Raw genomic sequence first — 115343 nt, 5'->3', positions numbered from 1 at the left:
GCTCGCCGAGAATCGCGCCCGGTGCGGCATAGAGGCTGTTGAGGAACAAACGGCTGGATGGTGAATACGGGCTGTAGCGCTGGGTGTCGCTGCCAAACATCGCATGCAGCGGACTGATCGCCAACGCCTCGGCGCCGCGTTCACCGGCCACACGAGCGAGGTCTTCCAGTGCCTGGGTGTCGCCGAACCCGCCATCGCCGGGGCGACGCAGGGAGTACAACTGCACGCTGAGGCCCCAGGTGCGCGGAATCGGACTGTCCACGGCATCGCCGACGCTGTAGCACCGCGTCGGTGCCACGGCCAAAGTGAATGATTGCCCATCGATGCTGACGTGCTGATAACCGACCGGAACCAGGCCAGGCAGCACGGCCTCGGCATCCAGTTTCAGGTTCAGCCATGAGCCATCTTCAAGGTGGATCTCACAGGGTGTTTCCGGCTCAAAGAAATGTGCAAGGTCGAGGCCGACGCCAACGTCTGCGGTGATCAGCGGCGGTAGACGCCGGGTCTGTTGGACTTGCTGCAATTGCAGGAGGCTGGCATCGATTTCCTGGGCGGTGCCGGCAGGGTGGCCGAGCCCGGTCAGGACATTGCGCAAGACCGATGGGGCGACTTTCTGCGGGCGGCCGTTGGCGTCGATCCAGTCGACTGCCAATCCGGCGCGGCTGGCCAGTATTTCCAGTTGCGCATCACTCATTGGCGCTCTCCATCCAGGGGTAGCAAAGGGGCTGCGGCCGTGAGGCTGACTAGCGCGCAATACGGGGCAAGGGTGCCCTGTTCCAACAGGCCGGCAGACTGAGGTGGCGTTTCAAACAACAACCTGGCGTCGGCCTGTGGGGAGTGGACCACTCGCTTGTCGCTGAGGTTCAGGTCAATGCGCAGCTGACGACCATTGCCCAGTAGCCAGCGCGCCGTCACCGCACCTTCGGCCAGCACTTCGGCACCCAAGGCCTGAGCACCCGGCAGATGCGGGATGATGTGGTCGTGGCGAATCTGCAACAGCTGGTAATACAGCCCCTGCATGGCCGATTGCCGGGTGGCGGTCAGTTTTGGTCGCGACGCTTCAAAGGTCTGTTGTGCGTTCGGATCGGGGATCAGTTCGCGTTTATGAGGATCAGTAAACGCGCTGAACGCTGCAAATTCGTTACGTCGCCCTTCGCGCACCAGCTCCGCCAATTCACCGTGATGGCTGGTAAAGAACAGGAACGGTTCCTCGGCAGCAAATTCGTCGCCCATGAACATCAGCGGGATCATCGGTGACAGCAGCAACAGCGCGGTCGCGGCTTTCAAGGCGTCGAGGTGGGTCAGTTGATGCAGGCGTTCGCCAAAGGCACGGTTACCGATCTGGTCATGGTTCTGCAAAAACAGCACAAACGCGCTGGGCGGCAAGTGACCGCTGGGCTCGCCCCGGGTCGTACCGTGGCGGGTCACATGGCCCTGAAACACGAAGCCCTGGCTCAGGCAGCGTGCCAGTTGTTCGGTGGGGTTGTCGGCATAGTCGGCGTAATAAGCGTCGGTTTCACCGGTCAGCAAAACGTGCAAAGCGTTATGGCCGTCATCGTTCCACTGCGCGTCGAAACCTTCTTCCAGCAGGCTGGCCTGGTTGTGTTCGTTTTCGACTGTCAGCCAGACGTGCCGCGCCGGATCGGTCTGTTGCCGAACCCGTTGCGCCAATTCCTGGAGAAAGTCCGTGCTCTCAATGGCGTGCACGGCATCCAGGCGCAAGCCATCGAAGCGGTATTCCAGCAACCACATCAGCGCATTGTCGATGAAAAAGTCCCGCACCTCGCGCCGCCGGAAGTCGATGGCCGCGCCCCACGGGGTGTGCTTGTCTTCGCGAAAGAAGCCCTTGGCGTAGTGATGCAGGTAGTTGCCGTCCGGGCCGAAGTGGTTGTAGACCACGTCGAGAATCACCGCCAGGCCATGGCCGTGGGCGGTGTCGATCAGGTGTTTGAGTTGTTCGGGAGTGCCGTAGGAGGCTTGGGGCGCATAGGGCAGAACCCCGTCGTAGCCCCAATTGCGATCCCCGGGGAATTGCGCCAGCGGCATCAGTTCGATTGCGGTGATGCCCAAGTCAACGAGGCGCGCCAAGTGCTGCTCGACGTCACTGAAGCCACCGAGCACACCGACGTGCAATTCGTAGATGACGGCCTCGTTCCAGGGGCGGCCGGTCCATGTGCTGTTTTGCCATTGATAGGCGAGGGGGTCGACGACCACGCTGTGGTCGCCGATATCGCCGGCCTGCGCGCGGGAGGCCGGGTCCGGCACCTCCAGCTCGCCATCAATGTTGTAGCGGTAGCGCGTACCCGCCGGGCAGCGGGTCTTGATCACGAACCAGCCATCTGCCTGAGGCAGTAGTGGCAAGGATTGTCCATCTTCCAGTTCGACACTGACGTAAAACGCATCTGGCGCCCACAAGGCAAAACGCGTGTGTTCTGCGTCCAGCATGATTGCGCCGTGGGGCCAGGTCTCAAGGGTCCGTAACGGCATCTTTGAAAACCTCTTTTTACTGTTTGCCCGATTTACCCAGGGCTTTGGCGACCAGTTGTTCGTAGAGTTCGGCGTAGGGCTCTACCGCCTTGCACCAGTTGAACGGCGCGGCCATGGCGCGGCAACGCATGGCGTTGAGCAGGCCAGGGAAAGCGAACACCTTGAACGCGCGGCTCAGGGCTTCCTGGTAACTCTCGACTGTGGATTCGTCGAACAGGAAACCGGTCACGCCGTTTTCAATGGTGTCGGCCAAGCCGCCGGTATTGCGTGCCACCGGCAACGAACCGAAGCGCTGGGCGTACATCTGGCTCAGGCCGCAAGGCTCGTAACGCGACGGCATCAACAGGAAATCACTGCCGGCGAACATGCGACGGGCATCGGTTTCATTGAAGCCGATGCGTACGCCGATTTGCCCTGGGAAGCGCAGGGCCAACTCACGCATGGCTTGTTCTTCTTCAGGCTCGCCACGACCGATGATCGCGATCTGGCCGCCGTTGTTGACGATGTATTCGGAGACCCCTTCGGTCAGGTCCAGGCCTTTCTGATAGACCAGACGCGAGACCACCGCGAACAGCGGGCCTTCGGAGTCGTCCAGGTCGAACAGTTCACGGACATGGGCAGCGTTGACCGCTTTGCCTTCCCAGTCGCCGATGCTGAATGGACGGAACAGGTGCGTGTCGGTGGCGGCGTCCCAGCTTTCATCAATGCCGTTGGGAATACCGCTGAGCAGACCTTGCTGGGTCTTGGCGGCAAGAAAGCCGTCGAGACCACAGCCGAAGGCCGGCGTGGTGATTTCCTGGGCGTAGGTGGCGCTGACGGTGGTGATGTGGCTCGAGTAGGCCATGCCGGCCTTGAGGAATGACATCTTGCCGTAGAACTCCATGCCTTCCTGTTGCAAGGCATGGTTTGGAATACCGAGTTCCGGGCACGAGCCAAGGCTGGTGACACCTTGATAGGCCAGATTATGGATGGTGAACAGCGTCGGAGTGCGCTGTCCACGCCAGTGCATGTAGGCAGGCGCCAGTCCGGCCGGCCAGTCATGGGCATGCACCAGATCCGGGCACCAGTGAATTTGTGCAAGATTGGCGGCGATATCGGCGGCGGCGAGGCCCAGGCGGGCGAAACGAATGTGGTTGTCCGGCCAGTCGCGGCCATTGTTGGCACCGTAAGGCGAACCTTCGCGCTCGTAGAGTTCGGGGCAGATCAACACGTAAATGACCAGACCGTCCGGCATGTCCATGCGCCCGATCTTGCAGGGCGGCAGTGCGGCGTGCCCACCGAGCTCACCGATAATATGAATCGGGTTTTCACTGTGCAGTACTTGCGGGTAACCGGGAATCAGCACTCGCACATCGTGCAGTTGAGCCATCGCCCGGGGCAGCGCTGCGGAAACGTCACCCAAACCGCCGGTCTTGACCAGGTCGGCGATCTCGGAGGTGACGAACAACACTTTCTTTCTGTTCGGATTCTGACTGGCAGCCGGTGTCAGCGTCTTGGTGCCCGGTACGCTGATCGATTGGGCGCTCGGAGCATTCACGACGCTCGATTCGCCGACCTGCTGATGAGCACGCTCTCCCTGAATATCTAAAGCCGCACTAATCATATGAATCTCCCGTGTTGTTGATCTAATTCCAGGTCAGGCACAAACGGTGTTCGTGGCCAAATCCTGTGGCCGGGCGCAAACGCGCTTCGCATCGGTGAGCAATGCTGCCCAATGCGCTAAATGCAGAAAGGGTGGAGGGGCCGTTGCAAGGAATGCACCAGTCGCTGTGGCCCTACCTTTAACCTGACCCCCTGCCAGGACCAAAAGTTTCGAGTTTCTTACCACCAGATGACTGACCGGTTTCACCTCGCGAAAATGAGTCTAGGCCAGATCCTAGAGCGGGACAGGTCAAGTGGCGAAATTGTTCGACAATCGGTGAGAAGAGGGTAAAGGCACAGCGCTTTGAGGGGGAAACGCACCGACGAAGTGCAGGTTTATTTTTGAGATTGGGTCAAAACGGGACTGGGGAGTCACGGAAAAGGGCGGGATTTAAAGGCTGGCGCACCATTGCGGTGCGAGAGATGTTGGGCTTGAGGGCTTCTTCGCCAGCAGGCTCGCTTGTATTTTCAGGTTTGAAGGAGTGGCGGGACTACCCTTGAAGAAGCCGCTTCATCAGCAGTGCAGGCAGGCTCTTTCGGGTGTCAGCAATAATGTGGACATAGATCGTCTGCTCTCGAATCTCATAGATGATCCGGTTCATCCCTGACAGGATTTGTCGATACTGACTCAGATTAAGTTTCTTGATTTCCTCCGGGATCGATCCTGAATAGGGCTGTGTCCCCAAGTTGCGAATGGCGGCCTTCAGATCGGCATAGGTGCTTAGCCAGGTTTGGGTAGAGAACTGTTGGATGAGATAAATACGAAGTTCTTTCAGGTCAATCTCGGCAGACTGAAGAATGACGACCTTTAAACTCATTGATGGTCAGCCCTGTCCAGTTCTGCAAAGACATCTTCGGCATCGCGAAACTTGCCTTCTTCTACCTCACGATTTCCCATCGCCAAGAGCTTGAGTAAGGCCATGGTGTCTTCCTGCTCTTCGAAACTTTTTACGTCCATGACCACAAGCTTCGCTTCACCGTTTTGGGTGATCACCAAGGGCTCGCGGCTCTCTGTGAGTGTTTTGACGATTTCGGCAGTGTGGCTTTTCAGGTAGCTGATCGGCTTGATTTGAGATGAAAGCTTCATGGGTGAGCCTCGCTGTATTGAATAGGACCGAGTTTAGTCTTAATTCAGTCCTGCGTCAGGTTCCGCCGACCAGCGTTTATTGATTCCGGTTCTACCTGGTCATTACGGCTGATGCCTTCGCAAGTGGGCTCGCTGCCGCAGGGATGTGTAAACGACACACATCCAACGTGCGAACCCGCTCGCGAAAATGCTCATGTCGTACGCGGTTTACGCCCTGACACAAAATGACTCACATCATTAAACCCCGGTGTCGAGGAATGCCCCGGTGTGACCAGCGAATCAATGAACGCTTCATCTTCAGCCGTAATCTTCACCGACTGCGCCTTGGTGTACGCATCCCACTGTTCCTCCGTACGCGGCCCGACAATAGCCGATGTCACGGCGCCGTTATTCAGCACCCAGGCAATCGCGAACTCGACAATGCCCACGCCACGCTCCTGCGTGTACCGCTGAATCTGCTGGGCAATACACAACGACTCCACCCGCCACTCGGTTTCTAGAATGCGTTTGTCAGCCCGACCGGCGCGGCTGTTGGCGTCCGGCTTCACGTCAGGTGCGTACTTGCCGCTGAGCACACCGCGGGCCAGCGGACTGTAGGGCACCACGCCCAAACCATAGTTTTGCGCAGCGGTGATCTGCTCGGTCTCGGCCTGACGGTTAACGATGTTGTACAGCGGCTGACTGATCACCGGCCGGTCGACGCCCAGTTGATCGGCCACGCGAATAACTTCGGCAATACGCCAGCCACGGTAGTTCGACAAACCCCAATAGCGAATCTTGCCTTGGCGAATCAGATCGCCAATCGCTGAGACGGTCACTTCCAGCGGCGTGTTGTGGTCTTCGCGGTGCAGGTAATAGATGTCGAGATAGTCAGTGCCCAGACGCGTCAGGCTGGCGTCGAGGCCATTGAAGATATGCTTGCGGCTCAACCCGCTGCGGTTCGGCACACCGTCCACCGGGCCGAAACCGACTTTGGTCGCCAGCACCCATTCATGGCGGTTGCCGGCGATCGCTTCGCCGACAATCTCTTCGGAACGGCCGCCGGTGTAGACGTCCGCGGTGTCGATGAAATTGATGCCCTGGTCCCAGGCCTTATCGATGATCCGCAGGGAATCTTCGGTGCTGGTCTGTTCGCCGAACATCATGGTGCCCAGTGTCAGGGTCGACACCTGTAAACCGGAACGACCCAGCGTGCGATAGCTCATGACGAAATCCTTTTACCGATGGGAGAAAGCTTCAATCAAATACCAGAACGCCTGTGCGCAGAAAAGTGAAATTATCTGCGCAGGCGTGACAGTCATAAACAGCACTGTTTAACGGACACCTTCAGACACGTACTCAGGCTACACATCCTTGCGCCATTGCCTACGACTGCGCCAGAATCCGCCGGCTTGTGCGCCTTGGGCCTGGGTTTTATCGTTACCCCGTCGCTGAAAAGAACAGCGATCGGGTTTGGTAGCCCGGGTTTCTAGTTGCAAAAGCACTGCCCTTTGCCGAGATTTTTCGTCTCGTCTTTATGGTGGTCATGCGCAGGGCACCTTCGGGTGCGCCGTTTTCCTAGAGCCCGGTCTACCAACCTGCGTATGGCCTCCACCCATCGTTTGGTAGCGAGGGTGATGGCTCCTTCAAGTGCTTTAGGAGTTTCATCAATGTTCAAACCAACACCCAATCCACCCGAAGCGGACGACGTTTCCCCCTACGAAACCGCCGATTGCAAAAAACTCAACGAGGCCGCCGAGCGAGCGCTCGACTTCCACTTCCCGTCGAATGCCGACATCAAAGCCACCCCGCGAACACGCAGTGCCCTGTTTTCTGTGGACCCTGAGGCTACGACCGAAACCCTGGCGGTTTATCTGGTTGAGACGCTGGCCTCGGTTGATGTGATGGTGCATCAGTTGGTGGATCATCTGGAGGGGGAGTCGCGTTATGCGCTTTTGGGTATTTCCAACAGCATCATGGTGGCGGAGATTGCGGCGAATCGGGTGCTGGATAACGTTGGCCCGCAGAGCTAAAGCAGATTCTGAAGAAAACACGACCTGTGGCGAGGGAGCTTGCTCCCGTTCGGCTGCGCAGCAGTCGTAAATCGGATTGCGCGGTGTGCCTGAGAGTTCGCGGTTGCAGCTTTTGGGGCTGCTTCGCAGCCCAGCGGGAGCAAGCTCCCTCGCCACAAAGGCCTGCGTGGTCTCAAAAGTGCGTCTGACCCCATAAGCGTGGACCCCATAAGCGTGTGTGCACGCGCAAAATGAGAAACGGCCCGAAAGGGCCGTTTTTGTTAGTGATCACGCAGGGTGAAGTGAAGCCTTAAACCCGCAACGTCCGCGTCATGCGCAACGCCAGCAAGCTCCCGCAAACAATCACACCCGCCAGCAGATAAAGCGCCGCATCGGTCGAGCCGGTGCTGTCCTTGACCCAACCCACCAGGTACGGGCTCAGGAAACCTGCCATCTGCCCCATTGAGTTGATCAAGGCCAAACCACCCGCTGCCGCACCCGCGCTCAGCATTGCCGTCGGCACTGGCCAGAACATCGGCAAGCCGGTGAGGGCGCCCATGGTGGCGATGGTCAAGCCGAGTATCGCAATGGCCGGCGTCGTCGCAAAGTTCACGGCAATCAGCAGACCCACCGCGCCCATCAGCATCGGTACCACCAAGTGCCAGCGACGTTCTTTGCGCAAGTCTGCCGAGCGGCCGACCATCAACATGAACAGCGCCGCGAGCAGGTACGGGATCGCGCTCAACCAGCCGATCACCAGGTTATCGCTGAAGCCCAGGTTCTTGATGATCGACGGCAGCCAGAAGTTGATCGCGTAGACGCCGCTCTGGATGCAGAAATAGATCAGGCCGAACGCCCAGATCGCCGGGTTCTTGAACACGGCCAGCAGCGAGTCGGTGGAGGTTTTCGGTTTGTTGGCCAGGTCTTCGGCGTGGTCGGCTTCCAGCACCGAACGCTCGAACGGCGTGAGCCACTTGGCATTGGCGTAACTGTCGCTCAGCAAGAAATAGGCGAGGGCGCCGAGGATCACGGTCGGAATGCCTTGCAGCAGGAACATCCACTGCCAACCGGCCAAGCCGCCCTGGCCGGCGGCGAAGTGGTTGAGGATCCAGCCGGAGAACGGGCTGCCGAGCAGGCCGGACACCGGGATCGCCGACATGAACAGCGCCATGATGCGGCCACGGCGGAAGGTCGGGAACCACTGCGAAAGATAAAGCACCACGCCCGGGAAGAACCCGGCTTCGGCCGCGCCGGTGAACAGGCGCAAGGTGTAGAACTCGGTCGGGGTGGTGACGAACAGCAGGCAGGTCGACAGCGTGCCCCAGACGATCATCATCAGCGCGATCCAGCGCCGTGGGCCGAATTTGGTCAGGGCCAGGTTGCTTGGTACGCCGCACAGCACGTAGCCGATAAAGAAGATCCCGGCTCCGAGGCCGTACACGGTTTCGCTGAATTTCAGCGCGTCGAGCATCTGCAGCTTGGCGAATCCAACGTTGACCCGGTCGAGGTAGTTGAACAGGTAGCAGATGAAGATGAAGGGGATCAAACGCAGGGTAATGCGTTTGTAGACGGCGTTTTTGTCGTCAACGATGGCCTGGGTAGCGGCGGCGCTCTGTGACATGGCGGGCTCTCTCTTTATTATGATTTTTTGCGATGCGCAGGGTAACGTTGATCGCCCAGAGAGTCTCGGCCACCCTCGGGGTTGCTGTCTTTGTGCCTGAGCACAGGGTTTGCAACCCAGCCCTGTGCGGGTGAACAACCCCGTCCCATCACGCTTTCAAGGATCCCGATATGTTCGAACTCGATCACGACCTGGCCCAGGACATCGTCGACCGGGCGATGGCCATCCTGCCGTACAACGTCAATGTCATGGACAGCCAGGGACTGATTCTCGGCAGCGGCGAGCCGGAGCGCATCAACACCCGCCATGAAGGCGCGCAACTGGTGCTGGCCAACGGGCGGGTGGTGGAAATCGACGCGCAAACCGCGATTCATCTCAAAGGCGTGCAGCCGGGGATCAATTTGCCGCTGTTGCTCGATCAGCGCTTGATCGGTGTGCTGGGAATTACCGGTGAACCCGAGCAATTGCGCACCTATGCCGAGCTGGTGCGGATGACCGCCGAGATGCTGGTGGGCCAGCGCAATCAGCAGGCCGAGCAGCAATGGCGGCGTCAGCGTTGCGATGATCTGTTGGCGTTGCTGCTAAGCGAGGCCGGAGATTCCCCGCGCTTGCTGGACGAAGCGCAACAGTTGGGCTTGAAACCGCAAATGACGCGGGTGCCTTATCTGTTCGAGTTGGGTGGGGAACACGGCCCGGGGCAGACGGTGGATGCGCTCAGTGCCTGGCTGACCTCGCGTTACCCGGACAGTTGGTGCGTGAGTTCGGCCAAGTCTTCGTTGCTGTGGTGCCGGCCGGCGAGTCAGGCGATCGAGAATGATCGGCTGCTGGAAAAACTCGACGGCCTGGGCTGGAACATTTTGCGCATCGCCGTGGGTGGGCAGGCGGATGGATTGTCCGGGCTGCGTCGTTGTTATCGACGGGTCGGTGACTTGCTGGCCTACGGGCGCGATGTGTTGCCGCGTTCGCGTTTGCTGACACTCAACCGCTATCGGCTGCCGGTGATGCTGTGGCGCCACCGCAACGATGACGCGCTGGATGAGTTGCTCAAGCCACTGCGCAAAGTCATCGCCAAGGACGGCAACGGCCAACTGCTGGCGACCTTGCGCAGTTGGTGCGAACACGACGGGCAAAGCCAGGCGTGTGCGGAGGCGTTGGGGATTCATCGCAACAGCCTGCGCTATCGGATGGAGCGGATTGCCGAGTTGAGTGGGGTTGATCCGTTGAAACTGGATGGCATGCTTGCGCTGTACTTAGGCGTCCAGCTCCTGCCCCAAATCGACTGACAAACCCCAATTTTGTAGCAGCTGCCGAGCCTGCGAGGCTGCGTTCGGCGGCGAAGCCGTCGTGAAACCATCCGCTACGGTGAATCAGACAAACCGCATGTACCGGATTTGCGAGGACTTCGTCCTCGAACGCAGCCTCGCGCTGCTCGGCAGCTGCTACAAACAAGTGTGTAGGTCGGGCTTTGTGGAAATGAACAATAAACGGCACACCCGCTTGTGCAGCGGACCGGCGTTATTGTTCGGGGCTGCTGGCAGCATGGAACGCATTGGAACTGGAGAATTCGCATGAAAATCGTCATCGCCCCCGATTCGTTCAAGGACAGCCTGAGTGCCCAGGGTGTGGCCGACGCCATCGCGCTTGGCCTTGCGCAGGTCTGGCTTGATGCACAACTGGTCAAATGCCCGATGGCCGACGGCGGCGAAGGCACGGTCGAGTCGATTCTGGCGGCGTGCGAAGGTCAATTGCGCAGGACGCAAGTTCGCGGTCCGCTCGGTGTAACCGTGGATGCCGCCTGGGGCTGGTTGCCGCAAAGCCAAACCGCGATCATCGAAATGGCTGAAGCCAGCGGCCTGCAACTCGTGCCGCCGGGGCAACGCGATGCGTGCGTCAGCAGCACGTTCGGCACCGGCGAGTTGATTCGCGCGGCGCTGGATGACGGGGCCCAACGGGTGATCCTGGCCATTGGCGGAAGCGCCACCAACGACGGCGGTGCCGGGGCGATGCAGGCGCTGGGGGTGAAGCTGCTGGACGCCCAAGGGCAAACTCTGGCACCGGGCGGTATGGCATTGGCGCAACTGGCTCAAATCGATCTGAGTGAGATCAATCCACGGCTGGCCAACGTGCGCTTCGACATCGCCGCCGACGTCAACAATCCCTTGTGCGGTCCTCACGGCGCTTCAGCGATTTTCGGTCCGCAGAAAGGTGCGTCGCCCGAGCAGGTTCAGCAGTTGGATGCTGCCCTTGGACACTTCGCCGAGCTGTGCGCCCAGGCGCTGGGCAAAGACGTCAAGGACGAACCGGGCAGCGGCGCGGCCGGTGGTTTAGGGTTTGCGGCGAAGGCGTTTCTCGGCGCGCAGTTTCAGGCCGGCGTGGAAGTGGTCGCTGAGTTGGTCGGTCTGTCTGAAGCGGTGAAGGGCGCCGACCTGGTGATTACCGGCGAAGGGCGTTTCGACGCGCAGACCTTGCGCGGCAAGACACCGTTCGGCGTGGCGCGTATCGCCCGAGAGCAGGGCGTGCCGGTGATCGTGATCGCAGGAACCTTGGGCGAGGGGTATCAAGAGTTGTACGCGCACGGCATCGATGCGGCGTTTGCCTTGGCCAGCGGGCCGATGACGCTGGAACAGGCGTGTGCCGAGGCACCGCGTTTATTGCAAGATCGTGCCAGTGATATCGCACGGGTTTGGCGAATCGCCGCTCGTAAATCCTGAAGTGCAATCCATCCCTGTAGCAGCTGTCGAGCCTGCGAGCCTGCGTTCGGCTGCGCAGCAGTCGTGAAACCTGATGACGCGGTTTCCCTGGAACACCGCGCTGGCTGATTTTACGACTGCTGCGCAGCCGAACGCAGCCTCGCAGGCTCGACAGCTGCTACGGGGATTGGTGTTTCAAAGTTGAAACACATGCGGCGCCGCAAATTATTTTTCTCAACTCCCCGCATAAAACCTCATCCCCAGCCGATACACCCAATAGGCGCACACAAACCTATTACAACACCAGCGCCAAGCTGACCCCGCGCGCGCCAACGCCCGCCACTCAGCAATCACCGCAAGGACGCTCGCCGCCTCAATCACCCGAGTATCGTCCTATGTCCCTGCGTAACCTGAATATCGCGCCTCGAGCTTTCCTGGGTTTTGCCTTCATTGCCTTGCTCGTCATCGTGCTGGGTGTGTTTGCGGTGAATCGCATGTCGATCATTCGCCAGTCCTCGATCGACATGGGCAGCAACCAACTGCCCAGCGTCAGCTACCTGGGCAATGTCACCGAAAATATCCTGCGCATGCGCATCCTGTCGTTCCGGATTCTGGTCAACCGCGAGCCGGCCAGTTTGCAGGAAGCTGAAACCCGCATCGGCGTGCTCACCGACAAGGCACGCAAGGCGCAGGCCAGCTATGCCGAGTTACCGGCGGGCCAGGACGAAGCCGCGCTATATAAAGTGTTCAGCGCAACGATGGACAAATACATGCAAGCGCAGCGCGAGATGATGGACCTGTCGCGCCAGAACAAGGTGGATGAGATGCGCACCTTGATCAACACGCGGATCAAGGAAGGCACCGACCTGATGGGCGAACAGCTCAATAAACTGGTGGCGTACAACAATGATGGCGCGAAAGCGGCCGGTATTATCGCTGAAGAAAACTACAACACCGCCGTGAACGGAATCATTGCGGTGTCGGTGGTGGCGTCGCTCATGACCGTGCTGCTGGCCTGGCTGTTGACCCGCAGCATCGTCACGCCGCTGAATCGCGCCGTGCAGGCAGCCGAAACCATTGCCAGCGGCAACTTGACCAAAGTCATCGAAGTCGACGGCAAGGACGAACCGGCGAAGTTGCTCGGCGCCTTGTCCGTCATGCAGTCCAACCTGCGCAAAACCATCGAACAGATCGCCGGTTCCGCCACGCAATTGGGAGCCGCTGCCGAAGAGTTGAGCACCGTCACCCAGGAAGCGTCTCGCGGCCTGCAACAACAAAACAACGAAATCGAACAGGCTGCGACGGCGGTCAACGAAATGACCGCCGCCGTGGAAGAAGTCGCGCGCAACGCCGTGTCGACCTCCGAAGCCTCGAACCAGTCGACCCAGGCCGCCCGCGAAGGCCGCGACCGCGTAGTGGAAACCGTCGACGCGATCCAGACCATGACCCACGACGTGCAAAACACCTCGTTGATGATCGAAGGCCTGGCCGCTCAGGGGCGCGACATTGGCAAAGTGCTGGACGTGATCCGCGCCATCGCCGAGCAAACCAACTTGCTGGCCCTCAACGCTGCGATCGAAGCGGCCCGTGCCGGTGAAGCCGGACGAGGGTTCGCGGTAGTCGCCGACGAAGTCCGGGCGCTGGCCCATCGCACCGCGCAATCGACCCAGGAAATCGAAAAAATGGTCGCCGGCATCCAGAACGGCACGGGCGAAGCCGTTTCGTCGATGCAGCAAAGCAATCAACGCACACAGAGCACCCTGGAAATGGCTCGAGCCGCCGGCGTGGCACTGGAGCAGATCACCCAGTCGATCCACTTGATCAACGAGCGCAACCTGGTGATCGCCAGCGCGTCGGAAGAACAGGCCCAAGTGTCCCGCGAAGTCGACCGCAACCTGGTGAACATCCGCGACCTCGCCACCCAGTCCGCCGCCGGTGCCAATCAGACCAGCGCCGCGACGCACGAACTGTCGCGTCTGGCGGTAGATTTGAATGCGATGGTGGCGCGTTTCGTGATTTGAACGGATGAGTCGAAGCAGATGTAATAAGTTGGAGCAGTTTCATGCTCCAACTTCCATGAATAGTGCGGTTCTAAGTTTGAGAAATGTCTATATAGCCTTTTTAATTTGACATGTCCTTCACTGTGATTTCTTGAGAGTGCGACCTTGGCGAGGTGTCGTTACCGACCCTTTTGAACAGCTCATAGTCCATTAGATGTTTGCCTTCGCCTACTGCGAGAATTTCTCTAGTCGTGATTATGACAGGCGTGTCAGAGTTGTTATAAAGGCTCGCATTAACAGTTATACATTTGGGATCTGTACCAAATCTTACCGCGACCATGTCGTACGATGTATCAGCAGGGAGTTTTATAGTGACTTTCAACTGATCGCCGTTTGCTACGAGGTATTTGAGAGTGAGGCCGTTAGCCAACACTTCCTTTGGTACTTCTGGTAATACAGGTATTTGTTCCTGAGATGTTTTATTCAAGTTCGACATTTCGATTCTCCAGAGCTAGATGGTTATGAGAGGAAACAGCATCGAAATCGAAATTCCTGCGCTCATTTAGCGGTCTCAAAAAAGGCTCGTCTACTGTCAGACCTGTCAGCTAGACAGGGTCGAAAAACGCGTTCAAATTTACGAGTTTCACTCAGTGAGTCCTGGCTGATGCCAAATAGCTGGCGCGTTTCGTGATTTGAGATAGGGTTGAGTCTGGAAGTCCGCGCGCGACAGGAGAAACACATGCGCTATTCAGCCTTGACCCAACGAATCGCCGGCGACGGAGCGGCAGCCTGGCAGATTCATGACCGAGCGCTGGAAATGCGCGAGCAAGGAATCGATGTGCTGCTGCTGTCGATCGGCGATCCGGATTTCGACACGCCGCCGTCCATCGTCCAGGCGGCCATCGACAGTTTGCGGGCCGGCGACACGCATTACCCGGAGGTGCGCGGCAGTCGCGGATTGCGCAGCAGCATCGCGCGGCGCCATCGACAGCGCAGTGGTCAGACGGTGGACGCCGATCATGTGATCGTGTTTCCAGGGGCGCAGTGCGCGGTGTATTCGGTCGCGCAATGCCTGCTCGATCCGGGTGATGAGGTGATCGTCGCCGAGCCGATGTACGTGACCTACGAAGGCGTGTTCGGCGCTTGCGCCGCCAAAGTGGTGCCAGTGGCGGTGCGGCCGGAGAACGGCTTTCGCGTTGATCCGGCGGATGTTGCGGCGCTGATCTCGCCGAAGACCCGGGTCCTGTTGCTCAACAGCCCCAACAATCCTTCCGGCGCCAGCCTGTCCTTGAAAACCTGGCAAGCGTTGGCAGCATTGTGCGTGCGCCATGATCTGTGGCTGATCAGCGACGAGGTCTACAGCGATCTGCTGTTCGAGGGCGAACACATCAGCCCGGCGAGCCTGCCGGGCATGGCCGAACGCACCGCGACGATCAACAGCCTGTCCAAATCCCACGCCATGAGCGGCTGGCGCGTCGGTTGGTCGATCGGCCCGAAAATGCTGGCTGAGCACCTGGTGCACTTGTCGTTGTGCATGCTGTTCGGCATCCCGGATTTTGTGCAGAAAGCCGCGCAAGTGGCGCTGGATGAAGACCTGCCGGAAGTAGCGCTGATGCGTGAAGAATATCGCCAGCGTCGCGATCTGGTGTGCGCGCGGTTGAGCAATTGCGCGGGGATTCGCCCGATCTGGCCGGATGGCGGGATGTTTGTGATGGTGGATGTGCGTGCGACCGGGTTGTGTGCCCAGGGCTTCGCCGAGCGTTTGCTGGAGGGGTACGGCGTGTCCGTGCTCGCCGGCGAGGCGTTCGGACCGAGTGCGGCGGGGCATATCCGGATCGGGTTGGTGGTGGATCAAGTGAAGCTGGCGGATGCGTGCCGGCGGATTGCCTTATGTGCGGCGGATTTACTGGAAGCACGGCGCGCCTGACCGTTTTGTGTTGTTTGTGCTGGCCCCTTCGCGGGCAAGCCTCGCTCCTACAGGTTTTGCACAATCCTGTAGGAGCGAGGCTTGCCCGCGAAGACTGACTGACAGCCCCCCAATTTCTTAAGCCTGCCACGCCCCAACATTCACCAGATTCTTCGGCCGCTCCCCAGCCAACGCCATCAACAGATTCTCCACCGCACACTCCGCCATCGCCTCCCGCGTCTCATGCGTCGCCGACCCCATGTGCGGCGTCGCCACCACATTGTTCAACGCTAACAACGGCGAATCCAGATTCAGCGGCTCACGCTCAAACACATCCAGCCCGGCCGCGCGAATCTGCCCCGTGCGCAACGCCTCGATCAGCGCCGCCTCATCCACAACCTTGCCCCGGGAAATATTGATGAAAATGCTCTCCGGGCGCATCAGGCCGAACTCCTCGGCACCAATCAAGCCTTCGGTTTCAGCCGTCAGCGGCAAGGTCAGGCAAATGAAATCCGCCTGTTGCAACAACTCGGTCAGGCTGCGGTACTGAGCATCAAAGCGTTGTTCAACCGCCGGCTTCGGCGAGTGGCTGTGATAGATCACCGGCATGCCAAAGCCGAAATGTCCACGTTGCGCCAACGCCTCGCCGATGCGCCCCATACCGATGATGCCCAACGTCTTGCCATGCACATCGGTGCCAAAATGCACCGGGCTGATGTTGCGGTTCCACTGACCGGCACGGACTATATTGGCCAGTTCCACCACCCGCCGAGCCGTCGCCAGAATCAGCGCAAACCCCGTATCAGCCGTGGTTTCCGTCAGCACATCGGGCGTGTTGCTGAGCAGGATGCGCCGCTCGGTCAGGTAGTCGATGTCGTAGTTGTCGACGCCCACGGAGACGCTGGCAATGGCCTGCAGATTCGGCGCCAGGTCGAGTAATTCGGCGTCCAGTTTCAGGCTCGCGCCAAGCAAGCCATGGGCGCGGGGCAGGGCGTCGCGCAGGTGTGCGATGCCTTCCGGGTTGAGGTTGTCGATCAGTGTCACGTCGGTGTGCTCATGCAGGCGAGCCATCAACAGCGGCGAGAGTTTCTTGTACAGCACGACCTGCTTTTTCATCGTCATCATCTCAACTTCAAATCAAGGGTGAGCCGTCACTGGCCGTTGCGCAGCGGCTTTGGCCACGACCCGGTCACTGGCGCCGGGCTTGAGGAAAATCGTCAGTACCACCGAGAGCATCAACGCGCCGCTCATCAGCAAATACGAAGCACCGGGCGACCCGGTGGAGCTGTTCAGGTAACCGACCAGATACGAACCGCCAAACGAACCCAGCGCGCCCATGCTGTTGATCAGCGCCATGGCACCCCCGGCCACGTTGGCAGGGAGGATTTCCGGGACGATCGCGAAGAACGGCCCGTAAGGCGCATACATGCAGGCACCGGCGATCACCAGCAGGGTGTAGGACCACCAGAAATGTTCGGCGCCCAAGGCGTAGGAGCCGTAGAACGCAATGGAGGCAATCAGCAGCGGCGGCCAGACGAAGCGTTTACGCTTCTGTAATTTGTCCGAGCCCCAGGAAACCAACAGCATGCTGATCACCGCCGCCAGGTACGGCAGCGCCGAGAGCCAGCCGGCTTCGATCATGTCCATCTGCGCGCCGGCCTTGAGGATCGACGGCAGCCACAACACGAAACCGTAGACGCCAATGCTCCAGCAGAAAAACTGCAACGCGAGGATGATCACTTTCGGCGAGCGGAAGGCTTCGGCGTAGTTCTTCACCGCTTTGATGCCGACCTGTTCGGCGGCGAGGGCGCTTTCCAGATCCAGCTTCTCCTGGTCAGTCAGCCACTTGGCCTGGGCCGGACGGTCATCGGCCAGACGCCACCAGATAAACGCCCACAGCACCGCCGGCAAACCTTCGATGATGAACATCCAGCGCCAGCTGTAATGCTGCACCAGATAACCCGACACCACCGACATCCAGAGCATGGTCACCGGGTTGCCGAGGATCAGAAAGGTGTTGGCCCGCGAGCGTTCGGCACGGGTGAACCAGTGGCAAAGGTACACCAGCATCGCCGGCATCACCGCGGCTTCGACCACGCCGAGCATGAAACGAATGACGATCAGCCAATAGGCGTTGGAGACAATCCCGGTCAACGTGGCGAGCCCGCCCCAGAGGATCAGGCTGACGAAAATCAGCTTCTTCACGCTGTGCTTCTGCGCATAGATCGCGCCCGGCACCTGGAAGAAAAAGTAGCCGAGGAAGAACAGCGCGCCGAGCATCGACGACAGGCCGGGCGTGATCATCAGGTCGGCAGCCATCCCGGAGGCGGCAGCGAACCCGTAATTGGCACGGTCCAGATACGCCAGGCTGTAGGTGATGAAGACGATGGGCATGATGTACCACCAGCGGCGGGCGGCGAGTGAGGCGGTTTTCATGAGGGTGCTCCTGAGCTTGTTGTTTTTGTCGCAGCAGGTAACGGATCAAAAATCTTCAGTGACTGTGCGGGCCTCATCGCGAGCAGGCTCACTCCCACACGGGTTTTGTGAACGCCACAGATCCCCTGTGGGAGTGAGCCTGCTCGCGATAGCGGCCTCGAATTCAACAGATAATTCAAGCCGGGTTGGCAACCCCTCCATATCCCCCCGACTCTGCACCGCACGGCTGCCAATCCAGTTGGCCCGCTGCACGGCATCGGCAAAGCTGTGGTTTTCCAGCAACGCGCTGATCATGCCGACGGCAAAGCCATCGCCAGCCCCAACCGTGTCGACCACCGTTGCCACCGGCACACCGGCGACAAACCCCTCATCCTGATGCGTGCGGTAATACGCGCCATTCGGCCCGAGCTTGATGGCCACTGCTTCGGCACCCTGATCGAGATAAAACGCCGCGATGTCCGCCGGGTCTTCAAACCCGGTCAGCAACCGGCCTTCACTCAACCCCGGCAACACCCAATGGGCGAGGGCGGCGAGTCGATTAATTTCGTCGATCATCAGCCGCTCGCTGGCCCACAAGCTCGGGCGCAGGTTCGGGTCAAAGGACACGCTGCGCCCTGCATTGCGCATGCGGGTCATCAGTTCAAACGACATTTCCCGGGCAGACGCCGACAGCGCCGCAGGAATACCGGTGGCGTGCAAATGGCGAGCGTTGAGTAACGGTGAGGCAATCGACTGCACCGACAACTGACTGGCCGCCGAACCGCGACGGAAATACTCGACCGCCGGATCGCTGCCATCCTCGGTGCGGGACTTGAGCTGAAACCCGGTCGGTTGGGTCGGGTCGATGGCGACATGGCTGCAGTCCAGGCCTTCTTTTTCCAACGTGTCTACGACAAACCGCCCAAGCGAATCGGCACCCACCCGACTCAACCACGCCACGTTGAAACCCAGCCGCGACAGGCCAATCGCGACGTTGCTGTCCGCCCCGGCAATGCGCTTGTGAAATTGACTGACTGCCGCCAGATCACCATTCTGCTCGGCGACAAACATTGCCATGGTTTCGCCGAACGAGAGGATATCGAACTCAGACATGAGCACTCTCCAGGCGGGATTGGCCGAGGCGGGCGAGGGTGGCGACGTGTTCGGTGGTCAGCTGCACCAGGTCATCGCCTTGCAGCGGATATTCCGCCGCCCGCATAACGCCTTGGGCCATGTGCCGCAGCAGTTGTTTCCACAGATGCACGTCACTGGCGGCTGGCGGGATAGCGACCAGCTTGCCGTCGGCCCGGCGTGCAACGGCTTTGCAATGCACATAGCCCACATGCCGACCGAGCAACCGCGCAGCGCTGGCGGCGGACTGGTCCTGCCATTGCCAGTTGCCGATGTCGAAGGTCATTTTGATCGGAAGATTGTGCTGCTCAACCTTGCCGAAGAAGCGTTGAAACGGTTCGATACGGCCGCCGTGCAGGGTCTGGTCGTTTTCCACCAGCAGATGCACCGGGCTCTGAGCGAGAATTCGGTTCAAGGCCTGGAGATCGTTGTTGTCGGTGAAGTAACCCAGCGAGACTTTCAGCCATTTGGCACCGAATGTTTCGGCGCGCTGAAGGGTGCTGAGCAGTTCAGGGTTGGGTTTCGATTGGCCGGCCAGCCACAATTCCATCGGCGACGAATAGATGCTTTCCAGCCCCTGGGATTGGGTAGCGTCGGCCAGTTGCAACGGGTCTTCGTCAGTCAGCAGCTCTTCGCGCCATTCAATGTGCGTGGCACCGGCAGCGGCCAATACCTCGATAAAACTGCCTTGGCCGCGTTGGCGGACCAGGTCGGCGCCGTAGCTCGACAGGCTGATGGAGACGGGTGATTTATTCATTGTTTTGCACCTCTGAAACCGGTTTCATTTTTGTTCAAAAAAAATGGCTGTTTAGGTGATGTGGTGTTTTCCAGGGCCTCTTCGCGGGCAAGCCTCGCTCCTACAGGGCATGCGGTGCCCTAGTAGGAGCGAGGCTTGCCCGCGAAGGCGTCCTCAAACTGAAACACGCAACGCGGTCGACCCCCGCACAATCAACCGCGCCGAGAAATCCATCGTCCGCACCGGCCCGTCATCCCCGCGCAACCGCTTGAGCAAACACTCAAACGCAGTCGCACCAATCTCCGCCGTCGGCTGGGCAAGCGCCGTAATCCCGCTGCCCACCAGCGGATACCAATCCAGATCATCCAGCGCGATCAGCCCGACCTCCTCAAACAGATTGCACTGCAACTCACGCAAGGAATGGGTAGCGGCCAACGCCGCAATCCCATTGGCACAAAACAACGCTTTCGGCCCAGGGCCAGGGGTGTCCAGGAAGGTTTTCAGCTGCGCAGTCAGCTCACTACCGGTTTCCACCACCGCACCGGCCAGTGTCGGACGTTGCCCGATTTGCGCCTTGAAACTGCTGACCCGCTCAATCCGTGAACTGGTGCCATCAAACGGTTCAGTCACCATCAGCACGTCGCGATACCCGCGTTCCTGCAAATGGGCGATGGCCATTTCCACGGCGGCCGGGTTGTCCAGACCGACCAGATCACTCTCAAGCTGTTCGACCTTGCGATCCACCAGCACCATCGGCATCTCCCGATGCAGTTCCTGCAACTCGTCGCGGTGGTGGCCAAGGGTGTTCACGATCAAACCTTCGATGTTGTACGACCGCAGCAACGCCAGGTGCTGACGTTCCTGCTCGTCATCGCGATCGGTGTTGCACACCACCAGGCTGTAACCGTGCTGACGGCAGGCGGTTTCCACCCCGTGCATCACGGCAATCGAATAAGGGTTACGGATATCGGCCACCAGCATGCCGATCAGGCGCGTGCGCCCACGTTTCAAACCGCGGGCCATCTGGTTGGGGCGATAGCCGAGTTGGGCTATCGCTTGCTCGATGCGCAAGGCAATGGCATCGGAGAGCAAGGCGCGGTCGTCACCGATAAAGCGCGAAACGCTGGCCTTGGAGACACCGGCGTGTTCGGCGACGTCGAGCATGGTGACGCGGCTGCGTTGGGCGGCGGAGAAATCGTTCATGGCGATAGCTTTTTGTTGTTGGATTGGTTTTTTAGTAGTCGTGAAACCGGTTTCAGAGAACACCAATCCCTGCCCCTTCGTCAAGCCACGTTCATCGCAGACGAGTCTGTGTAACGTCTGGTTTCCCGACGAACGGTTGATTTACCTGTCAGATCTGACAGTAGGCAAGTGCGATGGCTTGGCGCTTAATTCTTCCATGAGCGCCACAAAAGTTACGCGCAGTGTTTCTACCAACAGACAGGTAAAAGAAGCGATGGTGGCGAAGAAGTTATCAGCGTCAGACGCAGGGATATTGGCGGCGCCACTTTCAGTGGAAGGTATCGATGACAGTGATACGGATGGACATATTCCCCTCGATATCCTGCGCAATGGAACTCGCATTGTCATTCCTTACTGGCCCAGTCCCCTGAACAATGATGAACTTTGGATATCACTGTTTCGAAACGGAGTTGAGCAAAGGCTTTACACGGAGCTCTATAGCCCGCCACAACCAGCCTTTTTATATTTCAGACTGACGCCGCAGCATTTGGCAACTGATGGCATCGTATTTTTATCTTATAAAGTCTGGAAAGGTTTAGGCGGTAATCCCGACCCTTCGCCAGAAAGAAAATTGACTATTGATCACTCTTTACCAGTTGTTCTGGATGAGCCGACATTTCGCCATGCCACGATTTGGGGGTATCTGAACAACAAAACGTTTCCCCCACTGACATCCGGCGCAACCGTTGCGGTACCCGCTTCAACGGGCATTGCAGTACCCGGCGACATTGCAAAAGTACACTGGCAAGGTTATCTAAGTTTGAATGGAAGTGGTCCGCCTGTTACGAATACGTACGGCGATTTTGATAAGACATTGCAACAACAGGATATTAATAATGGATATGAACAAGTCATCCCATTTGATCCTCACATTAAATTTCTTTTTGATAACGACTCGGCCCTCGTCCATTGGCAATTGTTAAGAAAGGGACGGCTGATCGGAGAGTCACAAAAAGGTTTGGTGAAAATAGACAGAGTAACACCCGGCGAAAGTGGCCCTTCTGGCCTGAATATACAAGGAGAGACAAAAATGGCAATTGGTTTTGTACCCAAACAACAACGAGCCGCTTCTTTAATTTTATCAGGCGGTGGGGCTCTCTCGGACATTGCAGTTGACACGCTAGCGGATGGTTTTATCGCGAAACCTGTGCTGGATTCCGGCATCCTGAATATCAATTTTACTCGTTCAGACGATGAGTTTGAACGCGATACTATTGATGTTAAGTACCGTGAAAAAGGCGAGGCGGTTTGGATTGACTATCCAGCCACCATCACGCTTGGCCCGATTGCAGGCCGTCCCCCAACGACTATTCCATTGTCCTTAAATGCAACGCATTTTGCGGAAAAGCCTACGTCAACTGGCCCGACTGTCTGGGAGCTTATGATTGAGCTTTTCAAAGACAATGGCGGTAACGCGGATCCGTCGAATATTCTGGAATTTACAGTTGACCAACTCGCACCTGTTAATACAAAAAACCCTCCCAGAAGAATTAGGCCGACGCCGGCTCCAGCTTTTGTCAATGGAACCCCGCTTCCGACGCGGACAATTGACAGGACCTGGATAAATGCAAATACGGATATGAATTTCACGGTGAGTGTCACTTATTTAGGGCGTCGTCTTGACGATATCCTGACCGTCTGGTTGCTCTCCGGTACGCAAAAAGTTCAGGTCTATAACACCGTCGTTGTTGCTACCGGTGCATTGAGCATTCCCAGCAGCGAGTTGCTTCAATTTCCGAATGGACGCGTCAATATAAGTTATCGTTGGGACGACTGGCTAGGTAATCTAGGCGAGGAATCTACTTCTACTCCTGTTCTGACATTGGCATTACCGCAAGCGCCGTTGGTCAATAGAGCACCGCTGGTGCCAGAAACCGATCCGAATTACAGCGAGTCTCTCTATTGGGAAAACTTCGAAGGCGGGATTGCGGCCATCGTCCAAAATGCATCTATCGCACACGCGGAGCCGGGGGATCAAGTTTTAGTGGTAGTTACTGATCCCGCAGATGTCACCAATTATATCGAGACTGCCAAACAACCATGGGCTAACGCCAATTTGAGTTTTGATCTTAGCTACGAAGATCTTGATCAGATATTTGCCGATGCCGACGAGCCCAAGGACGTCACGATCCATTGTGAAATAGAGCGAACCGGCATTCCGAATGCAGTTTCACCTTCTGCAACCATTACGTTGGCATTCGATATTGCGGGTGTGAAGCCAACAAATCCTCCTGATCTGAACAATCCGGATCTCCAACTACCGGTTGTGAGGGGGGAGTCCGATACTCCGAACATTGTGCTGGCTACTGATCGCGACAAACCGGGCAAATTCAAAGTGACAAACGGTCTGCAAGACCCGGATTTTTCACCGGAGCACACAGTCAAGTGTTACTTGGGTGGCTCTACAATACCATTTACGGAATTTAGTCCGCTCGTAAATGTAAGCGAGTTTGAGGTTACGATCCCGGCAAGCGAAATGGCCAAGTTAACACCTCCGAGCGATGTAGCTCGATACACTATTCAGAAGACCGGGGTAGATAAAAACGTCAATAAATCCTTGCCGCAAACAGTGGTAGTTAATCAAATTCCGGTCGTCCTGCCGGATCCTACTATCAGAATCCGTAATCCGACAGTTCGCGACTATATCGAGTGCTACGCGATGACCAGTCCCACTAGTAGCTATGAACTGGGACTGCAAATCAAAAAGGACCCGTTGCTGCCACCCGGCACAGTTATCACGGCGCGTTTTGAAGCTCATAGAAATGCCGCGGGTACAGATTTGATTGCGGGTACGGCAGACTCGAAGGATTACACCATTGCGGCCGTGGGAACGCCTGACGTTGCGTCAGTAGGTAGTGCTGCAAACTTCAAGGCCGCACAACCGGTACGAGGCGCAGTTGCCTTCGGGAAGTACTGGTATACCGCGCTGAATGGCCAGCAATCGTCGACTCCGATCATTAAGCCGTTGGATACTATCAATAATAGCTTCCAATATTGCGATCTGACACTAGCTGCAGCTGCTCCAGGGCCGTAATCAATAAATATGGGTCTTGACTGTGTCGCAAGGGGGACTTGCGTGTCCCTCTTGCGAGTTTTTACTGCCAGAAAGGAGGAAGAGTGGAAGATGACTGCATCTCTGGAAGAGATAAATCTCTGCGCATAAAAAGATTATTCCTACATTAAACATTCGGTTTGCTCATTAGTCTGTAGGACGTTTTTTGGGTGGGAGCTTTCAACACTGCCGAAAGAACAGCTTTTTAGTGCAGGTTTGAGGAAGTACCCATGTCCATTTCTTTTCGTTCCAAATACCCGAACACCATCAGACTGATGATGGCGGCGTCATTGATTACCGCCCCCGAGGCATACAGCCGAACGCTATTGCCAGGCGAAAGCGAAGTGATCACCAATCCATCTGCGCCGGAAGCATGGGTGGTGTCCCAGGGGGGAACGCTGACCAACAACGCGACAGCGCTGACCATCAGCTCACAAAATGCCAATGTCGTTTTCAACGGCGGCCAGAGCCAGCGAATCGATGCGAACACTTCCTCGCTGAATTTGTTTGACGCTACGGTCAATAGCGCGGCGGGCCGAGGAGCCATTCAACTGATCGACAGCAGTGCAAGGATCAACAACTCGACTATCACCAGCACCGACAGTTCTGGACTTTTGCTGGGGCGCAACATCAACACCCCTGCATCTTCCTCTGCGACCGTCACTGGTAACAGTGTCATCACCGGTGCAATCGGCGGTGCAAGCGCTGTCGGTTTTGCCGTGCTGACCCTTGCCGACTCCACTATCATCGGCACGGGAACCACCAGCTATGGTGTGCAACTGGGCGGCGCCACACTCTCAGCAACCGGCAGCACGATTACCGGTGCAAAGGACGGGCTGCAAATCGAGACCGACACGACAGGCGTCAACACCAACACTGTCACGTTCAACAATACCCGCGTTACCGGTGGAACCGGATCAGCCATCGTGCTGGGTTCTTCCGGTGCCGCCGGTTCGGTTGCAGACATTCAAGTTCTCGGCGGCACGGAGCTGATCGGTGGCAATGGCACGGCGTTGCAGGCGACCAATCGCTCCACAGCCAACGTTACCGTCGACGCCAGCGCGTTGAAGGGTAATTTCATCGCCGATACCGACAGCACCATCGCGCTGTCGATGCAAAACGCAGCCTCTATTGCTGGCAATCTGCAGAACGTCAGGCGGGTCAGTCTCGATTCCGGCAGCACGTTGAACGGCAATGTTGAGGCTGTTGCCGGAACGGCTGCCACGGTCAGTCTGAACAATGGTTCCGCCATCAACGGCAATGCCGACAATATCGTCAGCCTTGCGCTGAACAATGGCAGCAACATGACCGGTGACGTACTCACTGCTGCCAATGGCAGTGTGATGCTGGACAACGGTTCTGTTCTGACTGGCCAGATCAACAATTCGGGCAACCTGAGTATCAACAACGCGGCGCAGTGGGTAATGACCGTCGACAGCACTGTTCAACGACTTGCCTCGAGTAACGGTGTGGTTCGCATGGGGACCAACGAGCAATTCCAGCAACTGAATGTGGGTGAACTTTCGGGTAAAGGCACCTTCGCGATGGGCACCGATCTCGGCAGCGGCGACACCGATTTCCTCAACGTCACCGGCAACGCGAGCGGGCAACATCAACTGCAAATCGCTGCAACTGGCTCAACACCGGTCACGGCCGAACCGGTGAAGGTCGGTAACATCGCCGCCGGCGATGCGAGCTTTTCGTTGGCCAATCGCGACACCGTCGACGCAGGCACCTTTGTGTACCGGCTGACGAAGGAAGGTCAGGGTTTGTACCTCAATCCCGACAAGGAAACGGTCAGTACTTCAAGCAATACCGCGCTGGCACTGGCCGGCAGTGCCCGCAGCGTGCTGAACGCAGAAACGGCCATACTCAGCGACCAGTTGGGCGATCGTAGTCTCAGCATCCGGCCCGAAGCCTCGATGCGTGCGATGGATGACAGTGCGGTGAAACTGAGCAACAGCGTCTGGGTCCGCACCTATGGCAACCAGTACAACGTCAACAACGCTTACGGCGATGGCTATACCCAGAACCAGACCGGTATCACCGGTGGTGCTGATACGGTTGTCGAATTGGGGGGGCGCCTATGGGTGCTGGGTGGATTCGTCGGAACGAGCCGTACCTACATTGATCTGAAATACGGTTCCAGCGCCATTGTCGACAGCGTGAATGCCGGGGTTTACGGCAGTACTTTCGATGTTGAAAGCGGCGTGTTCGTCAATGTCATGGCCAAAATCAACCAGTTCGATAACCAGGCCAAAGTGAGCATGAGTGACGGCACTCGGGCCAAGGGTGATTACAAGGCGTTGGGGGCAAGTGGTTCGGTGGCGGTAGGTAAGCATGTTCGCCTCAAAAACGACTACTTTGTTGAGCCTGAAATCCAGATCTCGGCAGGCGTTACTCAAAGCGATGACTACAGGCTCGACAATGGCCTGGAAGTCAACGCCGATACCATGCGTTCATTGCAGGGCAAGGTCGGGGTTCGTGGCGGTCGCGTTATCACGCTCGGAAACGGGAGTCTGCTGGAGCCGAGTCTGTCCACGGCAGTCAACCATGAGTTTGTGAAAACCAACGAGATCAAGATCAACGAAGACAGCTTTGACGATGACCGTGCCAGCAGCTCTATCGAATATGGAGCGGGGCTGAAGTGGACGCCGGCGCAACGCAACTGGCAGGTTTCCGGTCAGGTGGGTGGCAGTAAAGGCACAACTGTCAGTCAGGACTGGAGCGGTAGCTTGAGAGTGAGTTATTTCTTCTGATGATCAACCCATGAAGAAAAATGCCCCGACCCAAGTCGTAATGCTGTTCACTTGAGCGTTTGCAGTCAGTGACAAACCTGTGGCGAGGGAGCTTGCTCCCGCTGGGCTGCGTAGCGGCCCCAAAAACATGGCAACAATGCCGATTTTTGTGAGTGCTTCGCACTCAAGCGGGAGCAAGCTCCCTCGCCACAAAGTGTACTGAAGACTTCGCCTACTTAAGTGAACAGCATTACGACCCAGGTCGGGGCATTTTTTTGCGCTCTATTAACGTTACGCCAGCAAACTGAGCCAAGCCGATCCCAGCAGCAAAAAAGCCATGAATCGATTGAAGCGTTTCATGGCGCTGGCCGAGCGAATCCATTTGGCTGATCCTGCGCCCAGCAGGGCCCAGGTTCCCAGACACGGCAGTGCTACCAGAAAAAAGATCATCGACAGGCAAAGCGTCTGCACTTGGCGCTCCTCCCCCGAGCCGGCAAACACGCTGATGACAGTCAACGCCATCATCCAGGTTTTAGGATTGACCAGTTGCAGGCTGGCACCGGCCCACAGCCCGACTTTGAGCGACGCTGCATGCTCCGTCTGGGGGAGCATGATCGGCGAGCGGTATATCTGCCATGCCAGATAGCTGAGCCAAAGCACTCCCGTCCACTTCATCAAAGACTCAATGATCGGCAGCTTATCCAATGCTTCACCAATGCCATTGCCCACCGCCAATACAATCAGTCCCGCACTCGCGCAAGCGCCGAAGACAATAGGCAACGCCGCTTTGAAGCCATAGCGGGCGCTGCTGCTCAATACCAGAATGTTGGTCGGCCCTGGCGTGATGGAGGCAACAAAAGCAAACAGCAAAAACGGCAGCAGTGCAGGGACGCTGGACAACATGGTGACGGCTCCGTGAATGATTCAGGAGGCGATCCTCGCAATGTCGGGCTTATACGTCTGGAAGATTTGAGCAGCGCTTGCGGTACAGCGCCGGTGTCAGGCCATAAGCCCGGACGAACCAGCGTCCCAAGTGACTTTGATCGGCAAAACCCAACTCCATCGCCACCGCCGCCGGTTGTACGCCGCTAGCGAGCATTCGCCGAGCCTTGGACAGGCGCAGTTGCACCAGATAGGCGTGGGGTGCTAGCCCATAGGCCGCCTTGAACGCACGGGTCAGGCGGAAGCGGTCGACGCCTGTTGCCGCGGCGAGCTGGTCCAGGCCGATGTCGTATTGAGCGTTGGCGTGCAGGTACTCCCGAGCCCTCTGGGCCACCCGCGGCAGGCGCGGGTCTTCGCCATAGCGGGTGCGCCAGTGCAGGTGGCTGGTCAAACGCTCCAGCAAACCGTCGAGCGCCGTCTCGCGCACGATCTTCAGCTCGCCGCCATGCAAGGTTTCAAATGCCAGACAGGTGGCCCGCGCCAGTCCAGGCTCGCTGGTCAAGGTGTTGGCGAAACTCAACTGACTGTTGAGCGGTGCGTTTTCAAACAGACCGCTCAATTCGCGTTCCAGCCACAATGGATCGATGTAGAGCATCCGATAGGTGAAGCCACCTTCAGTGGGGGCTTCACCGTCATGGATGTCCCCTGGTTCGAGCAAAAACACGTTTCCCGGCGTGCTCTGGTGCCGAGTCCGCCGACAATTGAACTGCTGGACACCTTGCTCGGTCACGCCCACCAGGTAGCTGTCATGCCAGTGCGGATCGTATGCGTGGCCCTCGAAATGCGCGCGCAGGGTCTCGATGCCGGTGTCGGCGTCTTGGGTCAGGTCGATCCAGTTGGCGTTGCTCATGGCAGCCTGCGAATGCGGAAGTCACCGGGGCAGGTTAGCGTGTAGCCGGGGGGTAATGTCTAGAAGGTTTGTGCGGCGAGTGATGGTTGATACACCATCCCACAAGCATGCATTGGATGCCTCATGCCTGTGGGCGGGCAGGGTGAGGCCTGTCAACGGAGTACGATTTCGTAGCCTTCGATATCGAAATCGGCGTTCAGTTTGAAGGCTGGGGTGTCCGATCCCTTCAGTTCGCAGGAGGTGCGGCCCTTGATCCGTTTGGCCTCTTTATCCAATTCGAACGTAATGTCGCCATTGATGGCTTCATAGCTGCACATAGTGCCGCCGTTCGGTGGTAAACGGACAAAGCTAACCACCAGGTTTTCGTACGGCAGCTTATATTCTCCACTCGTAATGCCTGGGTCAAAACTGAAAACAAAGCGGGCGTAGAATCCATCCTGCAGTTCGCTTGTGCTGTTGACGACCTAGCGTGCAGGGGTCCCGATATCAGGATCACCTGGCAAATACCTCAGCGCGACATCTGAGGTGTTGAAACTTTTAATCGGGCCTTCAGCAAACGTACCGCTGAAGTGGCCGGTTGATTGGGCATTTTTCTGAAGAGCGGGAATTTGTGTGTCAGTCATGATCGTTCCTTCGGTTCATTAAAAGTGAGGACAGCAACCTGTTTGATTGCGGCCTCAGAATTACGCCGAAAGGGTGCTTTGTGTACTGTCAGAGTTGACAGTTGAAACACCTGCTTTTATGTGTGTTGAATCATCAGTTAAAAAGCCCCGCCGCAATATTGATCGAAAACCCCAGAATCGCCGTATTAAACACAAACCCGATCAACGATTGCGCCAATACTATTTTGCGCAAGTCCCGGGTGGCCACGCCGACGTCCGAAGTTTGCACGGCCACACCGATGGTGAACGAGAAGTAAAGGAAGTCCCAGTAATTGGGGGTTTCCAGCCCTTCGGCAAAACGCAGTGCCGGGTCCTTGCCGTTCCAGGTGTAATACAAGCGCGCGTAATGCACGCTGAAAATCACCCCGATCAGCAACCATGAACCGATCACCGTCAGCGCAGTGAAGCCGTAGCGCAGCAGTTTGCTTGCGGTTTCCAGATCCTTGCTGCCGGCGAGTTCGAAGGTGATGGTACCGAGGCTGGCCAGCGCCGCGATGCACACCAGCAGCAACACCAGCCCGGCGTTTTCGTCTTCGACCTCGGCAATTCGCTTTACGTCAGGCGCCTTGGCGCGTGCGGTGAGCCAAAGCATGAGGATCAGGTAAGTCCAGACCCCGACATTCCAGCCGATAAGAATTTTGCTGATGATCGAATCGGCCGGAGCCAGAATGCCTGCCGCAACTCCGAGGGTGGCAGCGGCGGACAGGCGAGGGTGGGTGCGGGCGAGGAAGGGCATGAGTGCTCGATGGGCCGGGGTTATGCAAACACCTTAGCCCAGCGTCATGCGTTGTGGCCATAACGTTCAGGCCGACGATAGACACTGTAGGAGCGAGGCTTGCCCGCGAAGAGGGAATGTCAGTCGACCTCCAGGCTGAATGTAACGGCCTCTTCGCGGGCAAGCCTCGCTCCTACAAGGGATGTGTATTGTTTAGGTGACTTTATGGCGTTTGCGGACCAGCTTCATCACCACCACAAAAAACACCGGCACAAACACCACCGCCAGTGTCGCCGTAATCATCCCGCCAATCACCCCGGTACCGATCGCTTGCTGGCTGGCCGAACTGGCGCCCGTGGCAATCGCCAACGGCACCACGCCCAGAATGAACGCCAGCGACGTCATCACAATCGGCCGCAGGCGCAGGCGCGCGGCTTGCAACGTGGCGTCGATCAGGTCATGGCCTTCGTCGTACAAGGTCTTGGCGAATTCGATGATCAGGATCGCGTTCTTCGCCGACAGGCCAATGATGGTGATCAGCCCGACCTTGAAAAACACGTCGTTGGGCATTCCGCGAAACGTCACCGCCAGCACGGCGCCGAGCACACCCAGCGGCACCACCAGCAACACCGAGGTCGGAATCGACCAGCTCTCATACAACGCCGCCAGGCACAGGAACACAATCAGCAACGACAAACCGAGCAGAATCGGCGCCTGGCTGCCGGATAAACGCTCCTGCAACGACAACCCGGTCCACTCCTGGCCCAACCCGGCTGGCCCCAGTGCAACCAACCGCTCGATTTCGGCCATAGCTTCGCCGGTGCTGTGACCGGGCGACGGCTCGCCGGAAATGCTGATCGCCGGGTAGCCGTTGTACCGGGTCAACTGCGCCGGGCCCTGGGTCCATTTCGCCTGGACAAAAGCCGACAACGGCACCATTTTCCCGGCATCGTTACGCACGTGGATCTTCAGCAGATCGGCGACCTGACTGCGCTGATCGCCTTCAGCCTGAACCACCACCCGCTGCATTCGCCCCTGATTGGGGAAGTCGTTGATGTAGGCCGAACCGACCGCCGTGGACAGCACGTTGCCAATGTCGGCAAAGGACACGCCCAGCGCGTTGGCCTGTTTGCGGTCGACTTCCAGCTGCACCTGCGGCGCTTCGGCCAGCGCGCTTTCGCGCACGTTCATCAGGATCGGACTTTTTTCGGCGGCGGCGAGCAAATCGCTGCGCGCTTTCATCAGCGTGGCATGACCGAGGCCGCCACGGTCCTGCAAGCGGAACTCGAAGCCGCTGGACGTGCCGAGACCGTCAACCGGCGGCGGCAGCACCGAGAAGGCCACGGCGTCCTTGATCTGGCTCAGTGCGATGTTGGCACGGTCGGCAATCGAGCTCGCCGAGTCGTCGCTGCCCCGATCCGACCAGTCTTTCAGCGTGGTAAATGCCAGTGCGGCGTTCTGTCCGCTGCCGGAAAAACTGAAACCGAGGATCACCGTGCTGTCGCCAACGCCCGGTTCCGTGGCGTTGTGCGCTTCAATTTGCTCCACGACCTGCACCGTGCGGTTTTTGCTCGCGCCCGGTGGTAGCTGAATATCGGTGATGGTGTAGCCCTGATCCTCAACCGGCAGGAACGAGGAGGGCAGGCGACTGAAGCACAGGCCCAGGCCGATCAGCAGCACACCGTAGATCAGCAGATAACGGCCGGTGCGTTTCAGCGCATAGGCGACCCAACCTTGATAACGCACGGTCAAACGCTCGAAGCCACGGTTGAACCAGCCGAAGAAACCGCTCTTTTCGTGATGCTCGCCCTTGGCTATCGGCTTGAGCAGCGTCGCGCACAATGCCGGGGTCAAGGTCAGCGCCAGGAACGCCGAGAACAGGATCGAAGTGGCCATCGACAGCGAGAACTGGCGGTAAATCACCCCGACCGAGCCCTGCATGAACGCCATCGGAATGAACACCGCCACCAGCACCAGGGTGATGCCGATGATCGCCCCGGTAATCTGCTTCATGGCCTTGCGTGTCGCCTCTTTGGGCGACAGGCCTTCGGTGGCCATGATCCGCTCGACGTTTTCCACCACCACGATGGCGTCGTCCACCAGAATGCCGATCGCCAGCACCATGCCAAACATGGTCAGCACGTTGATCGAGAAGCCCAGCGCGAGCATGGTCGCAAAGGTGCCCATCAGCGCCACCGGCACCACCAGCGTCGGGATCAGCGTGTAGCGGATGCTCTGCAGAAACAGGAACATCACCGCAAACACCAGCAGCATCGCTTCGCCAAGGGTGTAAACCACTTTGGTGATCGAGACTTTGACGAAGGGCGAGGTGTCGTACGGGATCTTGTATTCCACGCCCGCCGGGAAGTAGCGCGCCAGTTCATCCATCTTCGCCCGCACCAGGGTCGCGGTGCTCAGGGCATTGGCCCCCGGCGCCAACTGCACGCTGACGGCAGTGGAAGGCTTGCCGTTCAGGCGTGTGCCGAACTGGTACTGCTCGCTGCCGATCTCGACCCGCGCCACGTCCTTGATGCGCACACTGGAACCGTCGGGATTGGCCTTGAGGACGATCTCGGCGAATTCTTCCGGGGTCGACAATTGGCCTTTCACCAGAATGGTCGCGGTGATTTCCTGGGTGGTGCGCGTCGGCAAATCGCCGATGCTGCCGGCCGAGACCTGGGCGTTCTGCGCGACGATGGCGGCGTTGACGTCGGCCGGGGTCAGGTTGAAACCGATCAACTTCTGCGGGTCGATCCAGATGCGCATCGCCCGTTCGGCGCCATACAACTGGGCCTTGCCGACACCGTCCAGGCGTTTGATCTCGTTCATCACGTTGCGCGCCAGGTAATCACTGAGCGCCACATCGTCGAGTTTGCCGTCGCTGGAGGTCAGGGTGATCAGCAGCAGGAAACCGGCGGAGACTTTCTCCACCTGCAAGCCTTGCTGATTGACCGCTTGAGGCAGGCGCGATTCCACCACTTTCAGGCGGTTTTGTACGTCGACCTGGGCCATCTCGGGGTTGGTGCCCGGCTGAAAAGTGGCTTTGATGGTGGCGCTGCCGAGGCTGCTTTGGGATTCGAAGTACAACAGATGATCAGCGCCGTTAAGCTCTTCCTCGATCAGGCTGACCACGCTTTCATCGATGGTTTGCGCCGAGGCGCCGGGGTACACAGCATAGATTTCGATCTGCGGCGGAGCGACGTCGGGGTATTGCGCCACCGGCAACTGTGGAATGGCCAACGCGCCGGCCAACAGGATGAACAGGGCAACCACCCAGGCGAATACCGGGCGATCGATAAAGAACTGCGGCATAAAAAGCGTCCTGCTTACTGACCAGAAACCTGGGCAAGTGGAAGAGGGGTGTTGTCGATCTGGACTTTTTCACCGGGCTTGGCATGTTGCAGGCCTTCGGTGACGATGCGGTCGCCGGGTTTCAGGCCTCCAGTGACGATCCAGCGATCGTTCTGCACCGCACCCAGTTCGACCGGTTGCTGGCCGACACGCTGCTCGGTATCGATCAACAACACTTGGGCAACACCAGCGCTGTCACGCTGAATGGCCCGCTGCGGTACGCTGATGCCTTGCTGATTGACCGCTTGCTCCAGGCGTACACGCACGAAGCTGCCCGGCAGCAAATCGAGGTCCGGGTTGGGAAACTCGCTGCGCACGATGATCTGGCCGGTGCCCGGGTCGACGGTGATGTCGGTGAACAGCAACTTGCCCGGCAGCGGGTAGAGGCTGCCGTCATCCTGAATCAGCGTGGCTTTGGCCTGGCCCTGACCCACTTCCTTTAACTGGCCGGAACGGAAGGCACGGCGCAGGTCGTTGAGTTCGCGGGTCGATTGGGTCAGGTCGGCGTGAATCGGGTTGAGTTGCTGAATCAGTGCCAGTGGCGTGGTTTCGTTCTGCCCGACCAGCGCACCTTCGGTCACCAGTGCACGGCCGATGCGCCCGGAAATCGGCGCAGTGACGGTGGCGTAACCGAGGTTGAGTTTCGCCCGGTCCACCGCGGCTTTGCTGGCCGCGACATCAGCGGCGGTTTGCCGGGCACTGGCCCGGGCGTTGTCGTAATCCTGGCCGCTGATGGCGTTGCCTTCGATCAACTGGGCGTAACGCTGTTCTTGCAGCTTTGATTGAAATGCGTTGGCTTCAGCCTTGCGCAGTGCTGCTTCGGCGCTGTCGAGGTCGGCCTTGAAGGGCGCCGGGTCGATACGGAACAGCACATCGCCTTTTTTTACGTCGCTGCCTTCGCGAAACGCGCGTTGCAACACGACGCCGGCAACCCGGGCGCGGACTTCGGCAATCCGTGGCGCGGCAATCCGCCCGCTCAATTCGCTGGTGATCGACAGGGGCCGTGCTTCGACGGTTTCGACGCGAACCGTGGCCAGAGGCGCCTGTTCCTCGGCGCTCGAGGACTTGTCACAAGCGCTCAGCGTCAACGCCAGAGCCACCAGACTGAGCTTGGCAAGCAGGTTCTTTGACATGTAAATACCCCAATAATGACTGCCCGCATCCTACGGGGAGGCGAGGAGAGTAGCGGTGAAGCTTTGTTGGTGCTGTGTGAAATTGTGTAAGGGTTTTACTCACGGGCGTGTGCGGGCGTATATCCTTGGCGACCGCTTCGCGCTCGTTCGCGGGCAAGCCTCGCTCCTACAGGGGAATGCGATTAACTGTAGGAGCGAGGCTTGCCCGCGAAGAGGCCCTAAAGGTCGCCACTGCACTTTCTGGAAACACCCATGCCCAACATCCTCCTGGTCGAAGACGACACCGCGCTCTCCGAACTGATTGCCAGCTACCTGGAACGCAATGGCTATTGCGTCAGTGTGATCAGCCGTGGCGACCACGTGCGCGAGCGGGCGCGGGTCAATCCGCCGGATCTTGTGATCCTCGACCTGATGCTGCCGGGGCTCGACGGCCTGCAAGTCTGCCGCTTGCTGCGGGCGGATTCGGCCACGCTGCCGATCCTGATGCTCACCGCCCGAGACGACAGCCACGACCAGGTGCTGGGCCTGGAAATGGGCGCCGACGACTACGTCACCAAACCCTGCGAGCCGCGCGTGTTGCTGGCCCGTGTGCGCACGCTGTTGCGCCGCAGCAGTCTCAGCGAACCGCAGACCGCCAACGACCGCATCCTCATGGGCAACCTGTGCATCGACCTGTCGGAGCGCACCGTGACCTGGCGCGAGCAACTGGTCGAGCTGTCCAGCGGTGAATACAACCTGCTGGTGGTGCTGGCCCGGCATGCCGGCGAAGTGCTGAGCCGCGACCAGATCCTGCAACGCCTGCGCGGCATCGAATTCAACGGCACCGACCGCTCGGTGGACGTGGCGATTTCCAAGTTGCGGCGCAAGTTCGACGACCACGCGGGCGAGGCGCGCAAAATCAAGACCGTGTGGGGCAAGGGCTACCTGTTCAGCCGTTCCGAGTGGGAATGCTGAGACGATGTTCAGGATCCTCTTTCGTCTTTATCTGGTGATGATCGTCTCGTACAGCGCGGCGATGTATCTGGTGCCGGACCTGGTGATCAAGGTTTTCCATGAGCGGTTTGTCACCTACAACCTCGATTACTCACGCGGGCTGCAAACCCTTATCGTCAAACAGTTCCACGCTATGCCCGAAGCGCAGTGGCTGACGTTGGCGAGCGAGATGGACAAGGAATTCGACCCGCTGCGCATTGTCCTGACCCGCAATGACGACCCTGATTTCACCCTCGATGAGCAGGAGCGTTTGCAGCGCGGCGAGAAGGTCGTGCGCATCGGCGACTGGGGCTGGCGGACTCTGGCTGTGGCGCCGTTGAATAACACAACGGTGGTGCAAATGGTCGTGCCGCCGGACCCGATGGACGTCAGCCTGTTGTACTGGAGCATCAACGTGCTGGTCGGTGCGACCATGCTCGCCTGCCTGTTGCTTTGGCTGCGCCCGCACTGGCGCGATCTGGAGCGCCTCAAAGGCGCGGCCGAGCGTTTCGGCAAAGGCCACCTCGGTGAGCGCACGCAGATTTCCCCGCATTCCAACATCGGCAGCCTGGCCAACGTCTTCGACACCATGGCCGGCGATATCGAAAACTTGCTCAACCAGCAACGCGATCTGCTCAACGCCGTCTCCCACGAACTGCGTACACCGCTGACGCGCCTGGATTTCGGCCTGGCCCTGGCGCTGTCCGACGACTTGCCGGCCGCCAGTCGCGAGCGGTTGCTAGGGCTGGTCGCGCACATTCGGGAACTGGATGAATTGGTGCTGGAATTGTTGTCGTACAGCCGATTGCAGAACCCGGCACGGTCACCGGAACAGGTCGAAGTGTCGCTGGATGAGTTTATCGACAGCATTCTAGGCAGCGTCGATGAAGAGCTGGATTCGCCGGAAATCGTGATCGACGTGTTGCTACATGGGCTACTTGAACGCTTTGCGCTGGACCCGCGCCTGACGGCTCGTGCGATTCAGAACCTGTTGCGCAATGCCATGCGCTATTGCGAGAAGCGCATTCAGATTGGCGTTCAGGTGTGCGCGAAGGGGTGTGAGATCTGGGTCGATGACGACGGTATCGGCATTCCCGATGACGAGCGGGAGCGGATCTTTGAACCGTTTTATCGGCTGGACCGCAGCCGTGACCGGGCCACAGGAGGGTTTGGTCTGGGGCTGGCGATCAGTCGTCGAGCGCTGGAAGCGCAGGGCGGGACACTGACCGTGGAGCCTTCACCGTTGGGTGGCGCACGCTTCCGGTTGTGGCTGCCCACCTCAACCTGACGCACTCTGTGTAGCAACTGCCGAGCAGCGCCCTGTGGCGAGGGGATTTATCCCCGTTCGGCTGCGAAGCAGTCGTGAATTCAGACAACGCGGTGCATCAGTAAAACCGAGTTGGCAGGGTTTACGACTGCTTCGCAGCCGAACGGGGATAAATCCCCTCGCCACAGGGCAGGCTCGACAGCTGCTACAACGTTAGTGGCAGCCTTATGCGCTAAGTCGGCTGCGCAACAACTTCGCCATGTCCTCCAGTTCCGCCCGCGGGTTATGCCCGATCAGCATCCACGCATGCTCCATGTCTGCCCAATACACCACATTCATCTCGTGCCGAATCTCATGGGCGAAATGCCGGCTGCCGCTGTTGGAACGTGTAGCGCACAAGGCAATCGGACCATGTGCCGGGTCCAGATACGTAATCTGCGCGATAGGTACGCCATCGTATTCAAGGATTTGCGCGCGCTTCAATTCGGACCGTGGCAGGGCCAGTTGCGCAGGCGTCATGCTCAGGCCCAGTCGCGCGTCGATGGTGCGCAATTGCGCCCGTTGTGAAGCTTCATCGACGGGCAGGTGCTCCAGGGTTTGCGGCACGTACAGCGACATGTAGTCGGCGACCAGGCCCCGCCAGTTGCTCTTTTCCTGACTCGATTGCCAGCCCATAAACAATCGATCCGCCACCACGCCGCTCACCACCAGGCTTGCTGCAGCGGCGAGGAACCAGCGTCGATTCATGGCCGGGCGTTCAGGTGAAGGCAAGGTGTCGAGCATTGATTGCAAGCGGTCGACGGGCGCTTTTTGAGCCAGTTCGTCGTAGGCTTCTTTGAACGGCAGGCTGCTGCGGGCCAGCCATTGCAGGCGCAGGTTAAGTGTCGAATCTTCGGCAATGGCCGTGTCGATGCGGGCGCGCTGGTCGACATCGAGTTGATCGTCGAGGTACGCCACCAGTTGCTCGTCCGAAGGTGTTGCGCGGTCGTTCATCGACGTACTCCCGTAAAAGGGTTCGGTACCGTGTGCAGTGGCGGGTATTCGGCCAGTTTCACCCGGGCGGCGGCGAGGCGGCTCATGACGGTGCCGATGGGCACTTGCAGCACCTCGGCGACCTCGCGATACGACAGGCCCTCAACGTAAGCCAGGTACACCGTTTCTCGCTGCGCCTCGGGCAGGGCGTCGACGCGCCGGATAACCTGGGCGGCGAGCACATGGGTCTGCGCCGCGGATTCTCCGTCAAACGACAACTGGCTCTCTGCATCGACCAGGCCCTGACCCTGGCGCACCCGCCGGGCGCGCACTTCGTTGAGCCAGATCGAATGCAGAATGCTCAGCAGCCAGCGGTCCATGCGGGTGCCGGCGACAAACTGCCCGGCACGCTCAAGCGCCCGGACGCAGGTGGCTTGCACCAGGTCTTCGGCGACATGCCGTTGCCGGGACAGCAACAGGCCGTAACGCCATAAACGCGCCAAATGCTGGCCCAGCTCTGCCCGTATTGTCTGATCGCTGGCGATAACGACCTCCGCCTGTTCGGTGTGTCAGGTTTTCGATGAATCGGTGATGGCTTCGGCCAGGTCCTGGTATTCCTCGCACGTGCTGCCACAGATCGATTTGATCTGCTGCAACTGCTCTTGCGCCAGGTCCAGTCGACCTTTGATCACGTAGGCTTCGCCAAGGTATTCACGCACTTGAGCATACTGCGGATCGAGTTTGACCGATTGCAGGTAATAACCGATGCCTTCGTCGGTGCGCCCCAGTTTACGCGTAGCGTAGCCGCGGTAGTTCAGGGCCTTTGCCGTATTCGGATTTTTGAGCGTGTCGAGCAGCGCCAGGGCTTCTTCGTAACGACCGTCCCTGGCCAGGCGATAAGCGTAATCGGTGCGGTCGGCGTCCGGGACCAGGCTGCTGGTCTGCATGACGCACCTCTGCGATTTGGTGTCGAACACCTGGCCTTTGGGGCAGTTAGGCTTGGCCGGGGCGTCATCGTCGCCATTGGCCAGGGCCAGCGAGCTGGCCAAGGCAAAGGCGAGCAGCAGCGGGGCAGTGAAAACAGCAAAACGGAGAGTCATGGACGATGCTCCACGGGTTAATTCGTTTCAGTTTAAACCACGCCCCGGCAGCATCGCGTAGAGGTGAATGGGGGGGGCGGTTGTTCACGGGCGATTCTCATGGGGCGTTGATTAGAGAACACTGCAGCGTGAACAATTATTCATTTCTTTCTGGCGGTCTTTGCAGGGAAAGCTCAAATCCAGTCGCTATGCTCGACAACATTCGTTGTGGGAGTACTGCCATGAAAGATCAGGTCCATCACTCTGCGGCTGCGGGCTATAAAACCGGCGCCGACACCTATGTTCGCGGTCGTCCGGACTATCCGCCGCAAGTGGCCGAGTGGCTGAACGAGACGCTGGGGTTAAACGCGAACAAAACCGTCATCGATCTGGGCGCAGGCACCGGTAAATTCACCGGGCGACTGGTGGCGACCGGCGCGCAGGTGATTGCCGTGGAGCCGGTGCCGCAGATGCTTGAGAAGTTGTCCGCCTCTTTTCCCGAAGTGTTGGCGGTGAGCGGCACTGCAATGGACTTGCCGCTGCCGGATGCCTCGGTGGATGTAGTGGTCTGCGCCCTGTTGAAGGGGCAGAGAGAATATCAACCAAAAACCAGTTGAGAGCTTCCCCTCAACCATAGAATCTCCCACAGGGGATTTTTGAACGCCACAGATCCAATGTGGGAGCGAGCTTGCTCGCGATGAGGCCGGCCCAGACAGCCGAGAATCCAACGCCAGTCCCGCTTTTGGCCGAATCGCTGCCTTACTCCCCCAGGCAATGCCTTGTTATAGTCCGGACCTCATTTTTTTGCCCGGTAAAAGGATCACTGCCATGTCTCAGTACACCGCGTTCACTGTCGAACTGGCCGATAAAATCGCCCATGTGCAGATCAACCGCCCGGAAAAGATCAATTCGATGAACGCCGCGTTCTGGAGCGAGATCATCGAGATTTTCCAGTGGATCGACGACACCGATGAAGCCCGGGTGGTGGTCCTCAGCGGCGCCGGCAAGCACTTTTCCTCCGGCATCGACCTGATGATGCTGGCCGGGGTGGCCAATGAATTGGGCAAGGACGTCGGCCGCAATGCCCGCCTGCTGCGCCGCAAGATCCTCGCCCTGCAAGCGTCGTTCAATGCTGTCGATAATTGCCGCAAGCCCGTGCTGGCAGCGATTCAGGGCTATTGCCTGGGCGGTGCCATCGACCTGATTGCCGCGTGCGACATGCGTTACGCCGCCGAGGACGCACAATTCTCGATCAAGGAAATCGACATCGGCATGGCCGCCGACGTTGGCACTTTGCAACGCTTGCCGCGGATCATCGGTGACGGCATGCTGCGTGAACTGGCTTACACTGGTCGCACCTTTGGCGCCGAGGAAGCGCGCAGCATCGGCCTGGTCAATCGCGTTTACAGCGACAATGCCAGCCTGCTGGACGGTGTGATGGGCATTGCCCGCGAAATCGCCAGCAAGTCGCCGATTGCGGTCACCGGCACCAAAGAGATGATCAGCTACATGCGTGACCACCGCATTGACGACGGCCTTGAATACGTCGCCACCTGGAACGCCGCCATGCTGCAATCCACCGATTTGCGCGTGGCCATGGCCGCCCACATGAGCAAACAGAAACCCGAATTTCTGGATTGATTAAAAATGATTTCACGCTGGACCACCGCAGTACTGGACACCGATCAACCCGGCGGCTGGGCCGTGGCTCGCAGCCCCGAAGGCTTTCTGTTCGATGACAATGGCGCGCTGTTCCCTCGCGAATGGCTCAAGCGTCAGGACCTGTCGATCCTTGCCGAACATGGCATCGGTCACCTGGATGGCGAACCGGTCTACTTGCTGGAATTGCGCAGCCATAGCGACGTGCCGGGCTGCAACTGGAAAGGCTTGCGGGCGTTCATGCTCGAGGGCGATCACACGGTGTATAAGGTGCTCGGCTACGCCGCGCAAATCGGGACGTGGTATCGCGAGCACCGTTTCTGCGGCAATTGCGGTCAGGCAACCGATCAGGTGCCGCGTGAACGGGCGATGTACTGCGAGCCGTGTGATTTGCGTTATTACCCGCGCATCTCGCCGAGCATGATTGTGCTGGTCACCCGGGGTGACGAGATTCTGCTGGGGCGTTCGCCGCGCTTTGTGCCTGGGGTGTACAGCACATTGGCGGGGTTTGCCGAGCCGGGTGAGTCAGCCGAGGATTGCCTGATTCGCGAGGTTCGCGAGGAAGTGCAGATCGAGGTCAAGAATATCCAGTACCTGGGCAGTCAGTGCTGGCCGTTCCCGCATTCGATGATGCTCGGTTTTCACGCCGAGTACGCCGGGGGCGAGATTGTCTGTCAGGAAGACGAGATCGAAGACGCCCAGTGGTTCAACGTTCACGCGTTGCCGCCATTGCCGGCGTCACGCTCGATTGCCCGTTACCTCATCGACGTCTACGTGGCGCGGCGCTTAGGCCACGCTGAACCAGTGCTGCCAGGCTAACCGCACGGTCAAACCCAGCACCACGGTGATGAACACCGGACGAATGAACTTCGCACCGCCGCTGATGGCGGTGCGAGCCCCGAAAAACGCGCCGACCATCACCGACAGGCCCATGCTCAGGCCGATGATCCAGTCCACCTGCCCGGAAAACACAAACACCGACAGCGCCGCAATGTTGCTGACGAAGTTCATGCTGCGCGCCACGCCGCTGGCCTTCACCAGGTCAATGGGATACATCAGCATACTGCTGACGGTCCAGAACGCGCCGGTGCCCGGGCCGGCCACACCGTCGTAGAAACCGAGGCTGAAGCCTTGGGTCGATTGCCACTTTTTCTTGATCGGTGCGTCGCTGTCCAGCGGCGCTTTCGGCGTGCCACCGAACAACAGGTACAGGCCGCAGGCAAAGACGATCACCGGCAGCATTTTGTTCAGCCATTCGGCCGGCAGGTAATGCGCGACGACGGCACCGGTCAGCGCACCGACCAAGGTGCCAACGATGGCGTGGACCCACTGCCTAGGATGGAACAGCTTGCGCCGGTAAAAGGTGAAACTGGCGGTGGCGGAGCCGAAGGTCGAACTCAGTTTGTTGGTGCCCAGCACCAGGTGCGGCGGCAGGCCGGCGGTCAACAGCGCCGGGGTGGTCAGCAAACCGCCACCGCCGGCAATGGCGTCGATGAAACCGGCAATGAAGGCGACGAAGGCCAGAATGGCCAGGGTGGTGAGGTCAACGCTGAGTTCGAAAGGCATGGAATCGGCTTATTCGGCGGGGTGCAGCAAGGGGCTGCGGGGAAGGGCCGATATCTTACCTATATCCAAAGTTTGCGGCGAGTGGTCTGGCCTCTTCGCGGGCAAGCCTCGCTCCTACAGGATATTTATGTCGTCCGACCATTTTGTGATCACCACAATCCCGTAGGAGCGAGGCTTGCCCGCGAAGGCGTCCTCCCGGGCACTACATCACTTGACCTGCGGCCCATTCCCGATCTGCCACACAAACGGCGGCTCATTCCCGTTGATCGTCCAGTCCCCGACAATCCGCGCTTTGTAGATCAGCGGATTGTGCGACGACACCGTCCGCGCATTGCGCCAATGCCGGTCCAGCGATTTACCCTCGCGAACATCCGAGGCCCCCAGCGCATTGAACAACTGAGTGGTCGCTCGCAGGATCAACTCGGAAACCACGACCTGCGCCTTGGCCGATTCGATTTCCGCCGCGACATTCACCGCCCGCTCCAGCTGTTCATCACCTGAGAACCGTGCCAGATACGCCTGTTGCGCCGGTTGTGCAGCCCTCAAAGCGCTCGCCTCGGCGGCATACACCCACGCGGCGATGTCACCGACCACTTGCTGAACCTGAGAATCCTGGCTGACATGCTGTGCATTGCCATGGCTGTAAATGCGTTTGCGCTCGCGGACCTGATGAGCCACGTCGCGCAACGCCGCCCGACCGATCCCGGCCAGGGTGGCCAGCAACACCAACTGATAGAACGCGGTCTGGTATTTGAAGCGGGTGGCGAAGTCGATGATGTTTTCGGCGTCGACTTCAGCGTCGATGAACCGAGAGGTGCCACTGCCGGTGGTGCGCTGGCCGAAACCGTCCCAGTCATCGCTCTGCACGATCCCCGGCTGGCGGGTGCGGACCGCGGCAATCACATCGCCGCCGGTGTCGCTGCGCTGGGCATACACGTCGATCCAGTCGGAAAACAGGCTGCCGGTGCTGTAGAACTTCTCGCCATTGAGCCGCCACTGATCTGCGTGGGGCGACACTTTGGTGATGACATCACCAATCGCCACGCTGCCGATTTCAGTCCAGGCATTGCCGACGATGTCACCGTCGACAAAGCGCTTGAACCACAGATCCCGACCCGGCCCCGGCGGTGAGTTCAAGCGGTCCTCGACAAAGGCGAAATGCCCGCGCAGGGCCTGGGGTACGTTGGAATCGGCTTCTGCCAGCTCGATCAGCAACTCGAACAACTGCGGCAGCGATGCGCCGCCACCGCCATATTCCACCGGAACACGCACAGCGCCGAAACCGGCTTCCTTGAGCCATTGAATCGGTTCGAATGGCAGGCTGCGGGTCTGCTCGCGCTCGACGGCACCGGCAGCGATGCGCTGGAATATCGGGCGGAATCTCGAGGCCAGTGCCTCATAGTCAGTGCCAATGGACAGAGGATTGATTACCTGGTGTTCGGTCATGGGATGGTTCCTTGGGTCGGCAGTGGATGCCAAGGGGGATTGCACGGACCATGCCTGGCGCTTCAAGCCAGGATTTGCGCGGCGTGGACGATTTCAAGGTTTACCCAACTGTTGCTCAACCAACAGCGCATCCGCAAATTGCCCCAGACACACCCGGATCCCCTGTAGGAGTGAGCCTGCTCGCGATAGCGTCAGTTCATTCAACATTTATGCAAGCGGGTGTACCGCTATCGCGAGCAGGCTCGCTCCTACAGGGATTTCACCTGGCGTGAGACAGTCGTGTCGCAGGTCGTAATCAAGCACTGGCACGGTTGCTGCTCTGACCCAAGGACTACCCAACGTCCCGAGGACATGCCAATGAGTCTGCAAGCCGTCAAATTTGCCTACTGGGTGCCGAACGTCAGCGGCGGGCTGGTGGTCAGCAAGATCGAACAACGCACCCACTGGGGCATCGACTACAACCGCAAACTGGCGCAACTGGCCGAAGAGGCCGGGTTTGAATACGCCCTGACCCAGATTCGTTTCACCGCCGGTTACGGTGCCGAGTTCCAGCACGAATCGGTCGCCTTCAGCCATGCATTGCTGGCCGCTACGACCAAACTGAAAGTGATCGCGGCGATCCTGCCTGGGCCTTGGCAACCGGCATTGGCGGCCAAGCAACTGGCGACCATCGATCAGCTGACTAACGGCCGGGTGGCGGTGAACATCGTCAGCGGCTGGTTCAAGGGCGAATTCCAGGCGATTGGCGAACACTGGCTGGAACACGACGAACGCTATCGTCGTTCAGAGGAGTTCATCCGCTCGCTCAAAGGGATCTGGAGTCAGGATAACTTCACCTTTCGCGGTGACTTCTACCGCTTCGACAACTACAGCCTCAAGCCCAAACCACTGGGCCAGCCGGAAATCTTCCAGGGCGGCAGTTCGCGCGCAGCGCGGGACATGGCGGCGCGGGTGTCGGACTGGTACTTCACCAATGGCAACACGCCTGAAGGGATCAAGGCCCAGGTCGACGACATTCGCGTGAAGGCGGCGGCCAACAATCATTCGGTGAAAATCGGGGTGAATGCGTTTGTCATCGCTCGGGATACGGAAGAAGAGGCGCGGGCAGTGTTGGCTCAAATTATCGATCAGGCCGATCCGGAAGCGGTGAATGCCTTTGGTGATGCGGCGAAGCAAGCGGGCAGGGCGTCGCCAGAGGGCGAGGGCAACTGGGCCAAGTCGACGTTTGAAGATCTGGTGCAGTACAACGATGGTTTCAAGACCAACCTGATCGGCACGCCGCGACAGATTGCCGAGCGCATCGTGGCGTTGAAAGCGGTGGGCGTTGATTTGGTGTTGGCGGGGTTTCTGCACTTTCAGGAAGAGGTGGAGTATTTCGGCAAACGGGTGTTGCCGTTGGTGCGCGAGCTTGAAGCAAAAGCAGCGGCTAAGCAGCAACCCGCAGTCGCCTGAACACCACAAAAACCCAGTAGGAGCGAGCCTGCTCGCGAAAGCGGTCTCTCAGTCAACATTGGTGTTGAATTTTATGACGCCATCGCGAGCAGGCTCACTCCTACAGTTGGATCTAGGTGAGGTTATAGACCGAGGTCGGACAGGCTCGGATGATCATCCGGACGACGCCCCAGCGGCCAGTGGAACTTGCGGTCGCTTTCCTTGATCGGCATGTCGTTGATGCAGGCAAACCGGTTGGCCATCAGACCGTTTTCGGCGAACTCCCAGTTTTCGTTGCCGTAGGAACGGAACCAGTTGCCCGAGTCGTCGTGCCATTCATAGGCGTAACGCACGGCGATGCGGTTATCGGTAAAGGCCCAGAGTTCCTTGATCAGGCGGTAATCCAGTTCCTTGGCCCATTTGCGAGTCAGGAAACCTTTTGCCTCTTCACGGTTGTAAGCGAACTCGGCGCGGTTACGCCACTGGGTGTCCAGGGTGTAGGCCAGCGACACACGTTCCGGGTCGCGGGAGTTCCAGCCATCTTCGGCCAGGCGAACTTTTTCGATGGCCGATTCACGGGTGAAGGGCGGCAATGGCGGACGAACTTCGGTGTTGGACATTTAAAGTTTCCCTCTAAATTTAAAGTTCAAGCAAGTTGTCGGGCTTGGTTCAAGTGTTACAGGTCCAATAACTTTCGCGCCATGCATTGCGCATTATCGGCGGCACTGTGATCACCCATGACAAGCGCCACGGTAATGGCTCCGTCGATCAGGATCAGCAGCTGTTTGGCCAGCTTCTCCGGGTCGGTAGCGCCATGTTCGGTGCAGAGCTCGCGCACGTAGTCGAGCAGCTTTTGTTTATGGTCTTTGGCGACCAGGCGAACCGGGTCTTGCGGGTCGCCGGTTTCACCGCTGGTGTTAATGAAAGCGCAGCCCCGGAAGCCTTCGGAGGCGAACCAGGCCTTGAGCACGGTAAACAGGTTGAGTAGACGATCGGCCGGGGTTTCAGCCTGGTCGACCGCGCTTTTGTACCAGTGCATCCAGCGCACGTCGCGGCGTTGCAGGGCGGCGACAGTCAGCTCCTCCTTGTTGGCGAAGTAGCGGTAGATACTTTTTCTGGAGACGCCGGCGGTTTTCACCAGAAGATCCATCCCGGTGGCAGCGATGCCACTTTTGTAGATCAACTTTTCGGTGACATCCAGAATGATGTCGCGTGTGTCGTTGCTAGTGATTTCGTTCATGTGGCGAACAGTAGAACGATCGTTCTCCTTGGTCAAGCGGATATTTTCGTCGTCTGTTAAATCGCCTTCGCGGGCAAGTCGAATCGTCGCACCGCGAAGGCGTCATTACAGACGCTCACAAGACCCAAGCTGATCCATGGTGTAAGCTCTCGGGCTATTCGGAATTGACCCTTTGCGAGCCCTATGCCGTCGCTTTTCAAACGCTCTCTGCTGCCTAAGCTGCGCAGTTTTCCGCTGACCGCCGATGCCGTCACCATTCTTTCCGGCGCTGCCGAGTTCCGTCGTTGCCTGCTGGAAAAAATCGCCAGTGCCACCCAGCGCATCTATATCGTCGCGCTGTACCTGCAACAGGACGAGGCCGGACAGGAAATCCTTGATGCCTTGCACGCCGCCAAACTGGCACGTCCGCAACTGGACGTGGTCGTGGTGGTGGACTGGCTGCGCGCCCAGCGCGGCCTGATCGGCGCCGGTAAACAACCGGGCAACTCGGCCTGGTATCAGGAAACGACCCGCACCCACGCAAGTGAAGTGCCGGTGTACGGCGTGCCGGTGCAGACCCGTGAGCTGTTTGGCGTGCTGCATTTGAAAGGCTTTGTAATCGACGACTGCGTGATCTACAGCGGCGCGAGCCTGAACAACGTTTACCTGCACAAGTTCGACAAATACCGCTACGACCGTTATCACCTGCTGCAGAACCACGCGCTGGCCGATTCCATGCAGCACCTGATCCAGCATGGTCTGGTCGCCTCCAAAGCGGTGCATCGCCTCGACCTGCCGAACCTGCCGACCACCCGCAGCCTGCGCAACGACATCGGCGATTTGCGCAGCCGCCTCAAGCACGCGACGTACGACACCACGGCCGGCAGCACGGCGAAGGGTGGTTTGTCGGTGAGTCCGTTGCTCGGCGTGGGCAAGAACAACCCGTTAAGCCGGGTGATCTGCGAATTGATCGCCAGCGCCCAGCATCAGCTGACCATCTGCACGCCGTACTTCAACCTGCCGTTGGCGGTGACCCGGGAAATCAACCGGGCCCTGGGCCGTGGCGTGAAGATCGACATCGTGGTCGGTGACAAGACCGCCAATGACTTCTACATCCCGCCGAGCGAGCCGTTCAAGGTGATCGCGGCGCTGCCGTATCTCTACGAGATCAGCCTGCGGCGCTTCGCCAAACGCCATCAGCACAGCATCGACAGCGGCAAGCTGAACCTGCATTTGTGGAAGGACGGTGACAACACCTATCACCTCAAGGGCATGTGGATCGACCAGCGCTACACCTTACTGACCGGTAATAACCTCAATCCACGGGCGTTCCGTCTCGATCTGGAAAACGCGCTGCTGATCGACGACCCGAAAGGCGAACTGTTGGAACCGCGCAGTAAAGAACTGGAAGAGATTTTCCAGAACACCACGCGCATCCAGCGTTATCAGGACCTGGAAACGCTGCTGGAGTACCCGGCGGCGGTGGCCAAGTTCCTCAAGCGTGTCAGTCGGGTGCGGATCGAGCGTTTGCTCTATCGCATTCTGTAAGGCTCAGTGCTGCCGGGGTTGTGGCCACACCGCCACCAGCAGCAACAGCGCAGCGGCCACCAGATAGGGCAGGCGCGGCTCGATGTCGTAGATCAACGTCGCCGCCAACGGTCCGATAACCACGCCAAAGCCTTGCGCGGCGCCAATCGAGCCAGCGGTGGCGCCTTGTTCCGAGGCGTCGACCGCGTTGGCGGCCAGGGCGGCGAACGACGGAAAGATCAGCCCCATCCCGCCCGCCGACACGAAAAAGCACAGCCACAACCCCCACGCGGTATCCGCCAGGATGCTGCCGGCAAAACCCACGGCCGCCACCAGTGCGCCCGCGCGGATCAGCCGCAGCGGCGGCCATTCGAGCCGACGCACCACCAATTGCGAACAGATCAGTGCGAAACCGACCATGGTCAGCGCGATGCCAGCGGTTTGCGCGGCGTCGGACGGATTCATGCCGAGCCGGTCGAGGGCGAAGAAGCCAACAGTAATCTGTGCAATCGACACGCACAGCATCGCCACGAACGCGACCGCCATCGGCCGACGCAGTCGTGGGTCGTTCAGATGAACCTTGCGCGGTGCTTGTCGCAGGTGCAGTTCCTGACCTTTTAGCTTGTAGCGCAGCACCACGAAGGCCAGTAAGGGCAAGATCGCCATGGCATAGAACGGCAGGCTCAGGCTGAAGCGCGACAACAACGCCGCGATTGCCGGGCCGATCACCAGGCCACAAGCGTTGGCTGCGCCCAAGGCGGCCATGGCTTTGGCGCGGTGTTGCGGCTCGATGTTGTCGGCGATCAACGCGTTGCCACCGACCGGAATCGCCGCATAGAACACGCCGATCAGGCCGCGCCCGATCATCAATCCGATGAAGCCCAGAAGCGCTGACGGCAGAAACCGCAACGAGGCGTCGATGAACAGGCACAAAGCCCAGTAGGCGAGGGTGAAACCGGCGGTGGCAATCAGCAGGATCCGTCGCCGGCCATAACGGTCGCTGGCCTGGCCCCAGGGGCGGGCGAGCAACATCCAGATCACTCCGGACACCGTCACCGCGGCCCCGGCCTGCCAGGTGGCCAGGCCCAACACACGGGCGATGGGCCCGATCAGGGAAACGAACGCCATCATCGACATGGAACAGGCCATGTTGGCGACCATGAGGGGGCGCAGGTCGAAGGCAGGGGTGGTCATGGGTGAGTCTTCCGTGAGCTTTTGTTATTGGCGGGGGATGTTAGCGCGAGTCGGGCAAGCCAGGAGGAATATAGGTGACTGTGATAATGCTTTCGCGGGCAAGCCTCGCTCCTACAGTTAATCGCATTCTCCTGTAGGAGCGCGAAGAGGCCCGCTCAGACGCTACAAAAACTCAATTCAAACCCAGCTTCCCACGCAACGTCGACAAATCTTCAGCCAACGTATTTACCGGCCCAACCAACGCCTTGCGGTCGTTCTCTTTCACCTTGTCATACGTCTCAAAACCACCGTCCCTGGTTTTGTACTTGGTCAGAATCTTGTTCACGCTGGCGAAGTTCTTGTCGACCTTGGCAATAAACTCCGCGTCCTGCTGCTCGATCTGCGGACGGAACAGGTCGACGATTTTCTTCGCGCCGTCGATGTTGCCCTGGAAGTCATACAGGTCGGTGTGGCTGTAACGATCTTCTTCACCGGAGATCTTGGTCGCCGCGACTTCTTCAAGCAACGCGGCGGCACCGCCCACCACTTTCTCAGGCGGGAAGGTCAGGCCAGCCACGCGGGTTTGCAGGTCTTTGACGTCTTTGTTCAAGCCATCGGCCAGTTCATCGAGACCCTGGGTGCTGTTTTCCGAGAACAGCGAATACTCGATGCGGTGGAAACCGGTGAAGTCTTCAGCTTTCACGCCTTTTTCGTGGTCATCCACCCGCGAATCGATGGAAGCGTCCAGGTCACTGAACAGCTCGGCAATCGGTTCGATTGACTCGTAGTAAACCCGGGTCGGCGCATAGAGTTTTTTGGCGGTGGCCAGGTCACCTTTTTTCACCGCATCGGTGAACTGTTGGGTGTGGCTGGCCAGTTCATCCAGTTGCTCGGTGACGTAGATTTTGTAATCCGAAATCGGCTGCACCAGCTCCAGCGGCGCCGTCGCAGCGAAAGCCGAAAGCGGGGTATTGAGCAAGCCTAGGGTCAGCAATAACGCGAGTGGCGACTTTTTCATGGGACGGTTCCGTGTGGGGGGTATTCAGGCGTTGGTTTTGGGTGAGGTAGCGTCAAGCAGCGAGCGACCGATGAAGTCGTTGTCGCCCGTCACACCCGGCAGGGTGAAGAAGTAACCGCCGCCGACCGGCTTGAGGTATTCCTCCAACGGCTCGCCGTTGAGTCGGCTCTGCACGGTGATAAAGCCTTTTTCCAGATCGGCCTGGTAGCAGATGAACAGCAAGCCCATGTCCAGCTGACCGTTCTTATTCACGCCGTTGGAGTAGTTGAACGGTCGGCGCAGGATCAGGTTGGCCTGGGTCGCGGCCGTGCGCGGGTTGGCCAGGCGGATATGCGCGTCGAGTTTGGTCAGCTTGCCTTCCGGGTCTTTGGCGTAATCCGGGACCTGGGTTTCATGGGCGCCGTCCATGGGCGCGCCGGTGCTTTTGATGCGCCCGAGAATGCTTTCCTGTTCCTGCAAGGGCGTGCGGTCCCAGCGCTCGACGAAGTTGCGGATGATCCGCACCGCCTGGTAGCTGCCATGGGCGGCCCACGCCGGTTCGTCGCAGCCCGGTTGCACCCAGACGATGCTGTCCATGGCCTTGGTGTCGTTGGAATCCGGGTTCGCCGAGCCGTCACGAAAACCCAGGAAGTTGCGTGCGCTCTGCGCCGGCACACCGGGTTTCGTCGGGGCCTGGGGCGGCACGCTGCCTTCCTGTTTCCAGCGCACCAGCAGCAGGTCCGGCAGGTTTTTCACGATGTCGCGCAGGGCGTGGATGTTGGTGTCGGTGGTGTTGGCGCAGAGCTGCAAGCTCAGGTCGCCGTGGCAGCAATCGGCTTCCAGTGCGTCGTTGGGAAAGCCGACCATGCGCATCAGTCGTTTCGGTTTCGCACCTGCCAGGCCGAAGCGCTCGTCGAACAGCGACTCGCCCACCGACACGGTGATGGTCAGGTTGTCCGGCGTGACCACCGGGCCGAGGATTCCCGAATCCACCGGCGGCAGCTTCGGATCGACCTGAGCCACCGGGCCGCCCTGCATCAGGAACGCGATGCGTTCGTTGAGGGTGCGGAACAGCCGCTCAAGGTCTTCGCGATCACTGGCCAACACATCAAACGACACCAGCATGCCGGACGCCGGGCGTGGGGTGACGATGCCGGTCTGGTGCTTGCCGTGGAACGCCTGGCGGTCTTCGGTCTTGTCGCTGCTCGGTGCTTCGGTGACTTGCGCGGGGCTCGCGGCCATCGCCGGGCGGCTCAGTGCGGAGCCCGCCAGCGCGACACCGGCGGCGCCCATGCCCATCAATACCCGGCGACGCTGGAGGTTGAAGTGTTCTGAATCGTTCATCGGTTTGAGTCTTCTGCTTAAAGGCCGGAAAGGCCGAGGACGGGGTCGATTCCATCGAGTGCGTCGGCCAGCGCCTTGGCCTTGTCGGCGATCTGCTTACGCTGCTCGGCGCTCACCGTGTCGTAGCTCGCATAGCCGTCCTTGACCTTGAAGCCATTGAGTTCGGCGTCGAGGGCGGCGACAGCGCTGTCGATGTTCGGCAGCAACTCAGCGGCGGACTTGGTCAGTAACGGGCGCAACAGGTCGACGACTTTGCGGGCAGCAAAAAGGTTGGCGGCGAAACCGTTCAGGTCGGTGTGGCTGTAGCGTTCCTCTTCACCGCTGCTGGCGCGCACATCGGCGAGGCTGTGGAGATTGCGCGCGACAATGCTCACCAGTTGCTCCGGTGGCAGCGACTGGGCGAGCAGTTGCTGCTTGAGCGTGGTGACGTCGCTGCTCAGGCGTTGGGCAACCGGCGCCAGACCGTCGAGGTTGCGTTGCTGGAACAGCGCGTACTCGATGCGGTGGAAACCGCTGAAGGCCGGATCCTGTTCGCGTTTCTCGAAGTAATCGGCGCGGGGGTTGATCGCGTTGTCCAGTTCGGCCAGACGCTGGGCCGCTGGGGCGATCCGTTGATAGGCTGCGCGAGCGGGCACATACAGCGCTTGTGCCTGGCTCAGGTCGCCCGCCGCGATCGCTTGCTCAAGTGCGTTGACCGCTTTGATCAGCGCGCTGCCCTGGCTGCTCAGGTACACCCGGAATTCCGACAACGGCCCCACGAAAGCGACCATCGACGGTTTGGCCTTGGCCGCCGCTTCGGAAGCGGCAGTCGGGGTCACGTGCAAGGTGCCGCGCGGGTTGCTCAGCAGTCCACAGGTGATCGCGTAGTCGCCGGGCGCAAGGTTGGCATTGATCACCTGACTCAGGCCTGGCGCGATGTTTTCCCGCTCTTCGACCACCAGCACGCCGTCGAGGATTTCCCATTCCACCGCCCGATCCGAGCGATTGACGATGCGGAAACTGGCGTGGCCTGCCGGAACGGTCAGCGCATTCGGCTCGCAGCTGTGCGAGTGAATGGTCACTACGACTTCGTCATGGTTCGTCTGGCGCTTCGCTGCCGACATTTTCGAGGCGTAGTAGAACAGGCCACCGGCGGCGATCATCACGATCACCGAACCGGCCACCGCCCAGCGCAAGGCGCGGGGAGGCGAGGCCTGGGGAGGGGCTTGATTTGGCATGGGTGCCCTTACTGACAGGAAACGGAAGAAGGTTGTTTAGCCGGGCCGGGCGCGGGAAGAAAAAACATCACCAGCGCCACCACCAGGTAAATCAGATAGGCCCCGAGGGTGCTGACCGTCGGCGCGTCCTGGTAACCGAACATGCCGGCCAGCACCGAGCCCGCCGGGCCGTCCATCGGCAGCGTCGCACCGAAATCGAAGAGCACGGTTTGCAGGTGATTCCAGACTCCAGCTTCATGCAGCGCCTGCACCGAGTTGGCGAGAATGCCGGCCGCCACCACGAGGATGAAAAGTCCGGTCCAGCGGAAGAACGCGCCGAGGTTCAGGCGCATGCTGCCGGTGTAAATGAGGAAGCCGACGATGATTGCCAGGATCAAGCCGAGGAGGGCGCCGATCGGTGCCGCCGGGCCTTCGCTCTGCTGGAACACGGCGAGCAGGAAGAACACCGTCTCCAGGCCTTCACGGGCCACGGCGAAAAACACCATGGCGATCAGCGCGGTTACTTGATGCTTGGACCCGGTGAGCGCGTGATCGAGGGAGACGTGCAGCGAATGCTTGATCGAGCGCGCCACTTTGCGCATCCAGAACACCATGGAGCTGAGAATGCCGACGGCCACCAGGCCGACCACGCCTTCAAACAGTTCCTGTTGTTTCTGCGGGAACTCGGCACTGACCAACTCCAGACCACCACCCACCAGCAGGGCCAGCGCCACGGCGAGGAACACGCCGATCCACACGGCCGGCATCCACTGGCCACGGCCGGTCTGCTGGAGGTAGCTGGCGATGATGCCAACGATCAACGCGGCTTCAATGCCTTCGCGCAGCATGATCAGAAAAGGAACAAGCATTCAGCACCGTCTCGGGATTAGATAGGGTGCTAATTTGTAACATAATGACACTCATTCCCAAATGGCATTCATTGACATTTACCTGAACCTAACCTGAACAACCCTGAATATCCCCCCGCCTCTGTAGGAGCGAGGCTTGCCCGCGAAGAACGATTACACCGTTTCAGGGTAAGACCGAGTCGCCTGCTTCGCGGGCAAGCCTCGCTCCTACAGGATTGGGTCGCTGTGCGCTAAGATGCCGGCACTCAAACAAGATCAAGGGCCACCCCGCTCAATGTCGGAAAAAGACACCATCGCCATTCAACTGGTGCGCGAAGCACTGTTGCAAAGCTGCGCCCCCGGAGCCGCCACCGACGAGGTGTTGAACAAGGTCGGTATCGATCCCGCGTTGCTGCAAACAACCGATGCCCGGGTCCCGGCCACCGCTTATGCCCGTCTGTGGCGTTTACTGGCCCGGCGCGGGGATGATGAGTTTTTTGGCATGGATCCGCGCAAGCTCAAATCCGGCAGTCTTGAGTTTCTTTGTCGCAGCTCGATGATTCAGCCAAGCCTGGCGGCCGGCCTGACATCTGGCCTGAGCTTTCTGTCGTTGATGCTTGAACGCATGCCCGCGCAATTGGTTCGTCAGCAAAGCCTGGCGGAGATCGTGTTGCTGGAAGACGACCAGGACCCGCGCCGTGCCTTTACCTATTTCACCTACTGGATGATCGTCCACGGCGTTGCCTGTTGGCTGGCAGGGCGGCGGATTCCGATCCTGGCCATTGAGTTGCGCTGCCCGGCACCGGATTTCTGCGATGACTATCAAGTAATGTTCTCCGAGAACCTGCGGTTCGACCGGCCACGCACGCGGATGATTTTCTCCGCGGATTGCCTGGACCTGCCGATCAAACGCAGTCCGGAAGAGCTCAAGCGGTTCCTGGCCCACGCGCCGGCGAATATTCTGGTCAAGTACCGCGACCCGGAGAGCCTGGCGAGCCGGATCAAGCATGACTTGCGCCAGTTGCCCGCCGAACAGTGGCCGGAGACCGAACCTCTGGCACAGCAACTGTGCATGTCGGCCTCGACCTTGCGCCGGCGGCTGGCAGAAGAAGGGCAGACTTACCAAGGGCTCAAGGACAGCGTGCGCAAGGAGTTGGCGATTGTGTGGCTGGCCGAGCCACACATCAGCTTTGCCGAAATTGCTACGCGGTTGGGGTTTGCTGATGCGAGTTCGTTTTATAAGGCGTTTCGCAAGTGGTCGGGGTCCAATCCTGGGCATTACCGGAGTTTGATCCTGAACGAGGCGAACTGATCCGGGGTTTGTGTTGACTGGGCGGGCCTCTTCGCGGGCAAGCCTCGCTCCTACAGTGGGTTGTGCCGTTCGCAATAATTACAAACCCCACAAAGCCCCGTAGGAGCGAGCGGGCGGCGATCCGACTTGCCCGCGAAGGCGCCAGCCCAGGCAACACACCCCTTGAACCTTGGCCAAACCAGTCAGACAACTTGATAGCTTTGACCATTGCCCCGATCCCCGCGCGGAGCGAGTATTTCTGTGGTTTTACGGTTCCCCCAACCTAATAAAAATACAGAGGGATTCTGGCAATGCGCGATTACTTGTCTGCCACATCACAGTTCAATTATCAGCACACCGTCGACGCCGCTCTCGCGGGCGATTTGACCGCCCTCAACGCCTGTGTCGAGTGTTGCGACCGGCACGCATTGCCGGGGCGCATTGCGCTGTTCTGGGAAGGCCGCGACGGCGCCAGCGCAACCTACACTTTCAGCGATTTGCAGGACAAAGCCGCGCGCTTTGCCAATTTCCTCCTGGCCCAGGGCGTGAAGAAAGGCGACAAGGTCGCCGGCCTGCTGCCACGTAACATCGAATTGCTGATCACCGTATTCGCCACCTGGCGCATCGGCGCGGTCTATCAGCCGCTGTTCACCGCCTTCGGCCCGAAAGCCATCGAGCACCGCCTCAACTGCTCTGGCGCCAAAGTGGTGGTCACCGACGCAGTCAATCGCTCCAAACTGGCTGAAGTCGCCGACTGCCCGACCATCGTTACCGTCGCCGGCCCCAAAGGCCAGGGCATCGTCCGTGGCGATTACAGCTTCTGGGCCGAACTGGCCAATTATTCCCATGAGTGCGAACCGGTGTTGCTGACCGGTGAAGACCCGTTCCTGCTGATGTTCACCTCGGGCACCACTGGCCCATCGAAAGCCTTGTCCGTTCCGCTCAAGGCCATCGTCGCGTTCCAGAGTTACACCCGCGACGCCGTGGACCTGCGCCCAGAAGACGCGTTCTGGAACGTGGCGGATCCGGGCTGGGCCTATGGCATCTATTTCGGCGTCACCGGGCCCATGGCGATGGGGCATCCGATCACCTTTTACGACGGCCCGTTCACCCTCGAAAGCACCTGCCGGGTCATCAACAAGTACGGGATCACCAACCTCACCGGATCACCGACGGCCTACCGCCTGTTGATTGCAGGGGGTGACGAATTCGCCAAATCGATCAAGGGCAAACTGCGCATTGTCAGCAGTGCCGGCGAGCCGCTGAACCCGGAAGTGATCCGCTGGTTCGCCGACAACCTCGGCGTGGTCATTCACGACCATTACGGCCAGACCGAACTGGGCATGGTCCTGTGCAATCACCACGGCATCGAACACCCGATCCACATGGGCGCTGCCGGGTTTGCCTCGCCGGGCCACCGCATCGTGGTGCTCGACGACGAATACAAAGAACTTGGCGTCGGCCAGCCAGGGATCCTGGCCATCGACCGCACCCAGTCGCCGATGTGCTGGTTTGCCGGTTATGAAGGCGCACCAACCAAAGCGTTTGTCGGCAACTATTACCTGAGCGGCGACACCGTCGAGTGGAACCCTGACGGCAGCATCAGCTTCGTCGGCCGTAGCGATGACGTGATCACCACTTCCGGCTATCGCGTGGGTCCGTTCGACGTGGAAAGCGCGCTGATCGAACACCCGGCGGTAATAGAAGCCGCCGTGGTCGGCAAGCCAGATCCGGAGCGCACCGAGCTGGTGAAAGCCTTCGTGGTCATCGGTTCGCAATATCGCCCGACGCCGGAACTGGCCGAGGAACTGCGTCAACACGTACGCAAGCGTCTGGCGGCGCATTCGTACCCGCGTGAAATCGAATTTGTCAGCGAATTGCCGAAAACCCCAAGCGGCAAACTGCAGCGCTTTATCTTGCGCAACCAGGAAATCGCCAAGGCTCAAGAGGCCGCCGCGAAGAACGTTTCAGCTTGAATCCAAGGAAACAATGATGCAGATCGAAAACAAGGTTTTTCTCGTCACCGGCGGTGCGTCGGGCCTCGGTGCGGCCACCGCTGAAATGCTGGTCGCGGCCGGCGCCAAGGTGATGCTGGTGGACATGAACGCCGAAGCCGTTGCAGCCCAGGCTGAACGCCTCGGCGCGCAAAGCGTGGTGGCCGACATCAGCGACGAAGCAGCGGCCGAAGCCGCCGTGCAGGCGACGGTGAAAGCCTTCGGTGGCCTCAATGGGCTGGTCAACTGCGCCGGCATCGTGCGGGGCGAGAAGATCCTCGGCAAGAACGGCCCGCACGCGCTGGCCAGTTTCAGCCAGGTGATCAACGTCAACCTGATCGGCAGCTTCAATATGCTGCGTCTGGCATCGGCGGCCATCGCCGAAACCGAAGCGGATGCCGACGGCGAGCGCGGTGTGATCATCAACACCGCTTCTGCAGCGGCGTACGATGGTCAGATCGGCCAGGCCGCGTATGCCGCGTCCAAAGGCGCGATTGTCAGCCTGACCTTGCCCGCCGCACGTGAACTGGCGCGCTTCGGCATCCGCGTGATGACCATCGCCCCCGGCATTTTCGAAACCCCGATGATGGCCGGCATGACCCCGGAAGTCCGCGCATCCCTGGCGGCCGGCGTGCCATTTCCGCCGCGCCTGGGCAAACCGGACGAGTATGCCGCGCTGGTCAGGCATATCATTGAAAACAGCATGCTCAATGGCGAGGTGATCCGTCTCGACGGTGCCTTGCGCATGGCCGCCAAGTAAGGAGATTGTCATGACTATTGCCAACGATCCCATCGTAATCGTCAGCGCCGTCCGCACCCCGATGGGCGCTTTCCAGGGCGAACTGAAAAGCCTGACCGCACCGCAACTCGGAGCGGCGGCGATCAAAGCAGCGGTCGAACGCGCCGGTATCGCGCCTGAAGCGGTCGAAGAAGTGCTGTTTGGCTGCGTACTGCCCGCCGGCCTCGGCCAGGCCCCGGCGCGGCAAGCCGCGTTGGGCGCGGGGCTGGATAAATCGACCCGCTGCACCACCCTGAACAAGATGTGCGGCTCGGGCATGGAAGCGGCGATTCTGGCCCACGACATGCTCGTCGCCGGCAGCGCCGACGTGGTCGTCGCGGGCGGTATGGAAAGCATGTCCAACGCGCCATACCTGCTGGACCGCGCCCGCAGCGGTTACCGCATGGGCCATGGCCGCGTGCTCGACTCCATGTTCCTCGATGGCCTGGAAGATGCCTACGACAAGGGCCGCCTGATGGGCACCTTCGCCGAGGATTGCGCCGAAACCAACGGTTTCACCCGTGAAGCTCAGGATGCGTTTGCCATCGCTTCGACCACCCGAGCGCAGCAGGCGATCAACGACGGCAGCTTCAAGGACGAGATCGTGCCGCTCACCGTGACCGTCGGCAAAGAGCAGGTGCTGATCGGCAACGACGAACAGCCACCGAAAGCCAAACTGGACAAAATCACCTCGCTGAAACCGGCGTTCCGTGAAGGCGGCACCGTGACAGCGGCCAACTCCAGTTCGATTTCCGATGGTGCGGCGGCATTGGTGTTGATGCGTCGTTCCGAAGCCGACAAACGCGGCCTCAAACCGCTGGCGGTGATCCATGGCCACGCGGCATTCGCCGACACGCCGGGCCTGTTCCCGGTGGCACCGATCGGCGCGATCAAGCGGCTGATGAAGAAAACCGGCTGGTCGCTGAACGATGTCGATCTGATCGAAGTCAACGAAGCCTTCGCCGTGGTCGGCATGGCTGCCATGACTCACCTGGAAATTCCCCATGAGAAACTCAACGTGCACGGCGGCGCTTGCGCCTTGGGCCACCCGATTGGTGCGTCTGGCGCGCGGATCCTTGTGACCTTGCTTTCGGCCCTGCGCCAGAAAGGCCTGAAACGCGGCGTTGCGGCGATCTGCATCGGCGGCGGTGAAGCCACGGCCATGGCCGTGGAATGCCTCTATTGACGCTGCCCCTGTAGGAGCGAGGCTTGCCCGCGAAGAGGCCCTGTCAGTCGACATCTATGTTGAATGACACACCGCCTTCGCGGGCAAGCCTCGCTCCTACAGGGAAAGGTGCACCGAAGTTTATTTTTAAGGACTAGGCATGATTCCCAATGACGAACAACTTCAGATCAGCGACGCCGCCCGGCAGTTTGCCCAGGAACGGCTGAAACCGTTCGCCGCCGAGTGGGACCGCGAGCATCGTTTTCCCAAGGAAGCCATCGGCGAGATGGCCGAACTGGGCTTCTTCGGCATGCTGGTGCCGGAAGAGTGGGGCGGTTGCGACACCGGCTACCTGGCCTACGCCATGGCCCTGGAAGAGATTGCGGCCGGTGACGGCGCCTGCTCGACCATCATGAGCGTGCACAACTCGGTGGGTTGCGTGCCGATCCTCAAGTACGGCAATGACGATCAGAAAGAGCGCTTCCTCAAGCCCCTGGCCAGCGGCGCAATGCTCGGGGCCTTTGCCCTGACCGAACCGCAGGCCGGTTCCGACGCCAGCGGTCTTAAAACCCGCGCGCGGCTGGAAGGCGATCACTACGTGCTCAACGGCTGCAAGCAGTTCATTACCTCCGGGCAGAACGCCGGGGTGGTGATTGTGTTTGCGGTGACCGACCCGAGCGCCGGCAAGCGGGGCATCACGGCGCTGATCGTGCCGACCGATTCGCCGGGCTACAAAGTCGCGCGGGTCGAAGACAAACTCGGTCAGCACGCCTCCGACACCTGCCAGATCCTGTTCGAAGACGTAAAAGTGCCGGTGGCCAATCGATTGGGTGAGGAGGGCGAGGGTTACCGTATCGCCCTGGCTAACCTCGAAGGCGGCCGTGTCGGCATCGCCTCGCAATCGGTGGGCATGGCCCGCGCCGCGTTTGAAGCGGCCCGCGACTACGCCCGGGAGCGTGAGAGCTTCGGCAAGCCGATCATCGAGCATCAGGCGGTCGCGTTCCGCCTGGCAGACATGGCAACCCAAATCGCCGTCGCCCGGCAAATGGTGCATTACGCCGCCGCGCTGCGTGACAGCGGCAAACCAGCCCTGGTCGAAGCCTCCATGGCCAAACTGTTCGCCTCGGAAATGGCCGAGAAGGTCTGCTCCTCAGCGTTGCAAACCCTCGGCGGTTACGGTTACCTGAACGACTTCCCGCTGGAGCGGATCTACCGCGACGTGCGGGTGTGCCAGATCTACGAAGGCACCAGCGATATTCAGCGCATGGTTATTTCGCGCAATCTTTAAGAAGGAAATCTTTATGACGTATGAAACGATTTTGCTGGAAACCAAAGACCGCGTAGGCCTGATTACCCTCAACCGTCCGCACGCGCTGAACGCGTTGAATGCGCAGATCGTCAGCGAACTGAACCACGCCCTCGATGGCCTGGAAGCCGACCCGAACATCGGCTGCATCGTGCTGACCGGCTCGAAAAGAGCCTTTGCCGCTGGCGCCGACATCAAGGAAATGGCCGAGCTGACCTACCCGCAGATCTACCTCGATGACCTGTTCAGCGACAGTGATCGCGTGGCCAACCGCCGCAAGCCGATCATCGCTGCGGTCAACGGTTTCGCCCTGGGCGGTGGCTGTGAACTGGCGCTGATGTGCGACTTCATCCTGGCCGGCGACAACGCCCGGTTCGGTCAGCCGGAAATCAACCTCGGCGTGCTGCCGGGCATGGGCGGCACCCAGCGCCTGACCCGCGCTGTGGGCAAGGCCAAGGCCATGGAAATGTGCCTGAGCGGGCGTTTGATCGACGCAGTAGAAGCAGAGCGCTGCGGGATCGTCGCGCGGATCGTTCCGGCGGATGAACTACTGAAAGAAGCGCTGGAAGTCGCGGCGTTGATCGCCAAGAAGTCGCTGCCGATTGCGATGATGGTCAAGGAAAGCGTCAACCGCGCGTTTGAAGTGAGCTTGTCCGAAGGCGTGCGTTTTGAGCGTCGAGTGTTCCATGCGGCGTTTGCGACGCAGGATCAGAAGGAAGGGATGGCGGCGTTTATTGCCAAGCGTGAGGCGAAGTTCAAAGGTAAGTAATAAGCCGTTTTCAGTGACGCTTTCGCGGGCAAGCCTCGCTCCTTGGTTTATCGGTGTTCGCATGAACGACTCGTAACCTTGTAGGAGCGAGGCTTGCCCGCGAAGCTTTTGGGCGGCCACTTATAAGCTAGCATTAAACACTTGAGAAACATCCCGAACAAAATGAATGAGTTATGGCCATTACTTCGCCTGTATTCGATCCCCGGAACCTCAACTATCGTGAATTTTGCCTGGACGCAAACCGAGGCTTCAGGACGAAGCCGTCGTTTCAGGGTTAATCACTTTATTCGAGGTTTACATGACCATTTGCCATTTTGTGCACGCCCAATGCGGCACGCTGATATCACACGTTCCTCAAGGTTCTGTTCTGGCCAACGAGCCTATGAAAGACGACATTGTCTATTGGCCGCAAAACCCGACCCAAGCATTGTTGGTGACCCGACGAACCGTTGTGATTGAGGAGGACGGCACGACATCGGTATTTTTCGCCGTGCGGGAAATGCCGCCCAGCGAACCCGATATGAGCGTGGCCATTCAGACCACACGCGCCGCGACTTCGGTGGCATAAGCCTATGATGCCTTCGCGGGCAAGTCGAATCGCCGCCCGCGAAGCTTTCAGGTGTCACACCAGATAATTTTTCAACTCGCGGGCAATCACCATCCGCTGTATTTCGCTCGACCCTTCATAAATCTGCGTGATCCGTGCATCCCGGTAATACCGCTCCACCGGGTAATCCTCCAGATACCCATACCCACCATGAATCTGCATCGCCGACGAGCAGACTTTCTCGGCCATCTCCGACGCAAACAGCTTCGCTTGCGAAGCTTCGGACAGGCACGGCTTGCCGGCGCTGCGTAACCGCGCTGCGTGCAGGATCAGCAAACGCGCTGCGTTCAGCCGGGTGTGCATGTCGGCCAGCATATTGGCGATGCTCTGGTGCTCGATGATCGGCTTGTCGAACTGCACCCGATCCCGTGAATAAGCCAGTGCGGCTTCGAACGCCGCCCGTGCAATGCCCAACGCCTGCGCGGCGATGCCGATGCGGCCGCCTTCGAGGTTGGACAGGGCGATGGCCAACCCCTTGCCGCGATCACCCAGCAGGTTGGCTTCGGGAATCGTGCAGTTGCTCAACGTCACCGCGCAGGTGTCGGAGGCGCGAATGCCCATTTTGTGTTCGGTGCGGTCAACGATAAAACCGGCGGTATCGGTCGGTACCAGGAACGCCGAGATGCCGCGCTTGCCCAGGTCCGGATCAGTCACGGCAAACACAATCGCCAGTTTCGCCCGCTTGCCATTGCTGACGAATTGCTTGGCGCCGTTGATCACCCATTGGCCGTCGCGCAGTTCGGCGCGGGTGCGCAGGTTATGCGCTTCGGAGCCGGCTTGTGGCTCGGTCAGGCAGAAGCAGCCGATCGCCTGGCCGCTGGCCAGGTCCGGCAACCACGCTTGTTTCTGTTCTTCAGTGCCGTAGTTGAGCACCGGGCCGCAGCCCACGGAGTTGTGGATGCTCATCAGTGCGCCCGTGGCGCCGTCGCCGGCCGAAATCTCTTCCACTGCCAGGGCGTAGGCGACGTAGTCGACATAAGTGCCGCCCCATTCTTCAGGCACCACCATGCCCAACAGGCCCAGTTCGCCCATCTTCGCCACCAGACCGTCATCGATCCAGCCAGCCTTTTCCCAGGCTTGTGCGTGGGGCGCGATTTCGCCACGGGCAAAGTCCCGGGCCATGTCGCGGATCATGACTTGTTCTTCGCTCAATTCGATATCGTGCATGGCTCAGCTCCCGCTCTGGTCAAAACCGCTGAAAAAACTCGCGACGTGCTCGGCGTCCAGCGCCTGCGAGGTCGGCGGGTTCCAGCGTGGTTTTTTGTCTTTATCGATCAGCAAGGCGCGCACGCCTTCGATCAGGTCGCCGCGCTCAAACCACTGACGGTCCAGGTGCAGCTCAAGGGCGAAGCAGTCTTCCAGACTCAAGTGCCGACCACGGCGCAGCATTTCCAGGGTGACGCCCATCGCCAGCGGTGAACGGCTCTCCAGCAAATCAGCGGTGGTCGTGGCCCATTCATGGCTGTCGGCGACCGTTACTTCTCGCAGTTGCTCAACAATACTCGGCACATCGGGCAGGGCGAAGAAATGATCGATAGCCGGGCGCAGGGCTTTTAAAGGCGCATCGGGGAGTTGTTGCACCGCGAATTTCGCCAGCAGACCCTGAAGGTCCTTGAGCGGCGTGTCGCGCCATTCGAGCTGATCGAGTTGCTCGTCGAGGGTGCCCAGCTTGTCGCTTTCCAGGTACCAGTCGGCCAGACCGCAATAGAGCGCATCGGCCGCGCGGATCTGCACGCCACTGACGCCGAGATAAATCCCCAGTTCACCGGGGACCCGTGGCAGGAAGTGGCTGCCACCGACGTCCGGGAAATAACCGATGGCCACTTCCGGCATCGCCAGACGGCTCTTCTCGGTGACCACCCGCAAGTCTGCGCCTTGCACCAAACCCATGCCGCCGCCCAGAACAAAGCCGTCCATCAAGGCCAGCACCGGTTTGCGGTAGTGGTGAATGGCAAGGTCGAGGGCATATTCCTCGACGAAGAAATCTTCGTGCAGCGTGTCGCCACTTTTGAAACTGTCATACAGCGAGCGAATATCGCCGCCGGCACAGAACGCTTTCTCGCCGGCACCGCGCAATACCACGGCGTGAACCTGCGGGTCCTGTGCCCAGGCGTCGAGCTGGCGCTGAAGGAGGCGGACCATGTCGAGGGTAATAGCGTTGAGGCCGGCGGGGCGGTTGAGGGTCAGGTGACCGATGTGGTTGCGAACCTCGGCCAGCACTTCGTTTTGCGTGGCATCCATGGACGAAGTCCCCTTCGATGAAACCTGAGCAGTCATCACTAACTCCCTGCTTTTATTGTTCTTTATAGAGAAGCTCGCGCGCGAGCGATCCCGGATCGTACCAGTGCAAATTTGTGATGTACAACCGGGATATATGCAGGCTCAGTTTGCGTTTTTGCCTTATGAAAGAATCAAATCCTGTTTTTCGAACAAATGCGTTTGCAGCACTTGAGCGCACAACAGCAGCGCGTGTTTTGCCTCATCGTAACGAGCCGGGTAATTGACGAAACCATGAGGCATCCCGATGTACTCCTTGTGCTGAACCGGCACATCAGCCTGCATGAGTCGACGCACATACTCCCGGCCTTCGTCCCGTAATACGTCACACTTAGAGGTGATGATCAGCGCTCGCGGCAAGCCTCGCAGATTTTCATGTTGCACCGGCGAAAGCCTCGGATCCGCGCGCGATACATCTGGCGGCACGTAGTGCGCGATATACCATTCGAGCATTTCTGCCGTCAGCCCGTGTCCTTCAGCGAACTCGCTGTGGGAAGGGTTGTCCGCCACGCAATCGAGCAAGGGATAGAGCAGCAGTTGAAACACGATCCGTGGTGAGCCCCGCTCAAGGGCCCATTGGCAAATGACGGCCGCCAGTCCACCGCCTGAGCCGCCGCCGGCCACCGCCATTCGCGAAGGATTCAGCCCCATGGCCGGGCCGTGGTCGACAACCCATTCGGTCGCTGCGCAGCAATCTTCTACCGCAGCAGGAAACACGTGCTCCGGTGGCCGTGCGTAGTCCACAGCCACCACCGCGCAGCCTGCCCACTCGCACATGTGTCGGCAAAAGCCGTCGTGGGTGTCCAGATCGCCGGTGACCCAGCCGCCACCATGGAAAAACATCAGCACCGGGAAGGGGCCAGAGCCAGCAGGGGTGTACATCCGCAGCGACAGTGATCGTCCATGGCTTTTGATCGACAGGTCGCGAACGCTGACGACCATTAACTTCCGCAACGCAGTTCTGGCACTTTCCACGCGGGGTCCTGAATCTTGCTTTTTGACCGTCACAACTCTATCTCGCAGGCTGTTGCCTCAGTGGTGAGTTCAACCACATATTCTTTACTGATCAAATCGCTGACCGCCAGGCACATCAACGTCGGCGGGTGCCCCTTGAAAAACTTCTTGTGCGCTTTGGCAATGTCCGGCCAGAACTTCATGCTGGTGGTGTAGATGCGGATCCCGATGATGCTTCGCCGATCGACGCCAAGCTGCTTGATGGAGTTCTCAATGATCTCCAGGCAACGCAGGGTCTGCTTATACGCATTACCCGGTTTAAAGGGTTTTCCTTTGTCATCGAACGCCACGGTGCCCCCCATCAAAATCCGCTCACCGACCCGAATTGCCCGGCAGTACCCGGCAATTTTTTCCCACGGCGCTTGTGAAAAAACACGTTGAATTTTCATTGCCCATCTCCTTTGCCCAGATCAATGGGCAGTGATTTCAGTCCACGAAATTGCAAATTGTTGTCACGCCAGATCGCAGGTTTGTCGGCAATCAGGCTCAACTTGGGAAAGCGCTTGAACAGCGAGGTGAAAACGACTTCGGCTTCAAGGCGGAACAAGGCGGTGCCCATGCAGAAGTGCTCACCCCGACCAAACGCCAGGTGATCGTTGTGTTCACGGCGAATATCAAATCGGTCAGGGTCGGTAAATTTCGCGGAGTCACGATTGGCGGAGGCACGCATCAGGTAAACCAGATCGCCTTTTTTCATCGTGACGCCATGGATCAACACATCCTCGTTGAGCACGCGATGGCTGAACGAACCGGCGGAATCGAAGCGCAGCATCTCCTCGATGGCCGGTCCGACCAGGTTCAGGTCTGCCTTCAGGGCTGCAAACTGATCGGGATGCTCAAGCAGGTGCAACAAGCCGATGCACAGCTGATCTGCGCTGGTGGTGTAGCCCGCGACCAGGATGAAGACGATCTGCGCCAGCACCTGATCGGTGCTCGAATCGCTCTCCGTGCTGGCCTCGAGAATCCGGCTGACCAGATCATCTTCAGGCTGGTTTCGACGCCGCTCGATGACATCGGCGAAATAGGCGTACATCTCTTCAACGCCTTGCAGAGCCTGTTCAGGCCCGAAGCCCGGGTCCAGGCTGCCAACCAGAAAGATCAGGATGCAATCCGTCCAGCGCCTGAGCTTCAGCGCGTCTTCGCGAGGTATGCCGTAGAGATGGGCGAGGATCAGCGCCGGAACGCGGTTGAACAGGTTCGCCATCAAATCCGTCTGCGGTTCGAGACCGGACAGCTCGCTATCGGTGATCGCCTGCATGGTTTGACGCAAGGATTCAATGGTGCGCGGCGTGAACGCTTTGCCCAGCAGATGGCGACTGTCCTTGTGCGCCTTGCCATCCTGCGAGTACATCCATTCGGACGCGAGTTTGACGAACGTGGCCAGTTGCGCGCGTTTTTCCGGCGGCACCTGGGCATCGACCAGTTGTTGCATGCGATTCGAGGAGTAGCGTTCGGTGTCTGCCTGCGCGGCGAACACATCGCTGTATCGAGTCAGAAACCAGGCCTGGAAGTGCGAACACCAATAGACCGGGTGATGCTCTCGCAGCCAGGCGTAGGCCTCATAAGGGTCACGAACGGTTTCGCGACGGGTGAAATCGAGCAGCAATTCAATGTCCATTTCACTGCTCCTCGTACAAAGCAGCGGTGAATTGCTGGAGGTAGTTCGGATTATCGATGGGCGCGCTGATCAGTTCCGGCGGCGGCTGCAGCAACGTGGCCAGCAAGGAAAGCCGAGATTCGGTAGCGTGAGCAATCAAATCGGCGTAGTTAGCGACCAGTCCTTCTTCGCTCAACGACGTTGCAAACACGCTGATGACGTCATCGAGTATTTCCTGCGATACAAGCTGATTGCTCTCGACCTCCGCGATGATCAGTTCAAGGGCCCGGGCATAGGTCAGGGCCAATGCCTGGCGATGTGAAACTTCATTCGTACTGTCGCACTGCTCGACAATCCTCTTTTCAATGCGCTGGGCAATGTTGCCCGCAGGCCGCGAGGCAAACCGTGGCCGGTTCACCGCGTCCCTGGCCACTTGATAGGCCATGACACTGTTGTCGCCAGCAAAGGTGATGCTGATCTCGCAATCCATGCACAGCGTGACGATCTGGTTGTAATGGTGAAATCCCTGAGAGCCGCACAGTTCACGGCACATGCGCATAACGTCCAGCCCCATCCAGGTGCCGACACTTTTGGCGATGGCCGCGAGAATATGCAGCTCTTTGCGTTTGTCCGGCTGATCCCACATGGCTTCGAAGCACGACAGGATGGCTTGCTCCAAAAGCTTCAGCGCGAGAACCTTCAGCTGTTCAACGTAGAGCCGTTGCCGAATCAGCGGTTTAGCCAAGAGGGGTTCGTTGGCTTCGGCATTTTTTACCAGTCGATGGGAAACAAAACGATACGCCAGGTGAGCGCACAGCTGCGCACCGCCCCGAGCGGCAGCCAGCAGAAACAGACGCTCCTGAATGAATGTCTCCATGGCGCGGGTTGCGCGCTGCTCTCTGGGAACGTCGCTGATAAATTGACCCTCAGCGGTGAACCGGGCATGCCGTTGCATCATCGCGTCCAGCGGCAGATTCATCTCGCAGAAACGAATACCGGCCACTTGATTGGCGTGGATCCCGCCTTTGGGGTCGCAGGCCATGACCTTGACGCCGGACAACAACGGGCCGTTTTCCTGCTCACGGATCACCACCCGGAACCAGTGCAGTCCCTCGTCCTCGCCACTGACGATCAAACGCGTGAGCACCATGACCACTTGCGCCGCGTGCAGCGCATTGCCGATCCAGAATTTGCAGGCGGCGGGTGAGGGTGTGTGCAGAGTCAGGCAATTGTTTCGGGGATCAAAGGTGGCAGTGGTTTGCAGGTTGCGCACATTGGAGCCGCTGTTGATCTCGGTGCAGCCAAAGGCGTAGACCGCGCTCATTGCGATGGCTTCCTGACGGTAGCGCGCGACCTGCTGTGCATCACCCTGAGCAAACAGCGTATTGCAGGCGATCATGTGGTCGACAATCGATGAAAACAAGGCGTAGTCAAAAGCGCCAACGGTTGCGGTGCACTCCATCATCTGTCGGAAGTCAGCCTGGCAGGCTTGACCGAGCCACTTGTCATTGGTGATCTGGCCGGCCTGGAAGATTTCGCGCATGCGAGCGATGGTCAGTTCCATGTACTCGCGCAATGGCAGGTGATGGCGGGTCCGTGCGTCGAACAGGGGGTGCCGCAGCATTTTCAGCAGTGGGTCGCTCATGAAACATCCCTCTCGTAGATTTCGAAAAAAACGGTTTCGAAACCACCAGAGCCAGAGGGCTGGCAGAGCAGAGAACAACAGAATCCTTCGAATACGAATCACGTACCCGAAGCATTCGCGAACAGCGAAATACGCGAAGGACTGCGTGTTGTTTCTTCTGGGAGATGCGGTTCTGTCAAAGCGCGAAGGCAGCGTCGCCACTCAACAATGTCGAGTGTTTCTCCATAGCCAGACTTCTTCCATGTCATCGCTACTGGACATTACGGCGTGCCAGACTTCGTAGTGAAAGGCAGACAACTCTATGCGGTACATTTTGACTTTAGCAGATTGTCCGAGAGGTGCTGCCCTGACCGTTGGCCGCCCCTAGACACTACGGGACAGGACTTCACCAATACTGCGACGTTTGGCGTGTAACTCACTGATATGGATCAGTTGTTCAAGGTCTTGCGGGGTGACATCGAAGAACGCTTCCATGTCTGCCAGGGCCAGTTTCAGGTCTTGTGCGGTGATCGCCTGGCTGTCGATCGGCGGATGATCGGCCGGCACCATATCCACCGGCTCGCTCGCGCGTTTGGGGTAGCGAATGCGGGTCAGGTTGTTATAGGCCAGGGCACTTAGCAGCAGGGTCGATGCGCCGAGCATCACTGGGCCGAGGGCTTTCCAGTCCATTGCGATGGTCGCCGGGTCTGCCAATACCAACAGCAGCGCCAACGCCCCGGCCGGTGGGTGCAGGCAACGCAGCCAGCACATCAGAATCAACGCCATGCCAGCCGCCAAGCAAGCGCTGTCGAGGGTTCGTCCGAGTACGTGAGCGACCAGCAGCGACACGACGCCGGCGCTCAAATATCCGCCCAGAATCGACCACGGCTGGGCGAGGGCGCCGGATGACACCGCGAACAGCAACACGGCTGATGCGCCCAACGGCCCGATCAGATGCTGGGCCACTTCCATCCCGAACACTTGAGCGCAAATCCAGACGGTGAACATCGTGCCCAGGGACATGCCGAGGGCGGCGCGGCTCCATTCGGAAGGTCGGGTGTTGATGGCGGCAGGTAACCAGCGAGCAAGCATGATGGAATTTATCCGTAGACAAAAAGCTCAAGCAAAAAAAAGGCTTAGCTGGGAAACCCAGAAAGCCTTTGAAGTAGTTCCAACTATTGGGGGAGGAACGAAGCACAGTGTGCCGTTCATTACCGATGCTGACAAATTCATATTAATGCAGTTTGAGTGCATTATTTTTGCTGTAAGGCGACTCGACGACCACTCATGAAACACAGAAACCCGCCCATGGCCGTCAGCGCGCTCAGGGCATAAAACATCGTGGGCGCCGGCGTGTGCATCAGCAGGAAACCGCAAATCACCGGGCTTAGCGCACCGCCGAGGGCCGCGAGGTTCTGTGCGCCGTAGTAACTGCCGCGCAGTTCTTCCGGGGCCAGGGTGTCGACGAAGAGGAATTCGGCGGGGTAAATGATCATTTCACCGAGGGTGAAGATGAACATCGCCACGCACCAGCTCACCAGGCTGTCCGCCAGGCTGAAGCCGATCAGCCCGACGATAAACAGGCTGGTGCCGCCTGCGATCCAGTAACGCAGCTGCTCACGCTTGAGAAAGCGGCCGATCTGGTATTGCAGCAGGATCACGCTGATGGCGTTGCACGCGAGCAGGGCGGCCATGGTTTCCAGCGCGCGCTTGGAGTCATGGGTCACCAGCAGGTATTGCGACAGGTACAGGGTGAAACGGCCGTGGACCACGGTGCTGAGCAGGCAGCCGCAGGTGAACATGATCAGCGTGCGGTCGTTCTTCAGGGTGATCAGCGTCTTGAGAAAACTTTGGGGCTGGCCGATCGCAGGTGCCTGGGCCGAGTCCTTGGGAATCCCGATCATCAGGAAAATACTGAAGAAGGCGATGCCGCCGGCAATCAGAAACGGCGCTATCGGGTACACGCCGGCAATCACCACGCCGAGCATCGGGCCGGTGGCGTAGCCGATGTTGGTCAGGGTGTAGCGCAGCGAAAAGGCTTTGGCGCGCTGGCCCATGGGCAGGTTTTCGCTGAGGATCGCCTTCGAGCCGATCAGGAACAGCGCCGAGGCGGTTTCGGTGATCACCAGGGTGGCGGTGGTCAGGTAGAGGTTTTCGGCGAAAGTCAGCAACACGAAGCCGATGGCGCTGGAGAGCATGGCGAGGATCAGCAGCCGACGCTTCTCAAGCCGGTCGATGATGTAACCGCCGTAGAGCGCAAGCAGGGTGGCGATAAACACCGCGATGCCCAGCAGCAAACCAACGTCCTGTTGGTTGAGGCCGAGCTTGTTGCTCAGGAACAACGTGAGCAACGGGCTGGTGATGGCGCGGCTGACGACGATGGTCAGCGAAACGATCATCAACCGGCGGATTACGAGCGAGTAAGTGGCCACGGTGAGGCAAATATCCTTATTTAGATTTTGTAGTGTTCGACGCGGGACCGAGTGACGGCCATCGCGAGCAGGCTCGCTCCCACATTTGGAACGCATTCCCCTGTGGGAGCGAGCCTGCTCGCGATGGGGCCCGCAATGGAAACACAAGATTCAAGTCAGCCACCGATCCAGCGAGCGAACCGATTCCAGCGCATCCAGCCGCCACAATTGCTCAAGCAATTCCCCAGCCCGCTCCCGCGGCATCACCCGCATCGCCAGACTGAAGAACTTCTCCTCCAGCGCCTCATCACTCAACGGATTCCCCGGAGCGCCCAGTGGTGGGTCGACACAAAGGCTCACGCGCCGACCGTCCACGGTCCGCACGCTGATGACGGGCTCGCCATCCTCTGACAGTTGCGGATCCACTTCAAGACGAATGCGCGACATCCAGTGAGCAATCCGTGGATCGCTCCGTTGTGCATCGTCATACGCTTCCAGTCGGCAATGACCATGAACCAGCCGGGCGGCGAGGGCATACGGCAAACTCATCTGCGCCGCCGCCAGGGTGCTGACATCCTGCCCGCCGCACATGTCCTGAAGAAACCCGCACAACGTGACTTCGATGTCTTCAACTTGATCGGTGTTGACCTGCAGTTGATCCAGCAGCAACCCCAACGCATCGATCGCCGAATGCGTCCCCCGGCACGCCGCGTAGGGCTTGATCGAACAGCGGGCGAGTTTCCACACGACGCCCAGATCCGCATCGAGCGCGCTCGGGTCGCAAGCCACGCCGGCCAGGGTCCTGAGGAATCCGCCCCAGACATCCTCAAACAACTTTTTCGGCCCGCTGATGCCTTGTTGCGCAAACCGCGCGGCCAGCAATCCACCTTCGGCCGCTCGACCGCTGTGCAGCTTTTTACTCTGCGAGCCGTCGTGGATGAAGGCCCACAAACCACCGCTGAAACTGCCAGCGATGCCCAGTGCCGACACGGTTTGCGCGGCGTTCAGTCCGAGAATCCGCGCACTGGCCGCCGCGGCGCCGAACACCCCGCAGGTCGCGGTCGAGTGCCAGCCAGCGCCGTTGTGCGCCGAGTAACCGCCACAGGCTTCAAGCACGCGCCGGCTGACTTCGTAGCCAATCACCACCGCGGTAATCAACGCGCGACCGTTGACCGGTTCCGTCTGCATCGACACCGCGGCCATGACCGCCGGCAGCACCACCGCGCCGGAGTGATCGCAGCCACCGGTATCGTCCAGTTCCAGGGCATGGGCGGCGATGCCGTTGAGGATCGCCGCCTGAGCTGCACCGACGCGCAGGTCGGTGCCCCAGACCAAAGTGTCGCCGGCTTCACCTGCAAATATCTGACGTGCCTGTTTCGCCACTTCGCTGTCGGCCCCGGCCAGGGTCACGCCGAAGGTGTCGAGAATGTGCCGCTTGGCTTGCGCCACCAAGGCCGGTGGCAAGTCTTCAAAACGGGTGTCGACGCAGAATTGCGCCAGGCGCTGCATGCGTTCAGTCATACGAGGTAACCCCGATAATGCCTTTCATACACCGATGCCGGGTGATCCTCGGTCACGGGTGCTGCCGAAACCGCCCACCATTGCGCGACTTCGCCGGCCGTGGCGATCCACACGTCATCGTGCTGCTGGATGCCTTGAAGCAATTCGCGCAACACGCCAATCCGCCCCGGCGTGGCGATGATTTCCGGGTGCAGGCGCAGCACGTAACACAGGCCAAAGCGGTGAAACCCGGCGAAGTCCATTTGCAGGTTGCCCAGGGTGTGGCTGTAAGAGGCGATTCGCGATTGCGCCGGCGGCACCGCCGGGCTGAGGTTGAAGGCGAAGTAGGGTTCGTCTTCCAGTTCGTAGTGCAACGGCAACTCGATGACTTCGGGAGCCGTGGGGTGAGCGAAGGGCAAATCATCACCGCGCCACGACGAAGACCAGCGAATGCCTTGGTCCCTCAACGTTTCGATGAAGCCCGGCGCACCGTTACCGGCCGGGATGCGAAACCCGGTCGGACGCTGGCCGGTCAACGCCGTCAGCGCCTCGCATCCCTTGGCGATCTCGGCGCTTTGTTCGGCGAGATTGAGCAGGTCGTAGTTCTGATGGCGATAACCTGCGCAGGCAATCTCATGCCCGCCGGCCTGAATCGCCCGAATGTGTTGCGGGTTTTCTTCGGCGACGATGCCCGGGATGCACCAGCTGCTTTTTACGCCGAGTTCGGCGAACAGATCGAGCAAACGGTCGACGCCGCGCTGGGTGCCGTAACGCCAGACCGACAGCGTCTTGTCGCGCCCGGCGACTTCCGGCGCTTGAGTCAGGATGCCGTGGATGTCGTTGTAATCGACGGTCAGGACCACGGCGCAGCGATAACCTTTGGGCCAGACAGTGGAATCAGCCATGGTGATGCTCCTTGAGCCACCACTGGGCGACATCGCGGCAGGTGGCAAACCAGACGTCGTCGCGCTGACGCATGTGTTCGAAGAGTTTTTCCAGCAGCAGGATGCGCCCGGGTTTGCCGGTGATCTTGGGGTGGAACAGGGTGGTCAGGCACAGGCCTTCGTTCATTGCGCCGTCGAACTCGCGGCACCAGTTATCCAGCGTCAGTGCGTAACTGGCGGTGCGGTCCAGCCCGGAAGGGAAGTCCGGAGCGCGGGTGTAGGCGAGGGAGGCGTAGTCGTCCATTTCCCAGCGGCCGGGGATTTCCACCAGCGGCGTTTCATGGCCCGGCACTTTCACCAGGTACGGCCGGTCATCGCCACGCATGCTGCTGGAATAGGTCACGCCCGCTTCCACCAACATCGCCGGCGTCTCGGCCCGCCAGTCGCCGGACGGGGTGCGGAAACCTTCGGCGCGGATGTTCAGGTGTTTCCAGAACACCTCGCGGGATTTCTTCATTACGTCCTTTTGCTGTTCCAGCGTCAGGGCGTAAAAGGATTCGTGTTTGTAGCCGTGGTACGCCACCTCATGCCCGCGCTCGACAATCGCCTGGCACTGTTTCGGCCAGTTTTCCACGACCCAGGCCGGGACAAAAAACGTGGTCGGGATCCGGTATTCGTCGAGCAAGTCGAGGATGCGTGGCAAGGCCCGGTAAGGGCCATAACCGCCGAAACCGAAGTACTCGGGCTTGCGCCAGATCGAGCCGTTGAGCATGGCATCGCCGGTCGGGCCATCAAGGTCAAAGGCCAGGGCGAGGCAGGCTTTGTGCGGGGCGGGCCAGGTGGGTTGGGGCGAGGAGGACATCGTGGCACTCCGGGAATTTATAGACATAACGCAACCCCTGTAGGAGCGAAGCTTGCTCGCGATAGCGGTGTGTCATTCAACAGAGATGTCGACTGACACGGCCCTATCGCGAGCAGGCTCGCTCCTACAGGGCAAGCATTACTTGCCGGCGTTAATGGTCACTGTCTTGATCGCACCCAGTTCCAGGTCCCATTTCTTCAGGATTGCCTGGTAGCTGCCGTCATCCACCATGCTTTGCAACGCGACTTTCAGCGCTTCACTCAGCTCCGGCTTTTTCTTGCTCACGCCCAGCCCGGTGAACTGCGAAGAGATCGGCAGGCCCACGGTCTTGTACATGTCCTTTTCCTGGGTCTTGAGGTAAGGCAGGGTCTCGCTGCCCTGCATCGCCGCGTCGATACGGCTCTGACGCAGTTGCGCGCGGGCATCGGCCGAGCCTTCGGTGCCGACTACCACGATGGCCGGTTTGCCGGCGGCTTCGCAGTTGGCCTTGCTGTATTCAGCGATTTCCGCCGGGAAGGTAGTGCGGCGGCTGGTGCCGACTTTCTTGCCGCACAGGTCGGTGATCTCGTTGAAATCCTTGTTTTTCTGCAAGGTGTAGAACTGCGGACCGCTGGTGAAGTAGTCGACGAAGGTCACGCTGGCCTGGCGCTCGGCGGTGTCGGTCATGCCGGACATCACCATGTCCACGCGGTCGGTGGTCAACGCGTTGATCATTTGCTCGAAGCCGGTTTCCTGCCATTTGATCTTCACGCCCAGACGTTCGGCCAGGGCGTTGCCTAGGTCAACGTCGAGACCGGTGAGGGTGTTGGTGGCCGGGTCCTTGAAATCCATCGGCGGGTAGTTCGGCATGATCGCAACCACGACCTCGCCTTTTTCCTTGATGCTGGCCGGAAGCTCCGCGGCGAAGGTGAAGCCGGATGCCATAACGCTTGCGAGTACTGCTGGGATAACTATGTTCTTCATGGTCGTTCTCTTATGAGTGTTGTTACGCCAACGGCGCTTAGGTTCGAACGGCAGAAATGAAGCTTTGGGTGCGCGGGTTTTGCGGACTTATTAGTATTTCTTCGGGGCTTCCAGCCTCCACGATCTGCCCGCCGTCCATGAACACCATGCGGTTGGAAACCTCGCGAGCGAAGCCCAGTTCATGGGTGACGACGATCATGGTCATGCCGGTTTGCGCGAGGTCGCGCATCACCGACAGCACCTCACCGACCAGTTCCGGGTCGAGTGCCGAAGTGGGTTCATCGAACAACATCAGCTTGGGACGCATGGCCAGGGCACGGGCAATGGCGACGCGTTGTTGCTGACCACCCGAAAGCTCGATCGGGTAGCTGTTGCGCTTGTCGGCCAGGCCGACGCGGGCGAGCAGTTCCAGGGCTTCTTCTTGCGCCTCTTTGGGCGAACGCTTGAGCACCTGACACGGCCCTTCGGTGATGTTTTGCAGCACCGTCATGTGCGGAAACAGGTTGAAACGCTGGAACACCATGCCGGTGGCCAGGCGTTGACGGGCGATCTGCGACTCGTTGAGTTCGTGCAGTTTGTTGCCGACGACGCGGTAGCCCACCAGTTCGCCGTCGACCCAGAGGCCGCCCTTATCGATCTTTTCCAGCTGGTTGACGCAACGCAGCAAGGTACTTTTGCCGGAGCCGGACGGGCCGATGATGCACAGCACTTCGCCTTGCTCGACTTCGATGTTGACGTCCTTGAGGGCGTGGAACTGGTCGTAATACTTGTTCAGGCTCACGGCCTTGACGATGTTTCGCATGTTCAACTCCTCAAGAACGCTTGCCGGCGCCGCGAGCGAAACGACGCTCCAGACGACTTTGACCAAAGGACAGCACGGTGACCGTCGCCAGGTACCAGATACCCGCGACGATGAGCAGCTCCATCACCCGGGCGTTGGCGTAGTAGATGTTCTGGGCGTTGTAGAGCAGTTCCGAGTACTGGATAACGCTCGCCAGGGAGGTCATTTTCACCATACCGATGAATTCGTTGCCCACTGGCGGAATGATCACCCGCATGGCCTGGGGCAAGATGATCCGGCGCAGCGCCTGCAGGCGGGGCATGCCGATCGACTTCGCTGCTTCGTACTGGCCGGTGTCCACCGACAGCAGGCCGGCACGCACCACTTCGGCGGTGTAGGCGCCCTGGTTGATGCTCAAGCCAAGCAGGGCCGCCACGAACGGTGTCATCAGGCTCACGGTGTCCATTTCGAACACCCCGGGGATGCCGATCGTGGGGAAGATCAGCGCCAGGTTGAACCACAACAGCAGTTGCAGGATCAGTGGCGTACCGCGAAACAGCCAGGTGTAGGTCACCGCCACGTAGCGCAGGATCGGGTTGGCCGACATGCGCATGATCGCCGTGATCACCCCGAAGACGATGCCCAATGCCATCGCCAGCACCGCCATCACGATGGTGTTAAGCAAGCCCCACATGATCGCTTGCGAGGTGAGGAACTGGCCGATGTACGACCATTCGATCTTGCCTTCGGCGAAGGCCCGTACCAGCCCGAGAATGGCAATGACGATCACGGTGGCGAAGAAAATCCGCCCGTAGTAACGCCGGGGCACATGGTGGTACTGGGTGATATCGAACTGGTTTTCCGCCAGTTTTCGCTCCGACTGGAGTCGTTCTGCCTGAGTCTGGCTCATGTTGGTTCTCCGTACACTGTTCTTTCAGGTCCACCAAAATCCCTGTAGGAGCGAAGCTTGCTCGCGAAAGCGGTGTGACATTCAACATTGAGGTCGACTGACATGGCCTCTTCGCGAGCAAGCTTCGCTCCTACAGGTTTTGCGTTTGCTTTAGAGGCGGAAGCCTTGATAGTTCTCGGTCCATTCGTGCTGCGCGGCGAGGGCGGTTTTCAAGCGGCCGATCTGCTCGCGCACCTGTTGCGGCGCCGTACCGCCCCAACCACTGCGCGCAGCCATGGCAGCTTCGAGGGTCAGGCTGTGGCGCACTTCCGCAGTCAGGCGTGGATCGATCTCGGCCAGCAGCGCCGGGGACGCTTCCCACAATTCAATGTCGTGTTTCTCGCAGGCCTGGACCAGCGCACCGGTGATTTCGTGCGCTTCCTTGAACGGCACGCCACGTATGGCCAGCCAGTCGGCGACTTCGGTGGCCAGGGTGAAGCCAAGAGGCGCCTGGCGACGCAGCTCTTCAACGTTGACCTTCATGGTCGCAACCATTCCGGCCATGGCCGGCAGCACCAGCAACAAGGTGTCGACGCTGTCGAGCACGCCGTTCTTGTCTTCGCTCAAGTCGCGGTTGTACGACAGCGGCAGGGATTTCAACGTCGACAGCAAACCGGTGAGGTTGCCGATCAGCCGGCCAGCCTTGCCCCGGGCCAGTTCGGCAATGTCCGGGTTCTTCTTCTGCGGCATGATCGAGCTGCCGGTGGCGTAGGCATCGTCCAGTGCGACCCAGCGAAATTGCCGCGACGACCACAGGCAGAATTCTTCAGCGAGGCGGGAAATGTTGATCCCCAGCATGCTGGCAATAAACAGGAACTCGGCGACGTGGTCGCGGCTGGCCACGGCATCGATGGAGTTTTCGCAGACGCCGCTGTAACCCATTTCCTTGGCCGACTGCTGCGGCAGGCGGGCGATGGCGGAACCGGCCATGGCTGCGGCACCGAGCGGCGACAGCGAGGTGCGATTGTCCCAGTCCACCAGGCGTTGCACGTCCCGCAGCATCGATTGCGCGTGCGCCAGCAAGTGATGGGCGAAGACGATCGGCTGGGCTTGTTGCAGGTGAGTAAAGCCCGGGCAGATGCTCTCAATGTGTTGTTCGGCCTGATCCACCAAGGCTTGTTGCAAGGCCAGCACTTCGACGGCCAGGGTGCGCACGTGATCGCGCAGGAACAGACGCAGGTCGTTGGCGGTCTGGTCATTACGGGAACGCCCGGCGCGCAGCTTGCCGCCGAGGGCGCCGAGGCGTTCGGTCAGCAGGCGTTCGATGAAGGTGTGGACGTCTTCGTCGTCCAGGGTCGGCGCGATGCTGCCGGCGCGGAAGTCATCACCGATGCGCGCCAAAGCGTCGAGCATGGTCTGGGTTTCCTGCTCGCTCAACAGCCCGGCGCGTTGCAGTTCACGGGCATGTGCCTTGGAACCGGCGAGGTCATACGGGGTGAGGCGGAAGTAGCGTTCGGGGCAACGGGACAAGGCCGCCAGGGCTTCGGATGGGCCGCTTTTGAAGCGCGCACCCCAGAGACGGTCGGTGGTTTGAGACATTGTTGTTTTCCTCGTCGTTGCCGGAAGTTAGTAATTAATTTTGTGTTATCCAGAAGAGCTTCGCGGGCAAGTCGGATCGCCGCACCGCACGCTCCTACAGATCGGTGTGCAGAGCCGGGAACACTCGCCAGAAATGATTCAGGCGTGGTTCGGCCAAGCAGTTTTCAAGAGGGCAGTTGCGAAGTGGCGAGAGCTGATCGAAGTGTCAGCTTTTAATAGTTCGAAATCAGTGAGTTGGCACTGAAGTACGGGGATTATTAGCGGTTGCCAAGCCTGGTTTTCTGTGTTCATTATTATTGGCCAGCTATCTTTTTGTTGTTGGACACAGATTGTTGAATAGGGCGCCAGAGGTAAATAAGCATTATGGAAACCCCACTTTCCAATTCCGGAAACCCGCCGCTGAAAACGGCGCATCGAGCGCCGCTGGCCCTCAGCGGTCTCGATTTCAAACTGCTCAAAGTGTTCAAGGCCGTGGTCGAGGCGGGGGGCTTCAGTGCCGCCCAGAACGAGCTGAATGTGGGGCTGGCAGCCATCAGCAAACAGATTTCCGACCTTGAAATCCGCATCGGCATGCGCCTGTGTACCCGAGGCCGGGAAGGCTTTCACCTGACCGAAGAAGGCAGTCTGGTGTACCAGGCGTCCATCGACTTGTTTGCCTCGGTCGACAACTTTCGTGATCGGCTTAGTTCGGCGCAGAATGAACTTGTTGGCGATCTTGGCGTGGGGGTTATTGACAATACATTCTCTGACGCTAATTCGCCGTTAGTTGCTGCGCTTAGAAGGATTAATGAGCACTCGCCAAAAGTAAGGTTTCAACTTCAGGCCTCGCAACTGGATGAAGTGGAAAGAGGCGTGGTAGAGGGGCGGTTAGTGGCAGGCATTGTCCCGGTCTATCAGAAACGCGAAGAGTTTGATTACTACGCGCTCTATGAAGAACGCTCGGAGGTTTACTGCGCGGTCGGGCATCCTTTGTTCTCGGTGCCTGAGGCAGAAATCGGCAGCCATGTGCTCAAGGATTACGAGTGCATCAACCACCGTTACGCGATTCATCGCGACAAACTGAATTTTGCCCACTACGACAGCTTTTCAGCGTCGGCGACCCAGGTGGAAGCCGTGGCATTGCTGATCAAGACCGGTCGCTTCGTGGGTTTTCTGCCGCAGCATTACGCTGCATCGATGGTGGCTCAGGGGCAGTTTCGCGCAGTGCGGCCCGACCTGATCAACATTGTCACGCCGTTCAATCTGATCCTGCGCCACAACACGGTGCGCAGTCCGCTGGTCAAGGCGTTTGCGCACGCGTTGGGTGTGGATCTGAAGGCGCCGGTCTGAGGTTCAAATGCATTGCACAACGGCGTTCGGCGGGTAAACCGTGGGCCACTTCGTTGTTCAAAACCGCCGTTAAACGTGGGCCCAGTTGTGCGGGACTCAATGTTTCAAAGCCCATGCGCTGATAAAACGCTTCATTCCACGGCACATCGCGAAACGTGGTCAGGGTCAGACCATGGAGTTCTCGATCCCGGGCACATTCAATGGCTGCTAACAGCAACTTCCGTCCAGCGCCGCGGCCCTGAAAGTGTTGGCTGACGGACAGTTCCTGAATATGCAGTTCGTTGGCGACCTCAACCGCACTGACAAACCCCATAAGTGCACCATCGATCGATTGCGCAACCCAAACGGCATCCGACTCGATCGCCCGTAGATGGTGCTCGGTATCAGGCACCGCAGCATCCGCGAGCCAGGCCAGCGAAGGGTCACAGCGAAACAGCTCAGCCGCCGAACGCTCGATGGCGGGGAGGGCGGTGGCATCAACAGACAGTGCACGGCGGATAATAAAATTCATGCGCGGCACTGTAGCAGCTGCCGAGCTTGCTTTGTGGCGAGGGGATTTATCCCCGTTCGGCTGCGAAGCAGTCGTGAACCCTGCAAGTGCGGTGTGGATGGCGGAATGCTGGGGGCCGCTTCGCAGCCCGACGGGGATAAATCCCCTCGCCACAGGGGAGCTGCTACAAGGGATCGATGTGCGCCAGCACCTCGATGTCAAATCAAGCAACAACCTGAGCCGCCGGCCATTGCTGATGCGGAATCGGCAGTTTGCGCGATTCACCACGGCCCATCGGGAAGTACAGGAAACCATTGCGGGCCAGGCGTTCGGCGTCGTAAAGGTTGCGTCCGTCGAAGATCACCGGCGCCTTCAACCGTTGCTGGATCAGGTTGAAATCCGGGGCCTTGAACTGCTGCCATTCGGTGCAAATGATCAGAGCATCGGCACCGGCCAACACCGATTCCGGCGTGCCCATCAGCATCAGTTTCGACTCGTCGGGGTACAGATGCTGGGTTTCCTGCATGGCTTCCGGATCAAACGCCCGCACACTGGCGCCGGCCGCCCACAGCGATTCCAGCAGGACCCGGCTCGGCGCATCACGCATGTCATCGGTGTTGGGCTTGAAGGCCAGGCCCCACACGGCGAAGGTCTTGCCGCGCAAGTCGCCCTTGTAGAACGCATTGATACGCTCGAACAGCTTGTGCTTTTGCCGCTGATTGATCGCTTCCACCGCTTGCAGCAGGTCGCTGGAACAGTGCGCTTGTTCGGCGCTGTGGATCAGCGCGCGCATGTCCTTGGGGAAACACGATCCGCCATAACCACAGCCGGGGTAGATGAAGTGATAGCCGATGCGCGAATCGGCGCCGATGCCCAGACGCACAGACTCGATGTCCGCACCCAGGTGTTCGGCCAGTTCGGCGATCTGGTTGATGAAGCTGATCTTGGTCGCCAGCATGCAATTGGCGGCGTACTTGGTCAGCTCGGCGCTGCGCAGGTCCATGAACATGATGCGGTCGTGGTTGCGGTTGAACGGCGCGTAAAGGTCACGCATCACGTCGCGCACGTCATCGCTCTCGCAACCGATCACGATGCGGTCGGGGCGCCGGCAATCCGCCACGGCGGAGCCTTCTTTCAGAAACTCGGGGTTGGAAACTATATCGAACTGCAGCAACCGCCCGACCTTGATCAGGCACTTGTCGATATGTGCACGCAAGGTGTCGCCCGTGCCCACCGGCACCGTGGATTTCTCCACCAGAATCACCGGCTGCTCACGATGCCGCGCCACCGCTTCGCCCACCGACAGCACATAACGCAAGTCCGCCGAGCCATCGTCCCGGGACGGCGTACCCACTGCGATAAACAGCACCTGACCATGCTGCACCGCGAGTTTTTCGTCGGTGGTGAATTGCAGCCTTTTGGCTTCCAGGCTTTCACGCACCAGGCTCGCCAGCCCCGGTTCGAAAATGCTCACGTGGCCTTGTTGCAGCAACTCGACTTTCTTCTCGTCAATGTCCATGCAGACCACGTCGTGGCCAACTTCAGCCAGGACGGCGGCTTGCACCAGGCCAACGTAACCGCTACCAAATACACTGATTTTCATGAGGCACTCCTGAGTTCGGGCGCGCGAGCTGGACGGGTGTTGATGGTGATGACCCCGAGCATGACCAGGGCCACCCCGAAGGTTTTGGAAAGGCTGAATGTTTCGTTGAACAGCGGCAGGCTGGCGGCCAGCAGATACACCAGCGCGTAGCTGATGCTCAGCAGCGAATAGGCCCGGCCCAGCGGCACATCGCGCAGGGCGGCGAGCCAGCACAGCATTGAAAGGGCGTAGGCCAGAATCGCGCCCAGCACCACCGCGACCGCCGTCGGATCGATGCTGGACGTCAGCAATTGCTCGGGTGACGGCATGTGCGTCATGCTCCAGCGCATGCCCAATTGCGCCGCGCTGCCGAGCAGCACACTGCCCATGGCAAAGGTGATTCCGCGACGCAGGCTCATGCGTGTTGCCCCAGCAATATGACGCCGCCGATCACCAGCGCCACGCCCAACCAGTGCTGACGGTCGATGGGTTCGTGGAAAACAAAGCGGGCGATCAGGGTGATGAGCACGAAATTCAGGCTGAGCATCGGGTAGGCGATGCCGACTTCAAGGCGCTGCAACACCAGCAGCCAGACCAGCAAACCCAAGCCCAGCGCCGCGAGTGCCAGCCATAACCACGGCGAGCGCAGTTTCTCGCCCCAGGCCGACGGCTTCGCGCGCCAGCTCTCGACGGCGTACTTCTGGGCGATCTGGCCCAGGCAGGTCAGCAGGCACGCGGCCAATAGCAGCAACAGGCTCATGACGCACCCTGAGGAAAGATCAGAATCACCAGATTGCCTTGTTCATAGCGTTTGCCATCCTTGGGCAGGCGTTCGATTTCTTGCAGCTCGTCGTCCCCCTTGACCCGCATCACCACACCGACCGAGCCGCTCTGGCGGGCGTTGCGCATCCACTGTTGAACCTGATCGAGATCGACGCGCTGCTGCACCGAGTCAGGATAAGCAAGGCCATATTTCAGTTCGCCTATCGTGTTGTACAACGCTACGTCCGGGCGTTTCAGGCGCCAGGAAAGGGCAGCGGCGGCGCCGAGATCGTTACTCAGCAATCGGTCGGTCTGGCCAAGTTCTTGGGCATGTTCGAGGATGAATTGGTCGGGCATCTTGTTGGCCACCACCGAATCGGGCAGCCCGGCGGGCAGCAGACCGATCAGCAATAGACTGCCGAATGCCGGTGCCGCCCAGCATTGCAGGGGTCTGAAGGCTTGCAGCAGGTTGGCCATGATCCAGCCGATCAGGCCGATGAATACCAGCACCAGGTTGTGCAGTTCATGGTCGTACAGCGGCTTTTTCAGTTGCAGATAGACCAGGGCAAGCAGGGTGGTCAGTCCCAGCATCAGGTTCAGCAAGCCATTGATGCCCAGGACCCGGCCTTGCTCCAGCTTGAGCCGTTCGGCCAGGGCATGGCCCAGCAGCAAGGCCAATGGCAGCAGGCAGGGCAAGATGTAGCTCGGCAATTTGCCGTTGCTCAGACTGAAAAACAGCAGCGGCATCACCAGCCACAGCAGCAGAAAACCGATGTTGGCCTGACCACGGCTTTGCCATGCCTGCCGTAGCGCCGACGGCAACAATGCCGTCCACGGCAGACTGAACGCCACCAGCAACGGCAAATAGAACCACCACGGCCCGTCATGCTGGGCGTCGTCACCGGCAAAGCGACGGATGTGTTCGTGCCAGAAGAAGAATCGCCAGTAATCGGGTTCCTCGGCGTGTACCGCCAGCGCCCACGGCAGGCTCACCGCGATGGCCACGATAATTGCCACCGGGCCGTAGATCAGCAGCTCGCGCCAGCGTTTTTGCCACACCATGAAGGGCAGGGCGATCAGCATCGGCAGCAACCAGGCCAGGAAACCCTTGGTCAGAAAACCCATGCCGCAAGCCAGTCCCAGCACTGCCCAACCGATCAGGCGCGGGCCACGGCGGACACTGTCCAGCGCAAACCACAGACCGACCAGGCTCAGATTGACCCAGAAGGTAAATTGCGGATCGAGATTGGCATAACCGGCCTGGCCCGCAATCACCGTGAAACTCATGTACAGCAGCGCACAGGCGAAGCTCTTGCGCGGCTCGTTCCACAGTCGGCGGGCGATCAGAAAGCACAGCAACACACTCAGGCCGGTGCACAGGGCCGAGGCAAAGCGCACGCCAAACAGGTTCTGGCCAAACAATGCCTGGCCGGCGGCAATCATCCAGTAACCCGCTGCCGGTTTTTCGAAATAGCGCACATTCATGAAGTGCGGCGACACCCAATCGCCACTCAGTAACATGCCTTGGCTGATCTGCGCGTAGCGGGTTTCGTCGGGGATCCATAAGCCATGGCTGGCCAATGGCAGCAGATACGCCAACAGGGCAATCCCCAGCAGCAGCGGCAGTGCCCAGCGTTTACTCATACGCCTTGCACTCCCAGCCAGCCTTCCCGGCCTTCGAGAGTGCCGCGCACGACACGGCCCGTTGGCAAGATGCCGAGGGTTCCGGGCAGCAGATCGCCCAAGGGGTTGAAGCAGATGCCACGCTGGCGCGCATCGGCCAGCAGTTGACGGAAATCGTTGGCCATCAGAATCCCTTCTACTTCGGCGTGGATTGTGTAGACGTTGAGTTTTTCAGGGGTGAATCGATCGAGAATGAACCGGTTGAAGTCCTTGGCCGTAACGGCCGGGCCCACCACTTCATCGAAGGTCGGCAGGCCCACCGGAATCTGCGGCGTTCCCAACCCACCCCCGACCAGGGTCGGCCGAAACAAGCCTTGGCCACGACAATCGCTGTTGTAGCGAAACCCGAAAGCCTGCTTGGCCTCGATCACACGCTCATCCGCGCGCCAACCGGCAGACGCCGAGCACTGGATTTTTTGCCCAAGGATGTCGCTGAGGGTGTCCACGCCCTGGCGGACCTGTTCGATCAACTGCGCGTCGCTCCAGCGCCCGGCATTGGCCTGCCAGCCATGGTGATCCCAGGCGTGCAGGCCGACTTCATGGCCGGCATCCCGGGCCTGACGCATCAGGTGCCCGAGGTCGCGACCGATGGGCTTGCCCGACCAGGCCGTGCCGGCCAGCAGAATGTCCCAGCCATACAGGCCGGCAGCGTTGGAACGCAGCATTTTCCAGAGAAACTGCGGACGGATCAGGCGCCACAGATGGCGCCCCATGTTGTCCGGCCCGACGCTGAAGAAAAACGTCGCCTTGACCTGCGCTTCATCGAGGATTTCCAGCAGCCGGGGCACCCCCTCACGGGTGCCCCGGTAAGTGTCGACGTCGATTCGAAGGCCTGCCTGCATCAACGTCTGTCCGTTTGTTCGAGCATGGCTTCACGCAAGAAGAAATCCAGCGTGTTGCCGATGGTCTCGCTCATCTCCACCGTGGGCGTCCAGTCCAGCAGGCGTTTGGCGTTGGCGATGTTCGGTTTGCGGTGGGACACGTCCTGATAGCCGGTGCCGTAGAACGCCTTGCTTTCCACGTCGCGGAAACCGGCGAACGGCGGGAAGTTGCCACGCAGCGGATGGGCTTCGAACTGGCGCAGCAGCTCTTCGCCCAACTGACGAATGCTGGCCTCGTTGTCCGGGTTGCCAATGTTAATGATCTGGCCATTACAGGCATCGTTCTCGTTGTCGATGATCCGTGCCAGCGCTTCCACGCCGTCGGCGATGTCAGTAAAGCAGCGTTTCTGCTCGCCGCCGTCGAACAAGCGAATCGGCGTGCCTTCCACCAGGTTGAGGATCAATTGGGTGATCGCCCGGGAGCTGCCGATCCGTGCCGAGTCCAGACGGTCCAGGCGCGGGCCCATCCAGTTGAAAGGACGGAACAGCGTGAAGTTGAGGCCTTTCTGGCCGTAGGCCCAGATCACCCGGTCGAGCAATTGCTTGGAGATCGAATAGATCCAGCGCTGCTTGTTGATCGGGCCGACGACGAGGTTGGAGGTGTCTTCGTCGAAATTCTGGTCCTGACACATGCCATACACTTCGGAGGTCGACGGGAAGATCACGCGCTTGTTGAATTTGACGCAGTAACGAACCAGTTTCAGGTTCTCTTCGAAGTCCAGCTCGAACACCCGCAGCGGGTTGCGGGTGTATTCGATCGGCGTGGCAATCGCCACCAGCGGCAGGATCACGTCGCACTTCTTGATGTGGTACTCGATCCACTCGGAGTGAATGCTGATATCGCCTTCGACGAATTGGAAACGCGGATGGCTGCGCAAGCGGTCGATGGCGTCGGAACCAATGTCGAGGCCATATACCTCGTATCGGTCGTCACGCAAAAGGCGCTCAGACAAGTGATTGCCGATGAACCCGTTTACACCAAGGATCAGCACGCGAGTGCGGCGCGGCGTCCGACCGGACTCCGCACCACGCAGTACTGAACCGTCGACCAGCCCCAGTTCGTTGGCCAGTTGCGGACCGCTCAGGTACAAGCCGTTGTCGTTGCGCTGGCCGCCGCTGATCACCAGAGAGTCTTCGCCACAGGCGATGCGCAACGGATCCACGCTGATGACCCGGCCCGGTGCCTGGCCTTCATTGCCCTTGGCAACCTCTGCGCTCCAGACGATCAGCTTGTGTTCACCCACGGCGCAGAACGCGCCCGGGTACGGCTGGGTCACGGCACGGACCAGGTTGAACAGTTCTTCGGCGGGGCGCTTCCACACAAGCTTGCCGTCGGCCGGGGTGCGACGGCCAAACACCGTGGCTTTGGATTCGTCTTGCGGGGTTTCGCTGAGTTTGCCCTGAAGCAGCGCCGGCAAGGCATCGCGCAGCAGGTCGGTGGCGACCACACGCAATTTGCCGTGCAGGCTCAACGCTGTGTCGCTGCGGTCAATGGCAACCCGTTGCTGGGCAATGATCGCGCCGGCGTCGGCACGTTTGACCATGCGGTGCAGGGTCACGCCGGTTTCGGTTTCACCGTTGACCAGCACCCAATTGGCCGGCGCGCGACCCCGATAGCGTGGCAGCAACGAACCGTGCAGGTTGAACGCACCTTTGCGGGCCGTGGCCAACAGCGGTTCACTCAGCAGGTGGCGGTAGTAGAACGAGAACAAGTAATCAGGATTGAGCTTGCTGATGCGCTCGATCCACAGCGGATGGTTGGCATCTTCCGGGGCATGAACCGGTATGCCCTTGCTCGCGCACAGTTGCGCGACGGAGCCGTAAAAGACGTTTTCCTTCGGATCATCGGCGTGGGTAAACACCGCGACGATATCGAAGCCTGAATTGAGCAGGGTTTCGATGCCGGCACAGCCAATATCGTGATAGGCGAAGACAACAGCGTTTGCGCTCATGAAAGAACCTGATCGGAAGAAGTGGAAATGAGGCCGTCGACGGTGACAACAGGCGCCGGTGTGGCGGGTTGGCTACGCAGGACCTTCTCGACGAAGAAGCGGGGGCGGGCGCGGACGTCGCTGTACATGCGGCCCAGGTATTCGCCCAACAGGCCCATGCCGATGAATTGCCCGCCGGTGAACACGAACAGCACGGCGAACAACACGAACGTGCCGTCGCCGGCCCATTGCGCGCCGAAAACCAGGCGCAGGACGATCAGCGCGGTGGCGAACGCCACACCCAGGCCGGCCATGGCAAAACCGACAATGCTCAGCAGGCGCAGCGGCGTGGTGGTCATGCAGGTGATCAGGTCGAACATCAGGTTGACCAGGCGCATGGGGCTGTACTTGGACTCGCCGTGTTCACGCTCGGCGTGCATCACCAGGATTTCCGTGGTGTGGCGGGCAAAGCTGTTGGCCAGGATCGGGATGAAGGTGCTGCGTTCGCGGCAGGCGAGCATCGCGTCGACGATGCTGCGGCGGTAGGCGCGGAGCATGCAGCCGTAATCGCTCATGGCCACGCCGGTGGAACGCTGCACCGCGAGGTTGATCAGCTTCGACGGCCAGCGGCGTAGCGCGGAGTCCTGGCGGTTGTTGCGCACCGTGGCGACCACGTCATAGCCAAGCTCGGCCTGGGCTACCAAACGAGGGATTTCTTCCGGCGGGTTTTGCAGGTCGGCGTCGAGGGTGATCACCACGTCGCCTTTGCACTGCTCGAAACCGGCCATGATTGCCGCGTGCTGGCCGTAGTTGCGGTTGAGAATGACCGCCACCACCGGGCTGCACTCGCGATTGGCGGCGTCCTCGAGGATTTGCGCCGAGTTGTCACGGCTGCCGTCATCGACCAGCACGATTTCGTAGTCATGGTGCAGTTGCCGGCACGCCGCTTCGGTGCGCCGCAGTAACTCGGGCAGGCTGTCTTGCTCGTTGTAGACCGGGATAACGATCGACACGCAACGGATCGGATAAGGTTTCACAGGCTTGCGTCCAGGGTGTGTTCAATGGCATCGACAACGCGATTGACGTCATCGGTGGTCATGTCGGGGAACAACGGAATCGAGCACAGGCGCGCCGAGTTCCATTCGGTGTTGGGCAGGTAAAGGTTGGGGAAACGCTGGCGGTAGTACGTGTGCAGGTGCGTAGCGATGAAGTGAATGCCGGTGTCGATGTTCTGTTGCTGCAAGGCTTTCATGAACGCTTCGCGGTCCAGCCCGCAGCGCTCGGCGTCGATGCGCAGGATGAACAGGTGCCAGGCGTGCCGCTGCGGGTACGTCGGAATGGCCAGCGGTTGCACCGTTGAACCTTCGAGGCGTTGCAGGTAGGTACGCGCCAGTTCGGTGCGCTTGGCGTTGATCGCGTCCAGCCGCTCCAGCTGCACCAGGGCGATGGCGGCATTGATGTCGGCCAGGTTGTACTTGAAACCCGGTTCCATCACTTGTGCCTGAGGTTTGCGGCCGTGGGTCATGCGGTCGTAGGCATCAACGCCCAGACCATGAAACTTGAGCATGCGCACCCGGTTGGCCAGCGCTTCGTCATCGCTGACGAACATCGCGCCCTCGGCGCAGGTCATGTTCTTGATCGCATGGAACGAGAAGATCGCCGTGCCTTTCGCGCCGACAGGCCGACCTTTGTAGAAGGTGCCTGCGGCATGGGCGGCGTCTTCGATGACGGGGATGCCGTGTTTGTCCGCCAACGCGTAGAGCGAATCGAGGTCGAAGGCGGCGCCGGCGTAATGCACCGGAATGATTGCCCGGGTGCGTGGCGTGATTGCTGCTTCAATGCTTGCGAGGTCGCTCATCAGCGTGTCGCGGTCAACGTCGACGAAGACCGGTCTGGCACCCAGCAGGCAAATCATGTTGGCGGTGGACACCCACGTCTGTGACGGCGTAATCACTTCATCGCCCGGACCGATTCCCAATGCCAGTAATGTGATGTGCATACCGCCGGTGGCCGAGGAAAGTGCAACGGCATGTCGGCTGCCGACATAGTGGGCGAATTGCTCTTCGAGTTGCTGGTTCTTCGGCCCCGTAGTGATCCAGCCGGAGCGCAATACTTGCTCTACGGCAGCGATTTCTTCATCACCGATAGTGGGGCGGGAGAAGGGGAGAAAAGCCTCACTCATAAGAATCACCGGGCGAACGGCGTCCTTCAGCGAAATAGCCGAAAGAAGCGTGTTTTCAAGGATTTAACCGCCAGAGCAGGAAGCCATCAATTGACTTTCCGGGCCACGACCGGCAGCGTAACGGACCACAAGGGCTCGTCGGGTTGATTGAAGGTTATGCCCGATTTTGTGAAAGGAACATGAAAAACCGGTCGTTGAATCGTTTATCTGAAAGTCATACAGCCACTGTTCAGACTTCTAACGTTTATCGCGATCTTCAGAAGAAAAGTCCTACAGAAGTGTTCGCTTTATATGAAGAATGTTTCAATCCTTAGTTGTTTCTACTGAATTGTTTCCACTCAAGGCCGTTTCGTTTGATTGACTTACCTGATACCGATCCTGTTGTTTCGAAAACCAACCCGATGACCGTGTACCTGGCCCGACTGGCGCCTTCCAGTCAGCTGACCATGCGTTACGTTTTGCAGGATGCGGCCGACCGTCTGGGCTTCGAAGACATGAACGTCGAGGAGATTCCCTGGCATCAACTCCAGCCCGACAATGTCATTGCGCTGGTCGCGGCCCTGCGTGAAGACGGGTACGCACCGAATACCTCTTCGCTGTATGTCAACGCGGTGCGCGGGGTGATGAACGAAGCGTGGCGCATGAGCCTGATCAGCCAGGAACACTTGCTGAAAATGCGTTCGGTGAAGGGGATTGCCGGTACACGGTTGTCCCAGGGCCGCAACCTCAGGCGCTCGCTGATTCAGGAAATGATGGCGGTGTGCGCTGCCGACCCGCGCCCTCAAGGGTTGAGAGACGCAGCGATCATCGGGATTTTGTACGGCTCGGGGATGCGCAAGTCCGAGTCGGTGAACCTTGACTTGTCACAGGTGGATTTCAGCGAGCGCAGCTTGCGGGTCACCGCCAAGGGCAACAAGCAGTTGATCAAATACGCCCCGGCCTGGGCCTTTGAGAAACTGCAAGCCTGGCTGGAACTGCGCCGTTCGCACCTCAAGGAAGGTGAAGTGGACGACCCGTTCCTGTTCAACCGTATCCGGCGTGGCAGTCACATTACCCGCGAGCGCATCACCAAACACGCGATCTATTACATCGCCCGGCAGCGCGGTGCGCAGGTCGGGGTGAAAATCATGCCGCATGATTTTCGGCGCTCGTTCATTACCCGGGTGATCGAAGAGCACGACCTGTCGATCGCGCAAAAACTGGCTCACCACAGCAACATCCAGACCACGGCCAACTACGATGTACGCGACGACAACGAGCGGCGTCGGGCGGTGGACCGCTTCGATCTTTGATGTTCACGGTTCGCTCAGCACATGGGCATGGCCTATGGTCGAGACGTGAACCGCGCTGCCGGCGGGGGGCGCGTACATGCCCGAACTGCGCACCATCAATGATCGGCCGTGCGGGTCGCCGGCGACGGTAGGCTGTAACTCCACGGTCAAGGTGCAGGTGTTGCCGCTGAAATCCCGTTCGGTCACCACGGCTCGGCACCCGGCGACTTCGGTCGGACTGGGCTGGATGCTGACCAGTTGCAACTGCTCGGGGCGCAGCATGATCTGCGCCGATTTGTTGTTGCGGTGGTTATTGACCGGTATGCGACCCAGATCGCAATGGGCCCAGCCGGCTTCGATCCGTGCGGGCATGACCACGGCGTCGCCGAGAAACAGCGCGGTTTGTTCGTCGTCGGGATAGCGGTAAAGGTCCAGCGGATGGCCCGACTGCACCAGCCGACCGTCGCGCATCACCGCCAGCTGATCGGCGAACGACAACGCTTCACTCTGGTCATGTGTGACCAGAATGGTGGTGACACCGGCGTCGCTCAGCAGGCGCGCGACCATTTTGCGCATGTCGCTGCGAAGGCCGGTGTCGAGTGCCGAAAACGGCTCGTCCAGCAACATCAAGCGCGGCTGCTGTGCCAGGGCCCGGGCCAATGCCACACGCTGTTGCTGGCCGCCGGACAGCTCATGGGGCCAACGTTTGGCCATGCTCGAATCCAGGGCGACGCTGTCCATCAACTCGGCGACTCGCTGGTGTTTGGCCTCGCCCTTGGTCGAAAGCCCGAAACCGATATTGGCGGCCACGGTCATGTGCGGAAACAGGGCGCCGTCCTGGGGAACATAGCCAATCAAGCGCTGATGCGCCGGGACTTCGTGAGTGTCGTCGACCAGCGTCTGGCCATTGAGCGACAGCTTGCCGGTGTCCGGAAATTCGAAGCCGGCGATCATCCGCAGCAACGTGGTTTTGCCGGAGCCGGAAGGGCCGACGATCACCGTTCGGCTGCCGGTGGGCACCGACAGGCTGATGTTCTCCAGGGCTTGGTGGGCGCCGTAGGATTTGTAGATTGAATCGAGTTCAAGAGCGTTCATCGGCCAGCCGTTCGTTTGGATTGGTGATAAAGAAGTCCGGTCAACGGAAGCGACAGCAAAATCATCAGCAAGGCATAGGGCGCCGCAGCGGCGTAGTCGATTTCGCTGGTCAGCGCCCAGAAACCGGTGGCCAGGGTGCGCGTACCGTTGGGGGCGAGCAACAGGGTCGCGGTCAGCTCATTGGTGATCGCCAGAAACACCAGCGCAGCGCCGGCAGCAGCACCGGGCGCGGCGAGGCGCAGGGTGATCAGCCACAACGCCCGCGCAGGTGAACGGCCGAGGCTGCGTGCCATGTTTTCCAGTTCTATCGGCGCCTGCGCAATACCTGCACGCAAACTCACGAGAGCACGCGGTAAAAACATCAGCAGGTACGCCAGCAACACCGTGACAGTGGTCTGGTAAATCGGCCGGGCGAAATGGATGGTGACGGTCACCAGGGCCAGGGCCACGACGATCCCGGGTAACGAACTGGTGATGTAGTTGCAGCTTTCCAGTAACCGTTGCAGCGGTCCCGGTGAGCGGATCGACAGCCAGGCAATCGGGATGGCGGCGCAGGTAGTGAGTACTGCGCCTGCAACCCCTAACAGCAGGGTTTGTTCCAATGCCGGCATCAGCTCGGCCAGGTCCCAGACTTGCGTGCCTCCCGCGATCAGCCATTTGCCCAAGGTGATCAGCGGCACACCCAGTGCCAGGGCGCAGGTGGTGATTTGCAGCATCAGTCCAAGCACGGTGGCTTGAGCGCCCAAGCACACCAACCGTTGCTCACGGGCGCTGCCGGAGCCGACCCGGGCGTACCGTGCCGTACCGCGAGCAGCCGACTCGACGGTCAGCATCACCAGGCAACACAGGGCGAGCACACTGGCCAGCATGTGGGCGGCGGGGCCGTTGAAGGTGGACTTGAACTGATCGAAGATCGCCGTGGTGAACGTGTCGAAGCGGATCATCGCGTATAGGCCATATTCGGCCAGCAGGTGCAGGCCCACCAGCAAGGCACCGCCGCAAATGGCCAGACGCAGTTGCGGCAACACCACACGGAAAAAGATCGCCCAAGGCTTGAGCCCCAGGGATTCGGCCACGTCTTCGATGGCCGGATCGAGCCGGCGCAAGGTTGCAGCAATGGGCAGGTACAGGAACGGGAAATAGGCGATCACCGAGACCAACACTCCGGCAAACAGCCCATGAATCGGTGGAACCAGGCTGACCCACGCGTAGCTGTGAACGAACGCCGGCACCGCCAGCGGCGCGGTGGCCAACAACGACCAGCCTCGTCGCCCCGGCAGGTTGGTGCGTTCTGTCAGCCAGGCCAGGGTCAGGCCAAGTGCAATACACAAGGGAATCGTGATCACTACCAGCAACACGGTGTTGATCAGCAACTCGCCAACTCGTGGGCGGAATACCAGTGGCACCAGCGTTGCCCAGCCGGTTTGTATCGACACGCCGATGACGAAGGCAATCGGCATCAGCGCCAGTAACGAAACCAGCACCGACAAACCGAGCACCCATGCGCCGCCGCGACCGGCAAAGACGCCACGGGCGCGGCGTCGCAGGTTGTCGGGTATCGCGGCAGGGATACCCGTTGGCAGGGTTTCAGGCATCAATTAAAGCAGTCCCGCCTGAGTCATCAGCTCGACGGCTTTTTTGCTGTCGAGTTTTGAAGCATCGACCGCAGGGGCGTCGAGCTGCTGCAAAGGCACCAGTTTTGGGTTGGATTGGGCGTTCTTGCCCACGGCGTATTCAAACGATTTGCCAGTCTTGAGAATCTCCTGACCGTCCTTGCCGGTGATCCATTTCAGCAATGCCTGGGCCTGTTCCTTGTGTTGGCTGGACGCCAGAACGCCGCCTCCCGAGACGCTGACAAACGCGCCGGGATCCTTGTGCTTGAAGTAGTGCAGGGCGGTGTTCTTGCTGTTTTCGCCAGTCTTGGCCTGATCGCCGAAGCTGTAATAGTGATAGATCACGCCGCTGTCGAGCTGCCCGGCATTCACCGCTTTGAGCACCGAGCTGTTGCCGCGATAGGCGGTGAAGTTGGTTTTCATCCCTTTGAGCCACTCCAGCGTTGCCGCTTCGCCCTTGAGTTCCAGCACAGCAGCAACGATGGCCTGGAAGTCGGCACCGGCCGGCGAAGCACCCCAGCGGCCTTTCCAGTCTGGACCGGCGAGGTCTATGAGCGATTTTGGCAAGTCGGCTTCAGGCAGTTTGCTCGGGTTATAGACAAACACCGTGGAACGCGCGGCGATCCCGACCCATTTGCCGTGGGCCGGGCGATAAGCGGCATCGACCTGTTCCAGAGTGGCCGGCGCAACCGGTGCAAACAGCCCCGCGTTGTCCACCAGCACCATGGCCGGGGAGTTCTCGGTCAGGAACACATCGGCCGGGGAGGCGGTGCCTTCCTGCACAATCTGGTTGCCCATCTCGGTATCGTCGCCATTGCGCACGGTGACCTTGATCCCGGTTTCCTTGGTGAAACCCTCGACCCAGGCTTTAGTCAGGCTTTCGTGTTGAGCGTTGTAGACCACGATGCCGTCGGCGTCCGCTGCAAACACCTGTCCGGCGCTGAGCAGTGCGGTGGCCAGCAAGGCTGTTTTGAGGAATGAAGGGATAGGGGTGACCATTCTGTCGGCAGCTCCAGTTCTTTTTAGAGGGCATGCACGTCAATTCGCTGGCAAATCGATGCGAACCGTTTGCATGGTGCAAGTCGCAGGGAATGTAGAGCGCAAAATGAGAAAAAAACGTCAAAGAGACCGTTAATACATGTCATTTTCATTCAGATTAGCAGCACCTCGGCCCCTTGCCCGATGGATCTGAATCAAACGGTGTCGTCATTGGCTGGATGGGCAGTTCTTTGAAGCACCGGCGGCAGCCCGACTGATCGCAGCGGCCAAACGCTTCACGTTGTTCTGATGAGCGGCCACCAATTCATCAACGCTGGGCCCTGAAGGTGTCTGCAGCGTGCTGCGGCAGGTCACCAGCGTGGTATCGTTATCGCCGAGGTTGCGCAGGCGCCATTTGACGTCGATCAATGCGTATTGCCCTGGAATCGAGTCGAAGCGCTGCACATCCAGGCGCACCGACAGTTTGCGCGCAGGATTGCTGTTGACCAGTTGATCGACCATGGCGCTGCGCAACTCATCCACCAGACTGGCGGCCCACCATTCGGTTTCCAGAATCGCCAGGCCGCTGTTGCCCTGGCGGATAACGATCTGCGGCCGATCGACCTGGGGTGGAACGCTGATGCCTTCAATCTGAATCTCCGCGGCACCGCTCCTCGAATTGGCGCTCACTTGCGCCGGAATCAGCGTGTGGAACTGGATCGGATCACTGCGGCAAGCGGTGAGCATCAATAGCGCGGTGACCAAGGTGATCTTCAGCGAAAAAGCCATGGGTGTTGCTCCTGTGGTCAGTTGCGCGGTGGCGCCTGCAGATCCATCGGTGCGGCATTGTTCGGGCGGCCGCGAATCAGCGATTCCGGATGCCGCCCCAGGTAATCCGAGAGTTCACGCAAGGAGCGCGACATGCGCCCGAGTTCGTCCAGGGTCTGGGTCAACTGTTCACGTTGTGGCGAGTCTTCGGCAAGCGTCGAACTGGCTGATTGCAGCGTCTTGCTGACGTCGGCCAGGGTGGTTTGCACCCCCGGCAGGGTCTTGGCGTTGAACTGGGCGAGGCCTTTGCGCAGTTCGACGAGGTTGCTGTCCAGATTGCCGGCAATCCGCTCGATCGGCAGTTGATTGATCTTGTCGACCATGCCTTCGAGTTTTTCCTGCAACTGTTCGAGGCTGCCGGGAATAGTCGGAATACTGATCGGACGGGCGCTGGCATCGAACGCAACTTTCTCGGCTTTGGGGTAGAAGTCCAGCGCGATGTACAACTGGCCGGTCAACAGATTGCCGCTGCGGGCCTGGGCGCGCAGGCCGTTTTCGATGAAGGAGCCCATCAACCGCACACCCGCGGCTTCATCATTGGGATCATGATTCAGCGCCTTGAGCATTTTGGTGTGAGCCTGACCCAATTTTTGCGGGTAGATCATAATGCCGACGTTAACCGGAAAGCTGCGTTTCTTCGCGTCGAAATCCAGATTGATCGCCACCACTTTGCCGATTTCCATGCCGAGGAACTCCACCGGCGCATCAACCCTGAGCCCGCGCAAGGCCTGGTCAAAACGCAAGCTCAGGTATTGCCCCTTGCCACTGGGCGGGGCGAGGGCGGTTTGCTGGTCGTCGAACAGTTCGTAGGCATATTCCTCAGGCGCCGGTTTGTCGTCGGGGCTGTATTCCGGCGCGCGGAAGGCGATGCCACCGACCAATAGCGATGACAACGACTCGGTCTTCACCGCAAAACCATTGGCGCCGACGCTGACATCGATGCCGCTGGCGTTCCAGAACCGGGTGTTCTCGGTGACATAGGCGTCATTGGGCGAGTGAATGAACAGGTCAATGTTCACGCCTTTACCATCCGGGTCCAGGGCGTAGGCAACCACCTGGCCGACCGGAATTTTCCGGTAGTAAACCGGTGAGCCGATATCCAGCGACCCTAGGTCCTGGGTGTGCAGGGTGAAGCGCTTGCCCGGTTCGCCATAGGTAATGGGCGGCGGGTTTTCCAGCCCTTTGAAGTTCTTCGCGCGGTTGTTGGCCTGGCCAATATCGGCGCCGATGTAGTCGCCGGAAAGCAGGGTGTCGATGCCCGACACGCCGCCAGCACCGATACGCGGACGCACCACCCAGAACTGCGAGTCTTCACGAGTGAAGCTTTCAGCCTGTTTGGCCAGTTTGATCGTGGCGTTGACGCTCTTCTGGTCGTTGCTCAGTTCCACGTCCGAGACATGCCCGATCACCACATTGCGGTATTTGACCTCGGTCTTGTTGGCGGTGAGGCCGTCGCCGGTCTTGAACGTGACGGTGATGGTCGGGCCTTCCTGCATCATGCTGTGGACCACCAGGGAAAGCCCCACCAGCACGGCAATGATCGGCACGATCCAGACCAGCGAAACGCTGAAACGGCGAGTCTTGATGGGGGCCTGTCCGGGGGCTTGCGCCCCTTCAGTGGCTTGCGACTTCATCCATGGCCTCCTCGTTGTGTGGTTTATCCGACGGCTCGTTATCCCAGATCATTCGCGGGTCGAAACTCATCGCTGACAGCATGGTGAACACCACCACCAGGCCGAAAAACAGAATGCCCGGTCGCGGCTCGATATCGGCCAGGGCTTGAAATTTGACCAGTGAGGCCACCAGAGCCACCACGATCACGTCGAGCATGGACCAGTAACCGATGACCTCGACGAATCGGTACAGTTTCGACCGCTCCCTGCGCGCCCAAAGGCTGTCGCGATGCACCGTGACCAGCAACAGCGTCAGGGCAACGAACTTGATCCCCGGCACAGCGATGCTGGCGATAAATATGATCAGGGCGATGTCCCAGGCGCCGTGCTGCCAAAACTCCAGCACGCCACTCATGATCGTACTGTCGGCGCCGTCGCCGACCATTTTGGTGTTCATCACCGGCAACAAGTTGGCCGGGATGTAAAACACCAGGGCCGCGAGCATGTAGGCCCAGGTGCGTGCCAGCGAATTGGATTTGCGCCGATGCAACGGCGCGCCGCAGCGCTCGCATTCGTGGGGATCCAGGGTCATGTCACAGGCCATCCCGCAGCTGTGGCACAGACACAGGTTGAGTTCGCTGGCGACCGGCGGCGTTGTCATAAGGTGTCCCACAGGTCACGGACGTCGCGCCCGGCGATGCGGATCATCATCAGGCTGAGCACGGCCAGGGCGAACAGGCCGATGCCGGGCAGCACGTCCAGTAATCCGGCGAGTTTGATCACCGCGACCATCGCCCCCAACAGGCACACTTCCAGCATGCTCCAGGGCCTGAGGGTTTCCAGCCAGCGCATGCAAAATTTGAAGCCGGGCGAGCGTCGGGAGGCGAGGGCGAAGCTCAGCACCCAAATCAGCAGCAATAGCTGGAAAATCGGCGCGATGATCATTGCGATCGCCGCTACCATGGCGATGAACGTGATCGGCCCCAGGCTCAGGGCCAGCACCGAATCCCAGAGTGTTGCGCTGTTTTTCAGGCCTTTGAGGCTGATGCTCATGACCGGGTAGAAATTAGCGAAAATCCACAGCATCAGCGCGGTGAAGGTCAACGCCAGGCGTTGCTCCACCGTCAGGCCGTTATAACGCTGCAGCACGCCGCCGCAGCGTGTGCACAGGGTTTTTTGATGTTTGGCGAGCGTGACTTTTTCATACACGCAGTCGCAGTGCTCGCAGATGATCAATTGGTCAGTCGTAGCCATAGGCCGCACTCGCCAGGACGCAGGAAAGTCAGAGCACCTCCTCAATATAGAAGTGCCTCGCGATTGAGCAAATCGAAAGGCTCAATCGCCTGATTAACCGCGTCATCGTTCATCGCGGGCAAGTCGGATCGCCGCACCGCCGCTCCCACAGGATCTTCGTCGTTCACAAATGCTGTGTTCGCCGAAAATCCCGTGTAGGAGTGAGCCTGCCCGCGAAGGCGGCCTGTCAGCCAACCAACTCACGCAGGCGATACCAGAACATCCCAAGCGCCAGCAGCGGAGAACGCAGCATCGGCCCACCGGGAAAGGTCATGTGCGGCACAGCGCTGAACACATCAAACCCTTTGCTGTGCCCGGCATGGATCGCTTCGCCCAACAGCTTCGCGCACCAATGCGTCACGTTCAGCCCATGCCCGGAATACCCTTGTGCGTAGAACACGTTCGGGTGCTGACTCAAGCGCCCAACCTGTGGGAAACGGTTGGCGGAAATGCCAATCCTGCCGCCCCATTGATAGTCGATGCGCACGTCGTGCAATTGCGGGAAGACCTTGAGCATCTGCGGGCGCATGTACGCGGTGATGTCGGCGGGATCGCGCCCGGAATAGTGGCAGGCCCCGCCGAACAGCAAACGCCGGTCCGCCGAGAGACGGTAGTAATCGAGGCCAACTTTCTGGTCACACAACGCCAGGTTCTGCGGGATCAATTGCGCTGCAACATCAGGCGCCAGAGGCTCGGTGGCGATGATGTAGCTGCCTGCCGGGAGCACCTTGCCGCTGAGTTTCGGTTCGAGTTCTTCCAGATGTGCGTTGCAGGCCAGCACCAGACTTCCGGCACGCACCGTGCCGCCGGCACATCGAACCTGCACCGTGCTGCCATGGATCAACTCCAGTACCGGGCTCTGCTCGAAGATCTGCACGCCGAGGGATTGCGCCAGTTTTGCTTCGCCCAGCACCAGATTGAGCGGGTGCAAATGGCCCGAGCCCATATCGACCAGACCACCGGCATAGACGCCTGAATCCACCACTCGCTCGCGGATCTGCTCCGGCCCGACCAGGCGGGTTTCATGGGCGTAACCCGATTCGGTCAGACCTTCCTGCTCTGCCCTGAACGCCGCGAACTGCGCCTTGGTGTTGGCGAGCTCGCAGAATCCCCAGCGCAGGTCGCAGTCAATCCCGTGTTCACGGATGCGATTGCCCACCAGTTCCACCGACTCGATACCCGCACGTTCCAGATAGCGCACGCCATCCTCACCGACGTAACGGGTAAAACCGCTGACGTCATGCCCGATGCCGCGGATCAGCTGCCCGCCATTGCGCCCGCTGGCGCCCCAGCCGATCCGCCGGGCCTCCAGGAGAATTACCGAGAGCCCGCGTTGAGCCAGCTCGATCGCCGTGTTGACGCCGGTGAACCCGCCACCGATCACGCAGACATCAGCCACAAGGTCCGAGGCCAGCGTGGGGTAGGGCGTCAGGCTGTTGGCTGTCGCCGCGTAATAGGAATGTGCGTGTTCGTTATTCATTTGTTGGACTTCACTTTGCTCCAGGAACGGGTCATCAGTCGCATGATCGCCTGGGGCGGGGTGGTCGAAATGTAGAGTTTGTCGAGGACTTCCTGGGGTGGATAAACCTCAGGGTTGTTCACCAACTCCGCGTCCATGTAGGCCTTGGCGGCCGGGTTCGGGTTGGCGTAACCGACCGAGGCGCTGACCTTGGCAATCACTTGCGGGTCCAGCAGGTAGTTGATGAAGGCGTGGGCTTCTTTCGGGTTGCTGGCATCGGCGGGAATCGCCAGCAGGTCAAACCACAAATTACTGCCTTCCTTCGGGATGGCGTAGGCGATGTTCACGCCGTTCTTGGCTTCCTTGGCCCGGTTCGCGGCCTGGAACACGTCACCCGAATAGCCGAAGGCCACGCAGATGTCGCCGTTGGCCAGGTCCGACACGTACTTGGACGAGTGGAAATAGGTGATGTAAGGCCGGATGCTCAACAGCTTGGCTTCGGCTTTCTTGTAGTCCTCAGGGTTCTCGCTGCGCGGGTCCATGCCCATGTAGTTGAGAATCGCCGGGAACACTTCATCGGCCGAGTCCATCATCGACACACCGCACTGGCTGAGCTTCTTGATGTTTTCCGGCTCGAACAGCACCGCCCAGGAATCGATGTGGTCGATGCCGAGCACTTGCTTGACCTTGTCGACGTTGTAGCCAATGCCGTTGGTGCCCCACAGGTATGGCACGGAATGCGCGTTGCCCGGATCGTTTTTCTCCAGCAGCGCCAACAGTTTCGGGTCGAGGTTCTTGAAATTCGGCAACTGTGCGCGGTCCAGTTTGAGGAACGCGCCGGCCTTCACCTGACGGGCCAGAAAATGGTTGGACGGCACGACCACGTCATACCCGGTGCGGCCGGCGAGCAATTTGCCTTCAAGGGTTTCGTTGGAATCGAAGACGTCGTAGATCACCTTGATCCCGGATTTGGTCTGGAAATCGACGAGGGTGGTTTCGCCGATGTAATCGGTCCAGTTGTAGACGCTGACGGTGGGTTGAGCCTGGGCAACGGCACTGAATAGCACGGCCAGCGCGGCCGGAACCATGGATTTCAATAGACGCATAACGACACCTCTTTTGTTATTTGACTGTGTAGGAGCGAGGCTTGCCCGCGAAGGCGGACTGACTGTCAACGGTGATGTTGAATGTACCGGCCTCTTCGCGGGCAAGCCTCGCTCCTACAGGGGAACGCGTGATCTCGCGTGGTTTTCAGACGCTGAGCATCAAGAACTCACGCTCCCAGGAGCTGATCACCCGTTTGAAGTTCTCGTGTTCGGCACGCTTGACCGCGACGTAACCGCGCACGAATTTGTCACCCAGATACCGCCCGATGGTTTCGCACTCTTCCATCTGCGTCAGCGCATCCTCGATGGTGATCGGCAGGCGCAGGTTGCGGCGCTCGTAGGCTCGACCTTGCACCGCCGCACTCGGTTCGATGCGTTCGACCATGCCCAGGTAACCGCACAACAAACTGGCCGCAATCGCCAGGTACGGGTTGGCGTCAGCCCCCGGCAAGCGGTTTTCCACGCGCATCGAATCCGGCGTGGAGGTCGGCACACGCAGGCCGACGGTGCGGTTTTCTTCACCCCATTCGACGTTGACCGGTGCCGAGGTGTCCGGCAGGAAACGGCGGAACGAATTTACATTGGGCGCGAACATCGGCAGCACTTTGGGGATGTACTTTTGCAAGCCGCCGATGTGGTGCAGGAACAGCTCGCTCATCGCGCCGTCGGCATTGGCGAAGATCGGCTGCCCGGTGGCGATGTCGACCACGCTCTGGTGGATGTGCATGGCGCTGCCGGGCTCATCGCCAATCGGCTTGGCCATGAAGGTCGCCGCAACGTTGTGCTTGAGCGCCGCTTCACGCATGGTGCGTTTGAACACGGTGATCTGGTCAGCCAGGTCCAGCGCATCGCCATGCCGGAAGTTGATTTCCATCTGCGCCGGGCCGTCTTCGTGGATCAGCGTGTCGAGGTCCAGGCCTTGCAGTTCGCACCAGTCGTAGACGTCTTCGAACAACGGATCGAATTCGTTGGCGGCGTCGATGGAAAACGATTGGCGACCACTTTCCGCCCGGCCCGAACGACCCAGTGGCGCCTTCAGCGGCAAGTCCGGGTCTTCGCAGCGCTGGGTCAGGTAGAACTCCATTTCCGGCGCGACAATCGGCCGCCAGCCTTTGTCGGTGTAAAGCTGCAGCACTTTCTTCAGCACGTTGCGCGGCGACAGTTCGATCGGGTTGCCGAACTTGTCGAAGGTGTCGTGGATCACGATGGCAGTCGGCTCGATGGCCCATGGAATCACGTAAACGGCGTCCGCGACGGGCTTGCAGACCATGTCGATGTCGGCCGGGTCAAGCAGGTCGTAGTAGATGTCGTCGTCGACAAAGTCCCCGGTTACCGTTTGCAAAAGCACACTTTCCGGCAGGCGCATGCCTCGCTCATGCAGGAACTTGTTGGTGGGTGCAATTTTGCCGCGTGCAATGCCGGTCAAGTCACTGACCACACACTCGACTTCGGTAATCTTGTGATCTTTCAGCCACGTGAACAGCTGATCGAAAGGGGCATTCATAGGGACCTCGTTATTGGTTTTATTAACGCCGGGGAGGGCGGTTTCATCCGCCACACACTTCCCCTGGGACGCGTTGACGACTATCTTGGGCGAGCCTTGCGGTTCCATCTATCCACTTTAAGCAGCACCAAAACGCACCAAACGAGTGCGTAAGGTCTTTCATGTCAGCGTCCAGTCCGATCCAGGTTCAAGCGTTCAACACCGACGATGTCGCCGCGCAAGTCCGCGCCACGCCGGGTTGGGTTCAGCATTATCAGCAGATGTCGCCGGGGCATTTCGCCGGGCGCGTGCGCTATCTGGACCTGCAAGGCGTGGAGATTTACGAAGAGCAGATGAACACCCGGGTCGAGCAGAATTTCAGCGCGCCCCAGGGTTCGCTGGCGTTCTGTTTTGATCGCAGCGACAACGCGCTGTACGTGTTGAATGGCGAAAGCCGCAACATCTGGATCACCCCGGAGAACTACCAGGAAATCGCCGTGGTGTTCGGCCCGGAGTTCGTGCAGCGTCACGGTTTGAATGTCGCGCGGCTGGAAGGCTTGTTCATGTCACCGCTGAACTCGGGGCAGAGCGCATTGTTCAGCCGCTGGTTGAGCGGCACCTTGACCCGGCTCGGCGAAACGCTCGACCCGCCCAGCAAAGAAGCGCTGACTCAGCAACTGCTCGAAGACTGCCTGTACATCCTCGACAACGCCTGCGTGTGCCTCGATCGGGGCGGCCTGCAGCGCCGCACCGAAGAGCGCGCGGTGATGAAACGCATCGGTGAATGGGCCGCCGACTCACCGGAAGAAACCCTCAACCTGCTGGAGCTTTCCCAGGTGGCCGGGGTTTCACTGCGGCAATTGCAGCACGCGTTCAAGGCCTTCACCGGAATGACGCCGACCCATTGGCTGCGTCTGCGCCGACTCAACAGCGCCCACCGCGAATTGCTCGCTCGAACACCGAATGACACCACCGTTGCCGAAGTGGCAATGAATTGGTCGTTCTGGCACTTGGGGCGGTTTTCCAGCAGTTATCGAGCGTTGTTCAAAGCGTTGCCGAGCGAAACGCTCAAACGCAACAGTCAGTGCTGATCGCACTATTAAAATAAGCGGTTATTGCAAACTTGAAATTCTTGTACGTGTTCAGGTGTTTTCTATAATCCGCGTCTGTAGGCCATTTCCTGCAAGTGTCGCTCGATGTTTCAGGATTTTTCAGATCTGATATTTATTCGTTGCAGATCAATTATTTACGCTATCTGTATTGTATTTAAGCTGATTTGAGTCAAACGCAAAGGTCATCTAGGTTTCTGCTCGTCGATACAAGTCGCGTATCGATTTGAACGAGCCGAGGTAAACACAATGACTGTGCTGTTGAATGAATCAGAAAGTAGCCATGACCTTCCAAAAGCGGTACTTCAGCTTATATCGGGAGAGTTTCCCGGCGTAGCTCGCAGCGCCGGGATCTTTACCAAAGAAGATGTGATCAAGATAAAGCAGTATGTAAAGAAAGGCCTCGCGCTGCCCAGCGAGTTGCCGGAGGTTGAGTCGTACCTGAAGTACACCAAAGTGGACATCGCCGGGCTGGAGCCCAGCGATATCCAGGTGCTGTTCAAGAAAATCAGAATTCATGCCGCCAGCTGGGATGCGGTGGAAAACAAAATCGTCCAGCAGAGCATTGACCTGAGTTCTGCCGCCAAAAACATCGTCAGCAGTGGCAGCGAAATCATCTCCGTGATCAAGGAAATGCCCATCATGGACCGCGTCAGAACGACGTTGGGCGAGATGAGCCAAAACGATCTCGAAGGCATCCGCTATACGTCTGACGACGGTGAAGTGGCGTCTGCCGTGACCGAAATCATCGAGCTGATGAAGGTCGATATCAAACGCCAGCAAAGCGCGACCCTGGAACTGAAGGATCGCCTGTCCAATTTCAAGATCGAGTTATCGGGCGGAGAGTTGTCTGGCGGTAAACGCGTCTTTGGCTTGCAGTCCGAAGTAAAGGGCAAGTACGACTTGATGGAGCGCAACAACTTGCTCGAATCCATCGCCAGTACCAAAGAAACGATCAAGGACAAGAAGGAGCGGATCATCCAGCTCGACAAGGACTACGACTATTACGTCGGCATGTCGTTCTCGGGAGGCCTGCCGATTTTCTGGCCGATTTCAGGTTCGATCTTCGGCCCGAAAGCCGAGACTGCCCGTAAAGAGCGCAATGCCTTGAAAACGGAAATCGACGCGCTGCAGCTGGCCGTCAGTGGCAAGGAGAACTTGCAGAGCGCCATCGAAAGTTCCATGTCCAACTTTGGTGATATCGGCATCCGCATGGCCGGCGCTGAAGCGGCACTCAATATCTTGAACACGATGTGGCAAACCATTCTGAGCAAGGTTGATTCATCGGCTGATCAGTTCGGGCGCATCAACAACGCCTTGCGCCTGACCTCATTTGTCGCCGAATTCGCGCAGGTGATCGATCCGTGGCGTGACGTCAAAAACACTGCCGGTGACTTGGTGGCGGTGTTTAACGAAGCCCTCGAAGAATACAAAAAAACCTTCAACTGATTTGCCCAGCGGACAAAAGGATTATTGCCATGAGCAACGTGACGCTAATCGACACCCCGGTTATTCCGGTGATTGACGTAAAAAACATCATTCAAACCATCCGTGATATCTCCAGGCTGGCGAACTTCAGAAATGAACGGCCGGATGTGCTGCAGGAGCGAGCCCACCGTGTGGTCGCTTACTTGAACAATATCGATACCGCCCTGCGTGAATCATTTCCGGTCTTGCTGACCGCACTGAGCAACGCCTCCGGGCAACAGTGGTTTGAAGTGCTTGATGAATTGAATGGTGCCTTGGCCAGGCACGACCTTACACCAGAAGATCGGGCGCTGGTCGCCGACGAACTGGCCAATGTCAAAGGCAACATCAATACGATGCTGGAGGGCGTCGAGGCGAAGTTTATTGCGCGCTCGCGGCTGCTCGATAACGAAGTACAAAGCCTTTACAAGATCGAAATCGGTGAGCGTGCGGATGAACCGCTGAAGGTAGCACGAGACCGCAAAGCCAGGATTCTGACCCAACTCAATGATCACCACCTCAATAAAGCGACGTGCGAGGAGCAGCGCGACACACTGATCAAAGCGCAGGATGTGATTCGCGAATTCAACCTGGCCGACATGTATAAAAATTACATTCCAGACGCCAAAGCACTGGACGGTCTGGACATGGAAAATCCGAAAAAGGAAGCCGTCAAACAGGGCATCGAGCTGGTCAGGAAGGTGTTGGGGGTGGTCTCTGACGGCATCAAATACAGTCAACTCGCCACGTCACGCAACAATCTGGACCTGGAGATCGAATCGATTACCCGGTTGGTCGAAGGCCTCAATAACGAGCTTCAGGGCGCCGAAGATGTCTTTTCCGACATCAGCGCCGTTGTGGAAATAAGCCGCCGACGCAGGACCGCGGGTGAAGAGATCATCGTCGTGGCGGGGGTGTGGCGGGGGTTTTCAATGCACCTTGAGACACTGAAAAACCTGGAATACAACCAGGCCGGGCTGACCAGGCTCCTGGCGCGATACAAAAGTCATCTGGAGGGATTGGCAGGGGACTACAACAGCACGCTGATCAACTAGGCCATTAAACGCAGCCTCGTTTCACTCGACAGCTGGCACAGGTGTGCGCGTTCCCTGTAGGAGCTGTCGAGTGAAACGAGGCTGCGATCTTTTGATCTCAGACCGTAGCCGCCGGTTTTGCCAGTTCAATGCCGGCCGCACCCAACCGCTTGAGGATTTCAAATAAGAGATCGCTTTTGGTGGTGCCGACAATTCTCGGGCTGCTGACGTAGCCGGTGACCGTCAAGGTGATGCCGTCGGGGGTGAGTTTGCTGAATCGAACAAACGGCGCCGGTTTGTCGAGGATGGTTTCATGCTCGGCGTAGGTGCTGTACAGCAGGTTTTGTACCTGTTCGGGATCGATGTCGAGGGGGAACACCAGTTCAAGTGTCGCCACCCCTTGTGCACTGCCGCCAAGGGTGACGTTGCGCAGGTTTTGCGAAATCAGTTGTGAGTTGGGCACGATGACGATCGAGCGGTCACTGAGTTGTATTTCAGTGGCCCTGACGTTGATGCGGCGGATGTCGCCTTCGACGCCGCTGATGCTGATCAGGTCGCCAACCTTGACCGGGCGTTCGGTCAGGAGAATTAGCCCTGAGACAAAGTTTTTGACGATTTCCTGCAAGCCGAAACCAATCCCCACCGACAAGGCGCTGACGATCCACGCCAGGTTGGTCCACTTGATGCCCAGTGATGACAGCGTCAGCAGAATCACTGAGGCGTAGCCGATGTTGGCGAACAGTGTACTGAGGGAGGCACACATGCCGGGGTCCATGTCGGTCTTGGGCAGGAACTCGTTATCCAGCCATCGGCGCAATGATCGGATCAGGTAGATGCCGATCAACAGGGCCAGTACCGCATTCAACAAGTGGCCCGGGATGATATTGAATTTGCGCAGGCCGTCGCCGCCGAGAATGGCAAACATCTGAGTGAATAGTTGGCCGAGCGTTGTGCCGACGCCACCCACAAACAGTGAAATGACGCCCAACAACATCAAAGCGGCGCGACCGACTCCGGACAAAATGACCGACACTTGCTCAAGGCGCACATCGCCTATCCCGAGCAGTTGTTTGAACGCCTTGCCGCTGGCGCTCTTGGGTGAGAACAGGTACTCACAGCTGTCTTTGAGCAGCTGAATCAGCAAGTAGAAGCCCGAGAGGATGATAAATCCCCAGACCAGTTGGTAAGTGATGAACCTTGCCAGGGAGATATAGCCGATCAGCAGCGCAAGCATCGCGACAAAAATGGCAATGCCGGCAAACGAATAGATCAGGCCGGCGATGGTGGTACTCGATTCGGGTGCTTCACCGGTGGCCACCACGGCTCTTCGGGCTTTGCTGGCACGCCGGAACAACGCACCGATAATCAGCGTGACCACGAACGCGATCACCCCTCGGCCAAAGAGTATGGCGGTGGGGCTCATGCCGGTGACGTTGGTGATTTGTGCCAGACCTACCAGAATCAGCAGCGTGACGGCCAATATTCTGGGGAAGGGCTCGATTGCCAGTGCCACGGGATCGGCGATTGCCGGCAAGCGCCAGGAGGGATGCTTGGTCGATAACAACGCCCGGCTCAAACCGGTAATCAGGATGCAGACATAGATGAGTTTTTCGAACTCATCGGCAAAGTTTTGAATCATCGGTGTCAACGGCAGTTGTCGAGTGAGCGCATAAAACAGCAGGTGCATCGCACACGCAGTGGTCAATAGCGTGGCCACGACAGAAGCCAGTGCGAGCGAACTTCGCCGCAAACGCCCTTCAGGCATTCGATGAATGCAAAGCCAGGCCAGCCCGCGCTCCGCGATTCGTCGGCCCCAGGACCAAATGCCCACGGCCAGTACGATCAACGAGACGGCAAACAGGCGCTCGCCGGGTTGCCAGGCGGCCTTGATTGCGCTGGAAGCCTGCTGGATGAAATCACTCAGCCTTTGGCGGTCCTCCTGGGGCGGGTTAAACAACGGCGCCCAAAACGACGGCCCCAGAATACTGCCGCTGCGCAGCGTGACTTCGGTTTCCAGCAGGCTGCGTCGAATACCGGCAATTTGGGTGATCAGACCGGCAGCATTGTTTCTAAGCGCCGTCAGGGTTTTCAGATTGGCGTCGACTTTGGTCTTTTGCTCGGACAGATAGGCTCTTTGCGTTGCGATATCCGTCTTTTCCGACGCGACATCCTCCACTGATACCGGGCCCAATACATCAAGCTGGGCCTGCAGTTGCTTCTGCTCGGGCAACAGGGAGGACTGCAGGCTGTCCACATCACTGATAAACAACTGCACGGAATCTTGCAGGCCGACCATCTGGGTCAGGTTATTGGCCAGCGAAATCTGTTGCTTGATTCGGTCAAGGCGGATTTGCAGGTCTTGCAGGTCACTTTGGGAGATTGCAACAGGCGCAGTGCCTGATATAGGGGTTGGCATCGCCGGTATGTCGGCGGCCGACAGCGCTCCGCCGCTGGTTCCTAGCAGCGTGAGCACGACGAACATCATTAACTTCAATGCATTACGCATGGGAGTGCTCGACTCTGTTGTGGGGCGCTCAACCTATGAGGTTAGGCCATCACACCAAAACGATCGAAAAGAATCCTGTTCACCGTCCGGATCAGGCAATACCGCGCTGAGAGTGGATGCCGTGTGATCTACACTCTTTGTTGCTGAATCAAGCTTGGGATCAGTTATCCGCGGTCTGCCCACCCAGGGTTCTTGCCGAGTGACGGGCTGCGTTGGAGGTCATTATGAGCAAGGTGTCATCCATCAGCCTGAGCATCGCATTGGCGGTTGCCTGCACCCAGGGTTGGGCTGCAACGGTCGTTCCGATGAAAGGGCAGAGTTCGCAACAGACCCAGCTAGACATCAATGAATGCAATAGCATCGCGTCCAGTCAGGCCGCATCGACCGCCCAGCCTGCTTCCGGAGGGCGAGTGCGCGGTGCTGCTGCGGGTGCTGCCGCCGGAGCGGCCGGGGCCCAAGTTCGCGGGCGTCAGCATGACGAGTTTTATGATCGCGTCGATGACGACACCAAGCAGGACTATCGGCAGAATCGTGCCAAAGAGACGGCGGTGGCCGGCGCGGTGGTGGGCGGTTCGCGTCAGCGTCAGGAGCGCCGGGCACAAGAGAAAACCAGTGCTGCGACCACTTCGACGGCGTACACCAGTTGCCTGCAAGGCAAGGGCTATCAGGTTAACCCCTGAGCTTTTTGCGGCCGCGGCTCAAGCAGATACACCATCAGGCAGGCATACAACGTGACGGCGAGGAACAACCCCATGCGCATGGCAAACGCCGTGTACACGTCCTTGCCGGCGATGCTGTCCTGAACCGACTGGCCCAACAGGATAATCAGCGTGATCAGGGTGTTGAGCCAGAACCCCGGGCTGAACCGGGTCGGGCTTAGGGCGTAGAGCTTGCGCGCCAGCACCAGGCCGAACAGCAGCATCCACAGAAAAAACATCCACAGATGCACAAACAGGCTGAGGGCGCTCCAGAACAGAATCGCCAACAGGCCTGCGAGCAAGGTAGACCCGACGAGCTCACGACCGGCGTTGTTGGCGTTTGTCGTGGAGCTTTGCTGACCCAGGCTGACGGCTTTCAGGATGATCGGCAGATAACCGGCCGGATCGATTAGCGCCAGCAGAAACGCCGGTAACACGATCAGGGTTGCACGCAGCGCCACCCGACTGACCTCTTCGGCGGGCAGGGGTGGGGCGGGCGGCGGGGAAGGGGCATTGGGCGGATCGGGGAATAACCCGTGACTGAGCGCCATGACCGCAACGGCGAGGAGCAAGCCCTTGACCAGGGCTCCGATGACCATCGCCGCCAGATCGAATTCGGCCACGCCGGCCGAGGAGATCATGGTCAGGCCAATCACCAGAAAGGTCACGATCAGGGCGTTGCCGCCGCGCAGACCAAAGCGGAACACCATAAACAGACTCAGGCCGATCAGCAGTACGCCAGTGACGGGGTAATAACGCAGGATCGGGATCAACAACAGGCCGAGGCCCGTGGTCAACATCGCGGCCAGAGCGAGCACCACGGCAGCCTTGAACGGTAGTGGACGATTGATCGAAGCCAGCAGGATCAGGCACAGCACCGGCGCCAGAAAAGGGATCGGCAATCCCAGGCCGAAGCTGGCAGCGAGGCACAAAGCGGTGCCAGTGGCGAGTCGCAATGCGCGCTGCTCCCGGGGCGTGTGCTTAGTAGGCATACGAAAGCCAGCTCATAAACCCCACAAACACGCGGCCCAGCGGGTTCAGCGGGTTGCTTTGGGTGGGGAAGGCCATTACTTCGGCCTGCCCGCCGGCCCGGATGGCACGGCTGTCGCGCAAGGCTTTTCGGGCGTCCTCGGAGAACTCGATGATCACCGGAAAACGCTGGGCCGGTCGCAGCCAGTCGCGGCTGTTTTGCACGCCGGGCAGGGTGCCAGGCGCGGGTGTCTGCCCTACGCTGACCCCGTAACCGACACTGCGCACACGTCCCTCGAACACTTCGCCCGGTAGCGCATCCAGGACGATCGCCACTGGCGTATCGACTTTCACCAGACCGAGGTTGTTTTCGGTCATGTCCGCGCTGATCCACACGTCATGGATGGCAATCAAAGTCATGACCGCGCCACCGGCAGCGGCGAACTGCCCGGCATCGGTACGCAGATCGGTGATCAGCCCTGCCGAACGTGCGCGGATCTGCGTGTTGGACAAATCCAGTTCGGCTTTTGACAGCGCCGTGGCAGCGCTACGCAGCAGGGCGTTGTCTTCCTCGCTGCCGCCTTCTTGCTCGCGTGCACGTTGCACTTCAGCGCGGGCGGCAGCGACCTGACTGACCGCCTGCTCACGGTTGGCGCGAGACACTTCGAGCAAGCGCACGGAAATGGTGCCAGGGTCTTCGCGGTACAAGCCTTCCAGACGCTGATTGTCCTGTCTCGCCTTGAGTTCGTTGGCCTGTGCGGCCCGCAAGTTGGCTTGCGCCGAGGCGATGCCGGCGGTGCTGGCGCCGATCTGCCGTCGGGTCGATTCAAGGTCTGCCCGGGCCCGGTCGACGGCGATCTGGTACGGCTGCGGGTCCACCTCGAACAGCACGTCGCCGGCCTGGACGTCCTGATTGTTGCGCACGTTGACGCGGATCACCCGGCCGGCGACTTCCGAGGCGACCGGAATGACAAAGGCGCCCACCCGCGCCTGTTGCGTATAGGGCGTGAAGCGGTCGGCCAACAGGTACCACGCCAGGCTCAGGAGAATCAGGAGCAGCACCCATTTGATGCCTTTTTTCGCCGGGTCGGCGGCTGGCGGGGGAGGCGCTGGAGGTGTAGGTGCGGGCGCCTCGGGGACAGGCTGCGCGGCTTCACTCATGGCTGTTTACCTTGTGGGGCAGGGGGGCGGCGGGCTCGGTCAGCAGGTCGCCCCAGTCGGTGCGTTTTTCCATCTGCTGGCGGGTGGCGTCATCGACTTTTGGCTGGGCGCTGTACCAACCGCCGCCCAAGGATTTGTACAGGGCAATCAGATTGCTCACGGCGTTGCTGCGCGCGACCAGGTAGTTGTCCTGCTGTTCGAGCAGTGCGCGCTGCGCATCCAGCACGCGTTGAAAGTCCGAGTAACCTTCCCGGTATTGCGCGCTGGCCAGCACCAATGAGCGTTTCGCGGCGACTTCGGCCTCGGCCAGGATGCGTTCGCGCTCCAGCGATTTGATCAAGCCAGTGGCGGCATCGTCAGCCTCGCGAGCGGCCTGGCGGACTTTGTCGCGATAAGCTTCGATCAGTTGCTGCAACCGCGCATCCTGGATGCGCACGTTGTTGCTGATCTGGCCATGGTCGAACAGGTTCCAGCGCAGGCTGGGGCCGCCGATCAGGTCCAGGCTTCTGGACGTCCCGTTGAGCGTGTCGGCCGACCAGACGATGCTGCCGAGCAAGGTCAGCGACGGATAGAAATCACTTTCGGCCACGCCAATCAATGCCGACTGGGCGGCGACATTCAGCTCGGCGGCTCGCACATCAGGCCGACGCAGCAGCAGATTGGCCGGCACATCCTGCAGTACGACGCGATCGACCAGCGGGATCAGCCCCTGTTTTTCCGCTACCTGCGGCAACGTGCCGGGCGGTTGCCCGATCAGCACGGCCAAGGCATTGCGGGTTCGTTGCAGCTGGTCTTCAAGGGTGGGGATGGTGCTGAGCGTGCCGAGGTATTGGGTTTTGGCTTGTTGCAGGTCGAGTTCGGCTTGCTGGCCGCTCTTGAACAGCTTTTCGGTGATCTCGAAATTGCGCTTTTGCTGTTTGGCGTTCTCCCGGGCGACGCGCAACCTGGCCTCGGTGGTGCGCAACGAGAAGTAAGTGTCTGCAACCTGGGCACGCAGCAACACCAGCACATCTTCATAGTTGGCCTGGGCCGCAAAGTAACTGGCGTCGGACGATTCGATGGCTCGGCTGAAACGCCCCCAGAAGTCCAGCTCCCAGCCAACATCAAACCCGGCGCTGTATTGCCAGAAATGGCTGTCCTGGGGATTGGTGCCTCCGGATTGTCGACGGTTGAAGTACAGACTGTCGGCGCTGGCTTGCTGCAATTGCGGATAGAGCCCGCTTTGCGCAATGCCCAACTGGGCACGGGCTTCCATCACGCGCAGGCCGGCGATTTTCAGGCTGGCGTTATGAGCATCCGACTCGGCGATCAGCTGATTGAGCAGCGGATCGTCGAAGACCTGCCACCACTGGCGAATATCCGGGTGCGTTCCGCGTTGGCTGGCGTGTTCGAGGGCGGCGGTGTTCCAGTGTTCGACCCAGGTTTCACCCGGCGGCTGGAAGTCCGGTCCCAGCCGCACACAGCCACTCAGGCCAAGTGCGCCGAGCAAGAGGAGGTGGCCTGGCAGCCTCAGCAGGGAACGGCCTCGATGCATTGGGTATCGTCCAACCAGGGAAGGTCACTGGAGCATAGCCGTCCAAATGAGCAACCGGCTGCTAAGCTTCTCAAGCACCCTCAAACCTTCTGCGATCACTTATAGGCAGGACACTCATGAGTAACCCCCAAGGTCAGGCTGAACCTCATTCCGCTGGTTGGCGCTTCAAAGTGGGCATCGCCATTATTTGCTTGATGTTGGGTTCGTGGCTGATGGTGCCGATCGCCGCAGCGCTCGACATTCCAGGCTCAAGAATCGCCGCGCTGACCGGCGTTTTGTTCATCAGCAATAAAGTCCTGCTGATCGTCGTCATTGCTGTCATGGGCAAGGCCGGGTTCCAGCAGTTGAAAAGCAAAGTATTCGGTTACGTGTCCGGAATTGCGCCGTCGATAGATGCCGAAGTGGGTCCGATTCGTCATCGGATCGGTATCGTGATGTTTTGTTTGCCGCTGATCTCGGCCTTTCTTGAACCCTACGTCGACACGTTCTGGCCAGGGTTCAGACCGAACCTGTGGCAGTTGCAGGTGCTGGGCGACGCCATGCTGATCGGCAGCTTTTTTGTGCTGGGGGGCAATTTCTGGGACAAGGTGCGGGCGTTGTTTATCCGCACGGCAAAGGTCATCACTCCAGGTACGGTGTGAGGCTGTTCGCTAGCGCGTGATGATCCCGTGATCGATCGCGTATTTGACCAGGGCCGCGGGTTTATCGATGTTGAGCTTGCGGCGAATGCTCAGGCGATGGGTTTCGACCGTGCGCACGCTGATGTCCAGCTCGCGGGCCATTTCCTTGTTGTTCAGGCCCTGCGCCATCTTGTACAACACCTGGCTTTCGCGGGGTGTCAGCTCGTTGTCGGTGCTTTTGTCAGCAATCAGCCGCTGGGCAATTTCGGCGCTGTAGAACGTGCCGCCACTGGCGATGGCTTCGATGGCCGCAATGATTTCCCGCGACGGTGAATTCTTCAGCACATAGCCGCTGGCGCCGGCGCGAACCGACTCACTGACGTATTCATAATTGTCGTACATGCTCAGCACCAGCACCTTCAGCGACGGGTACTGGCTACGGAGCACGCGAGTCAGCTCGAGCCCGTTCATGTCGCGCAGGCTGATGTCGACCAGCAACAAGTCTGGCTGGCAGCGCCCGACCATCGCGATGGCATCGGCGCCGCTCTCGGCTTCGCCCACCACTTCCAGGGGTGCCATGACCGCGAGCAGCGCTTTGATCCCGTCGCGGACCAGGGAGTGATCGTCGACCAGGGCGACGCGGATCGGGTAGGGCAGGTTCATCGCGGGTATTCACTCTTGTTGTAATGGGCTGAGTCAGCGTTTTGCGCCGGGCATTTTCATCGGCAGCAGCACGTCCAGCTCACTTCTTCCGGGCATCGATATCAAGTCGAAACGTCCGCCAAAATGTTCGACACGCTCACGGATGTTACGCAGGCCAATGCCTGCATGGCGACGTTCGACCTGGGCGACGTTGAAACCGACACCGTCGTCGACCACCGTCAACCGCACAGTTTCTTGCGACCCGTGCAGGGTAATCGAGACGTTTTTAGCCTGCGCGTGGCGTTCGATGTTGGTCAGGCCTTCTTGCACTATCCGGAACAGCGAGACCGCTGCGCCATCGACCAGATCACAGTCGAATTCATTGTCGTCGTAAGTCACGGTGAGACCGCTGCGTTGCTCGAATTCTGCGGCGAGTTGGCCGATTGCCGCCGGCAGGCCAAGGGTGTCGAGCAGGGACGAACGCAGGTCGTGAGAGAGGCTGCGAACCTCGCCAATCGCGTCGCCGAGGCGCGCCGTGGCGTCTTTTAGCGTGCTCAACCCCTTGTCTTGCACCTGGTCATTCTCCAGCAGAAGGCTGGCCAGTTCGAACTGAAACTTGATGGAGACGAGCACCTGACTGATGCCGTCGTGCAGCTCCCGGGAAACCCGGGATCGCTCTTCTTCCTGCAAGCTGACGATACGCTGGGTCAGACGTTGAAGCTTTTTGTCGGCCAATCGATGTTCACTGACGTTGAGCGTCATGCCACTGGCAAAGACAAACAGCACCGCCACGAGGGCCACCGCAGCAATCGCCAGCATGGTCTTGCGAATGCCTTGGGCCACCTCGTCGCGCGCTTGCTGGGTGGCGCGCTCAACGTCCTCAAGATAGATGCCGGTGCCGAGCATCCAGCCCCAACGATCGAGCATCACCACATAAGCGAGCTTGTCGGTCACCTGACCGGAGGAGGGCTTGTTCCAGGCGTAGCGCTGAAAACCTTCGCCGGATTGTGCACTTTTGAGCAACGCCTGAATCACCGGCAAACCCTGCGGATCTTTCATGTCCCACAGGTATTTGCCCACCAGTTCGGACTGGCGCGCGTGCATCAGGCTGCGACCCTCGCGGTCGTAGACGAAGAAGTAGCCATTGATGCCGAAGCTGAGTTTGCGCAGTTCTTCCAGCACTTGTTGCTGGGCGTGCTCGTCACCGTGGCCGTCGTCATACAGCGGTGCAATCAGGCTTTGCGCCATTTCCACGTAGTTTTTGAGTTCGGCACGCTTGCTGGCCAGAATGCTGTCTTCGATCAGTTGTGCCTGCTGATCGCCGAGTTGGCGATTCAGGGAAATCACCAGCGCGCAGATCACGGCGATCGCCAACACCAGCGGCAGAATCCCGAGCGCGACGATTTTGTGTTTGAGCTGCATCTTGGCTCCTGACCGGACCGAGGGAAGGCGAAGGCCCGGCATCATATGCCAAAGATACGCGCGTCCAGTAGCGGTGCTGGACGGAACGACCTGCGGCTTTCTGGGCGACACTGAATTGTAGGAGCCGGCTTGCTGGCGATCCAGGCGGCGCGGTGTATCAGTCCCGCCGCTATCGCCAGCAAGCCGGCTCCCACAGATTGTGTGTGTCTACGTAGAACTACGTAGACACCACGTACGTAGTAACGCGGATTTATTTGTAGACGGCATGCGGGGATATTGGGCCAGCTCCGCACCGCGGACACAATTATAAAAATTACCGCCGCAGTCACTGGCTGTCGGCAGGAGACACGCTATGCCCCGTCTGGCTAAACACCTCGCCTGGTTTGCCGTGGCTGTCCTGGGAGCGTTTGCGCTAAGTGTCGTGGCCCTGCGCCGCGGCGAAGCGATCAATGCCCTCTGGATCGTAGTCGCAGCAGTCGCTATCTACCTCGTCGCATACCGCTATTACAGCCTGTTCATCGCCACCAAGGTGATGCAACTCGACCCCAATCGTGCCACGCCCGCCGTCATCAACAATGATGGCCTGGACTACGTGCCGACCAACAAACACGTGCTTTTCGGTCACCACTTCGCCGCCATCGCCGGTGCGGGTCCGCTGGTCGGTCCGGTATTGGCCGCGCAGATGGGCTATCTGCCCGGCACGCTGTGGTTGATTGCCGGTGTGGTGCTGGCCGGTGCGGTTCAGGACTTTATGGTCCTGTTCATGTCCACCCGCCGCAACGGTCGCTCGCTGGGCGACATGGTCCGTGAAGAAATGGGCCGCATCCCCGGCACCATCGCGCTGTTTGGCTGCTTCCTGATCATGATCATCATCCTCGCGGTGCTGGCGCTGATCGTCGTGAAAGCCCTGGCCGAGAGCCCCTGGGGGATTTTCACGGTAATGGCGACCATCCCGATCGCGATGTTCATGGGCATCTACATGCGCTACATCCGCCCGGGCCGCATCGGCGAAATCTCCATCGTCGGCGTGCTGTTGCTGCTGGGTTCGATCTGGCTGGGCGGGCAGATTGCCGCTGATCCGGTCTGGGCCAAGGCCTTTACCTTCACCGGCATTCAGATCACCTGGATGTTGATCGGCTACGGTTTTGTTGCCGCGGTATTGCCGGTGTGGCTGATTCTGGCCCCGCGTGACTACCTGTCTACCT

The 115343-nt window shown here is 59.5% G+C and carries 100 protein-coding genes and 2 pseudogenes (2 of these 102 cut by a window edge); 30 read left to right on the top strand and 72 right to left on the bottom strand.

Translation table 11 applies throughout. The features are described from left to right. From malQ to ACYZTY_RS14195, 6 genes are all read right to left on the bottom strand, one after another. Window positions 1-694 carry the 5' end (the start) of a 4-alpha-glucanotransferase gene (gene malQ, locus ACYZTY_RS14220; protein WP_461959031.1) on the bottom strand. The gene continues 1385 nt to the left of window position 1, outside the view, so 694 of the gene's 2079 nt are visible here — the first part of the coding sequence; it begins with the start codon at window positions 692-694; the stop codon falls past the left edge of the window. Next, window positions 691-2487: a malto-oligosyltrehalose trehalohydrolase gene (gene treZ / locus ACYZTY_RS14215; protein ID WP_461959030.1), complete on the bottom strand. Its 1797-nt coding sequence runs from the start codon at window positions 2485-2487 to the stop codon at window positions 691-693. Before treZ ends, malQ begins: the two co-directional genes overlap by 4 nt. Window positions 2488-2503: 16 nt before the next feature. Then, window positions 2504-4090, bottom strand: a complete 1587-nt coding sequence (gene glgA, locus ACYZTY_RS14210) for a glycogen synthase GlgA (protein WP_461959029.1) — start codon at window positions 4088-4090, stop codon at window positions 2504-2506. 529 nt (window positions 4091-4619) lie between these two features. Further along, window positions 4620-4946: a type II toxin-antitoxin system RelE/ParE family toxin gene (locus ACYZTY_RS14205; RefSeq protein WP_461959028.1), complete on the bottom strand. Its 327-nt coding sequence runs from the start codon at window positions 4944-4946 to the stop codon at window positions 4620-4622. Further along, complete coding sequence (locus tag ACYZTY_RS14200; RefSeq protein ID WP_461959027.1) at window positions 4943-5215, bottom strand: type II toxin-antitoxin system Phd/YefM family antitoxin; 273 nt, start codon at window positions 5213-5215, stop codon at window positions 4943-4945. Before ACYZTY_RS14200 ends, ACYZTY_RS14205 begins: the two co-directional genes overlap by 4 nt. 191 nt (window positions 5216-5406) lie before the next feature. Then, window positions 5407-6420 carry an aldo/keto reductase gene (locus ACYZTY_RS14195; protein WP_461959026.1) on the bottom strand — a complete coding sequence of 338 codons (1014 nt, stop codon included), beginning with the start codon at window positions 6418-6420 and terminating at the stop codon, window positions 5407-5409. A 444-nt stretch (window positions 6421-6864) separates the two neighbouring features. Between ACYZTY_RS14195 and ACYZTY_RS14190 the strand changes: the two genes are divergently transcribed. Further along, complete coding sequence (locus ACYZTY_RS14190) at window positions 6865-7227, top strand: DUF6124 family protein (RefSeq protein WP_461959025.1); 363 nt, start codon at window positions 6865-6867, stop codon at window positions 7225-7227. A 289-nt stretch (window positions 7228-7516) separates the two neighbouring features. On the opposite strand, the gene ACYZTY_RS14185 is transcribed toward ACYZTY_RS14190, so the two are convergent. Then, complete coding sequence (locus ACYZTY_RS14185; RefSeq protein ID WP_461959024.1) at window positions 7517-8827, bottom strand: MFS transporter; 1311 nt, start codon at window positions 8825-8827, stop codon at window positions 7517-7519. 170 nt (window positions 8828-8997) lie between these two features. Here ACYZTY_RS14185 and ACYZTY_RS14180 point away from each other — a divergent pair, with 170 nt between their 5' ends. The 4 genes and pseudogenes from ACYZTY_RS14180 (at window position 8998) to ACYZTY_RS14165 (ending at window position 13538) form a co-directional block, all read left to right on the top strand. Next, window positions 8998-10110, top strand: a complete 1113-nt coding sequence (locus ACYZTY_RS14180) for a sugar diacid recognition domain-containing protein (RefSeq protein ID WP_461959023.1) — start codon at window positions 8998-9000, stop codon at window positions 10108-10110. A 285-nt stretch (window positions 10111-10395) separates the two neighbouring features. Continuing rightward, complete coding sequence (locus ACYZTY_RS14175) at window positions 10396-11538, top strand: glycerate kinase (RefSeq protein WP_461959022.1); 1143 nt, start codon at window positions 10396-10398, stop codon at window positions 11536-11538. Window positions 11539-11912: 374 nt separating this feature from the next. Beyond that, window positions 11913-12632: pseudogene (locus ACYZTY_RS14170) on the top strand (MCP four helix bundle domain-containing protein); the annotation flags it as partial. 42 nt (window positions 12633-12674) lie between these two features. Continuing rightward, window positions 12675-13538 carry a methyl-accepting chemotaxis protein gene (locus ACYZTY_RS14165; protein WP_461959321.1) on the top strand — a complete coding sequence of 288 codons (864 nt, stop codon included), beginning with the start codon at window positions 12675-12677 and terminating at the stop codon, window positions 13536-13538. 100 nt (window positions 13539-13638) lie between these two features. Here the strand turns inward: ACYZTY_RS14165 and ACYZTY_RS14160 are convergent, their stop codons facing one another. Then, window positions 13639-14013: a hypothetical protein gene (locus ACYZTY_RS14160; protein WP_461959021.1), complete on the bottom strand. Its 375-nt coding sequence runs from the start codon at window positions 14011-14013 to the stop codon at window positions 13639-13641. A 243-nt stretch (window positions 14014-14256) separates the two neighbouring features. On the opposite strand from ACYZTY_RS14160, the gene ACYZTY_RS14155 reads away from it, so the two are divergent. After that, window positions 14257-15444, top strand: a complete 1188-nt coding sequence (locus ACYZTY_RS14155; protein WP_461959020.1) for a pyridoxal phosphate-dependent aminotransferase — start codon at window positions 14257-14259, stop codon at window positions 15442-15444. 117 nt (window positions 15445-15561) lie between these two features. On the opposite strand, the gene ACYZTY_RS14150 is transcribed toward ACYZTY_RS14155, so the two are convergent. The 5 genes from ACYZTY_RS14150 to ACYZTY_RS14130 all read right to left on the bottom strand — a co-directional run bounded on the left by ACYZTY_RS14150 (window position 15562) and on the right by ACYZTY_RS14130 (window position 20908). Next, the gene (locus tag ACYZTY_RS14150; RefSeq protein ID WP_461959019.1) at window positions 15562-16539 is read right to left on the bottom strand and encodes an NAD(P)-dependent oxidoreductase; all 978 of its coding nucleotides are present in this window, start codon (window positions 16537-16539) and stop codon (window positions 15562-15564) included. A gap of 21 nt (window positions 16540-16560) precedes the next feature. Further along, window positions 16561-17859 carry an MFS transporter gene (locus ACYZTY_RS14145; protein ID WP_461959018.1) on the bottom strand — a complete coding sequence of 433 codons (1299 nt, stop codon included), beginning with the start codon at window positions 17857-17859 and terminating at the stop codon, window positions 16561-16563. 45 nt (window positions 17860-17904) lie between these two features. Next, window positions 17905-18951, bottom strand: a complete 1047-nt coding sequence (locus tag ACYZTY_RS14140; RefSeq protein ID WP_461959017.1) for a sugar kinase — start codon at window positions 18949-18951, stop codon at window positions 17905-17907. Continuing rightward, window positions 18944-19726 carry a sugar phosphate isomerase/epimerase family protein gene (locus ACYZTY_RS14135; protein ID WP_461959016.1) on the bottom strand — a complete coding sequence of 261 codons (783 nt, stop codon included), beginning with the start codon at window positions 19724-19726 and terminating at the stop codon, window positions 18944-18946. Before ACYZTY_RS14135 ends, ACYZTY_RS14140 begins: the two co-directional genes overlap by 8 nt. 153 nt (window positions 19727-19879) lie before the next feature. Continuing rightward, window positions 19880-20908, bottom strand: coding sequence for a LacI family DNA-binding transcriptional regulator (locus ACYZTY_RS14130; RefSeq protein ID WP_461959015.1), 1029 nt, complete (start codon window positions 20906-20908; stop codon window positions 19880-19882). Here ACYZTY_RS14130 and ACYZTY_RS14125 point away from each other — a divergent pair. Beyond that, window positions 20907-23981 carry a hypothetical protein gene (locus ACYZTY_RS14125; protein WP_461959014.1) on the top strand — a complete coding sequence of 1025 codons (3075 nt, stop codon included), beginning with the start codon at window positions 20907-20909 and terminating at the stop codon, window positions 23979-23981. The genes ACYZTY_RS14130 and ACYZTY_RS14125 overlap by 2 nt on opposite strands. Window positions 23982-24229: 248 nt before the next feature. After that, window positions 24230-26758 carry an autotransporter outer membrane beta-barrel domain-containing protein gene (locus tag ACYZTY_RS14120; protein ID WP_461959013.1) on the top strand — a complete coding sequence of 843 codons (2529 nt, stop codon included), beginning with the start codon at window positions 24230-24232 and terminating at the stop codon, window positions 26756-26758. Window positions 26759-27028: 270 nt separating this feature from the next. On the opposite strand, the gene ACYZTY_RS14115 is transcribed toward ACYZTY_RS14120, so the two are convergent. The 7 genes from ACYZTY_RS14115 to ACYZTY_RS14085 all read right to left on the bottom strand — a co-directional run bounded on the left by ACYZTY_RS14115 (window position 27029) and on the right by ACYZTY_RS14085 (window position 34390). After that, window positions 27029-27640 (bottom strand): LysE family translocator, encoded by a 612-nt coding sequence (locus ACYZTY_RS14115; protein ID WP_461959012.1) that lies wholly within the window; start codon window positions 27638-27640, stop codon window positions 27029-27031. A 49-nt stretch (window positions 27641-27689) separates the two neighbouring features. Beyond that, window positions 27690-28529: an AraC family ligand binding domain-containing protein gene (locus ACYZTY_RS14110; RefSeq protein WP_461959011.1), complete on the bottom strand. Its 840-nt coding sequence runs from the start codon at window positions 28527-28529 to the stop codon at window positions 27690-27692. 152 nt (window positions 28530-28681) lie between these two features. Next, window positions 28682-28846 carry a hypothetical protein gene (locus tag ACYZTY_RS14105; protein ID WP_461959010.1) on the bottom strand — a complete coding sequence of 55 codons (165 nt, stop codon included), beginning with the start codon at window positions 28844-28846 and terminating at the stop codon, window positions 28682-28684. Between the two features lie 147 nt (window positions 28847-28993). Continuing rightward, on the bottom strand, window positions 28994-29152 hold the full coding sequence (locus ACYZTY_RS14100; protein ID WP_461959009.1) for a hypothetical protein: 159 nt from the start codon (window positions 29150-29152) through the stop codon (window positions 28994-28996). A 133-nt stretch (window positions 29153-29285) separates the two neighbouring features. Beyond that, on the bottom strand, window positions 29286-29927 hold the full coding sequence (locus tag ACYZTY_RS14095; protein ID WP_461959008.1) for a DUF1345 domain-containing protein: 642 nt from the start codon (window positions 29925-29927) through the stop codon (window positions 29286-29288). 192 nt (window positions 29928-30119) lie between these two features. Beyond that, complete coding sequence (locus ACYZTY_RS14090) at window positions 30120-33218, bottom strand: multidrug efflux RND transporter permease subunit (protein WP_461959007.1); 3099 nt, start codon at window positions 33216-33218, stop codon at window positions 30120-30122. A 14-nt stretch (window positions 33219-33232) separates the two neighbouring features. Further along, window positions 33233-34390, bottom strand: a complete 1158-nt coding sequence (locus ACYZTY_RS14085; protein ID WP_461959006.1) for an efflux RND transporter periplasmic adaptor subunit — start codon at window positions 34388-34390, stop codon at window positions 33233-33235. Window positions 34391-34642: 252 nt separating this feature from the next. Here ACYZTY_RS14085 and ACYZTY_RS14080 point away from each other — a divergent pair, with 252 nt between their 5' ends. After that, window positions 34643-35344 carry a response regulator gene (locus ACYZTY_RS14080; protein WP_109631796.1) on the top strand — a complete coding sequence of 234 codons (702 nt, stop codon included), beginning with the start codon at window positions 34643-34645 and terminating at the stop codon, window positions 35342-35344. A gap of 4 nt (window positions 35345-35348) precedes the next feature. After that, on the top strand, window positions 35349-36650 hold the full coding sequence (locus ACYZTY_RS14075; RefSeq protein ID WP_461959005.1) for an ATP-binding protein: 1302 nt from the start codon (window positions 35349-35351) through the stop codon (window positions 36648-36650). Between the two features lie 204 nt (window positions 36651-36854). Here ACYZTY_RS14075 and ACYZTY_RS14070 read toward each other — a convergent pair whose 3' ends face one another. From ACYZTY_RS14070 to ACYZTY_RS14060, 3 genes are all read right to left on the bottom strand, one after another. After that, window positions 36855-37622 carry an anti-sigma factor family protein gene (locus ACYZTY_RS14070; RefSeq protein ID WP_461959004.1) on the bottom strand — a complete coding sequence of 256 codons (768 nt, stop codon included), beginning with the start codon at window positions 37620-37622 and terminating at the stop codon, window positions 36855-36857. Next, window positions 37619-38104, bottom strand: a complete 486-nt coding sequence (locus ACYZTY_RS14065; RefSeq protein ID WP_461959003.1) for an RNA polymerase sigma factor — start codon at window positions 38102-38104, stop codon at window positions 37619-37621. Before ACYZTY_RS14065 ends, ACYZTY_RS14070 begins: the two co-directional genes overlap by 4 nt. Before the next feature lie 66 nt (window positions 38105-38170). Next, window positions 38171-38701, bottom strand: coding sequence for a tetratricopeptide repeat protein (locus ACYZTY_RS14060; protein WP_461959002.1), 531 nt, complete (start codon window positions 38699-38701; stop codon window positions 38171-38173). 221 nt (window positions 38702-38922) lie between these two features. Here ACYZTY_RS14060 and ACYZTY_RS14055 point away from each other — a divergent pair. From ACYZTY_RS14055 to nudC, 3 genes and pseudogenes are all read left to right on the top strand, one after another. Beyond that, a pseudogene (locus ACYZTY_RS14055) lies at window positions 38923-39255 on the top strand (class I SAM-dependent methyltransferase); the annotation flags it as partial. Between the two features lie 253 nt (window positions 39256-39508). Next, the gene (locus ACYZTY_RS14050; RefSeq protein ID WP_461959001.1) at window positions 39509-40321 is read left to right on the top strand and encodes a crotonase/enoyl-CoA hydratase family protein; all 813 of its coding nucleotides are present in this window, start codon (window positions 39509-39511) and stop codon (window positions 40319-40321) included. 6 nt (window positions 40322-40327) lie between these two features. After that, window positions 40328-41158: an NAD(+) diphosphatase gene (gene nudC, locus ACYZTY_RS14045; RefSeq protein WP_461959000.1), complete on the top strand. Its 831-nt coding sequence runs from the start codon at window positions 40328-40330 to the stop codon at window positions 41156-41158. Here the strand turns inward: nudC and ACYZTY_RS14040 are convergent. Both ACYZTY_RS14040 and ACYZTY_RS14035 read right to left on the bottom strand, forming a co-directional pair. After that, the gene (locus ACYZTY_RS14040; protein ID WP_109631768.1) at window positions 41126-41905 is read right to left on the bottom strand and encodes a TSUP family transporter; all 780 of its coding nucleotides are present in this window, start codon (window positions 41903-41905) and stop codon (window positions 41126-41128) included. The two genes, nudC and ACYZTY_RS14040, sit on opposite strands and share 33 nt — an antisense overlap. Window positions 41906-42112: 207 nt before the next feature. After that, window positions 42113-43351, bottom strand: coding sequence for an acyl-CoA dehydrogenase family protein (locus tag ACYZTY_RS14035; protein ID WP_461958999.1), 1239 nt, complete (start codon window positions 43349-43351; stop codon window positions 42113-42115). Between the two features lie 357 nt (window positions 43352-43708). On the opposite strand from ACYZTY_RS14035, the gene sfnG reads away from it, so the two are divergent. After that, complete coding sequence (gene sfnG, locus ACYZTY_RS14030) at window positions 43709-44803, top strand: dimethylsulfone monooxygenase SfnG (RefSeq protein ID WP_461958998.1); 1095 nt, start codon at window positions 43709-43711, stop codon at window positions 44801-44803. Window positions 44804-44925: 122 nt separating this feature from the next. On the opposite strand, the gene ACYZTY_RS14025 is transcribed toward sfnG, so the two are convergent. After that, complete coding sequence (locus tag ACYZTY_RS14025) at window positions 44926-45402, bottom strand: nuclear transport factor 2 family protein (RefSeq protein WP_461958997.1); 477 nt, start codon at window positions 45400-45402, stop codon at window positions 44926-44928. A 56-nt stretch (window positions 45403-45458) separates the two neighbouring features. Beyond that, the gene (locus ACYZTY_RS14020; protein ID WP_461958996.1) at window positions 45459-46022 is read right to left on the bottom strand and encodes a TetR/AcrR family transcriptional regulator; all 564 of its coding nucleotides are present in this window, start codon (window positions 46020-46022) and stop codon (window positions 45459-45461) included. A 183-nt stretch (window positions 46023-46205) separates the two neighbouring features. On the opposite strand from ACYZTY_RS14020, the gene pssA reads away from it, so the two are divergent. After that, window positions 46206-47549 carry a CDP-diacylglycerol--serine O-phosphatidyltransferase gene (gene pssA / locus ACYZTY_RS14015; RefSeq protein WP_461958995.1) on the top strand — a complete coding sequence of 448 codons (1344 nt, stop codon included), beginning with the start codon at window positions 46206-46208 and terminating at the stop codon, window positions 47547-47549. A gap of 3 nt (window positions 47550-47552) precedes the next feature. Here pssA and ACYZTY_RS14010 read toward each other — a convergent pair whose 3' ends face one another. The 5 genes from ACYZTY_RS14010 to efeU all read right to left on the bottom strand — a co-directional run bounded on the left by ACYZTY_RS14010 (window position 47553) and on the right by efeU (window position 53107). Next, window positions 47553-48722, bottom strand: a complete 1170-nt coding sequence (locus tag ACYZTY_RS14010; RefSeq protein ID WP_461958994.1) for an MFS transporter — start codon at window positions 48720-48722, stop codon at window positions 47553-47555. 172 nt (window positions 48723-48894) lie between these two features. Next, entirely contained in the window at window positions 48895-49719 is an 825-nt protein-coding gene (gene efeO / locus ACYZTY_RS14005) for an iron uptake system protein EfeO (protein ID WP_461958993.1), read from the bottom strand. A 24-nt stretch (window positions 49720-49743) separates the two neighbouring features. Further along, complete coding sequence (gene efeB / locus ACYZTY_RS14000) at window positions 49744-51042, bottom strand: iron uptake transporter deferrochelatase/peroxidase subunit (RefSeq protein WP_461958992.1); 1299 nt, start codon at window positions 51040-51042, stop codon at window positions 49744-49746. 17 nt (window positions 51043-51059) lie between these two features. After that, the gene (gene efeO, locus ACYZTY_RS13995; RefSeq protein WP_461958991.1) at window positions 51060-52259 is read right to left on the bottom strand and encodes an iron uptake system protein EfeO; all 1200 of its coding nucleotides are present in this window, start codon (window positions 52257-52259) and stop codon (window positions 51060-51062) included. An 8-nt stretch (window positions 52260-52267) separates the two neighbouring features. Next, the gene (efeU, locus tag ACYZTY_RS13990) at window positions 52268-53107 is read right to left on the bottom strand and encodes an iron uptake transporter permease EfeU (RefSeq protein WP_461958990.1); all 840 of its coding nucleotides are present in this window, start codon (window positions 53105-53107) and stop codon (window positions 52268-52270) included. Between the two features lie 274 nt (window positions 53108-53381). On the opposite strand from efeU, the gene ACYZTY_RS13985 reads away from it, so the two are divergent. The 7 genes from ACYZTY_RS13985 to ACYZTY_RS13955 all read left to right on the top strand — a co-directional run bounded on the left by ACYZTY_RS13985 (window position 53382) and on the right by ACYZTY_RS13955 (window position 60957). Beyond that, complete coding sequence (locus ACYZTY_RS13985) at window positions 53382-54398, top strand: AraC family transcriptional regulator (RefSeq protein WP_461958989.1); 1017 nt, start codon at window positions 53382-53384, stop codon at window positions 54396-54398. 290 nt (window positions 54399-54688) lie between these two features. After that, window positions 54689-56353 carry an AMP-binding protein gene (locus tag ACYZTY_RS13980; RefSeq protein WP_461958988.1) on the top strand — a complete coding sequence of 555 codons (1665 nt, stop codon included), beginning with the start codon at window positions 54689-54691 and terminating at the stop codon, window positions 56351-56353. 16 nt (window positions 56354-56369) lie between these two features. Continuing rightward, window positions 56370-57131, top strand: coding sequence for an SDR family NAD(P)-dependent oxidoreductase (locus ACYZTY_RS13975; protein ID WP_109631732.1), 762 nt, complete (start codon window positions 56370-56372; stop codon window positions 57129-57131). A 10-nt stretch (window positions 57132-57141) separates the two neighbouring features. Further along, complete coding sequence (locus ACYZTY_RS13970) at window positions 57142-58335, top strand: acetyl-CoA C-acyltransferase (RefSeq protein ID WP_461958987.1); 1194 nt, start codon at window positions 57142-57144, stop codon at window positions 58333-58335. 139 nt (window positions 58336-58474) lie between these two features. Beyond that, window positions 58475-59602, top strand: coding sequence for an acyl-CoA dehydrogenase (locus ACYZTY_RS13965; RefSeq protein ID WP_109631727.1), 1128 nt, complete (start codon window positions 58475-58477; stop codon window positions 59600-59602). A gap of 13 nt (window positions 59603-59615) precedes the next feature. Beyond that, on the top strand, window positions 59616-60389 hold the full coding sequence (locus ACYZTY_RS13960) for an enoyl-CoA hydratase (RefSeq protein ID WP_461958986.1): 774 nt from the start codon (window positions 59616-59618) through the stop codon (window positions 60387-60389). Between the two features lie 382 nt (window positions 60390-60771). Continuing rightward, window positions 60772-60957, top strand: a complete 186-nt coding sequence (locus tag ACYZTY_RS13955; protein ID WP_461958985.1) for a hypothetical protein — start codon at window positions 60772-60774, stop codon at window positions 60955-60957. Between the two features lie 54 nt (window positions 60958-61011). On the opposite strand, the gene ACYZTY_RS13950 is transcribed toward ACYZTY_RS13955, so the two are convergent. The 15 genes from ACYZTY_RS13950 to argH form a co-directional block, all read right to left on the bottom strand. Continuing rightward, entirely contained in the window at window positions 61012-62163 is a 1152-nt protein-coding gene (locus ACYZTY_RS13950) for an acyl-CoA dehydrogenase family protein (protein ID WP_461958984.1), read from the bottom strand. 3 nt (window positions 62164-62166) lie between these two features. Then, on the bottom strand, window positions 62167-63273 hold the full coding sequence (locus ACYZTY_RS13945; RefSeq protein WP_461958983.1) for an enoyl-CoA hydratase/isomerase family protein: 1107 nt from the start codon (window positions 63271-63273) through the stop codon (window positions 62167-62169). A 123-nt stretch (window positions 63274-63396) separates the two neighbouring features. Continuing rightward, window positions 63397-64281, bottom strand: coding sequence for an alpha/beta hydrolase (locus ACYZTY_RS13940; protein ID WP_461958982.1), 885 nt, complete (start codon window positions 64279-64281; stop codon window positions 63397-63399). Continuing rightward, a complete protein-coding gene (locus tag ACYZTY_RS13935) occupies window positions 64278-64676 on the bottom strand; it encodes a Rid family hydrolase (RefSeq protein ID WP_461958981.1) in 399 nt (132 codons plus the stop codon). The genes ACYZTY_RS13940 and ACYZTY_RS13935 overlap by 4 nt, the downstream gene beginning before the upstream one ends. Next, window positions 64673-65905 carry a cytochrome P450 gene (locus ACYZTY_RS13930; protein ID WP_461958980.1) on the bottom strand — a complete coding sequence of 411 codons (1233 nt, stop codon included), beginning with the start codon at window positions 65903-65905 and terminating at the stop codon, window positions 64673-64675. Before ACYZTY_RS13930 ends, ACYZTY_RS13935 begins: the two co-directional genes overlap by 4 nt. A 1-nt stretch (window position 65906) precedes the next feature. Beyond that, window positions 65907-67529 carry an acyl-CoA dehydrogenase family protein gene (locus tag ACYZTY_RS13925; RefSeq protein ID WP_461958979.1) on the bottom strand — a complete coding sequence of 541 codons (1623 nt, stop codon included), beginning with the start codon at window positions 67527-67529 and terminating at the stop codon, window positions 65907-65909. A gap of 363 nt (window positions 67530-67892) precedes the next feature. Further along, window positions 67893-68600 carry an HPP family protein gene (locus ACYZTY_RS13920; RefSeq protein WP_461958978.1) on the bottom strand — a complete coding sequence of 236 codons (708 nt, stop codon included), beginning with the start codon at window positions 68598-68600 and terminating at the stop codon, window positions 67893-67895. A gap of 161 nt (window positions 68601-68761) precedes the next feature. Then, complete coding sequence (locus tag ACYZTY_RS13915; RefSeq protein ID WP_461958977.1) at window positions 68762-69940, bottom strand: MFS transporter; 1179 nt, start codon at window positions 69938-69940, stop codon at window positions 68762-68764. 150 nt (window positions 69941-70090) lie between these two features. Further along, window positions 70091-71440 (bottom strand): MmgE/PrpD family protein, encoded by a 1350-nt coding sequence (locus ACYZTY_RS13910; RefSeq protein WP_461958976.1) that lies wholly within the window; start codon window positions 71438-71440, stop codon window positions 70091-70093. Further along, the gene (locus ACYZTY_RS13905; RefSeq protein WP_461958975.1) at window positions 71437-72324 is read right to left on the bottom strand and encodes a polysaccharide deacetylase family protein; all 888 of its coding nucleotides are present in this window, start codon (window positions 72322-72324) and stop codon (window positions 71437-71439) included. Before ACYZTY_RS13905 ends, ACYZTY_RS13910 begins: the two co-directional genes overlap by 4 nt. Then, window positions 72317-73165, bottom strand: a complete 849-nt coding sequence (locus ACYZTY_RS13900) for a polysaccharide deacetylase family protein (RefSeq protein WP_461958974.1) — start codon at window positions 73163-73165, stop codon at window positions 72317-72319. The genes ACYZTY_RS13905 and ACYZTY_RS13900 overlap by 8 nt, the downstream gene beginning before the upstream one ends. Window positions 73166-73303: 138 nt before the next feature. Continuing rightward, window positions 73304-74128, bottom strand: coding sequence for an ABC transporter substrate-binding protein (locus ACYZTY_RS13895; RefSeq protein WP_461958973.1), 825 nt, complete (start codon window positions 74126-74128; stop codon window positions 73304-73306). A 37-nt stretch (window positions 74129-74165) separates the two neighbouring features. Continuing rightward, the gene (locus ACYZTY_RS13890; protein WP_461958972.1) at window positions 74166-74930 is read right to left on the bottom strand and encodes an amino acid ABC transporter ATP-binding protein; all 765 of its coding nucleotides are present in this window, start codon (window positions 74928-74930) and stop codon (window positions 74166-74168) included. Between the two features lie 10 nt (window positions 74931-74940). Then, window positions 74941-75819, bottom strand: a complete 879-nt coding sequence (locus ACYZTY_RS13885) for an amino acid ABC transporter permease (RefSeq protein WP_438659850.1) — start codon at window positions 75817-75819, stop codon at window positions 74941-74943. A 150-nt stretch (window positions 75820-75969) separates the two neighbouring features. Next, window positions 75970-77397, bottom strand: a complete 1428-nt coding sequence (argH, locus tag ACYZTY_RS13880) for an argininosuccinate lyase (RefSeq protein ID WP_461958971.1) — start codon at window positions 77395-77397, stop codon at window positions 75970-75972. Window positions 77398-77760: 363 nt separating this feature from the next. On the opposite strand from argH, the gene ACYZTY_RS13875 reads away from it, so the two are divergent. Further along, complete coding sequence (locus ACYZTY_RS13875) at window positions 77761-78726, top strand: LysR family transcriptional regulator (RefSeq protein ID WP_461958970.1); 966 nt, start codon at window positions 77761-77763, stop codon at window positions 78724-78726. On the opposite strand, the gene ACYZTY_RS13870 is transcribed toward ACYZTY_RS13875, so the two are convergent. The 9 genes from ACYZTY_RS13870 to arnB form a co-directional block, all read right to left on the bottom strand. After that, the gene (locus ACYZTY_RS13870) at window positions 78677-79237 is read right to left on the bottom strand and encodes a GNAT family N-acetyltransferase (RefSeq protein ID WP_461958969.1); all 561 of its coding nucleotides are present in this window, start codon (window positions 79235-79237) and stop codon (window positions 78677-78679) included. The two genes, ACYZTY_RS13875 and ACYZTY_RS13870, sit on opposite strands and share 50 nt — an antisense overlap. A 202-nt stretch (window positions 79238-79439) precedes the next feature. Next, on the bottom strand, window positions 79440-80819 hold the full coding sequence (locus ACYZTY_RS13865) for a UDP-glucose dehydrogenase family protein (protein WP_461958968.1): 1380 nt from the start codon (window positions 80817-80819) through the stop codon (window positions 79440-79442). Continuing rightward, window positions 80816-81217, bottom strand: a complete 402-nt coding sequence (gene arnF, locus ACYZTY_RS13860; protein ID WP_461958967.1) for a 4-amino-4-deoxy-L-arabinose-phosphoundecaprenol flippase subunit ArnF — start codon at window positions 81215-81217, stop codon at window positions 80816-80818. The genes ACYZTY_RS13865 and arnF overlap by 4 nt, the downstream gene beginning before the upstream one ends. After that, the gene (gene arnE, locus ACYZTY_RS13855) at window positions 81214-81558 is read right to left on the bottom strand and encodes a 4-amino-4-deoxy-L-arabinose-phosphoundecaprenol flippase subunit ArnE (RefSeq protein WP_461958966.1); all 345 of its coding nucleotides are present in this window, start codon (window positions 81556-81558) and stop codon (window positions 81214-81216) included. The genes arnF and arnE overlap by 4 nt, the downstream gene beginning before the upstream one ends. Then, window positions 81555-83204, bottom strand: coding sequence for a lipid IV(A) 4-amino-4-deoxy-L-arabinosyltransferase (arnT, locus tag ACYZTY_RS13850; RefSeq protein WP_461958965.1), 1650 nt, complete (start codon window positions 83202-83204; stop codon window positions 81555-81557). Before arnT ends, arnE begins: the two co-directional genes overlap by 4 nt. Further along, window positions 83201-84085 (bottom strand): 4-deoxy-4-formamido-L-arabinose-phosphoundecaprenol deformylase, encoded by an 885-nt coding sequence (gene arnD, locus ACYZTY_RS13845; protein ID WP_461958964.1) that lies wholly within the window; start codon window positions 84083-84085, stop codon window positions 83201-83203. Before arnD ends, arnT begins: the two co-directional genes overlap by 4 nt. Continuing rightward, complete coding sequence (arnA, locus tag ACYZTY_RS13840; protein WP_461958963.1) at window positions 84085-86076, bottom strand: bifunctional UDP-4-amino-4-deoxy-L-arabinose formyltransferase/UDP-glucuronic acid oxidase ArnA; 1992 nt, start codon at window positions 86074-86076, stop codon at window positions 84085-84087. The genes arnD and arnA overlap by 1 nt, the downstream gene beginning before the upstream one ends. Further along, window positions 86073-87092, bottom strand: a complete 1020-nt coding sequence (gene arnC, locus ACYZTY_RS13835; protein WP_461958962.1) for an undecaprenyl-phosphate 4-deoxy-4-formamido-L-arabinose transferase — start codon at window positions 87090-87092, stop codon at window positions 86073-86075. Before arnC ends, arnA begins: the two co-directional genes overlap by 4 nt. Continuing rightward, entirely contained in the window at window positions 87089-88237 is a 1149-nt protein-coding gene (arnB, locus tag ACYZTY_RS13830; RefSeq protein ID WP_461958961.1) for a UDP-4-amino-4-deoxy-L-arabinose aminotransferase, read from the bottom strand. The genes arnC and arnB overlap by 4 nt, the downstream gene beginning before the upstream one ends. Before the next feature lie 401 nt (window positions 88238-88638). Here arnB and ACYZTY_RS13825 point away from each other — a divergent pair, with 401 nt between their 5' ends. Next, on the top strand, window positions 88639-89529 hold the full coding sequence (locus tag ACYZTY_RS13825; protein WP_010460071.1) for a site-specific integrase: 891 nt from the start codon (window positions 88639-88641) through the stop codon (window positions 89527-89529). A gap of 3 nt (window positions 89530-89532) precedes the next feature. Here ACYZTY_RS13825 and ACYZTY_RS13820 read toward each other — a convergent pair whose 3' ends face one another. From ACYZTY_RS13820 to ACYZTY_RS13775, 10 genes are all read right to left on the bottom strand, one after another. Beyond that, window positions 89533-90603, bottom strand: a complete 1071-nt coding sequence (locus tag ACYZTY_RS13820) for an ABC transporter ATP-binding protein (RefSeq protein WP_461958960.1) — start codon at window positions 90601-90603, stop codon at window positions 89533-89535. After that, window positions 90600-92198 (bottom strand): ABC transporter permease, encoded by a 1599-nt coding sequence (locus tag ACYZTY_RS13815; RefSeq protein ID WP_461958959.1) that lies wholly within the window; start codon window positions 92196-92198, stop codon window positions 90600-90602. Before ACYZTY_RS13815 ends, ACYZTY_RS13820 begins: the two co-directional genes overlap by 4 nt. Window positions 92199-92201: 3 nt before the next feature. After that, on the bottom strand, window positions 92202-93215 hold the full coding sequence (locus ACYZTY_RS13810) for an iron ABC transporter substrate-binding protein (RefSeq protein WP_461958958.1): 1014 nt from the start codon (window positions 93213-93215) through the stop codon (window positions 92202-92204). Between the two features lie 207 nt (window positions 93216-93422). Next, window positions 93423-93983, bottom strand: coding sequence for a PqiC family protein (locus tag ACYZTY_RS13805; protein ID WP_461958957.1), 561 nt, complete (start codon window positions 93981-93983; stop codon window positions 93423-93425). Between the two features lie 17 nt (window positions 93984-94000). Then, on the bottom strand, window positions 94001-95656 hold the full coding sequence (locus ACYZTY_RS13800) for a PqiB family protein (RefSeq protein ID WP_461958956.1): 1656 nt from the start codon (window positions 95654-95656) through the stop codon (window positions 94001-94003). After that, window positions 95637-96296, bottom strand: coding sequence for a paraquat-inducible protein A (locus ACYZTY_RS13795; RefSeq protein WP_461958955.1), 660 nt, complete (start codon window positions 96294-96296; stop codon window positions 95637-95639). The genes ACYZTY_RS13800 and ACYZTY_RS13795 overlap by 20 nt, the downstream gene beginning before the upstream one ends. Beyond that, window positions 96293-96889: a paraquat-inducible protein A gene (locus tag ACYZTY_RS13790; RefSeq protein ID WP_461958954.1), complete on the bottom strand. Its 597-nt coding sequence runs from the start codon at window positions 96887-96889 to the stop codon at window positions 96293-96295. Before ACYZTY_RS13790 ends, ACYZTY_RS13795 begins: the two co-directional genes overlap by 4 nt. Window positions 96890-97115: 226 nt before the next feature. Continuing rightward, window positions 97116-98408 (bottom strand): NAD(P)/FAD-dependent oxidoreductase, encoded by a 1293-nt coding sequence (locus tag ACYZTY_RS13785; protein WP_461958953.1) that lies wholly within the window; start codon window positions 98406-98408, stop codon window positions 97116-97118. Beyond that, window positions 98405-99493 (bottom strand): polyamine ABC transporter substrate-binding protein, encoded by a 1089-nt coding sequence (locus tag ACYZTY_RS13780; RefSeq protein WP_461958952.1) that lies wholly within the window; start codon window positions 99491-99493, stop codon window positions 98405-98407. The genes ACYZTY_RS13785 and ACYZTY_RS13780 overlap by 4 nt, the downstream gene beginning before the upstream one ends. Before the next feature lie 145 nt (window positions 99494-99638). Further along, window positions 99639-100997, bottom strand: a complete 1359-nt coding sequence (locus tag ACYZTY_RS13775; RefSeq protein WP_461958951.1) for a glutamine synthetase family protein — start codon at window positions 100995-100997, stop codon at window positions 99639-99641. A 161-nt stretch (window positions 100998-101158) separates the two neighbouring features. Between ACYZTY_RS13775 and ACYZTY_RS13770 the strand changes: the two genes are divergently transcribed. From ACYZTY_RS13770 to ACYZTY_RS13760, 3 genes are all read left to right on the top strand, one after another. Then, window positions 101159-102067: a helix-turn-helix domain-containing protein gene (locus ACYZTY_RS13770; protein WP_461958950.1), complete on the top strand. Its 909-nt coding sequence runs from the start codon at window positions 101159-101161 to the stop codon at window positions 102065-102067. 267 nt (window positions 102068-102334) lie between these two features. Further along, entirely contained in the window at window positions 102335-103534 is a 1200-nt protein-coding gene (locus tag ACYZTY_RS13765; protein ID WP_461958949.1) for an alpha-xenorhabdolysin family binary toxin subunit A, read from the top strand. A gap of 29 nt (window positions 103535-103563) precedes the next feature. Continuing rightward, window positions 103564-104607, top strand: a complete 1044-nt coding sequence (locus ACYZTY_RS13760) for an alpha-xenorhabdolysin family binary toxin subunit B (protein WP_461958948.1) — start codon at window positions 103564-103566, stop codon at window positions 104605-104607. A 97-nt stretch (window positions 104608-104704) separates the two neighbouring features. Here ACYZTY_RS13760 and ACYZTY_RS13755 read toward each other — a convergent pair whose 3' ends face one another. Next, the gene (locus ACYZTY_RS13755; protein ID WP_461958947.1) at window positions 104705-107092 is read right to left on the bottom strand and encodes a DUF3772 domain-containing protein; all 2388 of its coding nucleotides are present in this window, start codon (window positions 107090-107092) and stop codon (window positions 104705-104707) included. 224 nt (window positions 107093-107316) lie between these two features. Between ACYZTY_RS13755 and ACYZTY_RS13750 the strand changes: the two genes are divergently transcribed. Further along, a complete protein-coding gene (locus ACYZTY_RS13750; protein WP_461958946.1) occupies window positions 107317-107772 on the top strand; it encodes a hypothetical protein in 456 nt (151 codons plus the stop codon). Here ACYZTY_RS13750 and ACYZTY_RS13745 read toward each other — a convergent pair. Genes ACYZTY_RS13745 through ACYZTY_RS13735 form a run of 3 tightly spaced genes read right to left on the bottom strand, consistent with a single transcriptional unit; the run spans window position 107757 to window position 111454 of the window. Beyond that, on the bottom strand, window positions 107757-108782 hold the full coding sequence (locus tag ACYZTY_RS13745; protein ID WP_461958945.1) for a DUF2955 domain-containing protein: 1026 nt from the start codon (window positions 108780-108782) through the stop codon (window positions 107757-107759). The two genes, ACYZTY_RS13750 and ACYZTY_RS13745, sit on opposite strands and share 16 nt — an antisense overlap. Beyond that, window positions 108772-109920 carry an HlyD family secretion protein gene (locus tag ACYZTY_RS13740; protein WP_461958944.1) on the bottom strand — a complete coding sequence of 383 codons (1149 nt, stop codon included), beginning with the start codon at window positions 109918-109920 and terminating at the stop codon, window positions 108772-108774. The genes ACYZTY_RS13745 and ACYZTY_RS13740 overlap by 11 nt, the downstream gene beginning before the upstream one ends. Next, a complete protein-coding gene (locus tag ACYZTY_RS13735) occupies window positions 109913-111454 on the bottom strand; it encodes an efflux transporter outer membrane subunit (protein WP_461958943.1) in 1542 nt (513 codons plus the stop codon). The genes ACYZTY_RS13740 and ACYZTY_RS13735 overlap by 8 nt, the downstream gene beginning before the upstream one ends. 116 nt (window positions 111455-111570) lie before the next feature. Here ACYZTY_RS13735 and ACYZTY_RS13730 point away from each other — a divergent pair, with 116 nt between their 5' ends. After that, window positions 111571-112095 (top strand): transporter suffix domain-containing protein, encoded by a 525-nt coding sequence (locus tag ACYZTY_RS13730; protein ID WP_461958942.1) that lies wholly within the window; start codon window positions 111571-111573, stop codon window positions 112093-112095. A 9-nt stretch (window positions 112096-112104) separates the two neighbouring features. Here ACYZTY_RS13730 and ACYZTY_RS13725 read toward each other — a convergent pair whose 3' ends face one another. Next, complete coding sequence (locus ACYZTY_RS13725) at window positions 112105-112737, bottom strand: response regulator (protein ID WP_461958941.1); 633 nt, start codon at window positions 112735-112737, stop codon at window positions 112105-112107. A 33-nt stretch (window positions 112738-112770) separates the two neighbouring features. Then, complete coding sequence (locus tag ACYZTY_RS13720) at window positions 112771-114138, bottom strand: cache domain-containing protein (protein ID WP_461958940.1); 1368 nt, start codon at window positions 114136-114138, stop codon at window positions 112771-112773. 352 nt (window positions 114139-114490) lie between these two features. Here ACYZTY_RS13720 and ACYZTY_RS13715 point away from each other — a divergent pair, with 352 nt between their 5' ends. Continuing rightward, window positions 114491-115343: the 5' portion of a carbon starvation CstA family protein gene (locus tag ACYZTY_RS13715; protein WP_461958939.1), read on the top strand. Its footprint extends 1211 nt past the window's final position; 853 of the gene's 2064 nt are visible here — the first part of the coding sequence; it begins with the start codon at window positions 114491-114493; its stop codon lies off the right edge, out of view.

The organism is Pseudomonas sp. LB1P83 (genome assembly GCF_054897885.1).
This window is presented reverse-complemented; position numbering and strand designations above follow the sequence as displayed.

Coding starts and splice junctions, on each gene's coding strand:
- ACYZTY_RS13815 (WP_461958959.1), bottom strand. CDS start 92,198: ATGCCTGAAACCCTGCCAACGGGTATCCCTGCCGCGATACCCGACAAC.
- ACYZTY_RS14205 (WP_461959028.1), bottom strand. CDS start 4,946: ATGAGTTTAAAGGTCGTCATTCTTCAGTCTGCCGAGATTGACCTGAAA.
- efeO (WP_461958991.1), bottom strand. CDS start 52,259: ATGCCAAATCAAGCCCCTCCCCAGGCCTCGCCTCCCCGCGCCTTGCGC.
- efeO (WP_461958993.1), bottom strand. CDS start 49,719: ATGAAAAAGTCGCCACTCGCGTTATTGCTGACCCTAGGCTTGCTCAAT.
- ACYZTY_RS13785 (WP_461958953.1), bottom strand. CDS start 98,408: ATGAATAACGAACACGCACATTCCTATTACGCGGCGACAGCCAACAGC.
- ACYZTY_RS13780 (WP_461958952.1), bottom strand. CDS start 99,493: ATGCGTCTATTGAAATCCATGGTTCCGGCCGCGCTGGCCGTGCTATTC.
- ACYZTY_RS13825 (WP_010460071.1), top strand. CDS start 88,639: ATGACCGTGTACCTGGCCCGACTGGCGCCTTCCAGTCAGCTGACCATG.
- arnE (WP_461958966.1), bottom strand. CDS start 81,558: ATGAGCCTGTTGCTGCTATTGGCCGCGTGCCTGCTGACCTGCCTGGGC.
- ACYZTY_RS13975 (WP_109631732.1), top strand. CDS start 56,370: ATGCAGATCGAAAACAAGGTTTTTCTCGTCACCGGCGGTGCGTCGGGC.
- ACYZTY_RS13925 (WP_461958979.1), bottom strand. CDS start 67,529: ATGAGCGACCCACTGCTGAAAATGCTGCGGCACCCCCTGTTCGACGCA.
- ACYZTY_RS14040 (WP_109631768.1), bottom strand. CDS start 41,905: ATGCCTTTCGAACTCAGCGTTGACCTCACCACCCTGGCCATTCTGGCC.
- ACYZTY_RS13950 (WP_461958984.1), bottom strand. CDS start 62,163: ATGCACGATATCGAATTGAGCGAAGAACAAGTCATGATCCGCGACATG.
- ACYZTY_RS13965 (WP_109631727.1), top strand. CDS start 58,475: ATGATTCCCAATGACGAACAACTTCAGATCAGCGACGCCGCCCGGCAG.
- ACYZTY_RS13740 (WP_461958944.1), bottom strand. CDS start 109,920: ATGAGTGAAGCCGCGCAGCCTGTCCCCGAGGCGCCCGCACCTACACCT.
- treZ (WP_461959030.1), bottom strand. CDS start 2,487: ATGCCGTTACGGACCCTTGAGACCTGGCCCCACGGCGCAATCATGCTG.
- ACYZTY_RS13865 (WP_461958968.1), bottom strand. CDS start 80,819: ATGAAAATCAGTGTATTTGGTAGCGGTTACGTTGGCCTGGTGCAAGCC.
- ACYZTY_RS14090 (WP_461959007.1), bottom strand. CDS start 33,218: ATGCCGCAGTTCTTTATCGATCGCCCGGTATTCGCCTGGGTGGTTGCC.
- ACYZTY_RS14120 (WP_461959013.1), top strand. CDS start 24,230: ATGTCCATTTCTTTTCGTTCCAAATACCCGAACACCATCAGACTGATG.
- ACYZTY_RS13725 (WP_461958941.1), bottom strand. CDS start 112,737: ATGAACCTGCCCTACCCGATCCGCGTCGCCCTGGTCGACGATCACTCC.
- ACYZTY_RS13905 (WP_461958975.1), bottom strand. CDS start 72,324: ATGGCTGATTCCACTGTCTGGCCCAAAGGTTATCGCTGCGCCGTGGTC.
- ACYZTY_RS14020 (WP_461958996.1), bottom strand. CDS start 46,022: ATGAACGAAATCACTAGCAACGACACACGCGACATCATTCTGGATGTC.
- arnD (WP_461958964.1), bottom strand. CDS start 84,085: ATGCAGGCAGGCCTTCGAATCGACGTCGACACTTACCGGGGCACCCGT.
- efeB (WP_461958992.1), bottom strand. CDS start 51,042: ATGAACGATTCAGAACACTTCAACCTCCAGCGTCGCCGGGTATTGATG.
- ACYZTY_RS13820 (WP_461958960.1), bottom strand. CDS start 90,603: ATGAACGCTCTTGAACTCGATTCAATCTACAAATCCTACGGCGCCCAC.
- ACYZTY_RS14160 (WP_461959021.1), bottom strand. CDS start 14,013: ATGTCGAACTTGAATAAAACATCTCAGGAACAAATACCTGTATTACCA.
- ACYZTY_RS13805 (WP_461958957.1), bottom strand. CDS start 93,983: ATGGCTTTTTCGCTGAAGATCACCTTGGTCACCGCGCTATTGATGCTC.
- arnA (WP_461958963.1), bottom strand. CDS start 86,076: ATGAGCGCAAACGCTGTTGTCTTCGCCTATCACGATATTGGCTGTGCC.
- ACYZTY_RS14050 (WP_461959001.1), top strand. CDS start 39,509: ATGTCTCAGTACACCGCGTTCACTGTCGAACTGGCCGATAAAATCGCC.
- ACYZTY_RS14180 (WP_461959023.1), top strand. CDS start 8,998: ATGTTCGAACTCGATCACGACCTGGCCCAGGACATCGTCGACCGGGCG.
- sfnG (WP_461958998.1), top strand. CDS start 43,709: ATGAGTCTGCAAGCCGTCAAATTTGCCTACTGGGTGCCGAACGTCAGC.
- ACYZTY_RS13980 (WP_461958988.1), top strand. CDS start 54,689: ATGCGCGATTACTTGTCTGCCACATCACAGTTCAATTATCAGCACACC.
- ACYZTY_RS13795 (WP_461958955.1), bottom strand. CDS start 96,296: ATGACAACGCCGCCGGTCGCCAGCGAACTCAACCTGTGTCTGTGCCAC.
- ACYZTY_RS13760 (WP_461958948.1), top strand. CDS start 103,564: ATGAGCAACGTGACGCTAATCGACACCCCGGTTATTCCGGTGATTGAC.
- arnT (WP_461958965.1), bottom strand. CDS start 83,204: ATGAGTAAACGCTGGGCACTGCCGCTGCTGCTGGGGATTGCCCTGTTG.
- ACYZTY_RS14130 (WP_461959015.1), bottom strand. CDS start 20,908: ATGAACGATTTCTCCGCCGCCCAACGCAGCCGCGTCACCATGCTCGAC.
- ACYZTY_RS13720 (WP_461958940.1), bottom strand. CDS start 114,138: ATGCAGCTCAAACACAAAATCGTCGCGCTCGGGATTCTGCCGCTGGTG.
- ACYZTY_RS13875 (WP_461958970.1), top strand. CDS start 77,761: ATGGAAACCCCACTTTCCAATTCCGGAAACCCGCCGCTGAAAACGGCG.
- ACYZTY_RS14185 (WP_461959024.1), bottom strand. CDS start 8,827: ATGTCACAGAGCGCCGCCGCTACCCAGGCCATCGTTGACGACAAAAAC.
- ACYZTY_RS13755 (WP_461958947.1), bottom strand. CDS start 107,092: ATGCGTAATGCATTGAAGTTAATGATGTTCGTCGTGCTCACGCTGCTA.
- ACYZTY_RS14095 (WP_461959008.1), bottom strand. CDS start 29,927: ATGCCCTTCCTCGCCCGCACCCACCCTCGCCTGTCCGCCGCTGCCACC.
- ACYZTY_RS13750 (WP_461958946.1), top strand. CDS start 107,317: ATGAGCAAGGTGTCATCCATCAGCCTGAGCATCGCATTGGCGGTTGCC.
- ACYZTY_RS14125 (WP_461959014.1), top strand. CDS start 20,907: ATGGCGATAGCTTTTTGTTGTTGGATTGGTTTTTTAGTAGTCGTGAAA.
- arnB (WP_461958961.1), bottom strand. CDS start 88,237: ATGAGTGAGGCTTTTCTCCCCTTCTCCCGCCCCACTATCGGTGATGAA.
- ACYZTY_RS14110 (WP_461959011.1), bottom strand. CDS start 28,529: ATGAGCAACGCCAACTGGATCGACCTGACCCAAGACGCCGACACCGGC.
- ACYZTY_RS14060 (WP_461959002.1), bottom strand. CDS start 38,701: ATGACTCTCCGTTTTGCTGTTTTCACTGCCCCGCTGCTGCTCGCCTTT.
- ACYZTY_RS14085 (WP_461959006.1), bottom strand. CDS start 34,390: ATGTCAAAGAACCTGCTTGCCAAGCTCAGTCTGGTGGCTCTGGCGTTG.
- ACYZTY_RS14140 (WP_461959017.1), bottom strand. CDS start 18,951: ATGTCTGAGTTCGATATCCTCTCGTTCGGCGAAACCATGGCAATGTTT.
- ACYZTY_RS13870 (WP_461958969.1), bottom strand. CDS start 79,237: ATGAATTTTATTATCCGCCGTGCACTGTCTGTTGATGCCACCGCCCTC.
- ACYZTY_RS14175 (WP_461959022.1), top strand. CDS start 10,396: ATGAAAATCGTCATCGCCCCCGATTCGTTCAAGGACAGCCTGAGTGCC.
- arnF (WP_461958967.1), bottom strand. CDS start 81,217: ATGAGCCTGCGTCGCGGAATCACCTTTGCCATGGGCAGTGTGCTGCTC.
- ACYZTY_RS13745 (WP_461958945.1), bottom strand. CDS start 108,782: ATGCCTACTAAGCACACGCCCCGGGAGCAGCGCGCATTGCGACTCGCC.
- ACYZTY_RS14135 (WP_461959016.1), bottom strand. CDS start 19,726: ATGAATAAATCACCCGTCTCCATCAGCCTGTCGAGCTACGGCGCCGAC.
- ACYZTY_RS14200 (WP_461959027.1), bottom strand. CDS start 5,215: ATGAAGCTTTCATCTCAAATCAAGCCGATCAGCTACCTGAAAAGCCAC.
- ACYZTY_RS13730 (WP_461958942.1), top strand. CDS start 111,571: ATGAGTAACCCCCAAGGTCAGGCTGAACCTCATTCCGCTGGTTGGCGC.
- ACYZTY_RS13770 (WP_461958950.1), top strand. CDS start 101,159: ATGTCAGCGTCCAGTCCGATCCAGGTTCAAGCGTTCAACACCGACGAT.
- ACYZTY_RS13885 (WP_438659850.1), bottom strand. CDS start 75,819: ATGAGCCAGACTCAGGCAGAACGACTCCAGTCGGAGCGAAAACTGGCG.
- nudC (WP_461959000.1), top strand. CDS start 40,328: ATGATTTCACGCTGGACCACCGCAGTACTGGACACCGATCAACCCGGC.
- ACYZTY_RS13960 (WP_461958986.1), top strand. CDS start 59,616: ATGACGTATGAAACGATTTTGCTGGAAACCAAAGACCGCGTAGGCCTG.
- ACYZTY_RS13910 (WP_461958976.1), bottom strand. CDS start 71,440: ATGACTGAACGCATGCAGCGCCTGGCGCAATTCTGCGTCGACACCCGT.
- ACYZTY_RS13970 (WP_461958987.1), top strand. CDS start 57,142: ATGACTATTGCCAACGATCCCATCGTAATCGTCAGCGCCGTCCGCACC.
- ACYZTY_RS13900 (WP_461958974.1), bottom strand. CDS start 73,165: ATGTCCTCCTCGCCCCAACCCACCTGGCCCGCCCCGCACAAAGCCTGC.
- ACYZTY_RS14150 (WP_461959019.1), bottom strand. CDS start 16,539: ATGAAAAAGCAGGTCGTGCTGTACAAGAAACTCTCGCCGCTGTTGATG.
- efeU (WP_461958990.1), bottom strand. CDS start 53,107: ATGCTTGTTCCTTTTCTGATCATGCTGCGCGAAGGCATTGAAGCCGCG.
- argH (WP_461958971.1), bottom strand. CDS start 77,397: ATGTCTCAAACCACCGACCGTCTCTGGGGTGCGCGCTTCAAAAGCGGC.
- ACYZTY_RS13790 (WP_461958954.1), bottom strand. CDS start 96,889: ATGGCTACGACTGACCAATTGATCATCTGCGAGCACTGCGACTGCGTG.
- ACYZTY_RS14035 (WP_461958999.1), bottom strand. CDS start 43,351: ATGACCGAACACCAGGTAATCAATCCTCTGTCCATTGGCACTGACTAT.
- ACYZTY_RS14100 (WP_461959009.1), bottom strand. CDS start 29,152: ATGACTGACACACAAATTCCCGCTCTTCAGAAAAATGCCCAATCAACC.
- ACYZTY_RS13985 (WP_461958989.1), top strand. CDS start 53,382: ATGTCGGAAAAAGACACCATCGCCATTCAACTGGTGCGCGAAGCACTG.
- glgA (WP_461959029.1), bottom strand. CDS start 4,090: ATGATTAGTGCGGCTTTAGATATTCAGGGAGAGCGTGCTCATCAGCAG.
- ACYZTY_RS14155 (WP_461959020.1), top strand. CDS start 14,257: ATGCGCTATTCAGCCTTGACCCAACGAATCGCCGGCGACGGAGCGGCA.
- ACYZTY_RS14080 (WP_109631796.1), top strand. CDS start 34,643: ATGCCCAACATCCTCCTGGTCGAAGACGACACCGCGCTCTCCGAACTG.
- ACYZTY_RS13895 (WP_461958973.1), bottom strand. CDS start 74,128: ATGAAGAACATAGTTATCCCAGCAGTACTCGCAAGCGTTATGGCATCC.
- ACYZTY_RS13735 (WP_461958943.1), bottom strand. CDS start 111,454: ATGCATCGAGGCCGTTCCCTGCTGAGGCTGCCAGGCCACCTCCTCTTG.
- ACYZTY_RS14190 (WP_461959025.1), top strand. CDS start 6,865: ATGTTCAAACCAACACCCAATCCACCCGAAGCGGACGACGTTTCCCCC.
- ACYZTY_RS13945 (WP_461958983.1), bottom strand. CDS start 63,273: ATGACTGCTCAGGTTTCATCGAAGGGGACTTCGTCCATGGATGCCACG.
- ACYZTY_RS13920 (WP_461958978.1), bottom strand. CDS start 68,600: ATGCTTGCTCGCTGGTTACCTGCCGCCATCAACACCCGACCTTCCGAA.
- pssA (WP_461958995.1), top strand. CDS start 46,206: ATGCCGTCGCTTTTCAAACGCTCTCTGCTGCCTAAGCTGCGCAGTTTT.
- ACYZTY_RS14145 (WP_461959018.1), bottom strand. CDS start 17,859: ATGAAAACCGCCTCACTCGCCGCCCGCCGCTGGTGGTACATCATGCCC.
- ACYZTY_RS13930 (WP_461958980.1), bottom strand. CDS start 65,905: ATGGACATTGAATTGCTGCTCGATTTCACCCGTCGCGAAACCGTTCGT.
- ACYZTY_RS14195 (WP_461959026.1), bottom strand. CDS start 6,420: ATGAGCTATCGCACGCTGGGTCGTTCCGGTTTACAGGTGTCGACCCTG.
- ACYZTY_RS14165 (WP_461959321.1), top strand. CDS start 12,675: ATGCAGTCCAACCTGCGCAAAACCATCGAACAGATCGCCGGTTCCGCC.
- ACYZTY_RS14105 (WP_461959010.1), bottom strand. CDS start 28,846: ATGTGCAGCTATGAAGCCATCAATGGCGACATTACGTTCGAATTGGAT.
- ACYZTY_RS13800 (WP_461958956.1), bottom strand. CDS start 95,656: ATGAAGTCGCAAGCCACTGAAGGGGCGCAAGCCCCCGGACAGGCCCCC.
- ACYZTY_RS14075 (WP_461959005.1), top strand. CDS start 35,349: ATGTTCAGGATCCTCTTTCGTCTTTATCTGGTGATGATCGTCTCGTAC.
- ACYZTY_RS14070 (WP_461959004.1), bottom strand. CDS start 37,622: ATGAACGACCGCGCAACACCTTCGGACGAGCAACTGGTGGCGTACCTC.
- ACYZTY_RS14115 (WP_461959012.1), bottom strand. CDS start 27,640: ATGTTGTCCAGCGTCCCTGCACTGCTGCCGTTTTTGCTGTTTGCTTTT.
- ACYZTY_RS13775 (WP_461958951.1), bottom strand. CDS start 100,997: ATGAATGCCCCTTTCGATCAGCTGTTCACGTGGCTGAAAGATCACAAG.
- ACYZTY_RS14010 (WP_461958994.1), bottom strand. CDS start 48,722: ATGACCACCCCTGCCTTCGACCTGCGCCCCCTCATGGTCGCCAACATG.
- ACYZTY_RS13810 (WP_461958958.1), bottom strand. CDS start 93,215: ATGGTCACCCCTATCCCTTCATTCCTCAAAACAGCCTTGCTGGCCACC.
- ACYZTY_RS13890 (WP_461958972.1), bottom strand. CDS start 74,930: ATGCGAAACATCGTCAAGGCCGTGAGCCTGAACAAGTATTACGACCAG.
- ACYZTY_RS13765 (WP_461958949.1), top strand. CDS start 102,335: ATGACTGTGCTGTTGAATGAATCAGAAAGTAGCCATGACCTTCCAAAA.
- ACYZTY_RS13955 (WP_461958985.1), top strand. CDS start 60,772: ATGAAAGACGACATTGTCTATTGGCCGCAAAACCCGACCCAAGCATTG.
- ACYZTY_RS13935 (WP_461958981.1), bottom strand. CDS start 64,676: ATGAAAATTCAACGTGTTTTTTCACAAGCGCCGTGGGAAAAAATTGCC.
- ACYZTY_RS14025 (WP_461958997.1), bottom strand. CDS start 45,402: ATGTCCAACACCGAAGTTCGTCCGCCATTGCCGCCCTTCACCCGTGAA.